We start from the raw sequence: 115,343 nt of genomic DNA on the forward strand, positions 1-115,343 counted from the left end.
TGATTTCCAAAGACTGCTGGTGGAACTCAATCGCTTGTTGGTACTGTCCCAGGGACTTGTAAACATTGCCCAATGAAGTGAGAGAAGCCTGATAATTCCAGTTTTCTCTAGCGCCAATTTCTCCCCATTTACTTACCAATTGCCCATATAATTCTACTTTGTCTGCATAATAACCCCGCAAGGTTAAAAAATCATTGCAAATCCAAATACTATCAAAGGCAGAGTCATAATCTTGCAACTGATAAAAGTGATCAAAAATTTCCAAGTATTCTTTAACATCATCTTTTGTTGTCCAAGGTGGTTGTTTAGCAATTGAGCGATAATAATCAATGGCTTTTTGATGCGCCTCACTGCGATCGCCAGCCTGATACCGCACATATTCCAAAACCACAGGCTGAAATTCAAATCGCCGCTTACCATTGAGTTTTTCTACCAACAAAGAACGCTTAACCAGATTCCTCAATTCTTCCTCAATCTCTGGTGCTGAACTTCCCGGCAACATGGCCACGGCTGCGGCACTCTCAACCGCACCACGATAAACACTAATATTCAGCAATAACGCCTTTTGTAACTCATTCAACCGATTAAAACTGGCATCCAACACCAACACCATCCCCACATTTTCCCGGCGATGGATACCTACCACTTGGGAATTTGTCAACAACTGCCGCAAATTCCCTAAGCCTAAATCTGCTAACCTACTTAAATCTGGGTCTTGTGAATATTCTGCCTTTAATAAGTCTGCTACCAATCTCAACAGTAGAGGATGCCCATCTACTAATTCCACAAACTGCGTTAAATCTCCCCGAATGCCTAATACAGTTAACAGTGCTACCCCTTCATCTACTTGCAAACCTTTCAGGGGTAGCCACTCAAAACCTTTTAATTCTGGTCTTTCCCTAGTGGTGACTATTACCTTACTATTACCGCCATGTTCCACCCATGCTTGGAAAAAGTCGCCGTAAAATAGACTTCCCCACTGTCTATCAGGTTGTAATAAACTCTCCAGGTTGTCAATGATCAGTAAAAATTGTCCAGAACGTAAACACCCAACTAGCGCTTCTACTAACTGCGCTTCTTGTTCTGGAACCGGAAAGCCAAATTCACCGAGGACTTGGCGGGCTAAATCGCTAAAACCTGCGCCATAACTAACATCAGCCCAAAATCGCTTGGGGAAACCGACAATTTCATCATAAATTTTCGTAGCCAGCATCGATTTACCTGTGCCACCGATGCCTTCTATACCAATTAAAAAGGTATTCTTATCAGTTAACCGTTGCTGTATTTGGGCGATTTCTGTTTTTCGTCCCTGCCAGTAAGCCAAACTTTTGTTAGGGTTGCCTGCTTTGAGAACTCCTGGCGATTCTGGTTGAGAGATTTGTTGCAATCGCTCTAGTACTGGTTCTATTCGGTCAACAATAATCTTGACTTCTACTGCATTTATCTGTCCTACTTGAGTTACCTTACTGTCACCGTAGGCAGTGAGATTCATTTCAATGTTGTTCGAGTTATTGGGGCTGGGTTCCTCTGCCATTGCTTACAGTAGGTAAAAATTTTGCTTGATATTGTGGCTGTGAACTCGGAAGTTCGTGTTCAGAACCCGGCCGTTCCTGTTCAGAACCCGGCCATTCCTGTTCGGAACTCGGCCGTTCCTGCTTAAAACCCGGCCACTCCTGTTCGGAACTCGGCCGTTCCTGCTTAAAACCTGGCCACTCCTGTTCGGAACTCGGCTGTTCCTGCTCAGAACCCGGCCGTTCCTGTTCGGAACCCGGTCGTTCCTGCTTAGAACTCGAAACATCAAAATTTTTAGGGTGGGCAGTACTCTATCCACCCTATTCAATTAAAAACTTACTTGGTTTGCGTCAATGTTCCCAACTTGCTTCACCGTACTTTGGTCGTAAGCATTAGCACTGACCTGAATATTGTCTCCGGGTTGGTTAGTCGATGCTTGTAAAATTTTAGCTATTTCCTCTGCAAGTGCTGTATCCGCTTCTAAAATCTTCTTGAGTTGCACTCGCAAACTTGCTTGTAAATCTTCATCCTCTGGCTTTTGTGCCACATCCGTTGCTGCTTCGTTCGCTGCTTCTTTCGCCTCTACTTTGGGATGTAACTTAGCCCAAATAGCTTTGGCTTTATTCCAAACATCCTCACCTACTTTCTGAGATGCCCCTTCTACGGCTTTGTTACCCACATTTAACAAAAATGGCAGACAGGGAGCGAGAAATTTAACGAGTAGAGCTATATCCATTGGTTTATGATGTCTATCTCAGAAATGTACATTTTTACTAAGTATATTAACGCTTCTTTCCCTGTCACCTGGAAGCGAAATTTAGCTCAATAATCGCTGCCAAGTTAATTCTTTTCTCGCTTCATCCCAATGCCAACGTAATAAATTAGCGGGTTGACTCTTAGCAATTCCAGATAAACCAATCGCTTGTCTAGGTGCATCTGTAGCTAGTAAAATCGCAGTCTCCACATCACAAATTCCCCACTTCACCAAATTCTGCACTCCCACTAATAAGGGTAAAGTCGTCCCCGATAAAGTGCCATCGGCTAGTCGTGCCGTGCCGTTTTTAACTTCAATTTCCCGACTGTCCCAAGGATACACGCCATCGGGTAGCCCCAGAGGTGAAAGGGCATCACTGACGAGGAACAGCCCTTTTTCTTCATAGCTAGCGCGAAGTAATATTTGCAGCATCGTGGGCGAAACGTGTTCGCCATCAGCAATAAAACCACACATCACATCAGAATGGGTAATTGCTGCCCCTAATAATCCTGGTTCGCGATGATGCAATGGCGGCATGGCATTGAAAGCATGAGTTACCATCGTTGCACCGAGTTCAAAAGCAAGTTGCGCTTGGGCTGATGTCGCCTGAGAATGTCCTAAACTAACGGTAATTCCCAAAGAACGCAAATATGGAATTACTTCACCAGTGGGATCTAATTCCGGCGCTAAAGTTATGACTTTTACGACGTGGGCATAATCTCCCAAAACCCGCTTTACCTCGTCAATTGTTAAGGGTAATAAGTACTCTGCTGGGTGTGCGCCGCACTTATGGTAATTCAAACATGGGCCTTCTAAATGGACTCCGAGAATCTTGGCACCAGCTTGTTGACAGGGGATAATATCAGCAATCACAGCAAGCGATCGCTGAATCTTTTCTACTGAAGTTGTCACAAGTGTCGGTAAAAATCCATCTACCCCGACATCCCACAAAAATTGCGTTATTTTCTGGAGTACATGAGCATTTTCAGCCGTTAAATCAGGAAATGCCAAACCCAACGCACCGTTAATTTGTAAATCAACGCCACCCAATGAAATCCAGTCACCTGCAACATCGATCGCAGATGCACAGATGTCTTTCCCGACTGTATCCATTGGCAAGATTTGCTCAATTATGCCCTCTTGATCGACCAAGAGCATCTGCAAATCTTTGTAACCAGTCACTCTAGCATTGATAATATCTACAGGATTTTGTGTTGCTTGGGTCATCACACTGAGGAGAAGATAGCTAAATCTCTCCGATTTTAGATGAAACAACCGACGATTAATCCAAAATCCAAAATCCAAAATCCAAAATTCTATGGCTCCCCTAGTTGGTATTATCATGGGCAGCGATTCCGATTTGCCCACTATGAAAGATGCGATCGCAGTTTGTGAAGAATTTGGCGTTGAGAGCGAAGTTGCGATCGTTTCGGCTCACCGCACCCCAGAACGTATGGTGCAATATGCTCAACTTGCACACCAACGCGGTATTAAGGTAATTATTGCTGGCGCCGGTGGTGCTGCCCATCTACCTGGAATGGTAGCGTCTTTAACTCCCCTTCCTGTGATCGGTGTTCCTGTACCCACTCGGAACTTACAAGGTGTAGATTCTTTGTATTCTATTTTACAGATGCCTGGTGGTATTCCTGTGGCAACAGTAGCGATTGGTAATGCCAAAAATGCTGGTCTTTTAGCAATACAAATCCTCGCAACTCATCAACCAGAATTGTTAGAAAAACTGCAACAATATCGCCAAACCTTATGTGACTCAGTAATTGCAAAGCAAGCAAAATTAGAACAATTAGGCTATGAGCAATATTTACAGCAGATGTTTTAATAAATATTAATACCAGAGCAGCAGGGAAAATGAGGGAGACAAGGGGGACAAGAGGACAAGAGGGAATTATTGAACAAATCTCTCCCTTGTCTTCCCCCTCTTCCTTGTCTACCTTGTCTCTTCTCAATGCCCAATGCCCAATGACAAATGACAAATAACAAATGACAAATGACAAACCAAACTATTCAGATTGTTGCCCGTATTATTGCTTTGCCTAACAAAGTAGAAGAACTAAAAGCTGTACTGTTGGAACTTATTGAGCCAACCCGTCAGGAGGCAGGTGCGATTAAGTATGAACTTTTGCAAAACCAATACGATCCAACAGACTTTACTTTTGTAGAAGAGTGGGCTTCTCATGAAGCCTTGAATACTCATCTAGATTCACCCCATTTCCAAGCGGCAGCAGCTAAACTCGAAGGTTTAGTGACTGCTGCACCAGATATCCGCCGCTACAATCTTTTGGCATAGTGTCATCATCCTAACTAGAAGCAGACTCTTTATTTTTGGAGATCGTTTGGAACATCTCAGCCTTAAATTCTAAGATTGAAGCGATCGCTCCAGAATCAATGCAGCATTCTGAAGTATCTTGATCCTGAGACCTTAGTCAAAAATTGAGAGCTAATGTGCCAATTGCTCGGAATGAATTGCAATGTTCCAACGGATATTTGCTTTTCTTTTGAAGGGTTTTCTGCACGGGGAGGAAAAACGGATGACCATCGCGATGGTTGGGGCATTGCTTTCTTTGAAGGAAAGGGATGTCGAATGTTTTTAGACGCTCAACCTTCTGTTGCTTCTCCGGTAGCGGAGTTTGTGCGGAGTTATCCCATCCACTCAACCCATGTCATAGCCCATATCCGCAAAGCTACTCAGGGTGAAATTGCCCTGCACAATTGCCATCCTTTCCGCAGAGAATTGTGGGGTCAGTATTGGGTGTTTGCCCACAACGGTAATTTGCCAGATTTCGATCCAGAAAATTTGGGCTTTTATCAAGCCGTAGGTGATACCGATAGTGAAAAAGCATTCTGTACGATCCTAGAAACATTGCGATCGCGCTTTCCTAAAGGTAAGCCCGATATCAAGGAACTGTACTTTGTGCTGCAAGAAATTACTGCTGTAATTGCGAAAGTAGGTATATTTAATTACTTATTATCAGATGGAGAACACTTTTTTGCTTATTGCTCAACTAATCTCAGCTACATTATTCGCCAAGCGCCCTTTGCTGCTGCTCATTTAATTGACCAAGACATGACCGTAGATTTTCGGGAAGTGACTACTGAACGCGATCGCGTCGCTGTCATTGCTACCACACCCCTGACTGACAATGAAGTTTGGACACAAATTCAACCAGGGGAATTACTAGTTTTTCAGGACGGGCTACCCCTGAAATATGGATTCAGTTAATCATAAATATTTGTTCAATTTTTCCCATTTAGATAATTTCTAAATGGGTTTTGTTTTTGATGCTATTTATATTGCAATACATCCAGTTCATCAAGCAATCAAATCCTAATGTAGAGACGCGATTTATCGCGCATTGAAAGACCAATCATCTATACCAATAACCCTCGAGCGCACAGTATTGGATGTAGCTCACTGTTGGAATTTATCAATTTATATAAAGTCCCCCAACTTAGTTGTTACCAATATATAAAATCTACCATTTATATTGGTATAGAATTATAAGTTTACACGGAATTATATTTATATTAATATAATTTCAAAAAGCTGTATTCCTTTCATACTAAAGGCTTTAGATATCTTTTATCTACTGCAAGCATTCTGTAAAAAAATGTATTGATAACAACATAAAGATCGAATCTCTAATGAATGCTACCCAATTACTTTTACTCATCGCAGTTTTCTTTCTCACAAGTGTTATAAGTGTCATTACAGGAAGCACTTCTTTAATTACCGTCCCTGTAATGTTTCAATTGAGCATTGAACCGCGTATTGCTCTTGCCACTAATATGCTGGCATTAACTTTTATGAGTGTTGGTGGTACATTGCCTTTTATTGGTAAAAAAGTAATTGACCGCAGTCGCTTGCCAATAATGATTTTATTAACACTTTTAGGCTCAATTATTGGTGCATTACTTGTTTTAGTTGTACCTTCAAAATCGATGCCTCTGATTATCTCGATTTTGATGATTGTAGTTACCGTCTTTTCAATCACCAATCGGAATGCTGGAATCGTTTCAAAAATAGGGAAACCATCACCAATAGCAGAAATTGTTGGATATGTGGCAACTTTTGTGCTTGGTGTTTATGGTGGTTTTTTTAGTGGTGGCTATGTCACTATGCTCACAGCAGCTTATGTCAGTCTATTTCGGATGACATTTGTGCAGGCGATCGCAAACACAAAATTTATCAACATTTTTTCTTCACTGATTGCCACTATTATTTTCTTTACACAGGGAATAGTTGATTACCAACTAGGTATTATTCTGAGTATTACTATGTTCATTGGTGGAGTTGTTGGATCGCGGGTTGCTCTCAGACTTAGTAACCTCTGGTTGCGCCGTATATTTCTCACTACAGTAATTTCTCTTGCACTCAAGACGTTATTTGATTTTGTTGCACTGCGTTGAGCGAAGTCGATATCTACGATGGTCACTGAGCTTGTCGAAGTGCGGACTACGCCTACGCTAGATTAGCTATTCTCTAGCAAGTTGCTTGATGCACCAGATAGTTGATTGCGATGCCTACAACGGGCCGCGCCTATGCAATTTGATAGTTGAAAGTAAAAGCATTTTTAATTTTTTACAGAACTGGTAAAATCACCATGTTCTTGATAAAGAATATGAGGTTTTTTGGTGTTTGCAACTAGATACATGGAATCATCCAGTATGATAAACACTATATAACTGTATTCCCATCAGTTATTTGTAGATTATTTAGTGGAGGAAATAGAATGAGTTTGTGGCAACGCCTACTGAAAAGGTTACAAGCGATGCCGAAGGCGGGCTACGCCTACGCGTTCAATAGAACGTATCGGTTCAGACTAAATTCGCTCAAAAGCTTTGTATCACTCTTTTTAGTAGGTACTGTATTGAGTGTAGCCCTTGCTGCCTGCTCTGGTGGAGAAACTGGGAGTACTTCTTCCTCTGAAACCCCTGCTGCTAATGCTACTCCTGTGGCTGCAAGCAAAGATAATGTTGAACTAACTTTAGTTTCCTTTGCTGTCACCAAAGCCGCTCACGAAGCAATTATTCCTAAGTTTGTAGAACAGTGGAAAAAAGATCGTAATCAAACTGTCGTCTTCAAGCAAAGCTATGGTGGTTCTGGTTCCCAAACTCGCGCTGTTATTGATGGTTTGGAAGCAGATGTTGTTCACTTAGCATTAGCTGGAGACACCACAAAGATTGAGAAGGCTGGATTGATTCAGCCGGGATGGGAGAAAGAAGTTCCCAACAATGGTATTGTCTCCAAATCTGTTGCAGCAATAGTCACTCGTTCCGGCAATCCTAAAGGCATCAAAAACTGGCAAGATTTAGCCAAAGACGGTGTGAAATTGATTACTGCTAACCCCAAAACTTCCGGTGGTGCTAAGTGGAATTTCTTAGCACTATGGGATTCTGTAATTAAAACAGGTGGCGATGAGGCGAAAGCTACTGAATTTGTGACTAAAGTTTACAAAAATGTGCCAATCTTGCCTAAAGATGCGCGGGAAGCTACTGATACATTCGCCAAGCAAGGGCAGGGTGATGTCTTAATCAACTACGAAAACGAAGTTCTTTTGGCACAACAAAAGGGCGAAAAGGTTGATTATGTTGTTCCCGATGTGAATATATCCATCGACAATCCGATCGCTGTGGTAGATAAAAACGTCGATAAGCACGGAACCCGCGAAGTTGCTGAAGGTTTTGTGAAATACCTCTATAGCCCAGAAGCACAGCAAGAGTTTGTCAAATTAGGATTCCGTCCTGTGGATGAGACTTTAGCTCAAACCAAGGAAGTTACTGACAAATTTCCCAAGCTGAAAACTCTGGGTACAGTTGCAGACTTGGGCGGTTGGGAAGCAATCGATCAGAAGTTCTTCGCAGATGGGGGCGTGTTTGACAAGATTCAAGGCAAAAAATAATTCGTAATTCGTAATACTCGCTGCGAGAAACAAGCTACGTAATTCGTAATTCTGACTCCACAACTTTCTTTTCTCCAAAATTAAAAATAGTTGGTCTGTGGTTGAATTACGTTAGCGTAGCGGTAGCGAGTCCGCGTACTCTGTAAGAGTTGCAAGCTACGCTTTTAGCGTCTCGTAGAGAGCGTCATTAGCAATTACGAACACTGGCAAAAAGCTCCTTGTGAATTTTAAATTTTGAATTTTTCACTATGACATCTGTATCTCCTTCTGTGGAAGTTGAACGCAAAACGCCATTCTGGAAGGGATTGGGACGAGTTCCTTGGACTTGGCGAATCACCATTGCATACCTGACGGTGATGTTGTTTGTCCCCATAGCTGCCATGTTTCTGAAAGCAGCTACAGAACCTCCATCTAGGTTTTGGGCGATCGCAACCAGTGATATCGCACTAGCAACATACAACGTAACTTTTGTGACGGCAATATTTGCTGCCTTACTCAATGGCGTATTTGGAACTCTGATTGCTTGGGTTCTGGTTCGCTACGACTTTCCCTTCAAGCGCTTGATTGATGCCACAGTGGATTTACCCTTTGCACTACCAACTGCCGTAGCAGGGCTAACCTTGGCAACAGTTTACAGTGATAACGGCTGGCTAGGTTCGCTACTAGCACCACTGGGAATAAAGGTATCTTTTACCCGCACAGGAGTAGCGGTAGCAATGATATTTATCTCACTACCTTTTATCGTGAGAACTGTGCAACCCGTGCTTCAGGAAATGGAACATGAAATTGAAGAAGCCGCTTGGTGTCTGGGTGCTTCTCAATGGCAGACCTTCTGGAAAGTGATTTTGCCACCTTTATTTCCCACGATTTTGACTGGTGTTGCCTTGGGTTTCTCCCGTGCAGTTGGGGAATATGGGTCAACTGTGATTATCTCTTCCAATACGCCCTATCAAGATTTGATCGCACCTGTACTGATTTTCCAACGGCTAGAGCAGTATGACTATTCTGGTGCAACAGTAATTGGCATAGTTTTACTATCAATTTCGTTGGTACTGTTATTGGCAATTAATTTCTTACAAGCATGGGCAAGGCGATATGACAGTAGATAAGCCAAGTTTTCACTCATCTGCATCTGAGACACATACGGCCAAGCCAAAAGAGCAGAAGAGTTGGGTGCCAATAGTTTTAATTGGGATAGCGATCGCTTATTTAGCCCTAGTTCAATATATCCCGGCAATTAACGTTTTTGTCCAAGCCTTTAGTAAGGGTGTTGGGCCGTTTCTATCCAACCTGACGCGACCAGCTTTTATCCATGCAGCTTGGCTGACACTGTTATTAGCTGTGATTTCTCTACCTTTAAATACGGTATTTGGTTTATGTGCAGCTTGGGCGATCGCTCGTCATAAATTTCCTGGACGCGCCGTAGTTTTGAGCATAATTGACCTGCCCTTTTCGATTTCGCCCGTAGTTGCAGGGTTAATGATTGTGCTACTTTACGGCCGGAATGGGTGGTTTGGCCCTTGGCTCCAGGCTCATGATATCAAGATTATCTTTGCCTTTCCAGGTATGGTACTGGCTACAGCCTTTGTGAGTATGCCCTTTGTGGCGCGGGAAGTGATTCCGGTTTTAGAAGAGTTTGGTAAGGATCAAGAAGAAGCTGCTAGAACTCTAGGTGCGAAAGATTGGCAAATATTTTTGCGCGTCACTCTACCTAGTATCCGTTGGGGCTTACTCTATGGTTTAATTTTGACCAATGCCAGAGCAATGGGTGAATTCGGAGCGGTTTCAGTAGTATCTGGCAACATTGCTGACCAAACCCAGAGCCTACCACTGTTTGTAGAAGACGCTTATAAACAATACGAAACTGAAGCGGCTTTCTCTGCGGCTGTACTGTTAGCGTTGTTAGCAGTAGTAACCTTGGTGCTGAAGGAGATTCTAGAACGAAAAACCCGCATTAAAGACGTTGAATAGAAAAATCAAGCAATTATAGTTATCTTTTGAATAGGATACAAGCAAATCATGGGACATGGTACGAGCTACCTAGTACCTATCAGGTAATTACCGTTAGGGTTAAGAGTAGTTCTGTACCAATCCCGATTAGGGATTGAAATAACTCAGATATGGCTACTGACAATACACTTACCAATAAGCGGATTCGACTTAGAATTCCTAAAGATTATCACCAGGAACCTGTTATTTCTCGCCTGGTGTCTGACTACGGACTGATTGTGAATATCACAGCAGCGATTTTGGGAGCAAATGCTGTCGGAGATGGTTGGTTTGACCTTGAACTACAAGGAACAGATGCACAAATTCAAAGTGGGTTAACTTATCTCCGCGATTTGGAATTGGAAGTCTGGGATGATACTAAAGCAAGCGATTGGTAAGGATTATAGCAACACAAACAGTTTATTTATCTGATTTTAAGAGAATTGCAACCCGCAGATCCCCGACTTCGTAAAAGTTGTCGGGGATCTTGTTTATGATGAATGATTCAGAATTGGTGTAGTGGTTTGTCTACAAAAGGGTATACCAAATACCGTTATCATTCTGACGTAAAATACGGTATTTTCCCTGAAGAAATTCTAGCATTCTGGGAAAATTTTTGTCGATAGTAGGCTGCTGAATATAATCAATAAAGATATAAGGAGGCTTAGATGAATCTAACTCTTCTAGAAGTTTTGTCCATTGCTCAGGCAGGAAATATTCAAGTGCCCAACCACGTAGCGATGTTGCCTGAGTCCGATTGGAGAAGTAGTAAATAGATGGATCGCCAGCTACATAAATCTTACCAGGAAGACTTCGTGGTTGGGAGATAAATTTAGCCTCTGAACGAAGAGATGGATATTTTTCTCTAAAAACAGTCTGATATTTTAATCGTGTATCTTCAGTTAAAGCAAAGTTATTATTAGCCAGAACAATGCTCTTTTTTATCAGAGTGTGCGATAAAGGGAAGAAAAACAAAAATATCAGCAGGATTGCCGTAAATGGGGAACTCAATTTTCTTAAAGACTCCCATAAAACATCTAATCCTTTAGTTGCTAAAACACCTAAAGGTACAAACAATAGTAAATAATGGTATTCCCAAAATGCCCCACGTTGTAGAACAATCACACCCCAAGCAAATATACACCAAATCACAAGTAGCAAAGTCAATATATTCTTAGACTTACGCAATGATACATCTACTGCAACAGTAGCAGCTAAAATTAGAGGGTAAAAATTATTTAAGAACCATTTGATTCCTGCAAAAAGCCCACTTGGGTTAAATTGGGAATTAGCAACAATCCGAGGTGGATATAAAAAAAATGTCTGATACAAAATTGGTAAACTATTAAACCAGGCAAAATAGCTAACAATACATAAAATAGGAAATATAATCCCCATAAAAATGGGAATAAAGATTTCTACAAATACTTTTGGAATTGGCTGCCGTTTGATCAGTAAAGAATATATCAAAATAGTTAGCCAAAAGGAAAGTAATATTAGTAAAAGTATTAATTTAAATGTGATAACGATTCCACCAATAAAGCCTGATAGTAAAAGTATAAAAAATGCTTTTCTACCTTCATATTTAAAAGATTGAGAAGTTAACCAAACACAAGTAAATAAAGGCAAACTAACCAATGCTTCCACTTGAGTCAGATGCCAAGGCTGTGAAACAGTATAGTAAACGCCAACCGTTAACAAAGGTACTAGACTTGCGATTATCGGATGCTGAAAATAGCTTTTGAGACTTAGCAACAATACTATAGACAGAAACACCATATAAATAAGTTCAAAGAGATGGATACCAATCTCATTAAAACCAAATAAAGTTCCTGCTAAAAAGTAAAAGCAAAAAATTCCTGGTTGCTTCACATCCCAAAAATCACGATAGAGTAATTTTCCTTGTTGCATCTCCAAAGCACCAAGCCGAAAAAATGCTTGATCTCCGTCAAATGGAAAAGGTAAATGTATAAGACCAATAATCACAATCCCAATCAAAACGAGAAAGTCAATTTTATTTAATTTAGTAATATTAATCATCAAACTTTATAATCAAAAGTTAACCGACTATCTTATGCTGATTAATATCCTAACAGGGTAAAGAACAAGGTAATTTTAGGATATGAATTTAAAGTTTAAAGTTTTCGCGATCGCGTCAGCACTGACCAGTCAGTTTATTAATAATTAACTCAAGTACAAACTAAGTCCTACATAGTTGCGTGTGGCTCGCTCATGTCGTTCAAGAGGTTTGCTTTCGTCCTTATCGATGGCTTTAATTTAACTAAGTACTCAGAGATTTGGTGAGCGTTCAGTTTTGATTCCAAGATAATGACGATATCAGTGAAGAGACAGATGAAATAAATTCCCAATTCGTTTATTGTCAAGTACTCTACATACATTGCTCCTAACTTACGTTAATTTGCTGATTGCTTTTTTACGGTTTTTGTGATACCTTCCTGTAGATAACAACCAAATACATTAAACCTGTAGATTTACCGTAGTTTAATAAAAAGCCAGAAATATGAAAATTTCTATCAGGCTGATATTCAACCACACACAGTTGAATTGTAGGGGCACGGCATTAACAAGATTCTCTGCCGAACCCAAAAATTGCGTAGCACTTCGGCATGGTTCGACTCCCTTCCCTGCGGAACACTACGCGAACGACTGCGCTCAGGAGCCGCTCACCAGCCGTGTTACCACCGTAGGCATGGCGATGGGAAATTAATCTGATGTCTCAGAGTAAATCTGTAGAACCCGCTTCAGTCCATAGTCGAATTCTCGTGCCTCAACGGTATAACAGGCAACCCGTAATTTCTCGACTGGTGTCTCGTTATGATTTAACCGTCAATATTAAAGCTGCATCCCTGACATCCGACAGTGACAGCGATGGCTGGTTTGATTTGGAACTTTCAGGAAATCCTCAAAAACTGACAAATAGCTTATCTTACTTGCAAGGATTAGGAGTGAATTTGCTGCAACTAGCGATCGCTAACCAAATTCAACCCAACCAGCACACTCTACCTTTCCCAAATCCAGGTAGCAAATTGAGTCCCAAAGACTCTGCATGGCTGACAAATAAATGGCAAGAACAATTCCAGCAATGGATTTCTCAGGGTCAAACCAATCGATTACGCTTGCAACTGTGTATCTTAAAATCTTATTACCAAGAACCAGTGATTTCCGAGTTAGTTTCTGGTTATGGACTAACAGTCAATATCACCAGCGCGTTACTTCAACCCGATACGCAAGATGACGGCTGGTTTGACTTGGATTTGTGGGGAAGAACAAAGCAACTCTACTCTAGCTTGAGTTATTTAGAAAAACTGGGACTACCGATTTGGCTAGATTTGTCTAGCGTTTATAGCGATGTCTACGACGGGCTACGCCTACGCTAATTAATAAAATCATCACTATTCAATGTCAGCACTAAATAACCAAAAAACCAATTCCCAAAATAGATTATCACTGCTTTCTTCAGTTTCTGAAAAAAGCCAAGTCACTCAGATTCGTTTGCGGATACATATTCCCAAATGCTATCTGCAAGCGCCCGTGATTTCGCAGTTAATTTCTACCTACGGCTTGGTAGTTAATATTACCAAAGCTGTGCTACAACAAAATACAGAAGGATGCTTTGACATTGAACTGCGGGGAACAGTGCCACAAATTTCTAGCGGTTTAGCTTACCTAGAATCCTTGAATCTTAGAATTGTGGGCAAGCCGAATGCTGACGGCGATAGCTGGTCTTACTGAAATAATTTAAATTTCATAGTACCAAATTTCTTCTTCTCGCAACACAATTCGATGTAGGGAGAGGCGATCGATCAAGCCCTCTTGCTCAAACTGCCCAAGAACACGAGTGATCGTAACACGAGTTGAACCGAGCATTTCCGCCAGGTCTTCATGAGTCAGACGCATATCTATTAAACGTCCCTTCTCAACTTCCGAACCAAACTTTTTGGATAACCATGCCAATAGCTTGATAAGCATAGTATCCACTTTTTTATGGCTACGAATGATCATCAATTCTTGAGCCTGTTGGATATGGGCAAGTAGAGTTTCTGTTAATTCAGTCCACTCTTCTAGAGGTAAAACTGTTGCCTCCACTTTAGTTAGGCATTCCATCTGATAAGGTTCTAATTTTGACAACCTTTTACCAACGACATCCCCAGGGCCCCACAATCCCAGAGCAACAGTTGTACCATCTTCCAGATAGCTAAAAGTTCTCACAAAACCCGTTTCAATCTTCCAAAGGTCGTTATGATGCTCTGGCAGAAATGACCTACGGGCAAAAAGTTGCTTAGTATTGTTACTGCTTGAACTAGATAAGCTTGTGTACAAAGACACCATATATATAAAACTATTCTCCGATAAATTAACCGTAGTATTATATTTATATCAGGTTATAAGAACCTATGGATATTTTAAAGAGGGGAGAGGGGAGAAGAGAGCAGGGGAGGCAGGGGAGCAGGGGAAGAATAACTCATGCCCAATGCCCCATGCCCAATGCCCAATGCCCCATTCCCAAAATTAAATTCCCGCACCATCAAGAAAATCTTCAATCATCCCATCAGAGTTTTTGCTCTTAGAGTTGTCAGTTAATTCGTCGCCAAGCTCAGTTGGGGACAAACTTGATTGTTCCAACTGCTCAAACTGTTTCTCTAGAGACTTGACGCGTTCAAATAAAGCACGAATGACTTCAGCTTCTACGTCGCGTACTTTATCATGATCCAGAACGTTGCTATTTAAGTTGTTCTGACGAGTTACGCGCCCTGGAATCCCAACTACTGTAGTGTTACTGGGAACATCTCGTAGTACCACAGAACCGGCTCCGATACGGACGCGATCGCCAATTTGAATATTTCCCAATACTTTTGCACCTGCTCCCACAACCACATGAGAACCTAAAGTTGGATGGCGTTTGCCGCTTTCTTTCCCAGTCCCGCCAAGGGTGACACCTTGATAAATCAGAGCATAGTCACCTACGATCGCAGTCTCGCCAATCACAACTCCCATACCGTGGTCAATAAACACTCCCTGACCAATTAATGCCCCAGGATGGATTTCAATTCCGGTTAAAAACCTACTAATATGAGAGATGAACCTTGGTATAAAGGGAATTCGAATTTTATACAACCAGTGCGCCAATCGATGAAACACTAGAGCTTGCAGTCCAGGGTAACAAAACAATACTTCTAGCCAGTTACGGGCTGCTGGATCGCGCTCAAAAATGGTTCGCAAATCAGTTATTAGCATACTCTGTTGAGATTTTTGTTGGTAGGTGAGGCTCTGAAAACAGAAACTCAGGATGATTCCCAAAAAAAAGATCGAGTCCTTATATTGGGAATTGTGTAATATCTAAATCTACGGTAAGTCGATAGAGTATAGTGTTTTTGTGGGTAATAAGTGGGATGTTATCACATTCCACAGTTGAAAAAAATTAATTTCGCATAAACTGCGATAAGTCCCCCAATTCACCGTAGTATATTGAGTACAGTGTTGAATAGCCAAAACTACGCTCTCTTGGATCTGTCTTCCAAAGTGGAATACGCGCTGCTGGCACTATTAGAACTGGCAAGCCACCACGGAAAAAAACTTCCTTTAACCATGAGCGAGATTACTGCCAAACAACCCATACCTGAGCGCTATCTGGAACAAATTTTGACCAACCTCCGGCGTGCTGGTGTGGTGCAGAGTCAACGCGGCTCTAAAGGAGGTTTCGTTTTAGTTCGGGAACCTTGGCAGATTACAATACTTGAAATTGTCACTTTGGTTGAAGGCGAGCGGAAAGAGAAAGATACCTCTAACTCTCCGACTCTGGAAAAGACTCTGGTTTATGAAGTTTGGGAGCAAGCTAACGCTGCCTCAATAGAAGTTTTGGGTCGTTATACACTCCAAGACTTGTGCGAGGAAAGAGAAACTCGCGCCCAGCAGAGTCCAATGTATTATATTTAGACACGACGGAGTACCCACATGCGGATAGCGAAAGATATCACAGAGTTAATCGGCCGAACTCCTTTAGTTCAATTAAACAAGATTCCCCAAGCGTCAGGAGCGGTTGCTCGGATTGTGGTGAAGCTAGAAAGCATGAATCCAGCATCTTCTGTGAAAGACCGGATTGGCGGGAGTATGGTGGAAACGGCAGAAGAAGCAGGCTTGATTCACCCTGGAAAAACTATTTTAGTAGAGCCGACTTCTGGAAATACAGGAATTGCGCTAGCGATGGTAGCAGCTGCCAAGGGCTACCATCTCATTCTAACGATGCCTGACACAATGAGCCACGAAAGACGATCCATGCTCAAAGCTTATGGCGCTCAACTAGAGTTAACGCCAGGGGTAGAAGGGATGCGAGGAGCGATCGCTCATGCAGAGCAGATTGTAGCTAAAACGCCCAATGCTTATATGTTGCAGCAGTTCCGCAACCCTGCTAACCCGAAAGTTCACGCCGAAACCACAGCCGAAGAAATTTGGAATGATACCGATGGAGAGGTAGATATTCTCGTGGCGGGAGTAGGTACTGGTGGGACGATTACGGGAGTTGCAGAAGTTATTAAAAAACGGAAGCCGAGTTTTCAAGCGATCGCAGTTGAACCAAGCAACAGTCCGGTATTAGCAGGCGGTAAATCAGGCCCTCACAAAATTCAAGGTATCGGCGCGGGATTTGTCCCAGCAATTTACCGTTCAGAACTGGTAGATGAAGTGATTCAGGTAGCCGATGAGCAAGCGATCGCTTACAGCCGTCGTCTCGCAAAAGAAGAAGGATTGCTATCAGGGATTTCGACTGGCGCTGCTTTATACGCGGCTATTCAAGTGGCACAACGGCCAGAAAATGCGGGTCGCCTCATCGTCACGATCCAGCCTAGCTTCGGCGAACGCTACCTCAGCACCTCACTGTTCAAAGATCCAGAAGAGAATGAGTGGTTGAGTAAAGTTTAATATTTGATTTTGTAGCGTGTGTTATACCTATTTGGATAGTTGATTAGTCACAATATATAGCGGTTCCCATTCAGATGCGGTACAACATTATATTGCGAGGTGTAGGGGCATGGCAGTGCCGTGCCCTTACAGCTATACCTCACGTAAACGAGAACCGCTATATACAGTGCAAATCATCGTTTGATAAAAGTTAAGCATACGCAATGGTGATAAGCGATCGCTTTGATTTTGAAAATTTTCCAACAGTTATTAATCTTGACCTTTTGATATATGACTCTAATCTGTCGAATGATAGGTTGGTGAGTTTTTAACAAGTCATATAATTTTTTAGTGGGTAAATTCTTTCTTGTAGCGATCGCTCCTTAATAAAGATTAGTAAACAAAATCACTTTGTACTGAAATTATTGCAATCAAATTGCAATACAAGGATTCATATTATGCATAAAATTTCCCAGCAGACTATACAAACCGCACAGAAACATGCTCAGGAATTACTTGAGCAAGGCAAAGCAGTAAAAGAGTTGGGTGAGAGTTTACAAACAGATGACCATACTAGTCACCAACAAGGCAAACGCATTGAAGATAGCGGAGAAAGTATCCAGAAGCAAGCGCAGAAAGTCAAAGATTTGACGAAAAAATTAGCAGAAGATGGCTCAACAGAAGTGTTTACAGAGGCAGTAGAGGAACATATAAATATAACTCAAACTCATATTGAAGCAATTAAGGAATTTCAAAAGACATTGCCTCTTAATGTTATAAATCGCTCCCCTAAAAAATGCGAATGAAAGTGATGGCTTTTTTATAGGTATTGTTTTGAATCCTGTCAAAAGCTGAATTCTAAGAGAACGTCTAAAAGGTTTTTTGTATACACCGAACGCTCAAAGCTCCCCTTAAAAAGAGGGACTTCAAGGTTATTCTTTACCCTTTTTTAACAGGGTAAGGGGGGATCAACCAATATTTGATACTTCTCAGACATCCTCTAACTACTAACTGGAAACAGAGCATCTTCAATTCTGCTTCTAAATTATTTTTTGTTAATGGTTAGCAATATCACTTTTTACCAAAACTGTTAAACAGCAACAACTAGCAGCTAACTTGATTGGACTCAAAGCTTCACTTTTTAATACAATAAAAGCGCCTAATCCGATAAGAACAAAAGGTACAAGATTATTTATGTAGCGAGTCAATACATTAGCGATGACTCTGTTATTAGTTAATTTGGATGCAGCGTAGCACCAAACTCCTAACAATAGAAAAAATAATCCGATAATCACTAAAAAAGTCTCTAAGTTACTACTAGCAAATAAAGGCACGTAGACACTAATATTATCGCTACCATTGGCAATTGTAACGGCTGCCACACTATAAGCTTGGGGAGAAAAAAAACTAGTAATTGTTGATGCTTCCGCTTCTTCTGTTCCAGCTATAACTTCTTTTGATGAATCTTCTTCCCGATTCACTAAACTACTGATACCTATGGACATTGGTAGTAAACCAAGTAATCCAATCCAGCTTTTTGATAAAACTAACCCACCAAACAAACCAGGAAGACTAAGAATTAACAGAACCGTAAAACCTAGAAACTGACCAGCAACTATATGCTGGGGGCGAAAATTAGCATTTATTTGAGAAAAAAACAACAATAAAATGACAATATCATCAATATTAGTGGCAATGAACGCAATTGCCCCTGTAGTCATTGCAGTAACTAACTCGCTCATATTTTAAGAGAAATATAGACATGCTTTTACGTATTGGGGAGCATCCTACTCTGTAGTCAGCTACTTTCTCTGACGCAATTCGTTCAAAAACTAATTTTTACTAATTATTAAGCAAGGCATCAAAAGCCGAAACTACATTACTTTACTCACAATTAAATTGTATACAGTATGTGTACAATTTAATTGTGGTAATTCTCGTTTTAGGCCAAACTGCTGTAGGAGAAAGAGCTATCTGCAAAGATAAAATTCTCAAAGCCAATTGTTGAAAGGGTAATGAGATTGTCATTGTTGTTGAAGGTAATATTGGCAGGGTTTAGACTATTGCTAGAAATAACACCAGATACACTAACTTCAGAACGCTTGAAAGCGCTCACATCAAGGGTATCAAAACCACTCCCGCCATCAACAATTGCAGACCCGAAGCCTTTGAAGTAGTCATTTCCAGTCCCTAGTTCAAAGCGGATACCGCCACCGATAGTGACTTTCTGTTGAACTTTATCGATATTATTGGTAGCAGTAATTTTGTCATTTCCATCGCCAGTCCTGATAATTCCTTGCCCATAAATTCCATAGGCAATACCACCAATTGTGGTTGTTGCTTGTCCAGTAAGGATGTCACGATCATTACCTGTATCAATGATGGAATCATTGAAGATGCCATAGGCTAGGATGTTTGCTTCCAAGCTGGTTGCAGAACCCTTAATCGTGTCCTTGTTTTCACCAGTAGTGATAATAGCTTTTTTAATGTTCTGTATGCCGATGCTAGTAGTGCCGATTTTAGCACCGCCGTCGCCGCTTTCGTCTACGCTCGTGTAATTACTAGTAGTGTCCTGGGCGAAACCTTCGCTACCAGTACCACCAGTACCACCAGTACCAGTGCCAGTGATAGTGTCATTTCCGTCCCCTACATCAAAACTGCCACTGTTGCTGATCCCGATTCCATTACCGCCATCGCCGCTTTCGCCTCTGAATATACTGGGGGGGATGGAAGCAGTAAAGGCATAGGCGGTACCTTCGCGACCATTACCACCAGTACCAATGCCTGTGATAGTGTCATTTCCATTCCCTGCATCAAAATTGCCACTGTTGCTGATGCCGATTCCAGTACCGCCGTCGCCACCTTTAGAATTATCGCCTCCCTGAAAGCCGCCCTGAATGCCAATACTGCCAGTACCAACGCCTGTGATAGTGTCATTTCCATACCATGCATCAAAACTGCCACTGTTGCTGATGCCGATTCCAGTATCGCCTTTACGGTCTTTAAGAGCATTGGGTGTACCAAAGACACGGAAGCCAGTGCCACCAGTACCAGTGCCAGTGATAGTGTCATTTCCGTTTCCAGCATCAAAACTACCACTGTTGCTGATGCCGATTGGAGTAACGCCAGTACTAGTGCCAGTGATAGTGTCATTTCCGTTTCCAGCTTTTAAACTGCCACTGTTGCTGATGCCAATTCCATTCCCTGCATTGAGACTACTACTGTTGTTGATGCCAGTGCCTATAAATTTCAAGCCAGTACCGATGCCGGCAATCATGTCACTTCCATCCCCTGCATAGAGAGTGCCACTGTTATTAATGCCGATGCCAATAACAGGTTTCTTAGGCTTAGTACTACCTGTGCTAGGCTTACCAGTACCAGAAATACTGTCATTTCCTGAAAACGTATTAATCACACCTCCATTTAAAATATCAATACCAATTGCCACAGATGCATTTGACTCTTCTGCGGCTAAAGTATCGATACCGGAAGTACCGATGAAATTAGGTGGAACCGTAAGTCTAGGCATTGACAAAATCCTCCTTGTGAGAATAATTACTTTGTCATTTTAAAGCTTAGTTGTGCCAGAAGGTTAAAATAATTCGTAATTAAATTAGTTGGAAATTTAGATCCCAACTTTCTTATAAACCACCAAAAAATATAATTTAGTGAGGAATTTAAACTCAATAATTACGAATTACGAATTACGAATTAGTGAATTTGGTATGGTGGTAAATCGTAGATTCTAAAAATCCAGCATGAGTCAGCTAGGGACAGCCTTCAGTGAAGGGATAATTGCCTTCATCGCCACTAACATAGATGACATCATTATCTTGTTAATATTTTTTTCACAAGTAGATGCTAATTTTCGGCGGCGGCATATCTTACTCGGTCAATATCTGGGTTTTACAGCCATTATCATCGCTAGCTTACCAGGATTTTTTGGTGGATTGGTTGTACAGCGAGAATGGATAGGATTGCTAGGACTACTACCAATTGCTATTGGTATTCAGCAATTAATATTTAGAAAAGAAGAAACTATAACAGTTCAGACAGTCAGTAGTGATTTTAGAAAGTCTACACCTACTAACCCGGTATTGTCTTTTATTCTGAGTGTTTTGCATCCTCAAACCTATAAAGTAGCAGCAGTAACGATCGCTAATGGTGGTGACAATATTAGTATATATATCCCTTTGTTCGCTGGTCATAACCTTACCAGTTTGGGAGTAATTTTAGGTATATTTTTTATCATGGTAGGGGTTTGGTGTGCGATCGCTTATTTTTTAAGTCGTCAACCTACCATTGCTAATATTTTAAGTCGCTACGGTAAAGCTGCCGTACCTTTTGTGTTAATTGGCTTGGGTCTGTTCATTATGTATGAGCGAGGTACATTCACTCTACTATCTTGGGTAAGAAGTTAATCAACGTTGGATTTTGAATGCTGGATTTGGGAGCTAAAATCTCAATTTGGTTACACTTGATGAACTAATTTCCAACTTACCATCATCAAAATGGCGTAAATAATAAACCGTAGTGGGCGCTGGGGAGCTACTTGGCAGATTTTAGCACCTAGTAACACCCCAGGCACAGAGCCTAACCATATAGGAAGTACCAAACTCCAATCAACTGTTCCCAGGCTGAGATGACCAAGGGCTGTAAACAGCAGTAAAATCGCTGCGTGTGAAATATCTGTACCCACTAACTTCCGGGCATCAAGACGGAAAAACCCAATCAGCACTAGGGCAAACATTGAACCTGAAGAGACGCTAGTTAGACCGACAAAACAGCCTAAAATTGCTCCCAAAGTAATTGTTATAAATCGACCGAAGTTAGTTTCTAAGTCTAACTTTGGCAGTTCGGGTAAATTAAATTTGGGGAAAAAAGTCAATAACAACAATTGCACTAGTGCTAACACTGTGACTAGCAAAATCATCCCACCCAGCAAACGGAGCAAGATATTATCCAGGTTATACTCACCTGTATGTTTAATGAGATGCAAAATCCCCACTCCGAATAATGAGCCTGGAACACTTCCAAAGGCCAACCATTTGACAACTTTTGTATCCAGGGTTTTTTGTTCCCAATGCTTGACGCTACCAACAACCTTCATCAATGTGGCAGCTACAACATCAGAACTCACGGCGATGGAAGGTGGAACCTGAAAAACAAAAATCAACATTGGAGTGATGAGAGAGGCTCCGCCAATTCCCGTCAAACCAACTATGATGCCAACGAAGAAGCTTAAGAATGGTAGTAATAAATAGTGCATACTCTTTGGGGGTTTGAGAAAGTCAGCTAGAACTTCACTACTAGAGAGCAATAACTCAGCCGAATCACAGCCCACTGGTAGATAGAGCTAGTCATGGCAAGTTATTGTGTTTCTCAAAAGATGAGTGACACAAGGAAAGGTTATCCAGCTAAAAGTTAGGGCAGAGGATTACTGGACAACTTAAAACCTGTCTGGAAGTTTTTGGAAGTATGACAACTGGCATTTAGCTGAAACAGACTTTGATAACTGCTTATAGGTCAGTTGTTTGACTAAAATTAACTTCTTACTGGTTTTTCTGCGGTTTTACATACAAAAGCCCGTAAAGCGATGTACTTACCGTATTTTACTTGTAAACGCCATCAAACGTCCAGCGTATTCGCTTTGTATATCGCTATATTCTCTGGATAATAGACCGCAAGTCTAATAACTCATGGAAAATTTTGTTTTTACAACCCAGCCAAAATCCTGTTTAGCAAAGCTCAAATCGCCAATATTGCTGCTGAAATTTCTGTTGATGCCAAAATTTATCATTGCCGACACTGGAGGTAGCATCAAAACTAATAGTATTTATGACCGGGTGAAATCTGCGTTGTCTGGACGTTGTGTTAACTTACTTAAGTATATTGTCTTCACTTCAAATGCCATCGTGCAAATCTATGTATGGCTTGACTTCATCAAATAAATCTTTGTTCAGAACTCAGCGTTGAAAAATACTTGACCTGCAAACATATATTATGGTAGAAACAAAAAGACTGTTCGGTCGGTAATTTTGAATTTACAGTAATTTTTAGTTCAATAAACTCACAACTCCCTACTCTAATAAATCGCTGTAATGTCCAAAGGCGAAGAAACAAAAAGTAGAATTCTCCACCAAGCAGCCGAACTGTTTAACCAACAGGGATATGCAGGCTCATCGATGTCAGACATTATGCGTGTAACTGGATTGCAGAAAGGAGGAATTTACAATCATTTCCAAAGCAAAGACGATCTCGCACTACAGGCTTTTGATTTTGCGATCGCTCGCATTAAACAGCATACTAGATTTGCATTACGAAGCAAACACCACGCAGTAGAACGTCTGCAAGCAATTATTGGGGTGTTTAGTAGCTTTGCAGAAAATCCACCGATTAAGGGCGGGTGTCCACTGCTGAATACTGCTGTGGAAAGTGATGATGCTCATCCGGCGTTGCGAGAACGTGCTCAACAAGCGATGAACTCTTGGCTACATCTAATTTGTCGAATTATTGAAAAAGGAATTGAAAAAGGTGAAATTCGCCCGGAAGTGAGTGCTGATGAAATCGCTACCATCATAATTGCAACGCTGGAAGGAGGCATAATGATCAGCAAGCTTTATGGAGATTCAATTCATATCCATAGAGTAATGAATCACCTGAATCAATACTTGAAAACTTCTCTTTAATTGAACAGACCAAGCAGTATTAAAAAATATCAAGATCAATAATGCTAGTAAATAACAACTTACACAGACCATTAGAAGTAGTATTAGCAATTCCTGTCAAAACATACGACATTGATTTTATGGGAATTGTGAGTAATATCGTGTATATCAGATGGCTAGAGGATTTACGTCTAAAGTTTTTAGATGAACATTGGCAACTCAATCAACAAATTGAGCTAGGATATACACCAATTCTAGCTGGGACTGAAATTGAATATAAACGTCCAATAAAGATTATCGATCGAGTGATTGGACGTTTATGGCTGAGTGGTTTAGGACGCTTAAAGTGGACTGTGCAAGCTGAAATTTTATCTAACAATGAGTTAGCAGCAGTAGCTAGTCAGAAGGGTGGTTTTGTCAGTCTGCAAAATAATCGTCTTATTCCCATTCCAGAGGAATTACAGAAAAAATATTTACAATATCAACAAGGGATTCAGAAAATTTAATAATTAGGAATACTTCGATATTTTTTTGAGTTTTTACAGACTATTCGGTTTGTTTGTAAACATAATCTGGACTATAACACCGATTCTTGATGAATACGCGAAATAACCCCAATGCCTATGGCATCTCCCCTTGCTAAGAGCAGATGGGGAGGTGTCCTCTCATTCCCACTTCTTGCAAAAGTCGGGAAAAGGTATGGAATTTTCCCTTTTATTGTCAATCTCGTAAATATACGGGAACTTCTTGTTTTGAATTTTGGTCACTTTATGTCACTTTGAACAGCAAAGCGGTTCTGACTCCAATAGATTAGGTATAGTCTATAGTCACAACTCAGGCATTACAGCCTTATATGTCGTCCAATTTAACTGACCCTAACTCTTCGCTAAATCACTGTACTCATCCAAAGGTATATACCAATGCTGTTATCCGTTGTCAGCTTTTCCTGAATTGTCTTTATATATACAATCATTCCACTTTCTTAGTCAGATTAACGCAGACTTAAAGCACTTTCAAATCGCTAAAATGTATGTTTGCTTATAGAACAATTTCGTCATATCCAACCAAATATTACCATAATTCTTTATATGTATGCTAAAAGTTTATGAAAGCTATATCAAACGACACTTTAAACACTTTTGCACCCAAAAACCTCTATACTAGACTAGACTTTGATAAATTTGAGAGTTTTGTTAATTGCAACACCAAAAACTATCAATTTTTAGATGAAATACTAGCGTATCTTATAGTCTATAGTTTTTAAAGTTTAGTCAAAACTATATCCAGTATCATCAAAAAACTGGAAACTTCATGTGGTGCAAAAATCAAGTGGGGAGTGAAAACATGAATTTACGTAGAGATGCATTGCAAATCCTCAAAGAAACTAGCCGAACTTTTTATATTCCAATTAGTGTTTTACCGCCAGGATTGCAAGAAGCAGTAGCATCAGCATATTTGTGTATGCGTGCTATTGATGAAATTGAAGATCATCCCGAACTAGATAACGCTACTAAAGCAAAGCTGTTAAGAACGATTAGCTTGACATTACAGGCAGGAGTTGATGGCTTTGCGGTAGATGCTTTCTTTGCAGGATTTAGTGGGTATGAGAATTCATTAGAAGAAGTCACTTTGAGGATTAGAGAATGGTCACTGCTAGCACCAGACACCATTGCACCTCGAATTTGGGATGCCACTGCTGCAATGGCAGACCGGATGGCTTATTGGGCAGAAAAAAACTGGAAAATTTATACAGAATCTGATTTAGATCGTTATACCTTTGGAGTTGCAGGTGCAGTGGGACTGTTACTTTCTGACTTATGGACTTGGTATGATGGAACACAAACGAACCGTACCCAGGCGATTGGGTTTGGTCGCGGTTTACAAGCAGTTAATATCCTGCGTAACCATACTGAAGATTTGGGGCGTGGGGTAGAATTCTTCCCAGAAGGTTGGAGTGCAGAAAATATGCAAGACTATGCCCGACGCAATCTAGCCCTGGCAGAAGCTTATATCAAAGACCTTCCTACCGGGCCAGCCTTAGATTTTTGTCAAATCCCCTTCACTTTGGCAAACGGCACTCTTGACGCCCTTGCTAATGGTAAAGAGAAACTCAGCCGCAGTGATGTTTTTGCACTTATCGAACAGCTGATTAGTGTGAACATGAAAGCTAGCTAATAATCTCTTAAGGACTAATGAAGATGATTCTAAATTGCCTCCAAATTTGGGCATCCAAAATTCTACAGCGACTTTCTGTAGGGTAGCCAGTGCGGTTTTCTCCCTTGGCGTTAGGTTAGCCTCTCCCTTTAGGAGGAAGGGGAGACGCTAAAAGCAATAGCGCAGCGTAAAGCCTTCTCTTCTCCCAAAGGGAGACGCTACACGTAGCTTGCTTCCACAAAGTGGTACGAGAGGCTTGTCTGCGACCCGCACTCGCGTTAGCCAACGGCATAGCAACTCTTAGAGAGGCTGCGCCAATGCTTAGAGCGAGTCCGCGAGCGTCTGGGGTTTCCCCAAATTAGTAACTGGTGTTAGGCACTGCCCTTCAATACCTTTTAATACCAATTTTCCCATACAAAAACCAGATTAAAGCTGATTTTCTGAATGGGATAATAGCGCGATGAACGCCACAAGCCTTGAGAGAGCGTTATTAGGAATTACGAATTGCTAGAAAATAGCATAAACAGTATTTGCCAATGTAAGTATAATAAATAATCTTGTTTAGCGATCGCTTTAGGTAATCTCAGTTAAACTTTAGGAACTCTTCAAAGGATTTCCAGCAAAAATTACCTGGCAAGAGTTGATTAATGTCTAAATAATTGGAAGGGAGTATAACACTCCCCGTGATTATTCGTGCAGCGAGTTGAGAGTGCATGAGCTACTGCTTAAATCCTACCTGTTCCAATCCAGAAAATTTGGTATATAGCCAAAGGTGTCAGTCTTGTGGCTCGCAACTACTGTTGCGCGATCGTTATCAGGCAATCCAACCATTAGGTCAGGGTGGCTTTGGAGCGACCTTCCTAGCCAACGATCGAGGCTTACCAGGAGAACCGAGTTGCGTAATCAAACAATTACGCCCATCAGGAAGCGCCCCACACGTTTTACAGATGGCCAGAGAACTCTTTGAACGAGAAGCCAAAACTCTAGGTAAGATTGGCAATCATCCCCAAGTGCCAAGATTGTTAGACTATTTTGAAGATAGTGAGCAATTCTACTTAGTTCAAGAATATATCAGTGGTGACACCTTGCAAGAGGAGGTCAAACTTAACGGCATCTTGAGCGAAACCGGAGTCAAGCAATTTTTGAGCGAGATTTTGCCACTGTTGCAATACATCCACGATCAAAAGGTGATTCACCGTGATATTAAGCCAGCCAACTTAATCCGCCGCACTCAAGATGCCAGAATGGTACTCATCGACTTTGGTGCCGTCAAGAACCAAATTAGCCAAAGTGCGACAGGCCCATCAGGACAGACAGCATTAACTGCGTATGCTATTGGTACTCCTGGTTTTGCACCTCCAGAGCAAATGGCTATGCGTCCAGTCTACGCCAGTGATATTTATGCACTAGGTGTGACATGCATTTATTTACTGACTAGCAAAACTCCTAAAGATTTAGATTACAATCCCAACACTGGCGAGATGATGTGGGAGCAGCTTGTGCAAGTGAGCGATCACTTAGGCAATGTGTTGCGAAGAATGTTAGAGGTGTCTGTACGTAATCGCTATCAGTCAGCGGCAGAAGTTCTCAGAGCATTGGAAATAGAACCATACTTAGATAGTTTAGCAAAGGGTTTGCTGACTAAATCTGATAATCGATCTAAAGAGCGAACATATAACCACCTGGAAAATTCTGCTGTTTTATGTAACAACCCTGCTGCTACCAACACTGGAGTGGCACAGGTAGCGGCAGCGATTCGTGCTAGACGAGCCAAGGCAGCGGAAGCTGCGGGATTACACCAGGGTTCTGGGATGGCCAAATCAACGACTTTCAGTAGCAACAGCAATGGTTCACAAAGTCAAAATTCTAAAGTTGGGCGGAAGTTAGATACCCAAGGTTTATTAACAGCTTATCTGAAGGGAAGACGAGATTTTGCCTTACACAATTTAAATTTGCTAAATCTGCAAGGTGCTGATTTATCTCAAACAAATTTCCATTCTGCTCAATTACAAAAAACCAATCTTCAGGGAGCAAATCTTCACAATAGTGACTTTGGCAGAGCCAGTCTAACTCGAGCAAATCTTAAGGATGCTAATTTAAGCAAAGCATACTTTAACCATGCTGATTTAGAAGGAGCAGACCTGCGAGGCGCAGACCTTAGTAATGCTTATCTCAGCAATGCTAACCTCCGAGGAGCAAATCTGTGTGGTGCTAATCTCACCAGTGCCAAAATTTCTGATGAGCAGCTAGCACTAGCAAAAACTAATTGGATGACTGTGCGTCCCAATGGAAAACGAGGCCTGTTGTGATTTTAAAATGTCAACTACCCCGATTTATAGACGGATAGAATTTCCTAATTCATCGGGAATAGCCTCTTTTGTCGCCCTATTTCTATGCGAATATTCTCCTATATTAGGTTTTAGATTATCCTGACGGATGAATCCTTTTTCTTAAAATCAATTATTTGAGATTAGCAGAATAGCCTTAACCCCCTGCTTTTAAGCTCTCCGTTTTTATTAACAATTTTAAAACACTTATTTTATCAGCATCATAATGCTGAAATTTTCTTATATATGGGAAAATTAGCCCTGATTATTCTCGATAAAACTTAGATTTATTCAAAATCGAACAAATATGTATAATGTTTAGGTTGATCGATGACTATCACTCTCACGAATATTAAGAAATATCCAAATATCTAGCAAAAATACGTAGATATTTGTTATTTCTTCATGAAATCTTTATAATTTTTATCTGTTACAAATAACAAATGATTATTTACAATAAACAATAAAGCATCATGATAATTTTCTAAAGGTATTTATATGCTTTTTCTGGCTATAAATAACAGAGAATCCCAAACCTAAAATTTGTAAATAAAATAGCACGATCCTAAACCACTAAATTTTTCAGATGGTAGTAAAAAGCAAAAAATCAATTATCCCTGATTGTCGGCTGGAGATGTATATTACAACTGAAATCAGGTAGTATAAGGTTTACGTATAATGACTGACTTTGCACAAACGGAAATAGAACGGCGATTAACTTTATATCAAGTATTCCTCAAGGTGTATGAACACCACAGCAGCCTTCTAGATGAAATTCTTCAGCTAGAAAACCTATCTCAACCGTCGTTGAGGAGAGTCAAGGCGGGTTACGTACATGGCGTAGTGGATAGTGCTGCTGTTTATTTGATGACTAACTTGGGCGACAATCAGACTCAGAGTTTACGACAGCCACAACAAATCTGGACGATAGGTCGTAATCGCACCAGTGGTATTTGCATTGCTGACAATCATCTGTCTCGTCGCCACGCTGCTATTCAGCATATTGACGAGCAAGGCTTTTACTTAATTGATTTCAACAGTACCAATGGCTCGTTTGTGAATAGTAATCGCGTTGTTAGGCCGATTAAGCTTAAAGACGGCGATCGCATCCGTCTAGGAAATATGACTTTTGATTTTTTTGTGACTTCTACCTACCGCGTTCTGCCAACTGTTGCAATCGATTTATTGATGCAGCTTGTGCATCGAAGGAATAATCATACAGTGGATATACTTAGTTATTCCCAGAATAGACAAAAACCTCTAATTGAAAAACCAGATTCTAATTTAGAGGCTTTCAGAAATTTCGGAATAGTTGAGAAGCTTGAAAATTTTTATGACAACTTCAGTTCAGAACAGAAATCAGAAATTTTAGACCGCCTGTTTACCACACAATTACCGTCTAATCCCAACCAGCTAAAAAATTGGAACTTCTAACTGTTTTCAATTGCTTCGGGAGTGCTGTTAGCGGTAGCCTGATATTTAGTCTGTTAGTCTGTGCTGAGAAGGTAAGGTTTGCTGAGGCAGACAAATAGTGAAAGTTAAAAGGAAACTCGTCAAAATATATAAAAAAAATTAAGAATGTGATTAAATATCATAGCAATCATTTTGGAGTGGCGTCTCTAGCTCACAATAAAAAGAAAGCGATTCAGGAATTGAGTGAGTAAGTTATGCTCTATCCTGGGAACAGGAAGATACTCAAGGTCTACCAGGAGTAACAACAAGAGTAGTGATAGTGATTTACTCCGGTTATGTAGCTCACCGCTATGCGTCTAGGGCAAAAAAACCCCCAGTGGGTGTTAACCTACTAGGGGAGTTAGTTATCAGGGTGCATCTACCAATTAAGTGTTCTCAGGTTGAAGACCATACTCCGGATAAATTTGGACAAAGGTCAGTTATTTTTTAAATAAAAAAACCCCCAGTGGGTGTTAGCCTACTAGGGGAGTGAGTTATCAGGGTGCATCTACCAATAATCTTTTCTAGGGGCAGCTAGCATCTTCCGGGAAAAATGAACTAAATCAGAGGCGATGGCGATGTCTATAACAGGCTGTAACGTTCGTACCTCTATGGAGAAGCAAGGTACGCGTAGCATCTCTAAGAGGAAAAGACTCGCTAACATTTCTCTACGAAACGCAAATGCGTCTCGCTATTGGTAACGCAAGTAGTAGAAAAAACTCCCAGTGGATGTTAACCTATCAGGGGAGTGAGTTATCAGAGTCAGTTATTTTTTTAATAAAAAAACCCCCAGTGGGTGTTAACCTACTAGGAGAGTGAGTTATCAGGGTGCATCTACCAATAATCTTTTCTAGGGGCAGCTAGCATCTTCCGGGAAAAATGAACTAAATCAGAGGCGATGTCTACAATAATGGGCTGTAAAGCTCGTACCTCTATGGAAAAGGAGGAAAAGACTCGCTAATATTTCTTTACGAAACGCAAATGCGTCTCGCTATTGGTAACGCAAGTAGTAGAAAAAACTCCCAGTGGATGTTAACCTATCAGGGGAGTGAGTTATCAGAGTCAGTTATTTTTTTAATAAAAAAACCCCCAGTGGGTGTTAACCTACTAGGAGAGTGAGTTATCAGGGTGCATCTACCAATAATCTTTTCTAGGGGCAGATAGCATCTTCCGGGAAAAATGAACTAAATCAGAGTTGATGTCTACGATGGGCTGTAAAGCTCGTACCTCTATGGAAAAGCAAGCTACGCGTAGCATCTTTGAGAGGAAAAGACTCGCTTACATTTCTCTACGAGAGGCATTTGCGATCGCTATCAGTGATGCAATTAAAAAAACCCCCCAGTGGGTGTTAACCAACCAGGGGAGTGAGTTATCAGGGTGCATCTACCAATAATCTTTTCTAAAATAAATGGGTCGCTACCGGATAAATTAGCAGAAGTTGAAGTTGTTACTGTTTGTCGATGGAAGAAAAACCTTAGAGGGGTTAGTTATCAGGACAGACCTACCAATTAAACGATCGGTGCGCTGCTTTACAAAATGGGTGTTTCAGGGTTAATCAATAGGACTCAATTTTCATAAAAAAACCCCCCAGTGGGCGTTAGCCAACCAGGGGAGCTAGTTATCAGGGTGCATCTACCACTTAAATGTTCTAGGTTTAACCACCATGCTCCGGATAAATTTATGAGAAAATTGATTGTTATCGTGTCTCAAAAAAACCAAAGTGGATATTAACTCAATTAGGGGAGTTAAAGATCGAGGGACATCCATCTATTAATCAAGTATTCTAGGATTAAGCACTATTTTCTGGTAGAGAATATCTGCGTCAGAAGTTGCTGTTGTTTGCCAAAAATAAAAAAACCCCCAGTGGGTGTTAGCCAACTAGGGGAGTTGAAGATCAAGGTGCATCTACCAATTAAGTGTTCTAGACCCAGGTAATCCGATCCGGATAAAGTTGTAAAGGCAGAAAAACCAAAACGACACCGAATCAGAAACATTCAGGGGCAGGATGCATCTAAATTATCAGAGGAAGCGAAAAATCGACTTGAAACTTTCGCGTTTCAAACCAGATTTAGGAGGCGGACAGGAGAAACTGTGACCCAGGAATTCCACATTTCGGTAACTCCTGTAGGGCAAAATGACTACTTGGTGCGGACGGAACAAGTCGCGCCTGGGGTACCATTGGCAGAAGAATTGGTGACTTGGCCTATAGCTGATTGGTTGATGGCTGCTGGGCATTTGATGAATGACCCGTTGAATTCGGTGTTGCAAGGAGATCCATTTACCTCTGGCGGGCATGAAAGTGATATTGCCAGAAACTCTGTGAATTTGGTGGCGTTGGGTCAACAATTTTATAACGCCCTATTTCAAGGCACTCTCAGAGATAGTTGGATTACTGCCCAAGGTATTGCTCAGAACCATCAACAAGTACTACGCTTACGCTTGGGGCTAAAAGACACTAGATTAGCTCGTTTGCCTTGGGAAGTGATGCACGCAGGCGATCGCCCTCTGGCTACTGGGCCTTATGTGGCTTTTTCTCGCTTCCAAAGTGGAATTTTGGGGGCTTCTCCTTTGCGATCCCTGCGGGGGGCTACGCCTACGCAAAATATGCCCACACCACCAGAACAAGGTGGTGTCAGAGTCTTGATGGTAATTGCTTCTCCCTCAGATCAAGTCCGTCTTGACTTACAGAAACAAGAAGCAATTAAACTGCAAGCGGAACTTCACCGTCAAACGTCACGACTTGGTGAAAGTCGGAATCGTTTCCCAGAAATTGAACTTACTGTCTTAGACCAACCAGGACGGGAAGAACTGACGCAAGCCCTAGAACAAGGTAGATATCACGTTCTCCATTACTCTGGTCATAGTAACTTAGGCGCAAATGGGGGAGAAATTTATCTTGTTAGTCGCAGAACTGGCTTAACGGAAATCTTAACTGGGGACGATTTGGCAGGTTTGCTCGTCAACAATAATATCCAAATGGCAGTGTTTAATTCCTGCTTGGGGGCATACACAGCAGCGTCTAATCCCTCTGGAGATACTGGCGAACGAAACTTAGCGGAAAGTCTGGTGAAGCGCGGAATTAGAAGCGTTTTGGCGATGTCAGAACGGATTCCTGATGAAGTGGCGTTGACGCTCACACAATTGTTTTACCGCAATTTAAATCAGGGATATCCAGTAGATTTGTGTGTAAGTCGGGTGCGCCAAGGATTAATTTCTGCTTATGGTTCTCACCAGATGTACTGGGCATTACCGATTTTATATCTCCAACCAGAATTTGACGGTTTTTTAAGTCAGGAAACTGAGGTATCTACAAGTACAGATTCGCTGAATCAGTATAGTTCGCCTTTAGGGGTAACTTCCATGATGTACCCTGGTATACCTGATGATAGCGAGATGCCTTTAGGAATGGAAGATATGATTCCTAGTGGTTTGACGCGGGATTCTGGGTTGGACTGGCTAGGTGAAGATACTTGGGGCGATCTGGTTGATGAAATTGAGTATGATGACCCAAGCTATGAAGAAGATTCTGCGATCGTTTCGGATTTGTTTCGTCAGCTAGATAACCAAAAACCTGCAACTGAACCGGATCGACAAATTAGCGAAAATAGTCTTCACCAAAGCCAGATTTCAGAGGAAACGACTTCCTCAGAAGAGTCAGCAGATTTGTGGGGAGAAGTTCCCCCACCGCCACCTCCAACTCCTGGGAACCTTGAAGAAAATTGGCAAAATTCTAATTTTTCGCTATCGCAACCACCTCCGCCAAGAAATCGTACCCGTCGCCGCAAGTTGTGGCCGATTGTGGGTGTTGTGGGGATCGGTGCGATCGCAGCAGCGATCGGTTTAAATTGGTGGCAAAATCGCCCCCAAGCACTGCCTAAAATACCAGAAATTCCCGCCCAGTCTCTACCTGATTCTCGACCGATTCAAAAGCAGCCGAATATCGATTTAGGAATAGAAGCAACTGGAATTGTCACCGCTACTGCTACGGAAAAATTGAGTCAGGGTGACTTGCAAGGTGGGTTATTGGCTGTAGAAGAACTACTGAATCGCGGCGCACTGGCTGCGGCTGAAACTTCCTTAAAACTAATTCCTAGTAAACAAGCTGACGATCCATCTGTGAATTTTTACAAGGGGCGATTGGCGTGGCAGTCGATCCAAACTGGAGACAATAACTATAGCGTCGATGATGCCCGTCGTTATTGGGAAACTGCTGCCAAAGCTAAACCCGAATCGCTTTTGTATAATAACGCTTTGGGATTTGCCTACTACACAGAAGGCAATCTGAATCGAGCCAATGATGCTTGGTTCAAGGCTTTGAATTTAGCTCTCAAAGAACAAAACACAAATTCAACATCCAGAAATACAGCAGTTCCTCAAGATGCTTTAACTTCTTATGCTGGTTTAGCTCTTGGATTGTATAAATCTGCACTTAGTCAATCTAATGGAAAGCAGACGCAATATTTGAATGAAGCGATCAAATTGCGGCAAACGGTTCTCAAGTCAGATCGAGAAAATTTCCAGGTAGATAAATTAGCTAAAAATTGGCTGTGGACGGAGAAGGCGATTGAAGATTGGCGATCGCTCCTTCAAGAAAAAGGCGAAGAACAGTAATCAGTTGGTGCGTGTAAATATTTTTCGTTGGGATCAGGCAAGAGGCAGGAGGGAAGAGGGTTTTAGCAACGCTAATGCTAAAACCCCGTATAGGTTTTAGCTTCCCTAATAGGGATTTTGATGAATTGCAATAATATGATCTTTTTTCTCTGCCAATAACTCAAGTAGTTTCAATCCCTAATAGGGATTTTGATGAATTGCAATGCTGCACCAGGGCGGGGTCTTTTTCTAGCATTTTGTTGTTTCAATCCCTAATAGGGATTTTGATGAATTGCAATTCTGATTTGCCCACCAACTTGAAGCCAGCTTTCTCGTTTCAATCCCTAATAGGGATTTTGATGAATTGCAATAAAAATATCCCTACTACATCTAAGTGGTGGATTGAGGTTTCAATCCCTAATAGGGATTTTGATGAATTGCAATTAGCCGAGCTTGAAAAGCTGGAAGTAGAGATTTAGTACTAGTTTCAATCCCTAATAGGGATTTTGATGAATTGCAATTTAGCGATCGCTTCATTTAGTAAAAATATTTCCGTTTCAATCCCTAATAGGGATTTTGATGAATTGCAATGAGCTTTATTCTCCTTTGCTTGCAAAAAGAATTAGTTTCAATCCCTAATAGGGATTTTGATGAATTGCAATCGTTTTTTCTCCTCCGTGTATTTAGATTGCTTCTGTGTTTCAATCCCTAATAGGGATTTTGATGAATTGCAATAGCGGGAGCCTGAAAGCCAAGCTGTATTTAGTTTTCAAGGTGCGGTTGCGCGATTCTGGAGCCATCATAGCATTAGAGAATTCCTTTGGGAAGAGTGCCGAGAAAAGTTAAAGGCTGACATCCTAGTTTTTGTAAGCATTTCAGAGATTGCGCGGATGATAATTGGGTGATGAGTGGGGTGAAATGCTTACTGGGATTGAGATAGAAGCAATTTTTTGGGGCTGTGGAATTTGTACACCTACCCATTCGCGCATTTGACATACAGTAACTCTATGAGAGATACGATCGCTAAAAATAATCTAATGGTGATGGGGGGCGCGATCGCTGCCTTCGGAGTCAGAAATCTCAATCTTTAATATGCTTATAGCCTCCCACATCACACACAACAACACTTGTAATTTTAGTCTTGAGACTCCTCAGAGATAGATTCTGATTCGGTTTCAAGTTCTTCTGTTTTAACTTTGGGGGTTGGAGGTTTAACCGGTTTTGGGCCACGCGCTAGTGCAGGATTCACCGGTGGTCTGCTTTCATCCCTAGATGACGAGCCTTTTTTCCCTTTGTCAGACGAGCGGTCGCGGTTCGGTTTTGAGCTTTTGGGGTTAGATTCAATCGGGGTTACAGAATCCGAATTTTCGGAATTGCTGTCAGTGTTTGCTTGAGCCTGACGTTCCGATTTCTTAATTGGACGTTCTACCATTGTTGATTTTTGTAAATTTATCTGTATGGTACATCGGTTTGGTGACTATCAGACTGTTGAGTAGCATTTTTAAAGATTTTATTGTTGGAATTTCTGAGTAGCTGTGGAGAGTTGTTTTGACAAAAAAGCAGCCAACAAACTTTATTAATTAACTCACTAAATTAAAATATGGGTGCGTTATCCATAGCTAAACGCACCCAACAACTATTAAACAAAATCAGGTCGTGCCTGTTGCCTTGATTTGAACTTTTCCTCTAGAACTGCCCAATTTTCTTGCTCAATTAAGTTAGTCAACTCATCAAGGCTTTGACGATATTGTTGTAGCGATCGCAGCAATGCTTGACGATTATACCGCGCCATCATTACGCCCAACTCTGGATTCCCGCCACCCACACGACTGGTATCCCGAAAACCCGAACTAGCTAACTTTTGGGCTAATTGTAAAACATCGGGGTCAGTTTCGCTCAAACAAGCAGCAATCAACGAGGAACTAACCATCACCGGTAAATGGGAAATCCAACTCACAGCGCGGTCGTGCTGCTCTGGTTGACAAAAATAGATGTTAGCTCCGAGCGATCGCACAATTTCTTCTACAACTGTAATTGCATTAGTTGGGGTTGTCGTTATCGGTGTTAATACATAAGGTTTATCAACAAATAAATCTCGCTGTGCAGCTTCTATCCCACTATCTGTTCTGCCCGCCATTGGATGACCGCCGATAAAATTTTTCCAAAGGGGAGTAATATCCTTGACTATCTGTGCTTTCGCTGAACCTACATCAGTGACGACTGTAGCCGTAGGCAAATGAGCGACTAACTGTTCAAATTGGGGCACAATAAGGGCTAGAGGTGTACAAATAAATACAACTTCTGCGGCTGCTAATAGGCTCAGATCGACTGATGCTTCATCAACACTGCCCAAGGTAACTGCCTTTTGACAGGTTGCTTCACGGCGACTAACTCCTAAGATATGATGTCCTTGCGATCGCAAATCAAAACCCAAAGATCCGCCTATCAGTCCCAATCCTAAAATTCCAATATTCATTTTTGATTTTGACATTCCGTTTTTTATGACTTTACCAACTATTAAAGTTGGCATCCAAGGGGTAGCATCAATGACTGTAGAGGAATTACTGGAACAATACGCAGCAGGAGTCTTAAACTTTAGTGGTGTTGACCTCCCAGAAGCAAACCTGAGTGGAGTAAAACTCAGTGGTGTAAATCTGAGCGATGCTAATTTGAGTATAGTCAACCTGAGTGGCGCGAATCTGAGTGAAGCTAACTTGAGCAATGTCAAGCTGAATGTAGCTAGACTGAGTGGTGCAAATCTATGCAGCGCCATCCTTAATAACGCCAGTCTCAACGTCGCTAATTTGATTCGAGCGGATTTAAGTCGCGCTCAACTGAGAGGAGCTTCATTAATCCGCACCGAGTTAGTTCGCGCTGACCTCAGTCGCGCTGATTTGTTGGAAGCCGATCTCACCAGTGCTGATTTGCGAGAAGCGACACTCCGCCAAGCAAATCTCCGTCACGCTAACTTGAGTGAGGCGATCTTGAGAGGTGCTTCTTTAACTGGAGCCAACTTAGAGATGGCTAACTTAAACGCCAGTGACCTCAGTCGTTCTGACTTGAGCGGTGCAAATTTGCGAGATGCCGAACTCAGACAAGCCAATCTCAGCCATGCTAACTTGAGCGGGGCTGATTTGAGTGGTGCAAATCTCCGGTGGGCTGATTTGAGCAGCGCAAATCTCCGGTGGGCAGATTTAAGCGGCGCAAAATTGAGCGGGGCTGATTTAATTGGCGCAGATTTAAGCAATGCCAATTTAACAAATACAAGTTTAGTCCACGCTAATTTAACTCAGGCAAAATTAATTAGAGCAGAATGGATCGGTGCTGACTTAACAGGAGCAACTTTAACAGGAGCCAAGCTTTATGCCACTTCCAGATTTGGCTTAAAAACCGAAGGCATAGTTTGTGAATGGGTCGATCTTAGCCCAAATGGCGATCGCTCCATTGTCCAAAATTTCCATTCTGAAGAGTCACGAGATTTTTTTAACGAAACACCGCCAACAATTCGGATTATTGTTGATGCAGCTCTAGAACATGAAGCCAATTTTGCGATCGCTGGCGCTTACTACCAAATTGCTCAAGAATATCGAGGGTTGAAACAACCTCCAAGCATCGAAAGTGGTCGTCGCCGGACTATTTTCACCTTTCATGTAGATAGCGACGAAGCGTTATTTCCCACTGCTTACATTGTCATTCTTCCCTTTCTAGATGCGGCATCTACTCAAAAAAATATTTCCAGTATAGTGGAAATGATTAACAGTGAAGTTATTGCAAAGCAAGACTTAAAATCGCCTCAGATAGTGAAACAATTAAATACTCTTTTTGAACAAGCTATGAATCAGGCTACAACAATTAAACAGATGAAAAAAAATATCGAAGTAGCCGCAAAATTAAATTTTTGTAAAGCCCCAACCCAAATAGTTTTAACAAATTCCAGTGCCCACACTTTGATTGTTTATGACCATCCCAACTTTGGAAAAAGATTTATTAATCGCTCTGCTCTTAATGCTTCAGCTTATGATATGTCTAGTGATTCAACAAAAAATATATTACCTTCATTAGATATTATTATAGATTTTGTTAAAGGATTTCATTATATTAATCATTAGTTATGGAGATTGGACATTGGGGAGGCAGTGCGGTCTTGCGGTCTCCCCAAGTGGAGCAACTGCCGTCATTGGGCATCGGGGATTGAACTAATGACCAATGACCAATGACCAATGACCAATGACAAATGACAAATGACAAAATTTTGGAGGAAAAAATGAGCAATCTTTTTAATAAAATGATCGGTCGAACTCGCTATGTCGTGTTTCGCCTATTTCTGCATTTAGGGGGAGGTGAAGTAGCGCCAATTTTGGGAGTGTTAAATAGTGCAGGACGAGATGCGATCGATGCCGATGGCGATTTAGAAGTTTTAGGAGAAGGATTGGTAGAAATCAGCCAAACCCTGCTGCAATACGATGAATATTGGCTTTCTGCTGCTAACGAAGGTGACGTATTTTTTAATGAGGGCGAAGCGGGAGATTACGTGAATGAATTATTTACTGACTCTGCCGAAAGATATCTCAGCGAACCAGATTACGCTTCCAATGGATCGAATGAACCTTTATCTATACCTGTAACCCGCAACGTCATTGTGATGATTACAGTAGCTTATGAAGGAGAAGTACCAGATTTGGAAACCGATCTTTCTAACGTTCAGGCGCTCAAGGAAGGATTGAAAGCATTGATAAATTTGCATTATAAACATAGATTAAAGGCAATTCAAGTGCATTTCTCTCCAGCACAGTTGGGCGATGAACTCACTAGCGATCAACTGCTGCAATATTACCCAGAATTGATTCCTTTGTAATTTGTTGTTGTAATTTGTTGGGTAGTCCGTACTTACTACTTAGATGATAAATTGTTAAGCTCAGAGATAGGACAATAATCCAATGATCATGACCATAGTACGTAAATTTACAGCCGTTTTTTTAGCTCTGAGTTTGTGTATCACAACTGTTGCTTGTGGTGGCGAGAACCAAAGTACTCCTCCAGCTAAGAACGTTAGCCAAACCTCTACTAATACAAAGTTGAGTGATGGCGAGTATCAAATACAACAAGCCACTTATGACGATGCAACTGGTGAATACAGCTTGTTTTTACTTAACAATAATCCTCCAACCTTTGCAACCGAAAATTTGCAAATGGCACGGTTAACTGATGATGAAATCAAGCAGGGTAAAAAAACCTATCTGAAGGTAGATAAAGGACAACCAATTTTATATCTGACGGAAGATTTTAAAATTGAGTACGTCCACAACGTTACCGAGAATAAAACCAATCCCCAAACAGGACAACAAGAGACGGTTGTAGTCCGTCGAGAAAATAATTTTTGGGCACCATTTGCTGGGTCTGTAGCTGGTAGCTTGGCCGGTCAGGCAATTGGTAGTATGTTGTTTAGACCCCAGTATTATGTACCCCCTGTCTATCAATCAGGGCAAGGATTAAGTGGCTTCGGTGGATATGGCGGAAGCTATGGCCAAGCAGTTCAAAGTTACCAAACTCGCTATAATACGCAACCCGCAGCCGTGAGAAATCGCACTGCGTTCCGCAATACAGGGACAATTAGAAGATCATATCCTGGAAATTCAAATGTACGCAATGTACCGCGTAGCACTACAGGTAATAACCGTCCTTCTGGTTCTGGTTTTGGTGGTAGCACCTTGCAACCCTCTGGCAGAGTCACTTCACCCAGACGCAATTCTGGCAGTGGTTTTGGTAGTGGGCGTAGTTCAGCACCCCGCCGCTCAACCGGTTTTGGCAGCAGACGCCGTTAATCAATTCCAAGTTTAATAAATAGACTGCCTAACAAGTTAAGGTAGTTGTGCATAAAGAAGCCGGAGGGTAACAAGTCAATCCTCCGGCTTCTCTTTATATATATGCAATTGGTAAGGAGGAATTATTAATTATTCGGTTAAATAATATGAAACACTAAATACAAATATTGCTAAGAGAACAGGAATAATTTTACTAAAGTCTATGCGCTTTTGTTGAACCATTTCTAAACAAGACATCGGAATCATCAAAGGCCAGAAGATAGCTGTTACCACAAACATCACAACCGATAAAAATTTATCATCGGGAGTAGAAGTGGGATGACGCAGGGAAAATATTAACCAATTGCTTAAGAAATAGCATGACATTAACAAGTAACTAATAGTTAAAGTGAGTTGTATCTGATTCACTATGAGTACTCCTGATGTTATGTGAACTTCACTATAGCCTTTCCTGCTCTAGTGAGGTATACTATGAGCCTCAATAGTGGATTTTAAATTAGTAGAAATGAAGGGATATTTACTAAGTCGTTAGAGGTTGTTTGAAAAGTGGTTGGCTGTGATTTTAGGCACTAACCGATCCCCCCTAGCCCCCCTTAAAAAGGGGGGAACCGGAATCAAAGTCCCCCTTTTTAAGGGGGATTTAGGGGGATCTAGAACGCTTTGTTACCGAGAAGAAAACTTTTCAAACATCCTCTTAGACGTAAATCAATTAAAGTTTGTAATAAGGACTTTAGTCCTGATAATCCTTGTTTTCTGTTTAATAATGCCTATCTATTTAGGAATGTTAACTATCAATACCGCTATGTAAACAAGCATAAAATCAAGGAAAATTATATTAACTATTAACCATATATTGATTTTATACCCTCTTGACTTAAAGTATAATACAATAGCCCTGTCGATTATTCCCAGAGTTCCCGATGTATTAATTAAATAATTCGCAAGCATTGCCAAGGCGTAAACAAAACCATTTGCTCGTTGCTCGATTGGCGTTGTTAAGTGATTATAATACTCAGAAACAACAAAACTTCCAAAACAAATAGCATAACCTATTAGCCACTTGCTGTTCGGCATAATCTGAGCAAGAAAAAAAGGAATAATTGTGGCTAATATAAAAAACAAGAGAAGAGAATCAAACATTTGCAATTTTTTCCTTTTTTACAACATATAGAAGCATTGCATACCGAACTCTGCAATTTATGTCAAATTTTTCCTTTTGGTTGTAGGGTATACTTAACCCTTTTAAAATTTTTTAAATTTTGGATGATGAATATTCACTATCACAATCCAAAACTTAAAATTTGGTCAGTTATGAGAGCAATAATCAAGCTGTCTTAAAAAATCGAATAATTTCGCGGACATGATCGAGAAATTGCCCGTCGGTGGAAAGTTGCGCGATCGCATTTCTAGCTTCTCTTGCCAAACGCTCATGTTCCGTTTGATTTGTCGCCCGTAATTCTTCTAAATTAGCCGCAATTCGGGCTAAATCTCTGCGAGTTTCTTCGGCAAAACGTTGTTGAGTTGCGGATAAGGAATAGGGTTGTTCTGGGTTGAGTTGATCTTCCAAAGACTGGATTTTTTGTTCCAATATAGAGAAGCGATCGCGCAGTTCCAAAATATCTTCGCGCGGATACTTCCATTCTTGGCGAATCATCGCTAACCGCGCATATAAATACTCATAAGCGCGAATCGCGGGACGCAGAATTGTTAATAATAAAGCTGCACCAGAACTTATATATCCAACTGTACTAATACCAGTGACAGCAAGAGTATAAAGACCAACAGCTGAGAATAAGTGTAAAGCAATAGCAACCCAGAGCGATCGCTTTGCCAACAATGTGACATACTTCACTTGTTTCTCATCAACTGGAATGCCTTTCTCAGTTGATTGTGCTGCTTCTGCTAAGACTTCTTTGGCTTGAAAATGCACATTCCACGGTACGGTAACAATTACCAACAGCCACCAAAAACTAGCACCACCAATCACCCAATCAAGAAAGTTACCTGTAGGTATGTGCAACCATTGTAGTAAGCCAAAAGCCACCAGCACCGGAACCACAATTCCAATAATGGAACTGATAAAAAAGTTGATATACATCTTACCCTGTCTCCGATTAAACTATACCTCGATCGTGACTGTACCCTAGCAGTTATACGTAAATGCTTGTGATAGTTTTTTGAGTAGCACATATCCTACTGTGCGAAATTCAAACCTTAAAAATTTTTGTGTTCAGAATCCTTGTGATAGTTTTTTTAATAGCACATATTCCACTGTACGTCATTCAAAATTTAAAAACCCTTAATCTAGTTTTTCCACAACTGCGACAAACTTAGCTTTATTTCTTGAACTTTTTAAGCGTTAATTACCAATAAAAAGTTTCTCTATCCGAAGACATTGTATTTTTGACTTCGGAACAATAGCCTCATGCAATCATTTATCAAAATTTACAAGAGGTGGCGCAGAACTTTTTCCCTGATAAAAAAATTTCAATTCATCAACCAAAATTTAAATAAAACTTATAATTTAGTCTCGTTATCAATTGTCAACTAGCTATTGGTAGATTGACAATTTTATCTTTTATAAGATAGTTTGACGATTAAATATTTCAATATACTCATAAATAAAAATTAAACAGTAAGATAGCTGAGTTATCCTTTAATACCTCACTTTTTGTCTAACTTCAGTAATTAACAATTTGTAAAAAATCACTATGTCAATCTTTTTTTTTAATCAAAAAGCTCCTAAATTATTCACCAAATTATCAGTTGTAACATCTCAAACCGCTTTCAGCTTAATACTATTATTCAAAACTGATTCTGCTCAAGCTTTGGCAGCCAAATTCAATATTGACCCCAGTGCAAGTTTTATTTCCTCATATACATTTAGTCCTGACAGCGTACCTTTTTCTCTAACAAACTTGGGAGTTAATTCAGGGGACACAATTAAACTGGAACGGTTTGGCAGTTTTTCACCCTTTGACGATCCGACTGACGAATACTTTGGTGCAATGTGGGCTACTTTCAGCGCTGACAATAGATTGCTACCAAACACCGGAGAGTATAATGGCGCAAGGACTGACAGAGTTCCTGGTGCTATTAATCCAATTCTTCCCAACGGTTGTCTTCCATTGCAGTGTTTAGACAATAGTATTTTTTACATCTCACGTGTAGATTTTAATGGTGCTATTGTACAAGTTCCCATTGATGCAAAATTTATATTTATTGGTGCTGCCGACAGTTCATTTGTTGATAATGTAGATTTAAATCAAGACTTTGCTGTTGGGATCAATTCTGTATCTACTGCTAGTGTTCCTGAACCCAATTTTATGTCAGGTTTACTGGCATTTGGTGTTTACGCTACTGGTTTGCAATTCTTACACAACCGTAAAAAAGCACTTTGATGACACAGGTTTACTCAACTAAGTAACTGCGCCAGGTTGGTTGAGTATCTTTACTACCCTTTTCTGGAATTAGCGATCGCCAAGTTTTACCTTCTTGCTGAATTTGCAAGTAAACGTCAAAGGGTTGTTTTGGTTGTGTCAAGCGCCGTTTTGGTAGCTTGAGAATCAAGTCGTAGGTTCCCCGAACGTGGAAAGCTGGTAAATTTTCAATCGTCAGTGGTTGTTCTTGGGTAATTGATAGCCGCTTGATTTCAAATCCTTGAAAATCTAAATCCAACTGTTGGCTAAGTTTTTGTTGAGTTTGTTCTAGCCCAAGTGCGATCGCTTTTTGCACTAACTCGCTAGTCGGTAACAGTCCAATACTGCCACAAGCTGTCACTAGCACCAGCAATATTGCTGTCAAAACTAACCGCACCATGTTATTCCTGAGATTCCACTTATCAGCGATAGTATAACTGTAGTTTCTCTCAATTCTCCGATCTATCATGCCAAAACAGTCTATAGGTCTTGATAACCAACTTTACAATTATCTTTTATCTGTTTCGCTACGAGAACCAGAAATTCTTGGGAAGTTGCGCCAAGAAACTGCCAATCATCCCCGGAGTGGAATGCAGATTTCACCAGAACAAGGGCAATTTATGAGTCTTCTGGTGCAGTTAATTGGAGCGAAAAAAACCCTAGAAGTTGGAGTATTTACGGGTTATAGCTCACTTTCTGTAGCTTTGGCACTACCGCCTGATGGCAAGATTATCGCTTGTGATGTGAGTGAAGAATTTACTGCGATCGCCCGCAGATATTGGCAAGAAGCCGGAGTTGCCGATAAAATCGATTTACGATTAGCACCAGCTTTGGAAACTTTAGATAAGTTATTAGCAACTGGACAAGCCGAAACTTTTGATTTTGCCTTTATTGATGCTGATAAAGAAAATTATGATGGATATTATGAGCGATCGCTGCAATTAGTTCGTCCAGGTGGATTAATTGCGATCGATAATGTTTTATGGTCTGGACAAGTAGCTGATAAGCAAAATCAAGATGAAAGCACCCAAGCAATCCGGGCGCTAAACGAAAAGTTACATTATGACGAACGAGTTACCCTCTCCCTTGTCCCTATCGCCGATGGACTTACTTTAGCAATCAAGCGACCTTAATACAGCAAGAGCGCACAACTAACTGTGCGCCCTTATTGCATGTTCTACTTCTATTTACCTGAAGTTATAGCCAATTCCTAACTGTAGTCCTACATCAGTATCATCTACAAAAGCAGCATTTACACCACCTGTTAGCGTAAGTCTAGAACCGAGAGGAATGTCTACACCACCTGTTAGTAGTAATCCAATATCAGTATCAGCATTAGCTTCAATTGCTACACCAGCACCGATGTAAGGAGATATAGCAAAGGTTCTTTCACCCACTGAACCTGCTCTGCGGGGAGAAAAATCTAAAGTCACGGGAACTAGAAATATTGTATCGTCCCCGAAGATTACCGATGGTCGCACTGATATATTGTTTGTCAGACCAAGTTTACTGATCACTGTAAAGTTAGTGTCGCTCAGAGCTGTATCATCGCCGCTCAAACCAATGTTACCACCAACTCCGATATAGCTTCTGCCACCACGAGTACTTCTACCTACGTTAACATCAGGTGTCCCATTTCCTGTTGGTGGCTGATTTAACTGACTGATGTTAACGTCAGGCGGAATCAGGACTTGGTTAATTGCATGGATAACACCATTGCTAGCTTTCACGTCCGCCTGGAGAACTCTGGCATTATTCACCGAGACTTGACTGTTAGCGGAATCGATTTTAATATTTACAGGTCTTCCTTCATCTGTTGTCAATTCCCCTGCTGAGAGTTGACTAGAAGTTACCGCACCGGGAACCACGTGATATCTCAAAATCTTAACTAACGCTTCTCTGTTTTCTGGTTGCTCTAACTGTTGTAAGGTAGCAGCAGGTAAAGCAGCAAATGCGTCATTGGTGGGAGCAAAGACTGTATAAGGGCCTGGCTGTTGAAGAATATCTGCTAAACCGGCTGTCTTTAATAAAGAAGTCAGAGTTGTAAAAGAACTACTGGATGACGCTAGAGCAACAATATCAGTACCGGCAGGAGTTCCAGCTACAACGTACTGACTAGCTGGAAGATTGCTAGCAATGGGTTGCGCCCGTCCTTGTTTAACTAAAGCTTGATATAAAAGTGCTGCTGCTTCAGCACGAGTCAAAGACTGTTGCGGATTGAGTTGTTTTACATCCGGGTAGTTGACAACAAGATTACTTACTGTCGCTGCTGCAACACTGCCAACAGCATACTCTGGGATAGCTGAGGCATCGTTGTAGTAAGTAGTGAGAGTACTTGTATCGCCACCAGTTAAACCTAAGCCACTACTTAAAGCAACGATCCCCTGCACTCTAGGAATTTCTTGATTTGGTCTAAACACGTTCCCAGGATAGCCTGCCAAAAATCCAGTTTCGTAGGCGTTTTGAATTGCAGCCGCCGCCCAGTAGTTAGCAGGAACATCACTAAATCCACCTGCACTTAATTGCCGGACTCGGTTTTGGTTACTGAAAGCTTTTTGAATCAAAGCAGCAAATTCTGCACGAGTCACAGGCTGATTTGGTCTATAAGTGCCATCAGGAAAGCCACTAATCACGTTATTCTCAGCTAGGGCTTGAATGAAGGGACGCGCCCAATAATCTGAGGAAACATCAGACAGGTTAACTGTTGACGTAGGCGATGGTGTCGCAGGTGATGGTGTTGCAGGTGATGGTGTATCAGGTGATGGTGTCGTAGATGGAACAGGGGTTTGAGATGAAGCTGGGGCAGAAATTATGATGGGGGTTATTGTAGCAGCTGTCATTCCCAGAACTAGCAAAGCAACCTTTGTTGATGACCAACGAGACAAACTAGACATGGAAATATCCTCTTTTCAATTTCTTGGGTTGACTATATGGAAAATACTGGATGCAAGGTTAAGTGAATACAAATATCTAGATGATTATTTGGTTCGCCTCGACATGAAAACCAGAAATGAAACCTGTTAGCTCTGGAAAATTAATACGCTGGACATTATGAGTAGCTGCTCTGATATCTCATAACGTTTATCCTCATGTGCACCACACATAGTATCGAATTCCTATTTTTTTTTAAGAACCGCAGAGTACACTAAAAATAAGCATGGCTCCTGTGGTAATATAATATGTCGCAACAATAAAGAGAATTAATGCAAGTAGGCGATTTTATTCAGTTCTAAAATTGCAGTCAAGCAGTAAAATAATTGGCCTTTAATAGCCGTCTCTTTATAATTGCCGAGGAGGGTTAATGCCGTTAAACTCAATGTATCATGATCTTTAGCAAGATTTAAGAAATAAAATCAATCTTGGCGATATGGTGTATTGTTAATCTTTTATTGTGATTATACAACTAACTCAGGGCTGGATTTTGAAGAAAAACTTTCACTCTTTAGATAGTTGTCCTTGATGGTAAATTTTCAAATACTAGACGGGAAATTAGCGATCGCAATCCAAAATTTCGAGCCTGATTGCGCCAAGATTTTTGGCTAAGAATTATTTTTTTCCAAAAGACTATTTTATAAAAGCGAACCCAAAGATAAACTAGGATTTTTGTAAGCTGGCTAATCTGTATAAATTTTGCTCACAACTCCTCTGGAGGTAGGGCAACAAATCCTGTTTTTAGTCCACGCTTGAATCCTGCTTTTTCATAGAAGTGCAACGTCTCCTCGTTTTTTGAGCCGCTTAGAAGCATCACTTTATAGCACTGTTGCTGCCATGCTAAAGCTAAGGCATAATGCAGCACTTGTGTACCAAATCCCTGTTGTCGATAATCGAGATGGGTAACAACATTTTCAATAATGCCGTATGGACGTGCGCCACGCGTCAAGTTGGGAACAATAGTTAAATTACATGTTGCTACTAACTGCTTATCAACATCAGCCACAATGTAATACAAACGGGGATCATCTAAAATTCCATCCCAGATAGATTGTAAGACATCATCAGTCGGTAGAGGCGCATCGACAGGATTTAGATGCTTATATAAAGCCAAAAGTTGGGGAAGTTCGTCGCGTGTAATTAGGCGAACGGTAATTATAGGTTTAGACAAAGCTGTAGTTCGGCGTAAAAATTTATCGTTGCGATAAGGCAGGAGGAAAGAAAGTTTTAGTCTAGTTTACCTCTCTTCACATAGTTTAGTTTTATTGTGCCAACTTACTTAGTTTGGTTTTTTCTGCCGACTTACTTATATAGTTCTGCGTAAGCTTTAAGTACTATATTTCTGGTTTCTGATTTCATATTTATTTTTAATTTTCACTTTTGCCATTAATTTTAAGACCACAGTGAATTCATCCAATTTTTGTATATAATTAGACTATTTTAGTGAAATCATTGAACTTTTAGAGAGGTGAAGCTAAAAACAAGTATCTGGCTAATTTTATGGCTGGAATAAAAGTTTCAAAGTATTAATTAGGCTTACCCATAATTGTAAAAGCTGCCCAATAATAAGGATGATTATAAAGATTTTTATCTGATGCCATTTTACTATTTCTATATAGTTGAGTCGCTAAATAAGTTTGAATTCTTACTTCTTCTGGATGCAGATTATTCAAAATATCTTCATACCATTTTGTCAGTTCTCCAGCAGTTAGTTCTTTCAGCCATCGTGTTGCTTCAGCTAAGGCAGTAACTGCTGATTTATTGGGCTGTAATCGTCGGTAAAACTCGATCATCACTAAGGCGCTAGCCGAAGATTCTACACTCCAAAGAGTACTCACTACATGAGGTACGCCCTGAGTTACAAAACCACTGACTAAACTCACATATTCGCTGCTGATAGTGTAGTTGTTAGTACTTAAATTTTCACAGGCAGAGAGGGTAATAAGGTTGTAACTATCTAGATTTTGTTGGCAGATTTCATCTAGAGTAAGTCTGTCTTCACCCGCTAATGCTAATTCTGATTTTTTAGGTTCAGCTAAATTATTAGTAACATGACCTGTAAAATGCAAAATATTATAATTATCAAATAGGGCATTTTCAACAATATTTTTCGTAGCTTCTGCCCCTTGAATTCGTTGGATATTATTGAACATCTGACTAACAATTTCAGACTCTAGTTTGGCAAATTTAAGTGTGGGATAACCTGTACTTTCAGGATGTTCAACACTGAGCAATAACTTATTTTGCCACTGCCAAATATCCTCAGTTCTAATTGATAAACCTATTTGGGCACTAGGTAGATAGGTGACGCTGAAATTTGATTCCACATTCGGTAACTCTTCTGGTGATGGCGAAGAGAGATGGAAAAGTGTATGAATGGGCAATCTGTACAAGTCACGGTGAGGAATTAAAACCAGTTGGGTAATGCCTTCGAGTTCCTGTGCAATTGTGGAAATATTCAGGATTTCATACAGTTGCAACAGCTTCTCTTCCATCTCAACTCGCCAAGAATGGTGACTTTTACTTTCTTTGTCGTGGGCTGTGCTGCGATATTCTTGGTATTGTTGATGCCAATCTTCTAACCAAATTTCAAATTCAATTAGGCGTTGCACTGCTTCGGGTAGAGGCAATTCATTGAGACGGATAGCATCTTCTCCTAAAGGTATTACCCCAGTATCTTGCATGGGTGTAAACAGGAGAATTGGTGATGGTGCTTGGTCTTTGAGAATGAAAGTATGTAGGGCAACTGGGCTAATATGCCAGTAAATAATTGCTGTTGTGGGATTGAATAGTTGCTGAATTGCGCCATAATAAGGCGAGTAAATATTATCATTCCAGCCAGAAAGCAGCCAATTTAAACAAGCATTTTTACCTTGTTCGGCAATTTCCCATGCTTCTACTAAATCACCTGACTCCACAGCTAAATCAACTGCTAATTGATCGAAGCCGGTAAATTTTAAAGCTAACTGTTTTTTACTTTCGTCTGAGCGAGTTTCTTCACTCAGTAATTGTCGCAATAAATCTGTCCCACGTTGCAGCAATTCTTGAACTTGTGTTGTGTGTCCCAAACCCATCAGCACTTTGCTTAGAGATTGTAAAACCTCTAGGTGCAACTGGGGAAAATATTCTAGTGTCAGGGTTAATAGCGCCTGATGGTACTCAGATGCAGCTTTGCGCCAATAATCGCGGGGATTGGTATGTTTTTTACCTTGCTCATAGTAAGTATTAGCGATCGCAAAATGCAATCTACCCCAACCTTCTGGATGGGTATCTGTCCGCAGATGCCTTAACCCTTCTTCGTAGCTGGCTAATTTTCCTTCGTAGCCACCTTGTTGTAAGGTGGGATTTGTCGCTATGATACTACTCGACAAATTTAGTAATTCGTCAGAATCTACTACTAAATGACCGATCGCAGTTCCCCGACCAATCCAAGCTTCCCAATAATCTTGTTTAATTTGCAAAGCGTTGTCATAACAGACGATCGCTTCGGCAAATTGTTCTAAATAAAACAGTGCTACTGCTTGATTATACCAAGCTAAGTGGAAGTCGGGTTTAATGGCGATCGCTTGTTGATAGGAGGCGATCGCTTCTTGTCTGCGCCCTAAATTGTCTAATGCTATACCCCGGTTGTACCAAGCTAAATAGAAATCGGCTTGAACTGAAAGTGCTTTGTCCCAGGAAGCGATCGCTTCTGACCACCTGCCTAAATTAAACAGCACTACACCCCGGTCTATCCACACTTCGTGGTACTCTGGGTTAATTTCTATAGCTCTGTCGTAAGATATAATCGCTTCGGCAAATTGTTCGCTGACAGCTAGGGCTATGCCTCGGTAATACCAGTTTTCCTGGTCTTCTGGTTGGAGTTGTAGCGCTTGGTCATAACTAGCAATAGCTTCTGGTAGCCAACCTAATTTCAGCAGTGCCAAACCCTTGCTAGACCACGCTTCTTGATAGTCTGGCTTGATTTCTATAGCTTTGTCAAAAGAAGCGATCGCTTCTTCAAAGTATCCTAATTCTCCGAGAGTTCCACCCCGGTTGTACCAAGCTTTGTAAAAGTCTGGTTTCAGTTCTATGGCTGTTTCATAAGACGCGATCGCTTCATCAAAACGTTCTAAATGGAACAGCGTTAAGCCTCGATTAAACCAATATTCGGAAAATTCGGGTTGCATTTCAATGGCTTGGTCATAAGATGCGATCGCGCCTAGCAAATCGCCTGTTTTCGCTTGGCTTAAACCTTGGTAAAACCACCCTTGAGCGTGGGTAATCGGATTATCGTTATGCCGCTCAATAGTACCAGGAGAATTACTGCTTTGAACTGCCAAATCTGAAGCAAGTTGCTGGACTAAATTGGTACTTTGATCCAACTTCACCCATAACTCATCTAAAGTATTAGCCACATTTGGCTCTAAATTCGTCAAAGTGTTATCCCAGGTTTCCACCGAGGGAGACGTTGCTAATTCAGTCCTTTGTCTCGTGGAAAGAAGATTTGCTGGTGTAGTAATTTGAACAATTTCTTCGTCGAACCGAAGTTGAGTTAACAAGCTGATTGTATCTTCTGCTGTCGGTAGGGGGATATTTTCAGGTATTGTGGCTTGGGTGTCTTCCCTTTCATATTCCGATACCAGTTCCTCGAAGTTTTCGGGCGATTTCTCCTCAAAAGAGGCATTTTGAGGTGCTGATGTTATTGGTTCAACATCTGGCACATCATATTCCCATAATTGTTCGCCAAAGCTAAGGATTAGCTCTTGTCCAGGAGTAGTTTGGATAATTTCTTCATCAGTTGTAGTTTCGATTACATCTGGCTCATCATACTCCCATAACTGCTCGCCCAAATCGCGGATCAGTTCTTGTCCAGGAGTAGTTTCGATTACATCTGGCTCATCATACTCCCATAACTGCTCGCCCAAATCGCGGATCAGTTCTTGCCCAGGAGTGATTTCTAGATCATCTAGGTCATCTTGTGCCTGATTGTCCTGATATTCTATCTCTGTAGGTAAGTTTTGCATTAGCCGAATGCCAATGTCATAAGCAACTTCTCCAATTCTGCCAACACCAAGTTCCCCTAATTGCACCATTTGTGTTGCTAAAAGAGGATTTGGTGTAGGTGAAGCTAGTAAGCTTTCACCAAACATCACCAACCAGTCTATCCAACGTTCAGCCGGAATGCGATTTTCGATTCGTTGCAGATACCTCAATGCCCACTGTCGTCCTCGTGCTTGATGCACGCCTTCTAACAATTGGATAAACAATTGTTCCAGATCCGCATTGGTTAGTTCTGGTGGTACCCCCACCAGATTGCGTCCTCTCGAAGCCTTGAGAGAACTATTCTGTTTACTTGCAATGAGGCGCTTTAAAAACCTTTTAAGCGACTGCGATATCCGCCTGAGCATCTGCCACACTCTTGGATTTTGTTTTTCTAGATTTTAGCCATCGTTGTCTTAAAAAAATCATCAATTACGTAAAAACCCATTAGATTCGGACAGCGCTTCCGTAGCAGGTTAGCAAAAAATATACAAATCTTCAAGAGCATAGCATTACAACGTAACAATTCCCAGATTTCACTCTTGAATTTGATTCTCTCCAGCAGTTAATTTTCAGTTTGCTCTGTAGTCGATTGACCACCAGGATATAACTGACTAATTAATGCCTGAACAAGCACTTGTGGATCGTCTGTTTCAACGGCAAGTTGTTGAGCAATCTGCTGACGTAAATTTTCATCCTCCTGCAACATGACAAACAACTGTTCTAGGGTGACAGTTTGGTATTCTCCCTCTGGGAGGTTCTCTGGCGCATCTGCTGACTCCGATACTGAGGCAGTTACCTCAGAGGGCAAAGAAGTAGTGCTAAAAGCATCTGGCCCTTCATATTCCCAAATTGGTTCGCCTTCATTGCGTGTCAACAACTGCATCCCGATATTATAGGCAACATCTCCAATTTCTCCGACGTTTAACTCACCCAATTGCACTAACCGCGCAGCCATTTCATTATTGGGTGTCGGAGATGCGAGCAATCTGTCGCCAAAGCGCCCTAACCACTCAACCCAGTCTTGAGTTGTGATGCGATGTTCGATATTATGCAGCCACTTCTGTGCCCATGCTTCCCCTCGTGCTTGATGTACTCCTTGCAACAGTTCGTTGAAAAGAAATTCCAGATCCGTATCGCTTAAGGGTGGTGCTGGTTCTTTTTCCACATTTCCCCTAGATTTTGAGGTAGTCTGTTTTCCACCAAACAAGCTCTGAAAAAGCTTTTTGAGCCATTGAAATAGCCGCTTGAGCATCTGCTGCACCATCGAGTTTTACTTTATCTATAAAATTGTAGCGATCGCACTGGACTATGATAGTTCAGTCAATAAAACGTATAGTCATTTGTCATTAGTCATTAGTCATTTGTCAAGAGTTATTCTCCTCTGCTTCCCTGTCTCTTTAAATAGAACAAATGTACTAAATGATATGCTATAATTCCCATACATTGATGTTGAAATCATAGTAGAGGATAAGCTCTGGTTGCTTGCTCTTCTGAGTGCCAAAATTTACGGCATTAGTTGAGTCTTGAGCTATGGCAACATCGATCAATAAAGCCAGGTACGAGAGTTTAAAATAATTGAATCCTCAACTCGACTCGGTGCTACTAATTAACGTTGAAAGGCATTGAAGTCTATATTTCCATGTCTTACGAACCCCTGCACCACAAATATCGCCCCAAAAGTTTTGCTGAACTGGTGGGCCAAGAGGCGATCGCCACCACCCTCACGAACGCGATCGGCACATCTAAAATCGCCCCTGCCTACTTATTTACCGGGCCAAGAGGTACGGGGAAAACTTCTAGTGCCCGAATTCTGGCTAAATCCCTTAATTGTCTCAAAGGCGATCGGCCCACGGCTGAACCTTGTGGCGTGTGTGAGGTTTGTCAAGGGATTGCTAAGGGCTACACCCTAGACGTAATTGAAATCGATGCTGCCAGTAATACTGGTGTCGATAATATCCGCGAATTGATTGAAAAAGCCCAGTTTGCTCCTGTGCAGTGTCGCTACAAGGTTTATGTTATTGATGAATGCCACATGCTCAGTACCCAGGCATTCAATGCGCTACTTAAGACATTAGAGGAACCACCGAGACACGTGGTTTTTGTATTGGCGACAACAGACCCGCAACGGGTGTTACCAACGATTATTTCGCGCTGTCAAAGGTTTGATTTTAGACGCATTCAGTTAGAGGCGATGGTGAAGCATTTAAGTGCGATCGCCTTTAAAGAAAACATTCATATTTCACTTGATGCTGTCACCCTGGTAGCCCAACTTTCTCAGGGAGGCTTGCGAGATGCCGAAAGTCTACTCGATCAATTGGGCTTGTTAGCAGGTGAAGTCACACCAGAGCGAGTTTGGGATTTGGTGGGGACGGTAAGCGAACAGGACTTGTTAGCGCTTTTAAATGCGATCGCTCAAGATAAACCGGAAGCAGTTCTAGACTGTACTCACTACATTCTAGATCGTGGTCGAGAACCCCTAACTATTCTGCAAAATCTCGCTGCTTTTTACCGCGATTTACTAATTGCTAAAACAGCACCCAACCGCCACGATTTGGTTGCTTGTACTCAGCAAACCTGGACAACGCTGATTGAATTTGCTCAATACTTCGATATGAGCGCGATTTTGGCAGGACAAAAACACTTGCGAGAAGCTGAAGTACAAATTAAAAACACCACTCAGCCGCGTTTGTGGTTGGAGGTAACATTACTAGGATTGTTACCGAGTGCGACGACAAATATTCAGCCACAAGCCCCAAGTATCGCGCCGCGAGTTAATACACCTGTTGTATCTCCAAGCTATCCTCCAGTCGTTGCCCAAAATCACCCAGTCTCTTCTGTACCTGTAGCTGAACCGCAAACAAATCATAATTCTGCATCTGCCAATCATCAAACAGCTGCCCAAAATCAGCCCGTCACTTCATCTCCCCCAGTTGAACAGCAAACAGATCGCAATTCTGCTGCTAAATCAGTTTCACCACAAACCCCAGAACCTGTTGCTGTTCCTGTGCCACCTGCGAACATTGAACCAGTAACTTCAGAAGTTGTTAGCGAAGCAGAATATGACTTAACTCAGATTTGGCAACAAGTGCTTGCCAATCTCCAGCCAAAATCAAGGCAAGAAATGCTGCGTCAAATGAGCCAACTCATAGAGTTTGACGGTGTTGTGGCTCGAATTGCGATTAAACAGGCATGGTATGACAAGGGGAAATCTTATCTACCGATGATTGCAGCAGCTTTTCAGCAGACTTTCCAGCGTGAAATCCAGATAAACATAGAAAAAGGAATTTCTTCAAACTCTACCTCAGCCAAAAAAAATCCTCCGCCAAAAGACTCTAGTCGCGTTCAGCAAGCACCCACACCTAGCCACAACCAGCAAATTTCGTTGCCTCCAGCGCCAGCACCACAGCCAACTAATCCATCACCAGCACCACAAAAAAGCGAGTTGGCGGCAAGAAATGGCAATGGTGTAAATGGAAATGGCGTAAATGGAAATGGGGTAAATGGAAACGGGATGCAAACTTTACCTCCACCTCCAAAACAAACACCCGCACCTGATTGGGAACCTGACGAAGTAGCGATCGCAGCTCAACGTGTAGCAGAATTTTTCAACGGACAAATCATCCGTTTTGCAGATGATTTCCCAGAATTCTCAGATTCCACAACTACACCAGAATGGGTAGAAGAAGCAGACGTGGATGATGAATAAAGAACTTTCAATTAAAAAAATATCCCATTGTAGGGGCGCAAGGCCTTGCGATCCTACGAATATACAAATAATTCTGGATAATTATTTTTGTCAGTCCCTAAAAAAAATGCAAAATTATTTTTGGTAATTTTGCATTTTGAATTTTGAATTTTTAATTCCCCAAAGGGGCTATTCCCCATGCCCAGTATGCAAGGTTTTCACCCATTTCAGGCGCTTTGGTCTTACCGACATCCGAGCAGTAGTGCTGCTCATGACGACTAACCAGTGCAACATATATAAACTGCCACGCAGGGTTTGCACCAGCATCGTAAGATATGTAGAAAGTGGGAATTTTTGATCTTGACGTACCCGCTTCAGACCTGTAAACATCCCTACCATCGACATAGAAATGGACAAGCCTGTGATCGGACTTAACATTGGCGGACGATGACGAGCGATCGCCATTAATAAATCTGGGACTGCTGCTGTCGGTAAGATATACATAATCAGCATAAAAATCAGCAAATCCCAGCTTTTACGCCATCCCATCCGGTTTTTGAGAATTAAATCCCAATAATCTAAATAGCGCTGATAACCGCCTTCTGCCCAACGGTTGCGCTGATGCCAGAGTGAAACTGCATTTGTCACTCCTTCTTCTTGCACCGCTGGATGGAAAACACACTCAATATCCCATTTATCCAAATGTAAGCGGATTGTCAAATCCAAATCATCGGTAATAGTTTCTTCATTCCAGCCACCGCAGCTTTCCAAGGCGGAACGCCGGACAAATTGACCATTGCCCCGCAGTTCGCCAATGCCACCAAGGGCAGTCCGCTGTTGCTGAAACCAGGTATCAAGTGCCATTTCAGCCATTTGACCCTTAGTCCAAAAGTTTGCTTTAGCGTTGGCGATCGCTTTTCGCACTTGCACCGCCCCCACGTTTTCTCTTTGAAATAAAGGTATTACCTGTTGCAGTAAATCTGGTGTTACTTGGGCATCAGCATCAAATACTGCTATAATGTCGCCCTTTGTCAGCGGCAATACCTGATTCAACGCCCCTGATTTGCCACCAGTAGCTTCTGCTGAACGCCTTAGTACTTTCAGCTGGTCGTGTTTCTGTGCGAGTTCCGCTAATAAATGTGGCGTGCTATCACTGCTGCGATCGTCAATTATCCAAATTTCGTACTCCCCACCTGGATATTCCAGATTACAAAGATTTTTGACTAATTTAGCAATTACTGCTTCCTCATTTTTCGCAGCCACTAGCACAGAAACAGAAGGTAAATCTCCTTGTATTTCTTTTGGATAGCGACGGGATTTAGTAAACACCACCACCAAAGCATGAAATCCTAGAATGGTGGTCAGTCCTAGAATAAAAATGGAAGCCCAAGAAACTAAATGTAGAGCGATCGTGCCACTCCAGACGATAGTCAAGACTAGAGCTGCTTTGCCTCTACGACCTTGAAACCGGGATGGTAGAGACATAGAATCTGTCTCTAACACTGACTCCTCATCTACTGATAGGTCAGACAACAAGGAGTTGAGCGGATCGAGCTCTTGATAAGAATCTTCTTCGGGCCAGGAATTCGCTGGCATAGGTTAGGTTGCTTGATTCAAAAACCACTATTTGTCTACAGTTAGTAATTTTACGGACAAATATCCCTAAGCTACTTTTCCCGATATTAATCGGAATGGGCAAACTGCAATACCCGCTATCCCTAAGCCAAAAGCCGCTGGGACTACCTTTGTTGTCACCGCCACTGTGCGTAATTACCTCATATTAACCGCGTTTGCTACTCTTAGACAGAAGCTTGATTCCTTTGATAGCCACTTCGGCAGGAAGCTTGTAGAGTCGGATTTTCCCTAATGAGAACTCCGGTTTGGGTAAAGTAATAGCAAGGTAGCAGCAGCTTTTTGTTGGGAAAAACTGCAATAACGGCATCCACCACTGTACAGTAGGGATTTTTAGTGTTACCGTTCCCAGATTCGATAACAGTTAATGCAGCATCATTGTAACCGAAATTTTAATATTTCTTAGTAGTAACTTCATTTATTGGGTATGGGGCATGGGGCATGGGGCATAGGGAATGGGGCATGAGAACTGGGGGACTGGAGAGCAGAGGAGTGGAGTTCAAAAACTCGTCAGCAAGTATCAAAGACTTATCCCTTATGCCCAATCCCCAATGCCCAATCCCCAATGCCCAATGCCCAATCCCCAATCCCCAATGCCCATTCCTACTATGTGCTTTAAACACATCTTTGGGGAATACTACTAACATCCACTAATATCCCCAGTTGCTAACTAACTTGAGGAATATTTAACTATGTCTATCGAGCAACTCCAGCCTGCAACTCAACAACAAGCCAGTGTTTACTTACCTTATGTTCAGGGTGCTAGGCGCAATTTCTTACCTTATGCCATCAGTCTTTATCAAAAAGGGGTCTTGGAGGGACATCGGAAGATTGAAGCCAGCGAACATGTTCCCTTTGTCGCCTCCTGGAATGTTGCTACTTTACCCTCAGACTTAACCCGTTGCCGAATTCAGTTTGATGGCAATGCTGACCTGAGTTATGAACTGATGATGGCTAGTTTCGAGTTTATTAATTTTTTAATTGAACTTATGGATAACTATAAACGTTATCGTATAACTGATTTTTCACAACCATTTTATCGCAAACTACTGCGTATAGATGATTGATTAAACTCAGCCGGATTTGCAAAAGTTCGGCTTATTTTAAATTAATAGATAAATAAGTTCGTAGTAAGGACTTTAGTCCTTATTGTCTAAGATTATTTGCTCACAAGGCGCTGACGTTTACAATTCAGCTTCAGCCTTGTGAGCTTTTTTACAACAGGCTTTCAGTTTTAAAACGTCTTCCTAAGTCCGCTGTCTTTTCTTCTTTTCAGAACGATACCAAAACTAGCTACCATCAGAGTTCCGATAAGGGTAGCGGGTTCTGGAATAGAAGTTTCATTTATAGGTACTATGATTCTTAAATTTGCCAAACTAGCATTAGTTATGGTCAAGGATGTTACGCCTGGGAAACCTGGAATATCAGACTGGAAATCAAAGACCGTGGGAGTTAAATTACCATTGGGATTACTATATCGCTCCCCATATCCACTCACTTCAAAAGTACCTTGATATTTCTTTCCGGTATTTGGGTCAGTGACAGTACCAGTGTAGAAAGCTTTTGTAAGATTAAATTCATCTTGAACTACTCCTTGAAATGTGGTTCCTGACAATTGTCCCTGGTAAAGAAAGGTAGTCAATTGACCACCAGAAAGCACCGGCGATGTCAAAACACCATCAAACGAGACAATTGGAATACCTTTAAAGTCAACAAAGTGATGCAGACTTCCATCGGAGCGTGTTTCTACCTGTAAATAGTCTGATTGGTATACAGGAACATAATTAGGATTATTATTAGTACCTAAGTTCCGGTAATAAGTTCCAGTATCATCCGTATCAATACGAGTAATACTGTTATTGAAATTGGGATTATTTCTGGGAAGTTGGATAGTTCCTGATAATGTACCAGTGCTTTCAATTGTGATGAATTGAGCAGCAATTGCACTTGCTCCACTCATAGCGATCGCTACTGCCGCAAGACAACTGCTGCTAACAGCTGCAAAACCTAGATTAATCCCTAATAAACTCACTTTCATTAACAAATTGTTCCTTTATTTGTCGATAGTAAATACACCTAATATGCTGAGATTAATTGCAAGTTTATCTCATGCATGATTTATTATTCCCAAGCTAGTAATGGAAGTTTCATCGACAAAAAAAGTCTTATCATTTGCTATTTTTAGCAAAACAGAATAAAGGCGTCAGAAGTCAGAATTCAGAATAAATTTTGTGCAACTGCTGGATGAATTAAGGGGTTTAACACCTCCACTCAATCTGCATATTTAGTGGTAAACAAAACAGTGGCGGGTCTGAATTCCCCACTGATTCATTCTGACTTCGGAATTCAGAATAGCTGAATTATTCTTCATATCGCAAAAAATCAGTGATATTAGAGTGTTTTGACGAGCAAAATTTTGCCACTCAGTTTGCAGGTAGCTTTCAAAGTAGCAGTGATTAACTAATTAAGTTAGTTCATCTAAACTAGAGAGGACGGACAACTGTTGATTTTCTTGTTTCAATTGTTCAACATGAGTATTATTGAAATGCTCACTTTTTTTGAGATATTGTTGGAAATATAACCGATATAATTCACACGCAGGAGTACTGCGTAGGCGTAGCTTGTCGTAGACATCGCCTTCTAAATTAATTAGCCCTATACTTTGTAATTTATATGCCAAGCTTGGCTCTAATTTTACATAATTTGTAGTATTAATCACTTCATAAAAAGCATCTCCCAATTCTGGCTCATCTCGAAGTGCTAGTACATACTGCTTTAGACACTGGTTATAAATTCCGGCTTCTGTGGGTGCTTGTTGCAATAACTGTCCTAAATCTCCTTTTAATCCGCCTTTACCCACAATGTGATACAATGCCAATCGCACCAAATAAGGATTTCCTCCCACCATTGCCATCAAACTATCGGCATCTTCACCATCTGTCCAATCCAAGCCGTGACGTTGTGCTAAATCCTGCACTTGCTCTTTCGTAAAGGGAGGTAAATTAATTGTCAAACCAATATTAAATAATGGCGATTGAGTGAGTTTTATGGGAACAAGAATTTCTGTTGAATAAACCAGAACCAGACGCAGTTTTTGCCAAATTTCTACCCTTTTAGCTTGTTCATACCACGATCGCACTAATGGTAGCAGCTCTTGAGCAATTTCCTGATACTCAAATACCCAATCCACCTCATTTAATACTAAAACCAGGGGACTTGAGAGCGCAGACAGTAAATATTTTTGGAAATAGATAGAGCAGCTGACTTTGCTACCCATATCTTCATCCCAATAATCATTGAGTTGTGGTTCTAGCTGTAACTCCCGACTAACATTGACACAGAACCAGCGCAAAAATTTATCCAAACTGGCAAATACTGCTTTGTCTGCTTGCTCAAAATCCAAAGTTACGGTGCGAAAGCCTTGCTTGTTAGCGCGTGCAAGCAACCGCAAAACCAAAGAGCTTTTCCCCATCTTTTTGGGTGCTTTGATGCAAATTACACTCCCAGGTTCAGCCATTTCTGCGTAAGCGAGTTCTTCAATTGGCGGTCGAGGGATGTAAAATCTGGAATTAAGAGATACTGGGCCACTAGGAAATTCTAAGGATATCGCTGTGGCGGCTCGATTGAATTCCTTAATAAACTGCTGATGCGCTTCGCTAAAATGGTGATTTTCTAGAGTGTGGCGAAAGTTGGATTTATGTATTGGTTCTTTGTAAAAATTACTCAGTACTTGCCATAAATGAGCAGCGATTTTCTTGACACGTTCCTCGCCGTAGTGCGCTTCACTAGCTATATTGGTGTAGGTTTCTCCTTCCCACGAAGAACGCAATATCAACTCTTGGAGCGTCGTTAAACCGGTTGCTTGACTGGCTTTTAGTAGCAATACTAGTTCATCTATAGTCATTACTCATTGACTCTAATTCAGTATGATATTTTTTCACACCATTCAGCTTTAAAAGTCAATGTCGGCTGCCTTTTATGCATAGCAGCCAGCTCTGACTCAAAAAGCTACAAAAAAGCCTTGACAATTTTTTGCATCCTGAAATTATTTAGCGTGATTCAATCATAGAAATTTTTTTACAAATTTTTCGGGCTTTTTAGGTAATTATATGTGACTTGAACTACTTTTTTTAGACATATCTTAGAATGTAGATGCACAACAATGTAGCGATTTTTTCTAAGAGATTGCTATTGCGATCGCAACAGAGGTTACATTCTTCTAAATTCCATCCCAATTTATGATATGGGCTGATATATTCCTGACCTAAGTTACAGCCTAATAAACCAACTAGGCGATTTGTCCATAACTGAATCGTCAGGGTGCTAAAACAGCGTAGAGAGAAAGCTACAGAATATCTTCCTCATCGTACCAGCAGCTATGCATATCCAAGAACCCGCTACTCATGAATCAGAAGCTCCATTTTCAGTACAAGATTCTCAGAGTTTCCCAGAAGCCAAAGACTTATCTCTAGAAAATTTAGATACTTGCCAATGCTCACAAGCCGCCTTACAAATGGCATTAATCGCTAGTGGCTTGGGGTTGTGGGATTGGAATCTGGTAACTGACAAAACCTATTATGATTCCCAATGGAAAAGCATCCTGGGATATAAAGTAGAGGAAATCGACAACGATTATAAATCCTTTGAACAACTGGTACATCCACAGGATTTACCAAGAATTCGTCAGGTATTGCACGATTATCTCCAAGGATGCATACCTGTGTTTGAAGTCGAATTGCGAATGTTGACTAAATCCGGGGAGTGGAAGTGGATTTTGACTTGTGGCAAAGTATTCCAACGGGATAAATTCGGTAAACCAGTGCGGATGGTGGGAACGCACAAGGATATTAATCAGGATAAGGCGATGTCTACGACGGGCTGCGCCTACGCTACTCAACAATACCAACTATTTGAACAACTCCAAAGAGAAATTGCTCAACACCAGTCTACCGAAGACCAAGTTAAGGAAAAATCACAACAGCTAGAAACTACCCTCGAAGAACTCAAATATACTCAAAAGCAGTTATTGCAGAACCAGAAAATGGCTAATCTCGGTCAACTGGTGGCGGATATGGCTAACGAAATTAACAACCCCGTTAACTTTATTTCCAGCAATATCCATACTGCTAGTAAATACGCTGAAGATTTAATCAGAATTATTGAACTTTACCAATATTACTATCCCACGCCTACCCCAGTTCTTGCCTTACATTTGCAACACCTTGACCTTGGTTTCGTGAAGACAGAATTTTTTAAATTACTGTGGTCAATGCGAGCCTGTTCTGAGCGTGTGAAAGATATTGTTTTCGCTTTGCGGAATTTTTCTATCTCTGACGAAGGTCAAATGAAAAAGGTTGACATACATCAAGGATTTGATAGCGTTCTCAGGATTTTGCAACATCGTCTCAAAGAAAAACCTGATAGAGCAGAGATTAAAGTAATTAAAACCTTTGGGAAATTACCCTTAATTGAGTGTTACCCTGGTGAACTCAATCAGGTATTCATCAACATTTTAACTAATGCCATTGATGCTTTAGAAGAAAGGATGAAACACGATCATTCTTTTACTCCAAAAATTTTGATTCATACAGAAGTTGTTAGCAGTCATTTATCATTGGTCAATAATCATGAACCTTGGCTAAATGACAAACTACTAGGGAAAAAGCACAAAGTTATCATTCGCATTTTTGACAATGGCAAAGGTATGCTTCCCCATATCCAAAGACATATATTTGAACCGTTTTTTACAACCAAGCCAGTAAGCAAAAGTCAAGGACTAGGGTTATCAATTAGTCGGCAAATTATCGTTGAAAAACATCAAGGTAAACTTAAGTGTAATTCTCAATTAGGTCAAGGGACAGAGTTGGTGATTGAGATGAATACAACAGCAAGACACTATGCCGCAATTAGAAAACACGCCAACTTTTAGGTAATGAACGAATGGCACTAAGTTAAGATACAGCCCTTACTCCAACTAGTTCCCAGTCTCCAGGCTGGGAACGAGGATAGAAACACGCCAACTTTTAGGTATTTAACTTTGGGGAGAAGGTGTTAATTTTTGCAAGTCGATGCATTAACAAGGCGGCCGCCGCATTCACAATGCAAGTCGATGTATTAACAAGGCGGCCGCCGCATTCACAATACAAGTCGATGTATTAACAAGGCGACCGCCGCATTCACAATACAAGTCGATGCATTAACAAGGCCGCCGCCGCCTGCCTCAACCAAAAAATTCCTTAACCGAACGGTATTGAGCGCGGTGTAGTCCGCCACGTGCTTGTGTAACTTGCATAAGTCCTGATTAAGCAAATTGCTGCAATCCATTAAGAGGTAGATCGAGAATCACTCCTGAATTTGCAGAATAACCGATATCTAGAGAAACACTTGCTTTTACCGTCTGAGAACCACCAATTATAGGAGTTGTAGAAACCCTATCTGCTGTTAAATTAGACACCAAGGGAGAGGGTCTAGGATTATCATCTGAGTTGATATCAATGTCAATAATCTCTCCGGGGGTTAACTGCAAGGTACTAAAAACACTCTGAGCTTGAGCTTTAGCATCTTTGACAGCTTCGCTCAGAACTTGCAAGCGTGCCTGCTGCAATGCTTCGTCTGAGGCAGTGAAGCTGATATTCTGTATGACATTTGCGCCTGCTTGAATAGCTTTGTCAATTGCTGCTCCAGATTGAGTTGTTGGTAACTCAAACTCAAGTGTGTTGAGACCTTCAAAACCTGTTAGGGTTTGAGTACTATTTTCATAACTATAAACAGGATTTAGTTGAATAGATGTAGTTTGAAGTTCTTGCGCGCCAAGCTTTTGCAAGACATCAACTACCGCACTTGAACGTTGAGCAACAAGTTGTTGAACTTCGGTTGCAGTTTTTCCCTGTATTTTAATCCCCAATTCTACATCAGTTAACGTGGTCGCAACATTAACCTCTCCTTGACCAGTAACTTCCAATATCTGAGGAGTTTTTGGAGTGGTGCTACCAATCAAAGAATCGGCGATCGCAATACCCAAATTTCTCACACCGATGAGATTATCAGTAGCCGAAGCAAGAGTCCCTGCTGAATTTGGAGAATAACCTATATCGAGAGAAACACTAGCTTTTACCGTCTGAGGACTACCAATTATAGGAGTTGTACTAGCTAATGCAAAAGTCCTATCTGCTGTTAAATTAGACACCAAGGGAGAGGGTCTAGGATTATCATCTGAGTTGATATCAATGTCAATAATCTCTCCGGGGGTTAACTGCAAGGTACTAAAAACACTCTGAGCTTGAGCTTTAGCATCTTTGACAGCTTCGCTCAGAACTTGCAAGCGTGCCTGCTGCAATGCTTCGTCTGAGGCAGTGAAGCTGATATTCTGTATGACATTTGCGCCTGCTTGAATAGCTTTGTCAATTGCTGCTCCAGATTGAGTTGTTGGTAACTCAAACTCAAGTGTGTTGAGACCTTCAAAACCTGTTAGGGTTTGAGTACTATTTTCATAACTATAAACAGGATTTAGTTGAATAGATGTAGTTTGAAGTTCTTGCGCGCCAAGCTTTTGCAAGACATCAACTACCGCACTTGAACGTTGAGCAACAAGTTGTTGAACTTCGGTTGCAGTTTTTCCCTGTATTTTAATCCCCAATTCTACATCAGTTAACGTGGTCGCAACATTAACCTCTCCTTGACCAGTAACTTCCAATATCTGAGGAGTTTTTGGAGTGGTGCTACCAATCAAAGAATCGGCGATCGCAATACCCAAATTTCTCACACCGATGAGATTATCTGTGTTAGCCATCTTATTCTCCTTGCTTAAAGGATGTTTGATACCTGTTGATGTTTTAATCTTAAATGATGTCTAAAAAGTAAACCGCGTTTATCACCAATACATACTGGATAAAAAACGCTCTCGCATTCGCCAGCCAAAATCTGAAGTCTCAGTATAATTATTGCTTTCAACTGTGCTTTAGACCTTGAAACTTTAGTTTTAATTGATACTCTTCACCTCCAGCCCCACTTCGACTACGCTCAGTGACCACCTGTCTCCTAACTCCAGCCTTTCTTGGTAATACCCACCCAAACTTGCTGGGCTATTTACCCAAGACAAATAAACAACAAATTTTATCAGTCAAAATTTATGACTTCCAACGTTCCCTCTCCAACTCGAAAGCGACCCACTCAAGCAATAGGAGCCAAAATTTTTCACTGGTGTAACATCATTAGTCTATTTATCATGCTCACCAGTGGACTACAAATTTACAACGCTAACCCTGTTTTTGGTGGACGCGCAGGTTTGCACATTCCTCCAATATTTACTTTAGGAGGTTGGCTTGCAGGAGGTAGACACTGGCATTTTGCAGCAATGTGGTTATTTTCGCTGAATCTGTTGTGGTATGGAATTTACATTTTAATTACCCGACGCTGGCGACATCGCTTTGTCGGTGCTAATGACTTGAAAGCATTACAAAAAACTCAAAATTCCCAACGCCTAATTTATGCATGGCATCGGATTGCTTATACAGCAATTATTCCTATTTTGCTGCTGGCATTATTTACAGGAATAGGAATGTATAAACCTGCTCAATTTTCCTGGATTGTGGATTGCTTTGGCGATTGGCAAGCATTGCGAATTGTTCACTTTGCCTCAGTGCCGATGGTTATCTTATTTGTAGTAATTCACTATCAATTAGGGCGTAAGGCTGGTGGTACTGAATTAACAGAATCAATGTTTTTGTAAACAAACTATGTCAGGGAGATAAATAAACGAGAAGACAAACGAGCGATAACTAATGACTAATGACTAATGACTAATGACTAATGACTAATGACCAATAACTCTTTAAAAGAAAATGAACTTTTTTGATAAATTGAATAGAAATATCTTACAAAATCAAAGCTTACTATTTGTAGGACTCGATCCAAATCCAGAGATGATGCCTGGGCGTTATGAATCTGAAGAACTGATTGCTGGTTTGGAAAAGTGGTTACAATTCATTATTGCGGAAACTTCTGATTTCGTTTGTGCTTATAAACCGACACTTGGCTTTTACGAAGCATTAGGTATTCCTGGTTTAGAACTACTGTACAAAACTTTAGCAGCGATTCCAGCCCATATTCCAGTGATTTTAGATGCCAAACACAGTGACTTAAATACTAGTAGCATCTTTGCCCAGACTGTGTTTACACAATGGCAAGTGGACGCAATCACTCTCAGTCCTTATACAGGACAAGATCACATAGCACCTTTTTTAGTCTATCCTGATAAAGCAGTATTTATTTTATGCTGTACTTCTAATCCAGGTGCAGAAGCTCTACAGCAATATCCGACAAACGAATCACCCCTTTATTTACAAGTGGTAAAAGAATCAAAAACCTGGGGAACTCCAGAACAATTGGGTTTGGAAGTGGGAACTACAAATCCTGAAGTTTTAGCACTTATTCGAGCAGTTGCACCTGAACGAATCATTATGGCGCGTAGCATCTGGGCGGAGGGACAAAACCTGAAACAAATTTTAGAAGCTGGCTTGAATAGTAATGGTGATGGTTTACTGATTCCTATTCCTCAAGATATGTTGGTAAATATCGAATTATCAAAAGAAGTCCAGTCATTACGTGCAGAAATTAATCAAATCAAAACTGAAATTATTTCCGAAAATTCTACTTGTTCTGTGTGGTTTCCTGATGTTTGTTTTCTAAATCAGCACCCCCACCAAGATTTGATTTTACAACTTTATGATATTGACTGCATTATGTTTGGCAGCTTTGTCCAAGCATCAGGAGCGATATTTCCTTATTACATCGACTTACGCAAAATTATTTCCAATCCCCAAGTTTTTAATCAAGTTCTCACAGCTTATGAGGATATTTTGAAGAATCTAAATTTTGATAGATTAGCAGGTATTCCCTATGGTTCATTACCGACTGCGACTGGTTTAGCTTTGCGCCTTCATTGTCCGATGATTTTCCCGCGTAAAGAGGTGAAAGCACACGGAACTCGGAGAGTAATTGAGGGTAACTTTCATGCTGGTGAAACAGTTGTAGTGGTTGACGATATTCTCATTAGTGGCAAAAGTGTTATGGAAGGGGCAGGAAAGTTGGAATCAGCTGGATTAAAGGTTAATGATATTGTGGTATTTATCGACCACGAACAAGGAGTGAAAGATAGGTTACAGCAAAATGGTTATCGTAGCTATGCGGTTTTAACTATTTCGGAAATTACTAATACTCTGTATCAAGCAGGGCGAATAAATGAGGAGCAATTTTTAGCTTTTGCTGAAAGTTAATCATTGGAATAATGGGAAGTGGAGCGTCGGGAAAGATTTTTCTTGTCTACTTCCTCTTGAGCAAATTTAATTACTCGGTTAAATCTCGTAAATAGAATAATTTTCACTTTGAAATTAATTATGAATTTTCCACTGAACCAATTACTTAGATGGTTAATTTTTACGCTGTTATTTCCTCTAGTATTCCTCAATGGTTGGCTAGCATTTTTGCTGATTAAAAACTTTCAACCTGTTGTCACAATTCTTGTATTGGCTACCTTGCTTGCATTTATTTTAAACTATCCTGTTTCGATTCTCCAACAACGGAGAGTTAAACGCAGCTATGCAGTAGCATTGGTTTTTATATTAGCATTGGTAATTGTTGTGGCTTTGGGTATCACTTTAGTACCCATTGTTTTAGAGCAATTCAATGAAATGGTTAAAGTCTTTCCCCAATGGATTGATTCTAGCGAAGAAAAACTTCAGATTCTCAATAATTGGTTTTTTAAACATAAATTAAATGTAAATTTAAGTCAGCTATTAGCACAAGTAACTGACCAATTACCTAATGAAATCGAGTTTATTTCAGATAAACTTTTAAGTATTATCATAGATACAATTGATAGTGTTTCTGAGGCGTTAATCACAGTAGTACTAACTTTTTACTTGTTGTTAGATGGGCCAAGAATTTGGGAGGCGATATTTAAGAAATTACCTGGAAATATTGCCCAGCAGATAAGCCAGTCTATTCAGCAAAACTTCCAAAATTACTTAATTGGTCAGGTAAGTTTGGCTTTGTTGATGGGTGTTTCTATAACATTATTATTTTTAGCTTTTCAAGTCCAGTTTGGTTTACTCTTTGGTTTAGGAGTTGGACTTTTGAGCTTAATTCCCTTTGGTGATGTCGTCAGTCTGGTTTTAATAACTTTAATAATAGCGTCACATGACTTTTGGCTAGCAGCTAAAGTTTTTGCGGTAGCTGTTGTTATCGATCAGTTAATCGATCAGGCGATCGCACCCCGTCTTTTAGGCAAATTTACTGGCATTAGACCAATATGGGTATTAATTGCTTTGCTTGTAGGAACCAATGTTGGCGGAGTCTTGGGTTTACTAGTTGCGGTACCTGTAGCTGGTTTTATCAAAGATGTAGCAGATGGTTTTTCTAAATCTGCTAATTCTGATAACCTGGGTGAGGGTGAAGCAGGATCGGAATTGTTGATAGAAAAATCAATATCGCAATGAGTTTTGGATAAAAATTGCCATCTTTACTGTTAACGGTAAGTAGCAACGGTGTCATTTAGGTCGTAATTCACTCAAGTCAACCTTATTCCCAAACCTCGTAAATTGGCTAAGGAATTAATATGGACAAATTGCCCCTAAAACAGTTAGTCAAAAGCATTTATCAGGAACTACTGCCTAGATTACAGATTGAAAGTGTCAATCCCCATAATCCAATTAAGGTCAGTTATCTTCCGCAACCTTGGCGCCTGCTTGGCAAAGGAAACTACGCCGCAGTATTTTATCACCCCGATTCCCCTGACTGTGTAGTTAAGATTTATGCCCCAGGACGGCCAGGTTTTGAAGAGGAAGTAGAAGTTTACCACCGTCTAGGTTATCATCCAGCCTTTTCTGAGTGTTTCTACGCCAAGGATGGGTTTTTAGTCTTGAAACGGCTTTATGGAACAACCCTCTACGATTGTATGCACTTTGGTTTACTAATTCCCAAGCAGGTAATAAAGGACATTGATGAAGCTCTTGACTATGCGCGAAGTTGCGGACTCCACCCTCATGATGTCCACGGGCGTAATGTCATGATGTACCAAGGGAGAGGATTAGTTGTAGATATATCAGATTTTCTGCATCAAGAAGCTTGCTCAAAGTGGAATGACCTCAAAAAGGCTTACTACTGGTTATATTTGCCCGTGTGTTACCCACTGCGACTGCGCGTACCATACTTTGCCTTAGATATCGTCCGCAAATTTTATCGCTTGGGAATTTCTGTTAAAAATTTTTGTTACCAACTACCCTTAAGATTAACTAATATTAAGTATTTAAAACGTTAATATAGGACTCATATTTGATTTTTGAAAAAAACTCAGTACAGCTTTATTCCTTCTTCCCAGTCCTCAGTCCCTAGTCCCTACGATTAATTCAGAAATCAAATCAGATTGCTATAGCTTTTATTAATATAAGCACTCAAAAATACTAGTTGGTTTACCACTCATCTAAATACAAACGAATTTGGCTCACTGTCTCTTCGCCGTGTACTCAACTTCCAAACGGTCGTATTCTTCAATTTCTGCGGCAATCTCCGTGTCAATTACTTCCTGGTTAGCATAGTAGTAAGCTAGCGCTGCATAAACTTGTGCCAACATTAGCTGTGGTCTTTGGACAACGATCTCTTCTGGTTTCATGCCTGCGTTGAAATCGATCGCAATATTATGTACCGTAATCCGGTGTCCTGCAATCCGAGGGCGACCACCACAGGTTCCGGGTGTGCTGACAATCAGCGTGCCAATGTCGGTAATTGTTTGCATAGCTTGTTTACTAAATTTTGCTCTCATAGACAACTGAGCAATTTTAAACTTCTTCTAATCTAGAAATATAAATATCCAGTTGTTTATTTAGCTACCTACAGCAAAATAAAACATTTATCCCTAATAATTAGGAGTCTACCATTAATCCCAGAAAACCAAACATCCTGCCTGCATTGGAGACGATAGACTTTTTATAAGAGTAATTTTGACAAAAACTCGAATTTCCCAACATTTCAAAGCAGGTATGGGGCAATGGTGCGGTTAAAACTGTGGCAGTGGGTAGTCTTAGCAATTCCGATCGCGTTTATCATCATTTTCTTATTGGTGTCTGCCGGTTCACAAATTCACGCGTGGGGCATTAATTGGATTTGGGGTGTATTCACCGTTTTATTTGTTGGTTGGCGTTGGCTGCTAGTCAAATGGACTCAACCAGCTGTTAACGAGGTGGAAGCTGTATTAACTGAAGTCCGTGAAGAACTGGAATCGACAGCAGAGGATACTGTAGAGCTACCAGTGGGAAGTGACACCACAAAACTTGCACAAACCGCCCTTCAAGAAATTCTCCAAGCAGCACAAAGCGATCGCCCGATTTGGGAAGACTGGCAAACTTTTTGGACGCGATGCCAGGATTTAGTTGTAGCGATCGCTCATATCTACAATCCTGAAGTTCAATATCCCCTGTTGAATATTTACGTCCCCCAAGCTTACGGGCTGATTCGGGGAACGGTGGATGATATGGATCGGTGGATGCAAAAGTTATCCCCTGTCCTCAATCAGGTAACGGTTGGACAAGCATACCAAGGATATGAAGTCTACCGAAAGTTGGAACCATCGGCTCGGAAATTCTGGAAAGCTTGGAACTGGGCACAGTGGATCTTAAATCCGGTGGCGGCGGTGGCAAAACAAGCCAGTCAGGGTTCTAGTAACCAAGCAACTCAGCAATTATTGGGGAATTTGAGCCAGTTATTCCGGGAAGCTGCCTTGAGAAACTTATGCCGACAAGCGATCGCACTTTACGGACGTAGCACCTTACCAGTTCCAGCAACCGTAGCTTCTCCAGCAACTTTACCCAAGCCAAAAACTCAAACACTCCGAGAAATCCTGACTCAAGCTCAACCAGCCAAGGCGGTTGAGCAAAAACCCGTAAATATTCTGCTGGTGGGGCGCACGGGATCGGGAAAAAGTAGCCTGATTAATACGCTATTTCAGGCGGATCTCGCAGCAGTTGACGTTTTACCTAGTACCGATCGCATTCAGAGTTATCAATGGCAGACTGAAAGTGGCGAAACTTTGACGCTTTTAGATACACCTGGTTACGAACAAGTCAACCGTGCCGAACTCCGAAATTTAGTGCTTGATTATGCCATCAATTCAGATTTGCTGCTGTTAGCTACTCCTGCCCTCGATCCTGCCCTGCAAATGGATGTGGACTTTTTGCAAGACATCAAAGCAGAAGTTGCAGATTTACCTGCGATCGCGATCGTCACCCAAGTAGACCGGCTGCGTCCCATCCGCGAATGGCAACCGCCTTATGATTGGGAATGGGGCGATCGTCCCAAAGAAATTGCCATTAGAGAAGCCACTGAGTATCGCGCCAAACAGCTAGGAAACTTCTGTAATCTAGTTTTACCAGTGGTTACAGGCGACAGCAAAACAAATCGAGTTGCCTGGGGAGTAGAAGCGCTATCCTTGGGATTAGTGGATGCGATCGCACCTACCAAGCAACTCCGTCTCGCCCGCTTTTTGCGTAACCTAGAAACTCGCATCGTCGCCGCCGCCAAAATCATCGACCACTACACCTTCCAAATGACGACAACACAAGGATTAACGGCATTGCTCAAAAGTCCCGTCCTTCAGTTTGTTTCTACCCTCTCAACCGGATCTCCAGCTTTAGCATATATGCTGGCAAAGCAAATTCCTGTGGAACAGTTGCCGATTGTAATTGGCAAACTGCAAATGGGATATGAGCTTTTCTCGCTCTTGAACCCTAACTCGGTCAACTTTGAATTGCTAGCCCTTTGGCCGCTACTGCTGGAAAACACCGCTGCACCCGATCGCAATGCCTGGGCATTTGGTCACGCTCTAGTGGAGTACTGGACTCAAAATTTGACGGTTGAACAACTCCGGGAGCGATTTGAGTATTATTTAGCGATCGCCAAATAATTTGTCTGCATTAGCAATGTCTACGAAGGATTGTGACGCATCTTTGATTTTCTTGCAAATACTACGTCTAAATAACGAGTTTAATCTGTTACGTAATCCCCGTAGATTAAACACCAAAACTTGCATTAATAAATAAAAGTAGATTACGAATATTTACTTAGCAATTTTGAAGAATTTCATCCTATATAAGGAAAAGTAAAAATGCGGTAACAGATTGTAATCTCAAGATTGAGGCTAAGATTACGATTAAGAGTAGGTGTCAGCTGAACTACCCGCTTTACCTAAATTTTTATACAGATATCTTTTTGTTCGGAGTTCTTTATGAAAAATATGTTACAAACCTCCATCTCTCAAGAACAGAATTCAGACCAAAGCTATAGCATTTCCTCTTACAACAGGCTGCTTTCGGTCGTGAAGGATTTGGCCTGTGTGCGGACTATTGAAGAAATTATTGAGATTGTGCGTTTGGCTGCTCGCGATCTCACAAATGCTGATGGAGTAACTTTTGTATTGCGGGATGGTGAATGTTGCCACTATGTCGATGAAAACGCCATTGGCCCGCTTTGGAAAGGTATGCGTTTTCCGCTCAAGTCTTGCGTCTCCGGTTGGGCAATGCTCAATAAAAAAGCAGCCGTAATTGAGGATATTTACCAGGATGCACGAATTCCGATTGAGGCGTACAAAGTAACATTTGTCAAAAGTTTAGTGATGGTTCCGATTCGGGTTTCCGATCCTTTGGGTGCGATTGGAGCTTACTGGAGTACACACCACCTAGCCACACCTGAAGAGATCGGAATGCTTGAGATTTTGACTGATACTACAGCAGTTGCGATCGCTAACGTGCAACTTTTCCAGAAACTGACGAACCAAAATGCCCTAAAAGACAAATTTATTGCCATGCTAGCTCACGAACTGAGGAATCCCGTTGCCCCCATCTCCAACGGCGTTCAGCTTCTCAAGTTGAAGCTAGGAAAGACTGGTGCAGTCGGAGAAACAGTTTTAATGATGCAAAACCAGATTAAGCACCTCTCGAAATTGATCGATGAGTTACTTGATGTGTCGTCCATCACTTATGGAAAGATTTCATTAAACCTTGAGAAGGTTAATCTGGTAGAATTAATTCGCCAAAGTCTCAATGACCATGCACAAGCAATCAAGAGATGGAACCTTAATGTTGTAGAAGACCTGCCAAACACGCCCGTGTGGGCTTATGTTGACTCCACTCGCTTCTTCCAAATCTTTGGGAACCTTCTTGATAACGCCTTAAAGTTTTCCCAACCAGATGGAACGATCTGGGTGGATTTCTCAGTTATTCCAGGTGAGAATGGCTCAGGTAGTGTAGCAGTCTTATCTGTAAGAGACTTAGGCATCGGCATAGAACCGACAATATTACCAGAACTTTTCGAGCCGTTTACCCAAGCCGATCGCAGTTTAGATCGTTCGCGGGGCGGGCTAGGTTTGGGACTTTCGGTAGTAAAAAGTCTTGTAGAACTTCATGGTGGTAATGTTGAAGCCTCAAGTAGAGGGATAAATTTGGGAGCAGAATTCAAAGTCACTCTCCCTATGTGCGAAGAGATTACAGCCTCAGACGACGACCTAGAGATTACAGAGGCGGCGAAAAAGTCGTTGAAGATTTTAGTCATCGAAGATAACGAGGATTCAGCCTTATCCTTACAAGCAGTACTTGAGTATTTTGGGCATGAAGTTTCCATCGCCAAGGATGGAATTTTAGGGGTAGAAACTGCAAAGAAGCTTGAGCCTCATGTAATTATTTGTGACATTGGACTTCCCAAAATGGATGGATTCGCCGTTGCACAGGAACTGAGTAAAGACTCCAAATTTACTCGCTCAATTCTGATTGCACTGACCGGCTACGGTAGCCAAGAAGATCGGCAGCTTGCGCTGAAGTCTGGTTTCAAATGCCACTTAACCAAGCCTGTAGACTTTGACATACTGAAAGCAGAAATCGATCGATACTTTGATGAAGTATTATCAAGTTGAAATTATCTTAACCGTCGATCTTCCCTCATAAGGCTTATTACATACGTACTTAATACAAATCCGTTGTTTTGTTTTGGAACATTGCGATCGCATAGATTGACCTCTCCCCCAGCCCCTCTCCGTTGGCGTCAGCCTGCCGTTAGGCATAGCGGAGAGGGGAGCCGGATTTCTCCCCCTTCCCTACAAGGGTTGGGGGTTGGGGGGTTAGGTCTGTGTGCAAAGTGCAAAGGTGCGATGATCGCGCTGATAGAATGGTCAATTAGGTGAAAACATTGTTATCTTTGTACTCCTAAAGCTTGACTGCAAATGACATCTATAAAATCAATAAATTGTTGTCACACAGCATTTGCCGCTTTACTGGTATTAGGGTATATATACAGTAGTGATAACAAGTTTTACAGTGCTTCAAGGAAAAATTCTGTAGATGTCTTTGCGGTGAGCAACTCGTTGGCAAATTAATGTTTGTGTTGCTTGATCAAGAGTAATGCCAATACGATAATCACCAACTCGAATCTTATATTTATCACTATAGCCCTTCAGCTTTTCAAGATATCCTAATTCAAACGGATTCTCTGTTTCAAGTTCTTGAAAGACAATAGGTTCTATGCGGCTTTGAATCTCAACTGGTAAAGCAGCAAGTTCTTTCAAGAACCTTTTAGTATATTCAACTTGCCACATTTTCTTCTTTTAGTGATTGATAATATTGTAGTGCTTCATCTTTTGATAATGGTTTTTCTTCCTCTACTTCATCAATGAGTTTTGCTAACCCATAATCTTCAAGAATTTCTTCAATCTTTTCAAATTCAGCGATAGGAATTTGTACGGCAATAGGTTGTTGATTGTCATCAATAACATAGCTTTTGTGAAGTTCAAGCATTTTAATAACTCCTATGTGTAAAAATCCATACCCTTACTATAAGCTGTAGTAATGAAGCGGTTTTTTATATCTTATTTTCCACAAAACTCACCTGAACTAACTATTTTAAATATTCTTTGTTAGATAGATAACTCTCTATATTCTCTAATATTGCTTTTAAATAAGAAATAACTCTTTTTTGAATTTTTAATAACTCATACGCAGTAGCATTTCTACCAACTTCCTCAAATGACTTAGAACCATGTGCAAGATCATTTCTGTTGGTCTTAACTGTTAGTAAATCGCTCCCATTTTGAGTTTTCCTAGCATTTGTCTTATATGAAAAACCATACATATTTGCTGTATCTTTTATTTCTCTTGCATCGACATTACCTGAAAATAATCTCTTTTTGTTAAAACTAGCTGATATAATATCAACTGAAATATTTTGGATACTAACTAAAAGATTATTTGTGGATTTATTATCTTTATCTTTAATGTTATCAATAATAATCTTTTTAATTTCATCTCTAACATCATCAAAAGAAATATTTTTATTTTTTAGTTCATCGAAAACTGCTTCAATCGCATTAGTCATAGTGGATTCGACTAGATTATAGAGCAACAAAAATCCTGTTGCTTTAAGAGTTTTTTCTAAGTCATTGTTTATTGATTTGGTTTTTGTATTCTTAGCATTACCCATGCTTAATTTAATTGAACCTTGCTCTAAATTTTTCAAAAATAAAAAATATCTACTAACTTCTTGATCGCGGTCATCAAAATCTTGAAATAATGTACTTTTCATTAATTGCCTAGAAGCTGATCGCGAACATAATGAATACGCTTATTGACCTTATTTTGAGAACTACTTGCATCAGATTGAGTACAATCTTTAAATGCTTGAGAATCTAAAAAACTAGTTGATTTTGGTACTAGATTTGGGTTTTCTCTTAATGCTAAAGCAATACCGACAGAGATTGATTCAAACTTGATTCGAGTTGTAGGTTCATAGCAATTTTTTATTTTTCGATAAATATGTAAAGCATTAGGAAAATGCTTTTCCACAAATTCTAACATCAAATAAAACTCATTTTTCATTGTATCAATACTTAGAGAACTAGATTTATTTTCTCGTTCTAAATAGTCATCCAAGAACTCATGAACTTTTCTGCCAGAGTAATTTTTATAATTATTTAAAAATGCAAAAAAACGTAAGACAAATTCTTGTGGATCTCTTTTATCAATTTCAGGTTTAGTAAATGAGCATAAATCTTGAAATTTTTTATTTATTGATAGTTCCTCAATTAAATCGAGAAACTTTCCTGGTTTACTTCCCCTGCGTTTCTCCATTTCATTTAATTCAACACTACCACTATTAATTCTCTCAAAAAGATCCCTTCTGACTTCTTCATCTGCTTCTTCTGTTAATTGAATCATTCTAATAGTAGTTCTGTTAAAACGCCTTTGGCGTTGTGGCGGTAAATCTTCAAAAGTAAACCCATTAAGAGTTTTTAATTTTTCAAGATTTTTTAATCTAAGTTCATTGTTAATAAACCTAGTTAAAGTGCGAATACGTTGTGTACCATCTATAATTTCTAAACGTGCTAAATTTTCTGATTCTGATATATCAGCAACGAAAATATAAGGTATTGGTAAACCTAAAACTACAGATTCAATAAATTTTGATTGCCTATCTTCATCCCAAGCCATTTCTCGTTGATAGTCTGGAATAAAGAATTCATTTTCATCTTCATCTTTGCCATATAAATATTTTTGAACAATTACTTCGATAGGGTATTCTAAGGTGTTGTAGTCAACACGCTTTCTTTTGTCACGAATTTCTTCTTCAGCCTTTTCTTTGCGTTCATCTGTAATTTCTAATTGAGTTACCATAACTTGACAATTTGTTTTCGTTAATGTTTAGTATTAGAGATTTTTGTATTGATTTAACTAATCTGACCAAATTTTACCACTTGGCTAAGTTAAAGGTGAATCTCGAAAAAACATTGTATCTGATCTAATAATTATACTAAACCCTAACTTCATTAAGCTTAGGTATTTTTTCCCCAAGAATCATATCATTTCCTAAAGTCAAGACTCACTTTAGCTGAAATTATACCAACTGTTAATTTTCTATACTTACAGACAGTTTTTTTTCACCAGCTATATCCGCAAACAGTTTAACTTCAGCATATTTGATTGGATAGGGATCAGCCGTAATTGTCGAGCTATCTTTAATTAAGGCATTTTTTACGGCATTATAGTAATATCTTTTGCTGGCATTTTTACCCAAATAATAAAAATTAGGTGGGCATTGCCCACCCTACAATATTTACTAACGCAAACTACTAGCTGGCATACCTAAAAGATCCTCAAGCCTCGGCATATCTTCCAACGTAATCACGCGCCCTTCATCCTCAAAACCGACGATTTGATCGAAGTTCAAATACCGATACAAATTATCTGCAAAAGGATGAATTCTACTCGCCACAATATCCAAGTATTCCTGCACTGTCGGCAGCCGTCCCAGCAGCGCACAAACTGCGGCTAATTCTGCTGAACCAAGATACACTCGTGCATCTTTACCCATGCGATTATTGAAGTTGCGGGTAGAGGTAGAAAATACTGTTGTGCCATCAGCAACTCGCGCCTGATTACCCATGCATAAACTGCATCCTGGCATTTCTGTTCTAGCACCCGCAGCCCCAAAAACGCTGTATACACCTTCTTCTTTTAATTGGTGTTCGTCCATGCGGGTTGGTGGTGCTATCCACAAGCGAGTTTTTACTTCACCAGCACCTTCCAAAACTTTCGCCATTGCTCGATAATGACCGATATTTGTCATACACGAACCCAGGAATACTTCTTGCACTGGATCGTTAGCAACTTCCGATAATAACTTAACATTATCGGGGTCATTGGGAGCAGCAACAATTGGTTCTTTGATTTCGTTTAAATCAATTTCAATTACTTCGGCATACTCTGCATCGGCATCGCCTTCTAATAACACGGGATTGGCTAACCATTCTTCCATCTTTGCCACACGGCGCAGCATGGTACGCGCATCTTGATAGCCTCGTGCTATCATATTTTTCAGCAATGCTACGTTAGAACGCAGATATTCAGAAATTGTCTCTACACTCAGCTTAATTGTGCATCCGGCACAAGAACGTTCGGCGCTAGCATCGGTGAGTTCAAAGGCTTGTTCAACTTTTAAATCTGGCAAACCTTCAATTTCTAAAATTCGCCCGGAGAAGACATTTTTCTTGTTCTGCTTTTCTGCTGTGAGCAAACCTTTTTGAATTGCCACGTAGGGTATGGCATTCACGACATCGCGCAGGGTGACACCGGGTTGCAATTCACCTTTGAATCTTACCAAAACTGACTCTGGCATATCTAAAGGCATCACACCCAAGGCGGCTGCAAAGGCTACCAACCCAGAACCGGCGGGGAAGGAAATACCCAAGGGGAAGCGGGTGTGAGAGTCACCGCCAGTTCCCACGGTGTCGGGTAGCAGCATCCGGTTTAACCAAGAGTGGATGATACCATCACCGGGACGCAGGGCGACACCGCCACGAGAAGCAAAGAAATCGGGGAGTTCGTGATGGGTTTGGATGTCTACTGGTTTGGGATAAGCTGCTGTGTGGCAGAAACTTTGTATCACTAAATCTGCACTGAAACCAAGACAGGCGAGTTCTTTTAATTCGTCGCGGGTCATGGGGCCTGTGGTATCTTGAGAACCAACGGTAGTAATGATGGGTTCGCAGGATGTGCCGGGACGCACACCAGGTAATCCGCAAGCTTTACCTACCATTTTCTGTGCCAAGCTGTAGCCTTTGCCTGTATCAAAGGCTTGCTGGGGACGGGTAAAAACTGTGCTGTGTTCTAAACCTAGTGCAAGACGAGTTTTATCGGTAAGGGTACGTCCAATAAGTAGGGGAATACGTCCACCTGCGCGAACTTCATCGAGGATAGTATCAGGTTTGAGGTCAAAGGTGGAAATAACTTCGCCTGCTTCGTTGGTGATTTCGCCTTTGTAAGGATGGATGGTAATTACCATGCCGGTTTCGAGTTTGGTGACATCGCACTGAATAGGCAAAGCACCGGCATCTTCAGCTGTGTTAAAAAAGATTGGCGCGATCGCACCACCTAAAACATAACCTCCAGCGCGTTTGTTTGGTACAAAAGGTATATCATTTCCCATGTGCCACAACACCGAGTTGATGGCAGATTTACGCGAGGAACCTGTACCAACTACATCTCCCACGTAAGCTACAGGATGCCCTTTTTTCTTCAGTTCGGCAATGGTTGCCAAGCTTCCCGGTTGCCGTGACTCTAACATCACTAAGGCGTGTAAGGGAATATCTGGGCGAGTTGTGGCGCTTTGGGCGGGGGATAAGTCGTCGGTATTGGTTTCGCCAGGAACTTTAAAAACGGTGACAGTAATCGCTTCTGGTACTGTGGGGCGACTGGTAAACCATTCAGCTTCCGCCCAAGAATCAATCACCCGTTTGGCGAAAGGATTGGTTTTAGACAACTCTAAAACATCGTGGAAGGCATCATACACCAAGAGGATTTTGCTTAAAGCGTTGGCGGCGTAGGCGGCGATGGGTTCCTTCCCTTGTCCGCCCATTACCAGAGGCGTTTCGGAAGAGTCGGAGAGGGATACGGTGGGCCATTGCAGCAAATCGATTAAAGATTGCACATTGTAACCACCTACCATCGTCCCCAGCAATTGCACTGCTTCTATGCGCGAAACCAAGGGACTAGTGATTTCCTTTTTGGCGATCGCAGTGAGAAATCCAGCTTTGACATAAGCTGCTGGATCGACACCAGGAGAAACGCGATCGCTCAATAAATGCAATAATATATCCTCTTGACCCTTTGGCGGATTTTTCAGTAATTCACATAATTCTGAGGTTTGCTTCGCATCCAATGGTAAAGGGGGAATACCGAGTGCTGCTCTTTCGGCAACGTGTTTACGATATTGTTCTAGCATTTTTATGTTCTCCATTGGGATGTTCTATCTTCAATTATGAAATTTTTAGGCAATACTTGGCTATAAAAGTTTAGCTTACTTTTATGATGAAAGCCTTACTGGTAATCGGTTATTAGCAACTTTTTTATACTGAAATTTTGGAAAATATAAGGCAATAAAATTCGCTACTACACAAACTTTCGTCCACCTCCGTGGACTAAGAGTAAATCAAGAATTTTTAACCCACAGAGGTGGGTTTCGTTTGTATAGCCGCGACTTCTAGTCGCCAGGTGTAGCAATAATAAATTAGATTGATTGTTGGTTTAACCAAGTTTCTAAATCAGCAACACTAGAAAAATCTAGTAATGCTTCTCCTAAATTCTCTAATTGTTCAATGGATAAACCTTTAATTTGCCCGATTAATGATACATCAATTTCACCACCAATACGGCGATTTAGTAGACGCAGTATTAAGTCTTGTTTTCCTTCTTGCCTTCCTTCTTGCCTTCCCTCTTCTTTGGCTTGTTCTCTGTTTCTTTGATAAAGTGGTTCTAGCCGCATAATTAGCTCCCTATCATCTGCTTCTAATTCTTGATTTACTCTCAAGTTTTCGCGCAAGTTGTAAACTAATTCGAGAGTTGCTTTCTGGTATGGATGATCTAATGGTAACGCTTGCAACTCGATAATCGCTTGTGATTGCACACTTCCCCTACCTAAAAGCCTCAACCATAATGTCTCTGGTGTTTGGGGTAGTTGGTGTATTGCTACAATTGCTGTTCGCAAGGCATCTGGCAGAAAATGTACTCCCGATAACCAACCTGTTTTTTGTATAGTTCCAAAGCTAGACAATCTAGTTTCAGATATGGTAGGTGTAAGAACCCACAATTTGGGAATTTCAGAGTCCTGAAGTTTGATTTTATTAGTTTTAGCTTCTCGTCGCAGCAGAGCCTTTATTTCTAATAATTTGAGAATACAGTCGCAGATTTCATCGGTAGAAGCTGGATTGCGGTATGGTTCTATAATTGCAGGATGTTCAGCAAATCTCCAAGCATTCCCAGTATTTGTATATTAGAGCTTTGCTGTTTGGCAGGAGTGAATAAAACATCTATTTCTTTAATCTCTCCTGAGACTTTTTCTGATGCTTTGACTTCTCCGTAATCTTTTAATAATTCTTCTAGATAATCTTTGGCAAATTTATCATGTATAAACCTGGTCATTCAATTTTAAGATTTCGGAAGTTTTGGGTTAATGTAAAGTGTTATTATATAGCAGTTCTGAATCATTCGTGATGAAATAAATTCCCGACTTCTTAAATAAGTCGGGAATCTGGCCACCTTGTATTTTTACAGATACCATTCTAAAAAAGTTAAAAGCAGATTCTACAAGCCTTTTGACTTTTGCGTAGCGATACTAGGTGGTTATTGCATTTTCATCTGATGTTTTATCTGTGTTAGATTTCAAGCGTGTCAATCGGCTTTTACGGATACGTTCGCTGTCTCTAACGCCACCTGCAAGTTCATATTCATTGCTGTTTTTGCCGTACTTGCAACCAACCCACGTCAGCATTTTGTCTGAAACCTGACTTAAGGTTTTTTCCATGTCATCCAGCTTATTTCTAGAAGAGTCAATCATAGCTATAGCAGCGTTATAATCATCAAGCATATTGTGAAAATTGTCTATTAACTGAGTCAGGTTTTGCAAATTGTAAGTATTATCAAAATTGATCTGTGGATCGATAGCTTTCAGTCCGGCAACTCTAAATTCAGCTTTTTCTAAAATTCGGGAACTACGTTTTTTTCTAGCCATAAATTTACACTTTTAAAAGCTTTACAAAGCTATTTTGTCTCAATTAACCTGGATTTTGGTTCAGCAAAAAGCGCATTTTTTTAGTAAAAGTTTTTCTTTATGTCCGTGATTTCTCGGAATTTAATCATCAAAGGGTGATTTTCAGCAAAATAATATTATGTTTGAGCAACATGACAATAGGGCACAGCATTGCTGTAACCCTACAAATGGTCTGTCTTCTATGTCAACTGCGATCGCTGTAACCTTAAGCCTTAATGCTGTAACCTTAAGCCTTAATGCTGTAACCTTAAGCCTTAATGTTGTAACCTTAAGCCTTAATGCTGTAACCTTAAGGCTTAATGTTGTAACCTTAAGCCTTAATGCTGTAACCTTAAGCCTTAATGTTGTAACCTTAAGCCTTAATGCTGTAACCTTAAGCCTTAATGCTGTAACATTGTGCAAAGTGTGTATTGTTGATTTACAGCGATCGCAATTCCCCACACTGAATCACGAGAAGCACCCACATCCGGCCCGGCAGCTTTGAGAACTTCGCGGGTAGTGCCAAATAAACTATAAAGAGAGTTCATCGCTTCTCGTACCAAACCCTGGTCAACTTCCAAAGGTTTTACAGCAATGCGCGTCACCAATTCCACATAAAGCGACCAAGCCGCCTTCTTTTGTGTGGTGTCAACTTTCCAAGACATCGAACCAATGCCTAAAGGCAGACTTACAGATACAGTCTCTAATGAAACGCGATGTCTACGGCGGGCTACGCCTACGCGCATATTTATAATAAGCAAATTTAACTAATTTATTTGGGTATTGTGTAGTCAATAATGTTACTAATCTATAACTTATTCAGAATTAGTTGCTATAATTATCAATCTTTTACCTAAACTTTTATAGTAACATCTGGATATTTTTAACTAATTCAGATAAACTAATAAATTTGTCCGTAGCATGACCTTCTTTTGTATATGCCCAAAACTTACACCGTAGAAATTGATCACCAAGGCAAAATTCATACCTTGCAAGTTCCTGAAAATGAAACGATCTTATCAGTTGCCGATGCTGCTGGTTTGGAACTGCCGAGTTCTTGCAATGCAGGTGTCTGCACAACTTGCGCCGGTCAAATAAGCGAAGGAACTGTGGATCAAACTGATGGTATGGGTGTTAGTCCAGATTTGCAAAAGCAAGGTTACGTATTGCTTTGTGTTGCCAAGCCCCTTTCTGATTTGAAAATTCAGACGGAAAAGGAAGACATAGTTTATCAATTACAATTTGGCAAAGGCAAATAATCAGCGAACAGTTATCAGTATATCGGATGATTATTCATAACTGAATAACTGTTTGCGGAGATTACCAAACCTGATAAATTACGCAAGTATTTAATTGCAGATAAAATCAGCTATTCTAGAAACTAGAAATTAACAGGAATTACCAAAATGACGACTCATTTTATTACCGCAGAAATTGATTTACAAGAAACTCCCGCAGAGTTACTAGAAGTAATTGAAACAGAGTTAAAGAGACAAGGCGAACCTCTGCGTTGGGCAGTTACTTCTGTGGACGTTGACGAACAAAAAGCTACAGTTGAAGCTGTGGTGACAAAGAGTGCTGTTAGCGATAGCGGGGCATTAAGCCAGTGCTGAGTTAGAAGTTAAAAGCTGAGAGTGGGCAAAGGTTATTTCATTTTCATCTAGCCCGCCTCAGAATGAATTCTGAGTCTAATAGCGAAAGTCGTCTCAAGACGACTAAGAAAAGGTTATAGCCCGTTTTAACGGACTTTAGTTCTGAGCAGTTTATGTTTAGAACAAAATAGCCCTGGAGAGTGGGAAATAACTTAAAATGAATCGTCCATATACCGCTATCTTAATTGTACCAACTGGCGTTGGGGCTGCCATTGGGGGTTATGCAGGAGATGCTTTGCCTGTTGCCAGAGTTATAGCACAGGTTTGCGATCGCCTAATTACTCACCCCAATGTCCTCAATGGCGCAAGTTTGTATTGGAATCTCCCCAATGCTTTTTATGTTGAAGGTTACGGACTTGACAAATTCGCCTCTGGATGCTGGGGGTTGCGTCCAGTCCGCAGCAACAAAGTAGGTTTGCTTTTAGACCAAGGCATTGAGCCAGAGTTACGACTACAACATATACAAGCAGCCGATGCAGTCAGAGCAACTCTGGGATTGACTTTAACAGATTATGTAATTACAGATGCGCCATTAAATGTAGAATTACGGACTACAGCATCGGGGGCTAGTTGGGGAACAATTGGCAACCCAGATAGCTTGTTACGAGCAGCCGAGATATTAATAAAAAAAGCGGGGGCAGAAGCGATCGCAGTTGTCGCCCGTTTCCCGGATGATATGGACTCAGAAGCAGTACAGAAATATCGTCAAGGTGAAGGGGTAGATTCTTTAGCGGGTGCAGAAGCCGTAATTAGCCATTTGCTAGTGCGAACCTTTCAAATTCCTTGCGCCCATTCACCCGCCCTTTTAAGCGAACCTCCGCAACCAGATTTATCTCCCCGTTCCGCCGCCGAAGAATTAGGTTATACCTTTTTGCCTTGCGTGCTTGTAGGATTAAGTCGTGCCCCACAATTTATAATAGAGAGAGCGATCGCATCACAGCAAGGAGATATTTGGGCAGATGAAGTGGATGCTGCGATCGCACCTGCAACTGCCTGTGGTAGCAGTGCCTTACTGAGTTTAAGCCAAAAACGATGCCAAATAATTACAGTAGAAGAAAATAAAACTCTGATAAAAGTTCCTCCAGAACCTTTGGGGATCAAATCTATACAGGTAAACTCATATTTAGAAGCAGTAGGTGTATTGGTAGCACATAAAGCAGGCATCAATCCCTCCGCTCTCCGTCCCAAATTATTACCTTTGCAGTCAGTAATTAAAAGTTAGAAGTTAGGAGTTAGGAGTTTGGAGTTTGGAGTTATGCCCAATGCCCAATTCCCAATTCCCAATTCCCAATTCCCAATGCCCAATGCCCAATGCCCCCTCTCCCTTTAAAAACCTGTGATTGAACAACAAAAGCAAGAGCCAGAAATTCCATACCTAACGCGTATCCAAGTACTTGGGGCGATGGGAGCGACTGCAATCATTTTGTTGATAGTCGCTAAACTTTCGTTATACTTTGGCAACTTTTCGCTATTTTCTTGGGACTTGAATCCAAGAGAAGCGCTATTAGGTGTAGGGTTGGGGTTTGTACTCACCGCGTTAAGTGGCTTAACTTACCGTCTATGGACTGCCTATCGTAAGAGTGCAGATTATTACCTAGAAATCGTACTGAAGCCTTTAGCTTTACCAGATTTAATTTGGCTGGGGTTGCTACCCGGATTGAGTGAAGAATTGTTATTTAGAGGTGTGATACTACCAGCGTTAGGCTCCGATCTGACAGCTGTAATTGTATCCAGTCTTTGCTTTGGCATCTTGCATTTTAGCGGTTCCCAACAATGGCCTTATGTAATTTGGGCAACAATTGTCGGGATGATATTGGCATATAGCGCTCTGCTCACGGGCAACTTGTTAGTGCCGATTGTCGCTCATATTATTACCAATTTGATTTCTAGCTATTTCTGGAAAATACGGCAATTTTCGGCAATTAAAAAATAAATATTTGTTGATCCGCAGAATGTTATCACAATTCATGCTTGGTTTTTGGGCATTGGTTACATTGGATAACATCATAAGTTGACAACTGGTCTAATTTATTGTTGTAGCTGGGCAAAAGTTCCACTTTTTTTACTTTCTAGTTAGAGCAAACTTTGCGCTGCAACGCTTCGATACGTCCATGAGGGCGCAGTGCTGCACCGGACTATTAACCAGGAGACTACAACAATGATGAAAGCTGAAGATATCATGACCAAAGACGTAGTTACCATTCGCGGTTCGGCAACTGTTGCTGAAGCGGTGGGGCTGATGAAGGATAAAGGATTGCGGGCGCTGGTTGTGGATCGTCGCTATGACAATGATGCTTATGGTATTGTCACAGAAACAGATATTGTTTATAAAATAACAGCCTACGGGAAAGATCCAAAGCAAGTGCGGGTTTATGAAATTATGAGCAAGCCCTGCATCGTAGTCAATCCTGATTTGGGTGTGGAATATGTAGCGCGGTTATTCGCTAATACTGGTATTCATCGCGCACCTGTGATTCAAGGCAAGCTGTTGGGGATCATCTCGATTACCGACATTTTGACTAAAAGCGATTTTGTGGAAGCGCCAAAAGCGCTACTGCTGGAGGAGAGAATTCAAAAAGCAATTGAGCAAGCTCGTGCTATTTGCACCGAACAAAGTGCTTATTCTAAAGCCTGTGCAGCTGCCTGGGATGAGGTAGAAGAACTTCAGGCAGAAGCAGCTCATCAAAAAGCTGAGGGTATGATATCAGCGAAAGTTTCTTTTGAAGAATACTGCAAGGAAAACCCCAATGCACCAGAATGTCGAAATTATCATCCGTAATTGAAGTGGGAGGATGAAGGAGAATAATAGACATCTGGTGAAAAAGGAATATAGAAATGTAGCACTGCTATGTTTCTACAAGGGTTATGGATAACGCATATTTAATTTCACCAGATGTTTAATAATTGTTTGTCTACTTCCGCATCCTCCTCAATTCATACCAATTTAAAAAAAAATGCGACAGATACATCCGAACATACCTTTGTTCTGTTTAGCTTTCCTAATTTTGAATTTTGAATTTTGAATTTTGAATTTTGAATTGGTATTACCTTCTCGCAACTCGCATCAATAAAAATAAACCTATTCCCAAAAAAAGAAAGTTGGGCAACCAAGCCCCCATAAACGGAGAAAGGACACCTGCTTGTGCCATCGCCCCACTAACAAAGAATATTAAGTAGTACGAAAATATAACTATGACACTAATCCCAAAGCTGGTACCTCTCCCCGTTCGCTGGGGTATGCTTCCCATCGCTGCACCTACCAAGCCAAAAACCACGCATACAAAGGGCAAAGAGATTTTTTGTTGAATCCGCACTTCAAGTTTACGAATTTTTTGGCGATCGCCACCAAGATTTTCCACTTCTAGTTGCTGTAGTGCTTCGGCAATATTCATTTCACCATAATCGCGGCTTTTTTCTGCCAGACTTAATGGCGTGCGCGGTAGTTGCAGTTGTTGCTGTTCAAATCTGACGATGTTACGATAAGAGCGATCGGCAGCAACAAAATAGATTGTGCCGTTGTAAAAATCCCAAACATTTTGAGAAGGATTCCACTGAGCCGATTCTGATACGACAATTTGATTCAGATTTTTGGTTGAGCGATCTATAATTGTCAACCCTTTCATCCGCTTACCATCAAATTGGTCGGCGTAAAACAAGCGTGTCAATATCCGATTTTTAGAACCATCCGGCTGGACAACATCCTGGTATTCAGGATAGAAAATATTTTGTTGTTTAAAAGTGGGCTTGTCTGATTTGAGCGCTTTATCCAGAGTCATCGCCGCTTGATAATTTGCTGCTGGTGCAATTTCTTCGTTAAACACAAATGTCATTCCTGTGACTACAAGACTTAACATCACAGCAGTTAGCACCATGCGATAGACACTGACACCACAACCACGCAAGGCAATTAGTTCGCTCTCGCTAGAAAGACGACTGTAGGTCATCAAAGTAGCCAGCAGCGTAGACATGGGGAAGGCTAAAACGATAAAGTTGGGAAATTTTAACAAAAAAACTTGAATAGCAATGTCTATAGGTAGCCCAGATTCGACAATTTTTCTAACGAGATCGAATACAGCATCAATAGTGACGCCAATTGATGAAAAAGCTCCGACACCAAAGAAAAACGGCGCTAACAATTCGCTGGCAAGATAGCGATCCATGATCGTAAAAGGCAGCAGCGAATAGAGACTATTAAAATACGTGAGCTTCTTTGATATCATAAGCAATTTTAAAATTTAGATATTGGCAACCCTGGCAAAGCAAAACATCTCTAGTGTATTTAAGATCAAAATTAAATACTTAATGGCTAAAAATAAACTAATAAATTCATGCTGAAGAATCAAAAATCAAAATATCCTGGGAGATTATTAACTAAGTAATTGTTAATTTAGACTTGAAAATTATCCCCCAAATAATATTGCCGCACGAGGGGATTGCTGTAGAGTTCGTCAGCAGCGCCAAAAGCGAGAATTTGTCCCTCACGCATGATGTAGGCGCGATCGGTGATCGCCAGGGTTTCGCGGACATTATGATCTGTAATTAAGATACCCATGCCGCGATCGCGCAGTTGTGCTACGATTTGCTGAATTTCTGAGACTGCGATCGGATCGACTCCGGCAAATGGTTCATCCAAAAGTAAAAATTTTGGCCCTTCTTGTCCAGCAGCTAAAGACCTTGCTAATTCCGTCCGCCGTCGCTCACCACCAGAAAGTTGAATTCCTTTACTCCTAGCTAATTTTTCCAACCGAAACTCCCGCAGTAAAGTTCTGAGTCGCCTTGCCCATTCCCATCGTGGCACATGAGTTTGTTCTAGCACTAACAGAATATTATCCTCTACCGACAGTTGGCGAAAAACACTGGCTTCTTGTGCTAGATAACCAATACCCAGTCTTGCCCTTTGATGCATTGGCATTCCCGTCACGTCTACATTACCCAGCCAAACTTTTCCTTGATTGGGTTTTTCTAAACCTGTGGCAATGTAAAAAGTCGTCGTTTTACCAGCCCCATTGGGGCCTAGTAAACCAACGATTTCCCCCTGAGCAACAGAAAGATTGACACGATTGACAATTACTCGCTTGCCGTAAGATTTGTGAATATTCTCTAAAACAATTTTCACGCTGGAAGCACCCTTTCTTGGTGGTAAATGCTAATTAGAAGGCTTCAAAGGTGGTGTTTTTGGGGCAGGTGTCGCAGTTTGTCCATTATTATCTGATTCTTGCACCATGTAGATGGACTCTACCTGACGGTTGGATTGGGGTAAAGCAACAAATCGCCCTTCATCAATTAAATAGGTTACTTTCTCTGCTCGGATACTGTTACCGCCCTGTTGCAAAATATAGACGTTGCCACTGAAATCAATTCGGCGTTCTTTACTAAAATACTGTGCTTGGGCAGATGTTGCCTGAAGTTGGCGAGCCGGATACAACATTTGCACATTACCGCGAGCGGTGATTACTTGATTTTTCGCGTCATATTCTTGCACATCAGCGCGGATAGTCAGGGGGCGATTTGCCTGAGATGTTTGTGCAGTAGCGGTTTGCACTTGGGTAGGGAAGGCAAAAGCGCCCAAAAGTGTAGCTGGCAGCATTAAAGCTAATCCAAAGCGACGTATCTGGGATAAGGGCAATTGATAGCAGGGCATCATAGCAATTGGGGATTTAGGATTTCAGCTTGCATTCTAATTATCTCAAGTACTTTATCCAGATTATGAAATATACAATCTGGAGTGATTTCTGATAACTACTGGCTGAAATAGTGACGCTACCCCCAACCTCAAGGTTTCAGGTAATTGACATCTGAATGAAAATGACGTAGACACAATACTCTTTTTTTAACAAAGACGCTATGCGTAGCTTGCTTCCACGTAGTAGTACGGGAAGCCCTCGGCTAGATGAATTTTGCCTACCAAGGATTTCGGGTAACACATAATTAATTTCACTCCTATGTCTAATCAGTCGTTAGCACGATTTTAGGCAAAGATAAGACTTGATTTTCGCCCAGATTGCCAGCAGCAATCAAGTCTGGCCCTATTTGCTGTAATGTCGTCAACAACACTGCGCTCTCGCTCAATAGCTCATCTACGTCAATGCCGCTGTAACTAGATGGGTAACGGCGTAGGCGATTGCTGCCTTCTCCCAATAGAATTACAGCACCTCGCCAGTTCCGATTTTCCAAATGATACAGTGCCACAGCAATTTGGAGAATTCCTTGATAAAAGCTTTTTTCCGGTTCGCCAGCTTCAATCCACAAAGCCTCTAAAGTGTCATGACAAGCGTAGAACTGTCCAGAATTGAACTGTTCTACGCCTTGCCAAAACTCTTGGGGGATGATTTCGCTCATCCCATGCTGTCTCGTACTTCTTTGATTGTTTCCAGAGAGATTTCTTGTTTATCTCCAGCAAACTCATTGTCAGAGGTGAGGAACAACATGCAATGGCACTCTTTGCGTTCTCTCATTGGCACACAAGGACAGTTCCAATATGTGGCGTGAATCTCAGCTTCTTTATCTTCGTAATGGCGACAAGGACATAAAGGCGCACCCAGGTCGTCTTTATGTTTGGCTAATCCTTCAATCACAACTGCGGTGACAGAAGGTTCAGAACAGAAGTATGTTCCAGTACGCTTGGCGTATTGTTCGGAAAAATGCCGCATTGCCTCTAGGCTTTTATCGCTGGATTTTGTGTTATGTTCTGATGCGATCATGTCGTTCATAATTTAAATATTTCTTTGCATTGTACCTCAGCCTTACTAAGGGATTACTGGGTGTATTTCCCCAACCTTTTCCCCTCAAATTGTTTTACATTTGCTCAAAGGCTGATATATCCGGTGTCCTGGGATCGGAGAAAATCTCAGAAATCGCAGAAGTTGAACTTGTCAGCGGTCTTTGAAATTATAAAATTTGAATTGATTTATGAATGTAATGTTTTTTGTAGCTGGGGTTGCAGTGGGCGATCGCTTTGCAAAACTATACCAGGGTGTTCCCAATTGATTACTTCTGGTTCTGCTGCTGAGGAGATATTTGGCCATAAAACCCAGCGACTACCTTGAGGAAGAGTAGCAAGGCTCAGAGGATTCTGAGTCAGCCAAATCAAAGGATAGCTTTTAGGAATTACTGAACTGGCATCTTCTAAGGCTCTGGTTGCTGCTAAGGTTTCTAGAACAAAGCGATCGCCTTTGATTAAATTTGTTGATGCTGTCCACAGTTGCACCTGTAATTCTTGTTGCTGTGCATAAAAGTACAAAGATGCTGCGGCAATTACTGCTTGTTCAAAGTTTTCTTCTTCCCAATTGCTAGCACTGTCAAGGGCAATCACTATTTCTTGTCCACCTGTTACCATTTCTAACTCCCGCACCCTTAATTCGCCATAACGGGCACTAGTCCGCCAGTGAATCAAGCGAGTAGGATCTCCTAGACGGTAGGGACGGAGCGATCGCACCAGCCCCGTTGTCGCTGTTTGCAAGGGTTTACCACGAGGATCGCCCCTTTTGCTCTCTTCTTGTCCCATTTCATCTACTAGGGGGCAGCTAGCCAAGGGTAACACTGTGGGATAAACGATCGCTGTGGCAGCACAATCACGCTGACGGCGACACCAAAACAAACCCAAAGGCGCACCAGAACCAAGTTCGACTGTGTGCCAGCGATAAACACCCCGACGCACAGTCGGGTGGTAATATACCCAACGGTAACTACCTTGGCTAGGAATTGTTTCGATTGCTTTTTGTACTGGTTTCCCTAAGACGAAGGGGAGTATATCTTCAACTTGCAATAAACTTACAGGCTGCTGTGTCTGATTGCAGATTTCTAATTCCACCGTCAACTCGTCGCCTGCTGACACAGGTTGTATGGGACGGCGAGTGATGGATAGACCTGTGAGCGATCGCGGCGGTAAGATGGCTGCTACACCCAAAAGGGCAAAACTAATGCCGCTAATGGCGTAAAGCCAACCAGCCATCGTATTGATACCTGCGCCAAAAAAACAAATAGCGGTTAATCCTAGCACCCAACCGCCGTATGCAGGGGCACTGGCGCGGGTTTCTAACCAATTGGTGATGGGTTTGATGATTTTCATGTTTCTTTTTTAACCCAACACCACCCTAAATTCACAGGGTCTTAGGGTATGTCAAAAAAACCATAATAGTAATATTTATGAAGCCATCTAGAAAAATCTGGAAGACCGCTCTTATGGGTTCCTATCAATGATAATTTTAAGCATTGGGAACCCCTAAAAATCGAAGTTTATGAACGCAGCCGATGACAAAACGATTGTTCGCGAATATTTCAATTCCACAGGGTTTGACCGTTGGAAGCGAATCTACGGCGATGGCGAAGTCAACAAAGTCCAATTAGACATCCGCAATGGACACCAGCAAACTGTGGATACAGTTCTCGGTTGGCTGAAGGCTGATAACAATTTACCAGAGCTATCAATCTGTGATGCTGGGTGTGGTGTCGGTAGTCTCAGCATTCCCCTGGCAGTCGATGGTGCCAAAGTCTATGCCACCGATATTTCGGAAAAAATGGTAGAAGAAGGCAGAGATAGAGCAAAACAAACTTTGGGAAATACCGAAAATCCGACTTTTGCGGTGCAGGATTTAGAATCGTTGAGTGGTAGCTACCATACCGTTATTTGCCTAGATGTTCTCATCCATTACCCTCAAGAAAAAGCCGATGAGATGATATCTCACCTCTGTTCTTTGGCACAGTCGCGGATAATTCTCAGTTTTGCGCCGAAGACCTGCGCCCTGAGTATACTCAAGAAAATTGGCAGTTTCTTTCCTGGGCCAAGTAAAGCCACTCGTGCTTATTTACATCGTGAGGCTGATGTGGTGAAAATCTTAGAAAGCAATGGCTTTTCTTTGCAACGACGGGCAATGACAAAGACTCGCTTCTATTTTTCTCGCCTACTGGAAGCTACACGCAATTAAGGTTAAAATCGCAGCAAAGGTATAATAAACCTCTTGCTGCGATTTGACAATCTCAAACATGAGATATGGTAAATATTACCGTTGACATCAAGCTTTGTTTTTCTCAATATTGGTATTCTGGCAAATCGAAAGGGGAATAATAAAGTGATTAAATATGCTGAACGTTGTATTTTTTCCGAAGAAGAATATCTAGAGGCATTCCATTCAATTTATGAGGGATTAACTCCAGGGCATAAAGCTATCTTGGATAAGTTATATCAGCATTGTTACTTTATGAAAGATAATCGCAGATTACGTACTTGGGAGTTATCTGAAGCTGCTGAATATAATGGTGATTCTCCTGGACAAATTGGTCATTTAGGTGCAGTTTTTGCAAATTTTTTGGAGTAAAAGATGATGAATTTGGTCAACCAGCACTTGCAATAGTTAATTGGTTTGCAGATGAAACGAATGGGTATTGGTACATTGAGCTAATTCCTGAAGCAGCTAGAGCATTTAAGCATTTTCGCCTCGAAACTATCTAATTACAAAGGTTGATAATGTTAGTTAATTTATACAGGAAAAGGTTACAGCTTTATTTTCTAATATTGGGCATTTTTAGTTGCAGTCCGCTACGGCTATATTTTAAACACTAAGTAGACAAAGTAAAAATAAGTTTCTCGGCTCAAAAACTCCATCTGACTGCGAAAACTGCGATAGCGGGTAGTAGGTGTGGGAGACGAATGTGCATCCATTCCTAAGCCTCGTGCCATCAATACGGCTCGCTTCATATGCAATGGATCGCTGACAATAAGAAACTTGGTTAATTGGTGAGCATTCGCTACTTCCAAAGCATTTTTGAGGTTCTGGTGAGTTGTGCGAGATTGAGTCTCAATGAGAATATCAGCAGCTTTTACCTGGTGTGCGATCGCATAATTTTTCCCAACTATAGCTTCAGCTGGTTCATTACTCTCCCCAACTCCGCCAGTAAAAATGATTGTCTTAACAAATCCATTTTTATATAAGTTAATGGCGTGGTTAATTCGCTCTCTGAAAACAGGAGATGGTTCTTCTTTCCAAACTGCCGCTCCTAAAACAATTGCTGCATCTGCCTTGATATTATTATTACTCCTGCCATATAAATAAATACTTGAGGCAGAAGAAGCGATCGCCAGCGACAAGGCAGATATCAAAGCCACTGTCATCAAAATTAACCATTTTTTGGGAATTTTGTAATTGAGCATGGGGCGTTGTGCTATTTTTCATTCTTAGTTTCAATTTGCTCAAGGGCGATCGCAGTCTTTACGGTTTAACCTGGGATTGAATGCTTTAGTGTCGGCGCTTTTCGAGAGATGTTGCGATCGTCTCAAATACCGAGCGTTGTAAGGCTGAAGCTCAGGCTCTATCTAGTTAAACCAATTTTTGAATATCACCATAGGCACGGTAAAATCCGCCACTGGCTGATTCACGTATTTCTTGAACAAGGTAACGCGCACCTTCAATACGAATATCCTTGGGAAACTGAACTTTCCAGTTGTGGTTGTAACCATCAGAAACAACACGAACTCTCAATTTACTTCCTTCTCGAAAGCATTCAACAATAACCCCAGAGCTTGTATTTGTAGTAGTTTCTAGAACAGATGAGGGTGCAACTCCTTCACCTAATGGTGCTTTAATTACTACAGCTTCGGGAACTGTGCCTGTTTGAGCAGAGCCAATCGCAGTTTCACTAGCATCAATGCAAGCCAAATAACCATCTGTTGTCACAATATAAATATGGTTGTTGAAAAACTGCATAGATAAAGCCGAGCCACACCCTGTAGAAAGCTTCCAAAGACGCTTTCCTAGCTCATCAAAGCAGTAAATGGAAGAACTATTATCTCCAGCAAACACATACTTGCCGTTAAGTGCGGTAGCGCAAGAGTAAACTGAGGCATCACATTTGAAAACGGAGCCAACTTCCCCATTTTTATTAAAGCAATAAACTTTATGGTCGCTTGTTCCGGCATAGACTGTTGATGCCTCTTGCCAGCCAAATAATACGTTGCCTTGAGTTTTTTGATGCCATAACATCCGACCTTCAAGGCGATCGTACATAGTCACGCCTTTGCTGTGACCGTGATAAATCCCAGATTGGTCACAACGTACCATCCAGCCGGAATCGCCTTGACTCAGACGAGTCCACTGTGATTCATCATCATGATCGATTGTTGTTACGCCACCATTGGCATCAGAGACGGCTAACAATCCATCTTTGATATCTAACCAAAAAATATCAACATTTTCATCAATTTTATAGCTCAGACGCGGTAGCTTGCCGGTCAGGTCGTAAACATTACCATCATCGCAACCAGCATAAATCCAAATATCATCAGCAACTAAACATTTAACGCCATCAGGAAGCTTAAACCGATTGATTGCTTGACCTTGATGATTTAAAGCAAAAACTTGACCTGCTTGATTCCCAACCCAGCAACGTTTGGCATCAATGAAAATTCCAAAAGCAGCTGAAGATGAAGCAAACTTCCAAATAATCGGAGCTTGTTTTGCGGTGGAAATAGTGCTGCTGACTTGGCGGCGTGTCACAGGACGCTTCTGGCGAACACCCATAACAGCTACTTCATAACCTTTTTTGAGCTTTTCTTTAATTTTTTTACTAGCCTCTGCTTTCGCTTTCTCAGAAGTTGGATAAGCTTTTGTTTGAGTTTGCCCACAGTCGCCAATACGACCGTAACGTATAGTTAATTGGTTATCTTGAACTATCACTTCATAAAACTTGTGAGAGTTTCCACTAGCTTCGGAAAGCTCTAAATATGTCTTTTCTTCTGGGATAACTTCTCTCATAAAATCAATGCCAGTGTTTAAATATACAGATAAAATTGGGATATGCAAATTAGCTATAGAATTAGACTTTGCCCCAATCTATTGTGGGAAGTATCTTGAGCTTTTAGCACTGATCTAGATCACGAGCTAATAAACTTTTTTTAAGTTATTTATAATACTAAAAATTTAATATATTACATATACTACTTAGTTAACACTGACATAACGAGGTTTTGTCGAGCGACACCAAGTCCTATTTTTTGGACTAGAGCATAATATTTCTCAAGAAGCGAGTAAATAGATCGGGACTTATGCAACTGGTACAGAGCGATCGCTATTTTATAGTATTTAAGTACATCAGTGGTGTTACAAGGGTCAGCCAGATACAATTATTACAACCGTTTTTAACGATTATATTCTCTAGGCTATTATTTAGGTGAACAAAATACGTCATTGATGCTGATAGTCTTTGGTATCGTGATTGGTGTAACATTTTTTGAATAGAATTAAGAGATTAACTTGGTATTTTTCTAAGCCTTGGCAGTATAAATATGGAATTTTTTAACAGGATTCCTTTAATGCCTTTAATATTCCTTTTATTGGCTTACATTCTTCTGGGATGGTATCTTGCTGCTAATCATATTATTTGGTTAGTAGGAGCTTTTGTTGTTGCTATGGTTATAGCTGTAGCAAGAAAAAGTTTTTCTTGGTTAGAGCGTTTAATCGAGTTTGGCTCGAAAACTTTAGTTGTTATCTTGTTTTTAAGTATATCAATTGCTTTAGTAGCAACTTGGTCGATATTATTAAGGCTCTTTATGATACCCTTAGCCACTACGCTTTTAGCTGATTTAGAAATGCGCTTTTCTGGCTACAATAAACTAGATTCATTTTGGGTTATAACTGTCCTAGCTGTATTAGGTTTGGTAGTAGGTGAAATAATAGACATTTTACTTTTCCCCAGTAGCAGATACTAAAGAATTAGGGATTAAGAAGCCGATATATTATTTATTAATTAACAACGCACATATATGCATCCCTACTTAAGCGAAACTATGGAGCGATCGCTGTCTTGAGTACAGCAGGGCGTAAATAAAGTATCAATTTTCAATCAATGAAACGTGTACGGTATAAAAATCCGTATAGCAGTACCAGCTTTTTAATCAAACCAGCACGATTACCCCTTATGAGTCAATCATTCTTTAGATGAATATAAATCTCACTAGTGGAAGACGTTTTACCAATTCAGATTTTCTACTGTATTTGTAGAGTGCTGTTGTCTGGCAAAAGAATTTAGAGCGATGCTTACAGTGGTAAGCTACGCAGGGAAGTTAATCTAATGTTACCAGATGAATATAATTTGAAATCTGCTGTATCGCTGGTGACTGTCACATTCTCATCACATTTATTGTTAACCATAGAACTACAGGTAAAACAGTGATTTAAGGTCTTATTGAATCGTAAGTTCCCAAATCTGGAGTACATAAATGATTCCTCTGTTGAACAAAGACTGTAAAACAAAGCTAAAAGTCCCAACTCAACACTATAAGGAAATAATGTGAGTAGACGTAAAAACTACAATTTGCTCGATCAAACAATATCAACTGAACTAGCAACACCCAAACCATCCCTGACATTACCAGACGCAGTGGCTCTAATTGTCGGTATTGTCATCGGAGCGGGGATTTTTGAAACTCCGGCTCTAGTGGCCAGTCAAGCAGGTAGCGATATTGCTGTACTGCTTTTTTGGCTAATGGGTGGTGTGGTATCTCTAGTAGGAGCGTTGTGCTATGCAGAGTTGGCCACTGTCTATCCCGACGTTGGTGGTGCCTACTATTATTTGAAACGTGCATTTGGGCAAAGAGTCGCCTTTTTATTTGCTTGGGCGCGGATGACAGTGATTCAAACTGGTTCCATTGCTCTTTTGGCATTTGTTTTTGGTGATTATGTTTCTCAGATATGGCGGCTAGGCACGTTTTCGTCTTCTATATATGCAGCCATAGCGATCGCACTTTTAACTGCTTTGAACATCGTTGGTTTGCAACAGGGTAAGTGGACACAAAACTTACTGAGTGCTGCGAAAGTTCTAGGTTTGTTGCTGGTAGTCATTATTGGGCTTACCGCCATTCCTAATTCTGCCACTCCTGTAGAATCTGCATCATCGGGAACCTGGGGACTAGCGATGGTGTTTGTGTTGCTATCTTATGGCGGTTGGAATGAAGCGGCTTACATCTCCGCAGAAATTCAAGATGGACGACGTAATATTGTGCGATCGCTAATGTGGAGTATTGGGATCATCACTGTCATTTATCTGCTAATCAATCTGGCTTACCTGCGGGGACTGGGATTAGCAAATATGTCACAGTCAGAAGCAGTAGCCGCAGATTTAATGCGCTCTCTTTGGGGTGAACCGGGAGCTTTGTTTATCAGTGTGCTGATTGCGATCGCGACTTTGGGAGCAACCAACGCCACAATCTTTACTGGAGCGCGTACCAATTACGCACTGGGACAGGATTTTTCGCTATTTGGTTTTATGGGACGCTGGCAACAACGACCTAGCAGCCCTACCTATGCCTTATTCTTGCAAGCAGCGATCGCCTTAGCACTGGTTTTTTTAGGCACGCTCACCCGCAAAGGCTTTGAAACAATGGTGGATTACACTGCCCCGATATTTTGGTTTTTCTTTTTGCTTTCCGGCGTATCACTGCTGGTATTGCGCACACGCGAACCCCACATAGTTCGCCCTTTCCGTGTGCCATTTTATCCTTTCACTCCATTACTATTTTGCGCCGTCTGCACTTACTTGCTGTACTCCAGCTTGGTTTATACAGGTGTGGGAGCGATCGCAGGTGTTTTAGTCGTGGCAGCAGGTATTCCTCTGTTGTTCTGGAATAACTACCGTCAACGTAGGACGTGAGACGAGTGAGCAGAGGAGCAGAGGAGCAGAGGAGAATAATTAATACCAATGCCCAATGCCCAATGCCCAATGCCCAATAACTATTGACAAAGGAGAAAATTCATGGAGTTCAAAAAAATTCTGTTTTTACTGGTTACAAGCGTTAGTATTACCAGTTTAGGAATTGCTGGGTGTACACCGCAACAACAAGATTTGGAAGCCGGAACACAACAGCCTTCTACTTTAACAGGTCAGACCGAAACCGAAACACCAGCGGCGACAACTCCCACAACTCAAGTCCAAGAACGTCCTGGAGATGTTCCTTATGTACCTACACCACAGCCAGTGGTAGATGCAATGTTACAAGTGGCAAAAGTGGGTAAAAATGATGTGCTTTACGATCTTGGTAGTGGTGATGGAAGAATTGTCAATACTGCGGCACAAAAATTTGGTACGCGCGGCATTGGTATAGATATTGACCCCGATCGCATCAAAGAAGCTAATGCTAATGCCCAAAAGGCAGGAGTAACTGATCGCGTCAAGTTTGTCCAACAAGATTTGTTCAATACTGATTTTAGCGAAGCAACAGTAGTTACACTTTATTTACTGCCAGAGATCAACGCCAAACTCCGTCCCAAGCTGTTGAAAGAACTCAAACCTGGGACTCGCATTGTTTCCCACGCCTTCGATATGGGCGATTGGAAACCACAGCAGACTCTCAATGTAGAGGGCAAAACTGTTTACTATTGGGTAGTTCCTGAACAAGTGCCAGCGAATTTGCGATAGAGATTAATCGCAATTCGTAATTAAAAGGTGTCAGATTCAAGTTAATACCAATTTGAAAAAAGAATACGACAAATAGACCATTTGTAGAGACGCAATTCATCGCGTATTTACCCAAAATTGAATTGGTATAAGTTTCCATCTCTTGAATCTGTAGCCTCATTTTTGAGCTTTAGCAGCTTAGGCAAGAAATATGATAGGCTTAAAAGGAAAGAATGTTTTAATTACAGGTGGAACATCAGGTATAGTCCATTCCACGAAGTTACCACAGCATACTTTGACCGAGTAATTGCAGTCAATCTCCGGAGTGCTTATCTCTGCGCCCGTGAAACTATTAAACACTCCTTGCCCCCACTAATTGTCTTTAATTTTGAATTGATAATTTTGAATACTTCGACAAGCTCAGTACAAGTTTTGAATTGGAGCGAAGCGACTTGACTGTATATGCTTGACTTTCGGGAATCTTGGTCAGCTTGAGGTTAGGCTGGCGTACTTTCCACAATTAAGTCGATACATACCATTAGTGGAATTCAACGCCTATGATTAGCGCGATCGATAAGAACAGTCAGATGGAAGCAGAAGCCTGGAAATTATTGGAAGATTCTGTAATTTATTACCAAGGAAAACCCATTGGTACTGTAGCCGCCCACGACCCAGAGTCAGATGCACTCAATTATGACCAGTGCTTCCTCCGCGATTTTGTCCCTTCTGCCTTGGTGTTTCTCATGCATGGCAAAGCAGAGATTGTGCGTAACTTCTTAGTAGAAACACTGAAATTACAAAGTCATGAAAAGCAGATAGATTGCTTTGAACCGGGAGCGGGATTAATGCCTGCCAGTTTCAAGGTTCATTCTAAGGGGAACGAGGAATTTTTGGTCGCTGATTTTGGAGAGCAAGCGATCGCTCGTGTTCCCCCAGTTGATTCTTGTATGTGGTGGATTCTCCTGCTACGAGCTTATGAAAAAGCTACAGGTGATTTTTCCCTGGCGCGTCAGCCAGATTTTCAAGCCGGAATCAAACTAATTTTGGATCTTTGCTTAGTACATCGGTTTTCCATGTACCCAACAATGTTAGTTCCCGATGGCGCGTTTATGATTGACCGTCGGATGGGAGTTTACGAACATCCTTTAGAAATTCAGGTGTTATTCTACGCGTCTTTGAGAGCTGCTAGTGAATTGCTTTTACCAGATGGGGATGGCGATAGCTACCTTAGCAAAGTCAATAGGCGATTGGGATCTTTGAAATATCATATCCGCAACTATTATTGGCTAGACCTAAAGCGATTGGGGGAAATCTATCGTTACAAAGATAACGAATTTGGTAAAGAAATTGTTAATAAATTCAACATCAATTCAGAATCAATTCCTAATTGGTTGACCGAGTGGTTGCCTGAAACTGGGGGATATTTAGCGGGAAATCTGGGGCCGGGACGGATAGATTTCCGCTTTTTTGCTCTGGGAAATCTGATGGCAATTTTAACTTCCTTAGCTAGCGTTAAAGAATCTCAAAGCATTATGAATTTATTCGCCCAACGTTGGCAAGACTTAATCGGCTATATGCCTGTTAAAATTTGCTTTCCCGCAATGGATGGTTTAGAGTGGAGAATTGTTACAGGATGTGACTCTAAAAACAGAGCTTGGTCTTATCACAACGGCGGTAACTGGCCGGTTTTACTGTGGTTATTTACCTCTGCGGCATTGAAAGCCGGTCGAACAGAACTTGCTCAAGCAGCGATCGCTATTGCCGAAAGGCGTTTATTTAGAGATAAATTCCCGGAATACTACGATGGCAACAATGGTCGTTTAATTGGCAAAGAAGCCCGAATTTATCAAACTTGGAGCATTGCCGGATTGCTAGCTGCTAAACAGCTTGTGGAAAATCCAGAGTACTTGGAATTAATCAGTTTTGCAGAGGGTCTTGAAGGCCCAGGCTGTAGCCTGTAGGTAGATTGTAGAGACGGCGATTCATCGCGTCTCTTGCCTGAACCGAACAGTATTGGGTAGTCAATACCTGGCAAAGTTTGGCCCTAAAAATGATTTAGTGGTGTAATTATACAGGGTGTTTCTGCTAACTAGTACAACTTGGTGTCAATCCAGCTATCATCTCAATTCAGCAGACAATAGGCAGAAAAGTTGTTTTGAGCAGCTGGTTAAAGGCAGACAAACTTTCGGCTGTACTAGCTATACTGACATAACATTACAAGCGGCTAAACTTTTGCTAAGTATAAGTTAGTAAATAGTAGATTTGTACCATAAAAATCCTGAGTAAAAGGTGACAGCGATCGCACAGCCTACTTTTCCATCAGGGAGTGCGCCAACGAATGACCCTGCCTCTGAATACTCTTCTCAAATACCCGATAACTGATACACTATAGTTGTAAGAGGTATCTGAAGTGTCATACTTAGTAATATCAACAGATAGTCTTTGCATAATTATCACGTTTTAACGTGTATTAACCATGAAAACTACTTCAGATTTAATTCCAGAATTTGAAAAACTATTCAGACAAAAATTACAACTAAATAATTGTAAACTTAGAAAGAAAAGACAAGAGAATAATTATGAAATTATTACTCCAGCTAAAGACATTTTTTTGATGTATTGGTCTGAGTTTCCAGAAGTTAACTTAATATATCAGGCTGTAGGGGTACGCACTCAGCAGACTAGTGTTTATGAACGAGCTATCCGCTCCCACATTAGTTCTAGTTTGAGTAGTATTCAGGAGAATCCTCACTCTGAATCACCATTATTGGTGAAATAGCCGATGCTCAGATAACACAGATAATATTTACTAAGCTCTCGCCAGTTTTGTTATATAACTGACGAGAGTTAATCGCCGAAAATGTGTCGATCGAGAGATAAAAATGCAATCCGAAAAAAATCAAGATCGGCTAGATTATAAAACCTTGTTAGCCAATGCAAAGCAAGCCTTAAAAGTTGAATATCAAAAATCAGCCGCTTTAGCATCCCAATTGAAAGCCATCAAAACTCAGTTAGAACAAGTTATGGCTGAAAACAAAACTCTGAAAGAAAGTGCCTATGAAGATGTAGTTAAGCACTTTGAGGCGCGTACTCAAGCAGCAGAAGCACTGGCGCTAAAAACAGAAGTACGCCAAAAATTCCTGGAAGCCAATGGTTGTAAGGATGATGAGAGCTTCGATGCTCTATGGGATATTATTAAAAATAAGATTCAGATCCAAGACAGTGAGGTGAGAATCGTTGCTCAAAATGGCACTCCTAAGTTCACCTTAACAGGCAGCATGATGACTTTGAGAGATTTTATTCAATCCCTCAAACAAGATCCAATTTCGAGAAAATTTTTCTTGAGCTAGAGAGGCAAATTCATGAAGGCCTCTGGCTAAAAATAAACTAAAGATTCTAGTCAAAAGTTATTTATCTTCGTCTCCGTCTCCTGACGACCGTTTGATTTGACTTTGTTAAGCATTCCACTCCAAAGCAATGCACTCTTAATACTTATCAGTTCAGGAAAAAAGGGGAAGGGAAAAGGGAAAGAAAAAACCTTTAACCCTTCCCCTTTTCCATTTTCTCAAAACCCGATTTAGAATCACAAATTCACAAAGCGAAAAGTATTGAATTCACTTCAACATTTCAGATTGCGTACAGTTGTTAACATTGGCGTATATTTTAATTAGCCAATTCAAATTCCAGAGAGATTTAATGATGATACAAAATGATTTTATTGAAAGTTTTTGGTTATCACCTAATGATTTAATAAAATGGTTGTATGACGGCGAGCCTGCAAAAAGTGATTTGCTCAAACTTGTGCAAATATTTTATCAAGATTAAGTAGAGTTCTTCGTTTAATATTTGTTCCGATTAATTATAAATATAACGAGCCAGATGACACCACAAGACGCACGAAAATACGCACCAGCAACCGAGCGTAACCGCGAACCAATTCTAGAAGTACTTTTACAAGTGTTGCCGGAGAGTGGCACTATTTTAGAAATAGCAAGTGGTACTGGTGAACACGCAGTCTTTTTTGCATCCAAGCTCAAAGATTATCTGTGGCTCCCAACCGATGTAAATCCACAATCAAGAGCCAGCATTATTTCATGGACTGAACACAATGTATGTGATAACGTTTATGCACCGCTTGAGCTAGATGCAAAAGAACCAGTTTGGGCTGTGGAAAATGGTGGATTGGATTGGCTGAATACGAAGCCAATTGTGGCCATTGTCAACATCAATATGATTCACATTTCACCTTGGTCAGCCTGTCTGGGGTTGATGGCAGGGGCAGGTCGTATCCTAAAAGCAGGAGGTATCCTCTATTTATATGGCCCCTTCAAACAAGGTGAAGAACATACAGCTGCGAGTAATGCAGCTTTTGACGAATATTTACGCACTGAAAACCCAGAGTGGGGTGTGCGTAACTTGGATGATGTCATAGCAGTAGCTAGGGCACAAAATCTGATATTGCAACAGATTTACCAAATGCCAGCTAATAATCTTTCAGTAGTGTTTCAACGTTCAGGGTAACTGAAAGTTTAGGGTTCAAAACCCTTCATTTGGATGAAGGGTTATTGGTGTAAATCATTGGTCTTTTAAGATGCGATAAATCGCTTCTCTACATCAGGGTTTTGGCCATTGTTTGCGTAAGTCCTGGGTTAATTGAACGCTATCTGAGTAAGCAAGTCTTTACTTTCTTCTTACCGCCGACTGCGAAAACCCTGTTTACCATTAACTTGGTCAAAGAGTACATCGTATTTATCAAACAAAGCGATTCCAGGATTTACAAATACAGTCAGTTCTGATTGTGGCGAGATACTCAAATTCCAGCGATTAAATCCGTCACGGGTTCCTGGTGTCAAGCTGTAATCAAAAATGCCATTAATTCCTACTTTTACAGCATTTGCTGACCCTAATAGTCCGGGTTTGAGTTTACCTGCTGTAGAAGCTGACTTGAATTCAGTTAAACCATTAATAGTTCCAGTATCAGCGATCGCTCTGCTATTACACAAATTTTTCGCAGAACTCCCAGCAAGAGTTAAACAAACTTTGTTCAGTCGAGAATCCCATCTTTTACCGGGTACACCATTAATTTCAGGTTGTTGACTCCAAGAAGCCATTTTGAAACCTGCTTGATTCTCGGCAGTTAAACCGAGAATCAGGCTGCCATTATTATTACTACCACCATTACCAACGACAATAAATCCGTTACTCAGATTGCCTGGTAATTTTCTCAACGGGTTATAGGGAAGTGATTTTTCAAAATAGTTAACACCGATAATTCCCGAAAATGGTACACCACTGTTTGCTGAACACTTAGGTTTGTTGGCGCTACATTGGCGATTAGTAACAACCTGTACGGGAACAGGTTCGGCGGTGGGAATCAAACCAAATCGGACATTAGTGTAAACTAATTCTCCTTCCAGGATAGTACCATCGCTTAATACTTCCTTGAGATTTTGACCTGTTCTTTGGATCGGAGAATTACCTAAAAACTCTTTGGGAACTCTTAACCCTGCTGACCCTGTATCTAATAAAATACGTTTTGGTTGACCATTTGCGATCGCAACTTCCAAAAAATAACCGCGAACACGTTGCCCAAGGGAAGGTTTTGGATATAAAGGTAAGCTTATGGTATTAAAAGTTGGCTGGCGGGGTGTATTTTGTGAAATATCGCGCAACGCTGAATTTGGGAAAAGAGCCGCAAATGCCGACTGGCGTTGCGCTGCTGGTTCAGGGGCGATATCCCAAAGGCTTTCGTAGTAGAAAAAGCCGATACCTAAACCGCGTTGTTGCGCTGCTTCTACCTGTGATTTGATTTGTGGGATGGCAACTGGACGATTTCGTAAACCCGCCATAATCCCGATACCAGTTGGAATAATTTGTTGGGTTTCTAAAATTTCTGGACGGGTAATTTGAGCGGTAAAACTTTCCACATCATTACGGTACACCTGCATCACCAACTCATCGACAATACCCAACCGTACCCAGTTTAGCCAGTCTTGCAGTTGCATTTTATAGGCGAAATTATAGTAATTAGGAGCAACTGAAAAAATAGCATTCGCTTTTTTAGCTTTCACTGTTTGGTAAAGGTCTACCATGAATGCAGTAATTTTATCTGCCCGCCATTTTATCCATGCTTGGGCTTGGGGATTGGGTGGAGGAGGATTGCCAGTTTCTTGAGTATATAGACTTATCGTGTACTTATCGTAACCAAAATCCACAGGTAAACTCGTATGGTCGTCAAATTGAACGCCATCAGCATCGTATTTAGCAATCACTTCCACTACAAGTTCCCTGATAAAATTTTGCACTTCCGGGTGAAAGGGATTTAACCACGCTACTTCACCCGCAGCACTAATTGAAGTTTGAGTCCCATCCCCTTTTTGTGTTAGCCAATCTGGATGCTGCGATGCAAGTTCCGAAGTTAGAGGAACCATAAAACCAAATTCAAACCAGGGTATTGCTAGTAACCCTTGTCTGCGGGCTTGAGTGATAATGTCTGCAATTACATCTTGTCCCTCTGCTCCCTTGAAGAAAAAGGGGATACCCTTTTTCTGCATGATGGCACTAGGGTATTGTGTATAACCATCATTCCAAACTACGGGATAAACAGTATTAAAGTTTAACTGCCGCAGTTGGCTCATGGCTGCTTGCACCTGCGAACGATTTCTAAAAACGCTAAAATCGTTACCACTTAGCCATACCCCCCGAATTTCCTGACGGGGTTGAGCAGGTAGTTGGGCAACGGCAGGGGCAAAACTGTTGAGTAGCAATACTAGAAAGAATGATATCAGACATAATAATGGCAGCAGACGCTTTTTCAAAATCCACGGCGATGTCTGTTGACTCGTTACCTGTAGCTTGCTTAGACCTACTAGTACTCGTCTGTGTACAGGCTTAAATAGTAAGTTAGTTAGAGTTGCATTAATTTCTCTACTTTTTTCCCAAAACTGAGTTGTCATTACTTCTGCTTATTAAATGAGGTTAATTGGTTATATTTAATACCATACAAACGTTAAATTACTACATCAGAAAACTGATGCAGTAATTTAGCTGCAAGATAGTTGACGCAGTTATAAGGTTAGTGGTGCCAAATAGAAATGTTTCAAATGGTAAGCTGTAATCGAGATGCTGTGATGAAATTTATTGTTGTGCCATCCTCAAACCCATGAATTTCCAACCTCACCAGAACACTTTTGATGACAAACTAAGCGCAAGTATTGGGCTGGTGATTGGATTGCTGTTTATTGGAGGTGGTTTTTGGGTACGTAACATAATCGCCCACGAAGGTGTAACCCTAAACGAAACACGTGGTACGGTGGTAGACAGCATCAGTCGTCGCGATCGCAGCAGTACGAACAATAATGATAATGAGCAAAAAGAAACCTATGCGCCAGTTATCGAGTTTTTAGCCAACGGTAAACGCACTCGTTTTACAGGCAATTATGAGTCTTACCGCTCCAGCAACGGTCAAATAGTGGTGATACGTTACAATCCTCAACAACCCATAAGTACTGCGCGTGTGGTGAATCCGTTGGAAGGTTTAGTACCTTGGGGAATGTTTGGTATGGGTGGGTTAGCTGTGGTTTTTAGCGTGAGCGCACTGTTGCCTGTACGCTGGTCTTCAGGTAGATAACTATAAATTAGATATGTTTTGATTTTCGTGCTGACTTTGGCGGCGTTCGGTGTGCGCCAAAATATTTCTCACTGCGGTAACGCAACCACACCCGCAACACTTGCGGAATCTGGTCTTTTTGCTCCTTAGTCAGGGTATTGTAAAGGGCTAAAGCGCGATCGCGTTCGCCCCGACAAGCAGCATTGTTGTGAGCATCCCAATAGCTGCGGGCTACTCGAATCCGCCGACAGACTTCTTTAATCAGCGCCTCTCCCGTAAGTGGAATGTCTTGCTTGGTCATACTCAAATGTGATGAATTTCTAATGCCATCCTAGCAAGTCAGATTTATCTGGACACTTCAAATATGTCATTCGGTATATGTGCGCGAACCGCAGTAATGATTAACTTTAAGCATTAGGAAAATGACTGTACTGGTTGAGTTTAAGCTAAAGGGAATCAATAAAAGCCCTTTGACTGACTTTTTGATGGTATTTATCTACAGTCTCACTGCCTGCATTTTTCAGCCTTGAGAGTTTTTAACAAGCTCACTAAGCTGTTATGCTGCCATATTCAGGCAAAATCTCTGGTAGAAATCAACCTGTATTAGGAAGCGGGCAATGCACATTGGATTTCTCAACCCTCAAGGCAATTTTGATTCAAGCAATAGTCACATAACGAAACACCCAGATTTTGGGGGTCAGCTAATTTACGTTAGGCAAGTCGCTATAGCCATAGCTCAAATGGGTCATAAAGTTGATATTATCACCCGTCAAATTATTGACCCGGAGTGGCCAGAGTTTGCCGAAACGATTGACACTTATCCAGGGATCGATAATGTCCGCATTATCCGCTTACCAGCTGGGCCAAAAGAATTTCTTTGTAAAGAGTTGTTATGGCCTCATCTTGTCGCTGATTGGGTACCCAACATCTTGAAATTTTATCAACAAGAAGGTAGCTTACCCGATGCTATGACTGCTCACTACGCTGATGGAGGACTGTGTGGCGTTCTAATTGAAGAGGAGACAGGCATACCTTTTACCTTTACTGCTCATTCTCTTGGCGCTCAAAAGATCGACAAACTGGAAGTCACCCCAGAAAATCTCACAGGAATAGACGAGCAATTTCATTTCAGATATCGCATTTTAGCCGAACGTCTGAGCATGAATCGCTCGGCGGTTAATATCACCAGCACACGACAAGAACGTTTTGAACAGTATTCTCATCAAGTCTATAGTAGTGCAGTGGATGTAGACAACGACAACCGCTTTGCAGTGATTCCACCGGGAGCAGATTTCTCGATTTTTGGTGCAAAAGCGCGTTACGAAAACGAGGAGGCTACTTACGAGTTCATTCAGGAACGATTGGCACGGGATATTGCAGAAGACCGTCGAGATTTGCCCGTCATCCTAGCATCTAGTCGATTAGAGCTGAAAAAAAACATATTGGGGCTAGTGCAAGCTTTCGCAATCAGTCCAACACTTCAGGAACGAGCTAACTTGGTGCTAATTACAGGGGCGCTGGACAATCCTTTACAAGAAGAGGCTAGCGACGAAATCACTGAAGAAGTATTAGCCCCTATTCGGGAAGCGGTCAAAGAAAACGACTTGTGGGGCAAAATCAGTGCATTTAGCTTGTTACATCAGTCTCAAGAGTCACTAGCAGCAACCTATAGGTTTATGGTTAAACGTCGTTCAGTATTTGCGCTGACTGCACTCTACGAACCCTTTGGGCTTGCTCCCTTAGAAGCAGCAGTAGCAGGTTTACCAGTGGTAGCAACCAAGAACGGTGGCCCTAGCGAGAGCTTGCGACAGGGAGATCGGGAATATGGCGTACTTGTCAATCCAGAAGATCCTGCTGATATTGCACGAGGCTTGGAGCGGTTGCTATGTGATGCTCAGGAGTGGGAGTATTTTGCCCAAGCTGGTCAGGAACGGGTGCTGAAGAAGTACACTTGGGAATCTACTGGTGAAAACTACCTGTCTTTGCTTGAGCAAATTCTGTCTTCACCGGAAACTCGCCCTCGCCCTGAACTCCTTCCTATCCATCCCTACTTCCATAATCCAGAATCGCAGACCGATGTTTCTTTGGAAGAATTGAGCGAACTCTACTTTGGATCTAATCAAAAGGTAGTAAGAAATGCGGATTAAATAAAGTGCAAAACTAGGGTTAAAGCAGAAGTTGCTACAGACTGCGCGAAACACCGAAACGTCAAAGCGGAAGTTCTTGCAGGGAAGGCGGAAGTTGCTACAGACTGCGCGAAACACCGAAACGTCAAAGCAGAAGTTCTTGCAGGGAAGGCGGAAGTTCTTACAGGGAAGACGGAAGTTTCTACAGACTGCGCGAAACACCGAAACGTCAAAGCAGAAGTTCTTGCAGGGAAAGCGGAAGCTCCTACAGACTGCGCGAAACACCGAAACGTCAACCCTGGAGCAATATTTTTTGATGGATGCTAAATCTGGAATTTAGGCAGCTATGAGCAGCTAGCAGAAAATCTGCTGACTGCTTCAGAAAACTGCTGGTTTTGTTCCATCAATGCCATGTGTCCACCTGGTTTGAGGGTGACTCTTTCAGAGTAAGGTAATTCTGCTTTCATGCGATCGCTTGCCACAGGTTTTGTCGCTATATCTGAACCACCGCAAACAACCAACACAGGAACGTTAATAGTTGCAAGTGTGTCTGTTTCGTCGAACTTCAACATTCCCAGTGTGCCACGAGCCAGAACACCAGGCGAACCCAATGCTGATAAGAATGCTGCAAAATTTAGTTGACCGCGTGTTTCAGTACCCGTAAATCCAGATAGTTCGACGGTGATGTACAGCGAACCATTTAAATACGAGAGCCAAGTCATCAACCAAAAAATCGGCCACAGCACGATAGTCAGGTACAACACAGGTTCGAGTAAAGGTTTCTGTAATTTCCGTACCAGATTGCTGAAGATACAAGTTTTTACCGGATTAGTGTAAGTAGTATCTACAAGAATTAAGCCAGCTACGCGACTCCCTAATTGCTCTGGAAACAGGCGACAGAATGTCAGGTTAATCATGCCGCCCATGCTGTGTCCCAACAAGATAACAGGTTTGTCCCCTGCTATGGCGACAACAGCTTCCAAGTCACGGGCATATTTTTCTATAGAGTGATCGTTGTTTTTCGGTTTAGCGGATTTTCCTAACCCTGGTAGATCCCAAACAATTACTCGGAAGCGATCGCTTAGTTGTCGTTTGGCATAATACCATACAGTACTGTTTGGCCCCCAACCGTGTGACAAGATAATTGGTTGACCATCTTCAGGGCCAAAAAACTCTACCTGCAACACACTCCCATCTGGGCGTGACAAGCGCTGCACGCTTTTGCTACGCATAAACTTCGGTTCCTGTTTTCCAGGACGGCGCAGCAGTGGCAAACTGATAAAACGACCTCCAAAAGTCCACAGAACCATTACTAGTCCAGCCACCAAGTAGGGCGTTCCTACAAGTTCTCGTTCATACCACTCATAGAGAATGTAGATTCCCCCGCCAAGCACCCCAACGGACAGCAGTTGAAACAGCCATACAAGTAGAAAATTATGAGGCATGAATATCATGAGCCTAAACCTTGCAATGCTTTGTTAACTGCTTTTAGGTTCATACCATAGTTAGAATCATCCAACTTTCACTCCCAAGAGTGATTTATACAGGGTTATAGGGGGTGATAAAAATGCTGGGTTAGTCAATCAACAGTGTAGATTGGCAAAAATAACTATTAATAAAAAATATTTCCTCTGCCTCCTGCTTTTTATTAATTAACAACTCTTCAGTAAGGGCGTGTTAGTGACAGGTGTATGGGCCTATAGCAGAATGGCACTAAGAAAACGCGAAAGGCTTATTTAACCTCGTTCCCAGTCTTCAGACTGGGAATGTATTCCAAGAGGCTCCGCCTCTCGTCAAGAAAGAGGAGGCAGAGCCTCCCAGAATGCGTTCCCAGGCTGGAGCCTGGGAACGAAGCAACACAAGACTTTGGACTTATCTTAGTGCCATGCGCCTATAGCACGCTAGCGCATTCGGATTAGGATGACGAATTAATATCAAATGCTTACTACTCAGGCAAAATATTAACTGAATTGTTACTAAAATTTTCTTCAACATAGTGTGGATTGCTTACTCCTACGTGCAAAAGCAGTGCTGTAGCTAATGCACCGATAGCTGCTACCAAGAAGGTAGTTCTATAGTCAATATTCTCCACTATCCATCCACCTAGTAGGGGAGCAAGGATGGTGGCAGGAGCAATAAGGGTATTACCAAGACCAATATAGGCTGGTCGTTGATGTTGGTTGCCAAACTCTAAGGTCATTACCGCAGCAATATTTTGCAGAGCCATCATACCTATTCCTTCTCCTATAAATACCAAGTAAAACCAGTCTGCATTGGGTGCTAAACAAGCAAAAATCGAACTGAATGCACAAGCCACACAACCAATTTGTAAAATTAACTTGCAACCTGTGCGATCGCCTAACCAACCCAAAACCAATCCAGCAATAGTTTGTGTAACCATCAATAGAGTCGTAATTAACCCAACAGAAACTTCTCCCATCCCATATTGATGTATGGCATAGAGTGTATAGAAGGGAAGTGGCATCAGTGCTAACTGTGAGATCATACGTGCGATCGCAAAGCTACGGAAATTCTCATCGCACCGGAGAATTACACCCAGAGTGTCCCAAAATTCACGTCTAGTTTCAAAGGCTGATGATGTGGTGTTTACTGGCTCTCGCGTCCTAGACATAAAAAACCAAGATAAAGCCATTGCCAAACTGGCACACAAAAAACACAGAGCAAAGTTAAATGGTTGAGCAATTTCCTTAAGCAGTAAACCAGCGATCGCAGCACCACAAATACTCATCAAATTACCAGATGCTGCTAAAGTACCGTAAAAAATCCCAAGCTTTCTGGAGGGAACAATTTTAGCAATCATGCTTTGCCAAGCAGTGGCGCTAAACCCACCGCCTAGCCCTTGCCAAATGAGTATGGCAAATGTCAAAAGTAAGATAGTTTGGTGATTGAGTTTTAGTTGTAATAAAGCCACCAGTGCTAATCCCAAAAAAGGAAGCTTATGATGAATTGTCAACGACATTACAGTTGGTTTGTAACACTGTAGACGAGCTACTTTACTAACTGTTAATAGCTGAGGTAATTGCCAGCCTAAGCGTGGAATAGCTGGAATCAGGCCGATAAGCAATGCAGAATCGGTAAGAGTGCTAACAAATAGTGGAATAATTGTGAAAAATGAAGCAAAACCACTCCCAAAACCAAAAAATCCACTTTCAATAACATTGACAGTAAAGTTATGGCGAAGGTCTTTTTGAAGTTCAGAATTAAGCATTTTTATAGATATTGCCAGTTTAGTGATTTATTCCCTTTTGGGGAAACTCAGGCTGCATTTGGAACAGGTTTATCTTCTTTTTGTAGATACTTAGAAATTACCTAAGTACCTACAAAAATCTGAGTTCCATAAATTGTTCCCAAATGTTGTACTTAAATCACCGTTGAAAAATATTTTTGTAAAATATTCCAATTTTTGATGGTGAGCCTGACTGCAACACAGTCCTGGGTCAGTGGCAGGTCTAGGTTAACCTTGAAGTGGTGCGTGATTGGCAAGCGTGTAGATTCTGCCCTTACAAAGCTCACACCTATTAATCACAGAGATGACTTGACAATAAAATAGCTAAAGCATAGGCGCAGATCGTTGTATACATCGCCTAAAGTTATTTAGGACTTACGCACACTTTACGAATTCTTGGCGTCTTGGCGTCTTGGCGGTTCGACAAATTAAGCTTTTGGGCGATTTTTGCGTAAGTCCTATTATTAATAAAGTTTGATTTGAAGCTGGACTCTTTGGGTTGGGTTGAAGGAAAACTAAAAGCGTGCCTATTGGTTTGTTGACCGACAGAATTGCTGCTGGTATTGTTTGCTACTCAGTTGGTAACTTTAGAGGAGTGCGGGCAGCCATCCAGTTACGCGCTTTTCTGTCAAAGATGGGAATGCCTACTATTTCAAGCATTTTTGCTATTTCTAAAATTGGAAACTCCCTGGATGAAGCAGGTGCTTCACAGGAATCAGTCCGTCATAACCTAATAGCTGCTTTAACCAAAAGAGTCGGTCAGCAATCAATTATTAGTTATAACGGACTGATTAATTAACTAAAGTTTTTTATATATCTTCGGTGAAAACTGCCATAGGTTCTTTCAATATTGAGGGACAAGCTCAACCCTTAGTCACCCTTTAAGAGAAACTTGTGTGAAGCTGTAAGAGAGTGAAGAATCAAACTCTTTACTAATCAGTTTTGACTTACCCTTTGTAAATATGCCTTCAATTAGCTACAACCGCACCAACAGCCAGCAGCCACAAAGCATTACCATTGAAGGTTATGTTGTCCGACCAGGATTACACATTCTCAGTTACGAGCAACTCAAGTTGCTACGAGAGCAAACACAGCATCATTCTCAGCTTGAATCTCTAGTTAGCCAAGGTGTCATTAAGTTGACTGGTTAATAGTCTTCAATTCATTTGCAATTCATCTCATCACCTGCTTATTGGGTAGGTGATGAGATGAATTGCTGTATTAGCTAAGTTCTAAGTAGATGAGTTTGAACGTTCTATTTGCTGACGAATAGTATCAATAGAAGCATTAATACCAGCCAGTCTGGACTCTAAATCATCTCGTAGCCAAATCAAGAATTTTAATTTCCGCTCTAAGCTAGCTTTGTGCGAAATGGGTTCGCTTCCATAACATGGATTACCCCAAAAAGGAAACATAGTTTACCTCTGAATTTAACTTTTGTAAGAGTGCAATATATCGCACTACTATATTCTGACTAATCACAATCAGACTGGTGTATGTAACAACCGACCATTATTGTGTGTGCTTAACGAACTTTTGCTAAAAGTTGTCTCTTGAATTGGTGGAGGTATTTGACCAAACTGTCATCAACTCTATCCACTTCTCCTCTAAGACAAAGCTGAAGTGACGATACCATATTCAAAGGTTCTGGCAATTTGGCATTACAACTGTGTATTTTGCAGTTTAAATGAGATATCAACAGAACAGAACAACCACAAATCGCCAGTTGTTGACCCAACGCTGTAAAATAACTCAGCAGCCAATTCACAGCGCTTGGTCATCGCTTCTCTACGAGACGCTACGCGAACGCCACAACTGGCTAGTAATTCACTAGAAAACCCATAGTAAAAGTGCGTAGGCTAGAAAGCTAACACGGCTGGTAAAATAAATGTGAAGTACCCGCAAATCAACGTACTTATATCAGTAAATACTTCTAATAATAGATGACTTGGTGAAAGGGAAAGGGATAATGCTGAAAAGGGTAATATTCTAAGACCAATTACTGAGTAGGAAATTCTTTTATGAGAACCAGAAAGCTAGGCAAACAAGGCTTAGAAGTTTCAACTATCGGACTTGGTTGCATGGGAATGTCTGAGTTCTATAGCGGTCGTGATGAAATTGAGGCGATCGCCACAATTCATCGGGCATTAGAACTCGGAGTGAATTTTCTTGATACTGCTGACATGTATGGGCCGTTTACCAACGAACAATTAGTAGGCAGAGCAATAAAAGATCGCCGAGATCGAGTAATTTTAGCAACAAAATTTGGCAATGTCCGTACTGAAGATGGTGGTTTTAAAGGGGTTGATGGCAGACCAGAATATGTCCATCAAGCTTGCGATGCCTCGCTAAAACGTTTGGGGGTGGAAGTAATTGACCTCTATTATCAACATCGAGTAGATCCAACTGTCCCCATTGAAGATACTGTCGGGGCAATGGCAGAGTTAGTCAAGCTAGGAAAAGTTCGTTATTTGGGGCTTTCGGAAGCTGCCCCAACAACGATTCGCCGAGCTGTAGCAGTTCACCCGATTACTGCACTGCAAACAGAATACTCTCTTTGGAGTCGAGAGCCAGAGGATGAAATTTTACCTATCGTGCGAGAATTAGGAATTGGGTTTGTTCCCTATAGTCCATTAGGAAGAGGATTTTTATCAGGTGCGATCGCTAGCCCTGACGATCTTGCACCTGATGACTATCGAAGAAATTCTCCTCGCTTTCAAGGTGAGAATTTTTATAAAAACCTGCAATTAGTAGAGCAAGTCAAAGCGATCGCCAGCGAAAAAGGAGTAACTTCTAGTCAGCTTGCTTTAGCATGGCTACTCGCTCAAGGAGAAGATATTGTCCCAATCCCTGGTACAAAACGCCGTACTTACTTGGAGGAGAATATTGCAGCTACCGAAATTACCCTGACTGAACAAGATTTGAATCGACTGGAAACAGTTGCACCAAAAAATGTAGCAGCTGGCGATCGCTATCCTGATATGAGTACTGTTAACCGTTGATCGATCTGAAAAGCTGGATATTTTTTAAAATTCCGCTTTAGATGCACAAGCAGACATTACCGCAGCTTAACAAAGTAATCACCCAAAATTCTGAGAGGAAATGTCAAAAGTAGCGATCGCTATTTTATCGCCTGATTTGGATACTAATTCAATCATCTGGAAACTGCCAGCACGAGATATGTTCAATATCTTTGCTGCCGCATTTACTACAAACTGCATCCATCACAGAGTCTACCCATTCATCGCTACAACTACGACAATGACAGAAAATATTATTGCGGTTAGCCATTTCAATACCTTGATGCCACTGTTGTAGTTGAGAAGAGTCTGGAAAAGCTTCTGACATTTCATCAAACCTCGTTCAGGTCATTGTCATTATGAGCCTAACAAGCCCCGAAGTGAATAACTCAGTATTAATCGCTCTGGCGATCGCCGCATCTATAGCCCTATCGCCTGTTAGTATTGCTGGTACTGTCCAAGGTTCAACCCATACGATCAAAATGTCTTCATTTAACCTCAGTTCCCAAAAATGGCAAAATCGGGTGCTGTTACTCTTTGCGCCATCTGTTGATAACCATAACTATCAACAACAGATGCAGTTATTTAACCAGCAACAAAACGATTTTAAAGATCGAGATTTAGTTCTTGTTCAAGTTTTGGCAACAGATAAAAGCTATGCCAACGGACAGTTAATAGATGAGTCTTCTGCTGCCAATTTGCGAAATCGCTTTGGGGTTAATAAAGAAAAATTTCGCGTCATTTTGATCGGCAAAGATGGTGGTGTTAAGCGCCAAGAAACTACACCAGTGCAAGCGATAGCAATTTTTGAGCAAATTGACGCTATGCCGATGCGTCAGCAAGAAATGCAAGAAAGATAAATTGGTAAAGCAGTTGGTTTTCTTGTTTTACATTCATGCA

Annotated in this window: 102 protein-coding genes, 2 pseudogenes and 1 CRISPR repeat array; of the genes and pseudogenes, 56 read left to right on the top strand and 48 right to left on the bottom strand. The window is 41.2% G+C overall.

The window, feature by feature from the left end; translation table 11 throughout:
- The 3 genes from RMZ42_RS07620 to nagA form a co-directional block, all read right to left on the bottom strand.
- On the bottom strand, nt 1–1,534 hold a 1,534-nt coding region (locus tag RMZ42_RS07620; protein WP_322670843.1), incomplete at its 3' end, for an NB-ARC domain-containing protein.
- A gap of 306 nt (nt 1,535–1,840) precedes the next feature.
- The gene (locus RMZ42_RS07625) at nt 1,841–2,248 is read right to left on the bottom strand and encodes a hypothetical protein (RefSeq protein ID WP_322670844.1); all 408 of its coding nucleotides are present in this window, start codon (nt 2,246–2,248) and stop codon (nt 1,841–1,843) included.
- Nucleotides 2,249–2,329: 81 nt separating this feature from the next.
- Complete coding sequence (nagA, locus tag RMZ42_RS07630) at nt 2,330–3,493, bottom strand: N-acetylglucosamine-6-phosphate deacetylase (RefSeq protein WP_322670992.1); 1,164 nt, start codon at nt 3,491–3,493, stop codon at nt 2,330–2,332.
- A 91-nt stretch (nt 3,494–3,584) separates the two neighbouring features.
- Between nagA and purE the strand changes: the two genes are divergently transcribed.
- The 8 genes from purE to RMZ42_RS07670 all read left to right on the top strand — a co-directional run bounded on the left by purE (nt 3,585) and on the right by RMZ42_RS07670 (nt 10,571).
- A complete protein-coding gene (purE, locus tag RMZ42_RS07635) occupies nt 3,585–4,103 on the top strand; it encodes a 5-(carboxyamino)imidazole ribonucleotide mutase (protein WP_322670845.1) in 519 nt (172 codons plus the stop codon).
- A gap of 168 nt (nt 4,104–4,271) precedes the next feature.
- Nucleotides 4,272–4,571 carry a putative quinol monooxygenase gene (locus tag RMZ42_RS07640; RefSeq protein WP_322670846.1) on the top strand — a complete coding sequence of 100 codons (300 nt, stop codon included), beginning with the start codon at nt 4,272–4,274 and terminating at the stop codon, nt 4,569–4,571.
- Nucleotides 4,572–4,724: 153 nt separating this feature from the next.
- Nucleotides 4,725–5,504, top strand: a complete 780-nt coding sequence (locus tag RMZ42_RS07645) for a class II glutamine amidotransferase (RefSeq protein WP_322670847.1) — start codon at nt 4,725–4,727, stop codon at nt 5,502–5,504.
- 422 nt (nt 5,505–5,926) lie between these two features.
- On the top strand, nt 5,927–6,691 hold the full coding sequence (locus tag RMZ42_RS07650; RefSeq protein ID WP_322670848.1) for a sulfite exporter TauE/SafE family protein: 765 nt from the start codon (nt 5,927–5,929) through the stop codon (nt 6,689–6,691).
- 323 nt (nt 6,692–7,014) lie between these two features.
- On the top strand, nt 7,015–8,184 hold the full coding sequence (locus RMZ42_RS07655; RefSeq protein ID WP_322670849.1) for a sulfate ABC transporter substrate-binding protein: 1,170 nt from the start codon (nt 7,015–7,017) through the stop codon (nt 8,182–8,184).
- A 248-nt stretch (nt 8,185–8,432) separates the two neighbouring features.
- Nucleotides 8,433–9,293, top strand: coding sequence for a sulfate ABC transporter permease subunit CysT (gene cysT / locus RMZ42_RS07660; RefSeq protein WP_322670850.1), 861 nt, complete (start codon nt 8,433–8,435; stop codon nt 9,291–9,293).
- Nucleotides 9,280–10,155: a sulfate ABC transporter permease subunit CysW gene (cysW, locus tag RMZ42_RS07665; RefSeq protein WP_322670851.1), complete on the top strand. Its 876-nt coding sequence runs from the start codon at nt 9,280–9,282 to the stop codon at nt 10,153–10,155. The genes cysT and cysW overlap by 14 nt, the downstream gene beginning before the upstream one ends.
- Before the next feature lie 149 nt (nt 10,156–10,304).
- Nucleotides 10,305–10,571 carry an NIL domain-containing protein gene (locus tag RMZ42_RS07670; protein WP_289797696.1) on the top strand — a complete coding sequence of 89 codons (267 nt, stop codon included), beginning with the start codon at nt 10,305–10,307 and terminating at the stop codon, nt 10,569–10,571.
- 130 nt (nt 10,572–10,701) lie between these two features.
- Here RMZ42_RS07670 and RMZ42_RS07675 read toward each other — a convergent pair whose 3' ends face one another.
- A complete protein-coding gene (locus RMZ42_RS07675) occupies nt 10,702–12,213 on the bottom strand; it encodes a hypothetical protein (RefSeq protein ID WP_322670852.1) in 1,512 nt (503 codons plus the stop codon).
- A gap of 692 nt (nt 12,214–12,905) precedes the next feature.
- Here RMZ42_RS07675 and RMZ42_RS07680 point away from each other — a divergent pair.
- Together RMZ42_RS07680 and RMZ42_RS07685 are read left to right on the top strand one after the other, a co-directional pair.
- Nucleotides 12,906–13,571: an NIL domain-containing protein gene (locus RMZ42_RS07680; protein WP_322670853.1), complete on the top strand. Its 666-nt coding sequence runs from the start codon at nt 12,906–12,908 to the stop codon at nt 13,569–13,571.
- 22 nt (nt 13,572–13,593) lie between these two features.
- Nucleotides 13,594–13,926: an NIL domain-containing protein gene (locus RMZ42_RS07685; protein WP_322670854.1), complete on the top strand. Its 333-nt coding sequence runs from the start codon at nt 13,594–13,596 to the stop codon at nt 13,924–13,926.
- 6 nt (nt 13,927–13,932) lie between these two features.
- Here the strand turns inward: RMZ42_RS07685 and RMZ42_RS07690 are convergent, their stop codons facing one another.
- Nucleotides 13,933–14,523 carry a Crp/Fnr family transcriptional regulator gene (locus RMZ42_RS07690; RefSeq protein ID WP_322670855.1) on the bottom strand — a complete coding sequence of 197 codons (591 nt, stop codon included), beginning with the start codon at nt 14,521–14,523 and terminating at the stop codon, nt 13,933–13,935.
- Between the two features lie 180 nt (nt 14,524–14,703).
- Complete coding sequence (gene cysE / locus RMZ42_RS07695) at nt 14,704–15,429, bottom strand: serine O-acetyltransferase (protein ID WP_416211802.1); 726 nt, start codon at nt 15,427–15,429, stop codon at nt 14,704–14,706.
- A gap of 216 nt (nt 15,430–15,645) precedes the next feature.
- Between cysE and RMZ42_RS07700 the strand changes: the two genes are divergently transcribed.
- The 3 genes from RMZ42_RS07700 (at nt 15,646) to RMZ42_RS07710 (ending at nt 17,894) form a co-directional block, all read left to right on the top strand.
- A complete protein-coding gene (locus RMZ42_RS07700) occupies nt 15,646–16,128 on the top strand; it encodes an Rrf2 family transcriptional regulator (RefSeq protein ID WP_322685903.1) in 483 nt (160 codons plus the stop codon).
- Between the two features lie 18 nt (nt 16,129–16,146).
- Entirely contained in the window at nt 16,147–17,109 is a 963-nt protein-coding gene (cysK, locus tag RMZ42_RS07705) for a cysteine synthase A (RefSeq protein ID WP_322670857.1), read from the top strand.
- Nucleotides 17,110–17,546: 437 nt separating this feature from the next.
- The gene (locus RMZ42_RS07710) at nt 17,547–17,894 is read left to right on the top strand and encodes a hypothetical protein (protein WP_322670858.1); all 348 of its coding nucleotides are present in this window, start codon (nt 17,547–17,549) and stop codon (nt 17,892–17,894) included.
- 249 nt (nt 17,895–18,143) lie between these two features.
- Here RMZ42_RS07710 and RMZ42_RS07715 read toward each other — a convergent pair whose 3' ends face one another.
- Nucleotides 18,144–18,830 (bottom strand): cadmium resistance transporter, encoded by a 687-nt coding sequence (locus RMZ42_RS07715; protein WP_322670859.1) that lies wholly within the window; start codon nt 18,828–18,830, stop codon nt 18,144–18,146.
- Nucleotides 18,831–19,030: 200 nt separating this feature from the next.
- The gene (locus RMZ42_RS07720; protein ID WP_322670860.1) at nt 19,031–20,617 is read right to left on the bottom strand and encodes a hypothetical protein; all 1,587 of its coding nucleotides are present in this window, start codon (nt 20,615–20,617) and stop codon (nt 19,031–19,033) included.
- A 229-nt stretch (nt 20,618–20,846) separates the two neighbouring features.
- Here RMZ42_RS07720 and RMZ42_RS07725 point away from each other — a divergent pair, with 229 nt between their 5' ends.
- Nucleotides 20,847–21,509, top strand: coding sequence for a cadmium resistance transporter (locus RMZ42_RS07725; protein WP_322670861.1), 663 nt, complete (start codon nt 20,847–20,849; stop codon nt 21,507–21,509).
- 50 nt (nt 21,510–21,559) lie between these two features.
- Here RMZ42_RS07725 and RMZ42_RS07730 read toward each other — a convergent pair whose 3' ends face one another.
- Entirely contained in the window at nt 21,560–22,357 is a 798-nt protein-coding gene (locus RMZ42_RS07730; protein WP_322670862.1) for a sulfite exporter TauE/SafE family protein, read from the bottom strand.
- A 430-nt stretch (nt 22,358–22,787) separates the two neighbouring features.
- Here RMZ42_RS07730 and RMZ42_RS07735 point away from each other — a divergent pair, with 430 nt between their 5' ends.
- The 7 genes from RMZ42_RS07735 (at nt 22,788) to hetF (ending at nt 34,300) form a co-directional block, all read left to right on the top strand.
- Complete coding sequence (locus RMZ42_RS07735) at nt 22,788–23,039, top strand: hypothetical protein (RefSeq protein WP_322670863.1); 252 nt, start codon at nt 22,788–22,790, stop codon at nt 23,037–23,039.
- Between the two features lie 150 nt (nt 23,040–23,189).
- Nucleotides 23,190–23,777: a TetR/AcrR family transcriptional regulator gene (locus RMZ42_RS07740; protein WP_322670864.1), complete on the top strand. Its 588-nt coding sequence runs from the start codon at nt 23,190–23,192 to the stop codon at nt 23,775–23,777.
- A gap of 41 nt (nt 23,778–23,818) precedes the next feature.
- Nucleotides 23,819–24,262, top strand: coding sequence for a thioesterase family protein (locus RMZ42_RS07745; protein WP_322670865.1), 444 nt, complete (start codon nt 23,819–23,821; stop codon nt 24,260–24,262).
- 838 nt (nt 24,263–25,100) lie between these two features.
- Nucleotides 25,101–25,931: a phytoene/squalene synthase family protein gene (locus tag RMZ42_RS07750; protein WP_322670866.1), complete on the top strand. Its 831-nt coding sequence runs from the start codon at nt 25,101–25,103 to the stop codon at nt 25,929–25,931.
- Nucleotides 25,932–26,623: 692 nt separating this feature from the next.
- Nucleotides 26,624–28,219 (top strand): serine/threonine-protein kinase, encoded by a 1,596-nt coding sequence (locus RMZ42_RS07755; RefSeq protein ID WP_322670867.1) that lies wholly within the window; start codon nt 26,624–26,626, stop codon nt 28,217–28,219.
- Nucleotides 28,220–28,915: 696 nt separating this feature from the next.
- On the top strand, nt 28,916–29,671 hold the full coding sequence (locus RMZ42_RS07760; protein ID WP_322670868.1) for an FHA domain-containing protein: 756 nt from the start codon (nt 28,916–28,918) through the stop codon (nt 29,669–29,671).
- A 2,109-nt stretch (nt 29,672–31,780) separates the two neighbouring features.
- The gene (gene hetF / locus RMZ42_RS07765; protein WP_322670869.1) at nt 31,781–34,300 is read left to right on the top strand and encodes a cell division protein HetF; all 2,520 of its coding nucleotides are present in this window, start codon (nt 31,781–31,783) and stop codon (nt 34,298–34,300) included.
- 95 nt (nt 34,301–34,395) lie between these two features.
- Nucleotides 34,396–35,014: direct repeats of the CRISPR family, unit length 37 nt; unit sequence GTTTCAATCCCTAATAGGGATTTTGATGAATTGCAAT.
- A gap of 400 nt (nt 35,015–35,414) precedes the next feature.
- Here hetF and RMZ42_RS07770 read toward each other — a convergent pair.
- Nucleotides 35,415–35,711, bottom strand: a complete 297-nt coding sequence (locus RMZ42_RS07770; RefSeq protein ID WP_322670870.1) for a hypothetical protein — start codon at nt 35,709–35,711, stop codon at nt 35,415–35,417.
- Between the two features lie 207 nt (nt 35,712–35,918).
- A complete protein-coding gene (locus RMZ42_RS07775) occupies nt 35,919–36,755 on the bottom strand; it encodes a prephenate/arogenate dehydrogenase (RefSeq protein ID WP_322670994.1) in 837 nt (278 codons plus the stop codon).
- A 70-nt stretch (nt 36,756–36,825) separates the two neighbouring features.
- Here RMZ42_RS07775 and RMZ42_RS07780 point away from each other — a divergent pair, with 70 nt between their 5' ends.
- The 3 genes from RMZ42_RS07780 to RMZ42_RS07790 all read left to right on the top strand — a co-directional run bounded on the left by RMZ42_RS07780 (nt 36,826) and on the right by RMZ42_RS07790 (nt 40,101).
- Nucleotides 36,826–38,388 carry a pentapeptide repeat-containing protein gene (locus tag RMZ42_RS07780; RefSeq protein ID WP_322670995.1) on the top strand — a complete coding sequence of 521 codons (1,563 nt, stop codon included), beginning with the start codon at nt 36,826–36,828 and terminating at the stop codon, nt 38,386–38,388.
- A gap of 155 nt (nt 38,389–38,543) precedes the next feature.
- On the top strand, nt 38,544–39,134 hold the full coding sequence (locus tag RMZ42_RS07785; protein ID WP_322670996.1) for a DUF1517 domain-containing protein: 591 nt from the start codon (nt 38,544–38,546) through the stop codon (nt 39,132–39,134).
- An 82-nt stretch (nt 39,135–39,216) separates the two neighbouring features.
- Nucleotides 39,217–40,101, top strand: a complete 885-nt coding sequence (locus tag RMZ42_RS07790) for a hypothetical protein (RefSeq protein WP_322670871.1) — start codon at nt 39,217–39,219, stop codon at nt 40,099–40,101.
- A gap of 129 nt (nt 40,102–40,230) precedes the next feature.
- Here RMZ42_RS07790 and RMZ42_RS07795 read toward each other — a convergent pair whose 3' ends face one another.
- From RMZ42_RS07795 to RMZ42_RS07805, 3 genes are all read right to left on the bottom strand, one after another.
- Nucleotides 40,231–40,509, bottom strand: coding sequence for a hypothetical protein (locus tag RMZ42_RS07795; protein ID WP_322670872.1), 279 nt, complete (start codon nt 40,507–40,509; stop codon nt 40,231–40,233).
- 363 nt (nt 40,510–40,872) lie between these two features.
- On the bottom strand, nt 40,873–41,241 hold the full coding sequence (locus tag RMZ42_RS07800) for a hypothetical protein (RefSeq protein WP_322670873.1): 369 nt from the start codon (nt 41,239–41,241) through the stop codon (nt 40,873–40,875).
- A 184-nt stretch (nt 41,242–41,425) separates the two neighbouring features.
- Nucleotides 41,426–42,199, bottom strand: a complete 774-nt coding sequence (locus RMZ42_RS07805) for a hypothetical protein (protein ID WP_322670874.1) — start codon at nt 42,197–42,199, stop codon at nt 41,426–41,428.
- 613 nt (nt 42,200–42,812) lie between these two features.
- Between RMZ42_RS07805 and RMZ42_RS07810 the strand changes: the two genes are divergently transcribed.
- Nucleotides 42,813–43,502, top strand: coding sequence for a hypothetical protein (locus RMZ42_RS07810; RefSeq protein ID WP_322670875.1), 690 nt, complete (start codon nt 42,813–42,815; stop codon nt 43,500–43,502).
- 10 nt (nt 43,503–43,512) lie between these two features.
- Here RMZ42_RS07810 and RMZ42_RS07815 read toward each other — a convergent pair whose 3' ends face one another.
- The gene (locus RMZ42_RS07815) at nt 43,513–43,920 is read right to left on the bottom strand and encodes a hypothetical protein (protein ID WP_322670997.1); all 408 of its coding nucleotides are present in this window, start codon (nt 43,918–43,920) and stop codon (nt 43,513–43,515) included.
- Nucleotides 43,921–43,987: 67 nt separating this feature from the next.
- Here RMZ42_RS07815 and RMZ42_RS07820 point away from each other — a divergent pair, with 67 nt between their 5' ends.
- Nucleotides 43,988–44,653, top strand: a complete 666-nt coding sequence (locus RMZ42_RS07820) for a class I SAM-dependent methyltransferase (protein WP_322670876.1) — start codon at nt 43,988–43,990, stop codon at nt 44,651–44,653.
- Nucleotides 44,654–44,707: 54 nt separating this feature from the next.
- On the opposite strand, the gene RMZ42_RS07825 is transcribed toward RMZ42_RS07820, so the two are convergent.
- The 4 genes from RMZ42_RS07825 to RMZ42_RS07840 form a co-directional block, all read right to left on the bottom strand.
- The gene (locus RMZ42_RS07825) at nt 44,708–46,414 is read right to left on the bottom strand and encodes a fasciclin domain-containing protein (RefSeq protein ID WP_322670877.1); all 1,707 of its coding nucleotides are present in this window, start codon (nt 46,412–46,414) and stop codon (nt 44,708–44,710) included.
- Nucleotides 46,415–47,154: 740 nt separating this feature from the next.
- The gene (locus tag RMZ42_RS07830) at nt 47,155–47,622 is read right to left on the bottom strand and encodes a GNAT family N-acetyltransferase (protein ID WP_322670878.1); all 468 of its coding nucleotides are present in this window, start codon (nt 47,620–47,622) and stop codon (nt 47,155–47,157) included.
- A 355-nt stretch (nt 47,623–47,977) separates the two neighbouring features.
- Nucleotides 47,978–51,841 carry a CHAT domain-containing protein gene (locus tag RMZ42_RS07835; RefSeq protein ID WP_322670879.1) on the bottom strand — a complete coding sequence of 1,288 codons (3,864 nt, stop codon included), beginning with the start codon at nt 51,839–51,841 and terminating at the stop codon, nt 47,978–47,980.
- Between the two features lie 197 nt (nt 51,842–52,038).
- On the bottom strand, nt 52,039–52,740 hold the full coding sequence (locus RMZ42_RS07840) for a hypothetical protein (RefSeq protein WP_322670880.1): 702 nt from the start codon (nt 52,738–52,740) through the stop codon (nt 52,039–52,041).
- A gap of 375 nt (nt 52,741–53,115) precedes the next feature.
- Between RMZ42_RS07840 and RMZ42_RS07845 the strand changes: the two genes are divergently transcribed.
- Nucleotides 53,116–55,182: a DNA polymerase III subunit gamma/tau gene (locus RMZ42_RS07845; RefSeq protein WP_322670881.1), complete on the top strand. Its 2,067-nt coding sequence runs from the start codon at nt 53,116–53,118 to the stop codon at nt 55,180–55,182.
- Nucleotides 55,183–55,350: 168 nt separating this feature from the next.
- Here RMZ42_RS07845 and RMZ42_RS07850 read toward each other — a convergent pair whose 3' ends face one another.
- On the bottom strand, nt 55,351–56,757 hold the full coding sequence (locus RMZ42_RS07850) for a glycosyltransferase family 2 protein (RefSeq protein ID WP_322670882.1): 1,407 nt from the start codon (nt 56,755–56,757) through the stop codon (nt 55,351–55,353).
- 728 nt (nt 56,758–57,485) lie between these two features.
- Between RMZ42_RS07850 and ebsA the strand changes: the two genes are divergently transcribed.
- Nucleotides 57,486–57,860, top strand: a complete 375-nt coding sequence (gene ebsA / locus RMZ42_RS07855) for a type IV pilus biogenesis protein EbsA (RefSeq protein WP_289797664.1) — start codon at nt 57,486–57,488, stop codon at nt 57,858–57,860.
- Nucleotides 57,861–58,027: 167 nt separating this feature from the next.
- On the opposite strand, the gene RMZ42_RS07860 is transcribed toward ebsA, so the two are convergent.
- Both RMZ42_RS07860 and RMZ42_RS07865 read right to left on the bottom strand, forming a co-directional pair.
- Nucleotides 58,028–58,831 (bottom strand): PEP-CTERM sorting domain-containing protein, encoded by an 804-nt coding sequence (locus RMZ42_RS07860; RefSeq protein WP_322670883.1) that lies wholly within the window; start codon nt 58,829–58,831, stop codon nt 58,028–58,030.
- 426 nt (nt 58,832–59,257) lie between these two features.
- The gene (locus RMZ42_RS07865) at nt 59,258–60,697 is read right to left on the bottom strand and encodes an AAA-like domain-containing protein (RefSeq protein WP_322670884.1); all 1,440 of its coding nucleotides are present in this window, start codon (nt 60,695–60,697) and stop codon (nt 59,258–59,260) included.
- Between the two features lie 474 nt (nt 60,698–61,171).
- On the opposite strand from RMZ42_RS07865, the gene RMZ42_RS07870 reads away from it, so the two are divergent.
- Nucleotides 61,172–62,722, top strand: coding sequence for a PAS domain-containing sensor histidine kinase (locus tag RMZ42_RS07870; protein WP_322670885.1), 1,551 nt, complete (start codon nt 61,172–61,174; stop codon nt 62,720–62,722).
- 372 nt (nt 62,723–63,094) lie between these two features.
- Here RMZ42_RS07870 and RMZ42_RS07875 read toward each other — a convergent pair whose 3' ends face one another.
- Entirely contained in the window at nt 63,095–64,582 is a 1,488-nt protein-coding gene (locus tag RMZ42_RS07875; RefSeq protein ID WP_322670886.1) for an SIMPL domain-containing protein, read from the bottom strand.
- Nucleotides 64,583–64,921: 339 nt separating this feature from the next.
- On the opposite strand from RMZ42_RS07875, the gene RMZ42_RS07880 reads away from it, so the two are divergent.
- The 4 genes from RMZ42_RS07880 to RMZ42_RS07895 all read left to right on the top strand — a co-directional run bounded on the left by RMZ42_RS07880 (nt 64,922) and on the right by RMZ42_RS07895 (nt 69,109).
- Entirely contained in the window at nt 64,922–65,521 is a 600-nt protein-coding gene (locus RMZ42_RS07880) for a cytochrome b/b6 domain-containing protein (protein ID WP_322670887.1), read from the top strand.
- A 112-nt stretch (nt 65,522–65,633) separates the two neighbouring features.
- The gene (locus RMZ42_RS07885; RefSeq protein ID WP_322670888.1) at nt 65,634–67,067 is read left to right on the top strand and encodes a bifunctional orotidine-5'-phosphate decarboxylase/orotate phosphoribosyltransferase; all 1,434 of its coding nucleotides are present in this window, start codon (nt 65,634–65,636) and stop codon (nt 67,065–67,067) included.
- A gap of 120 nt (nt 67,068–67,187) precedes the next feature.
- On the top strand, nt 67,188–68,288 hold the full coding sequence (locus tag RMZ42_RS07890) for an AI-2E family transporter (protein ID WP_322670889.1): 1,101 nt from the start codon (nt 67,188–67,190) through the stop codon (nt 68,286–68,288).
- Between the two features lie 119 nt (nt 68,289–68,407).
- Nucleotides 68,408–69,109 (top strand): serine/threonine protein kinase, encoded by a 702-nt coding sequence (locus RMZ42_RS07895; protein ID WP_322670890.1) that lies wholly within the window; start codon nt 68,408–68,410, stop codon nt 69,107–69,109.
- Nucleotides 69,110–69,292: 183 nt separating this feature from the next.
- On the opposite strand, the gene RMZ42_RS07900 is transcribed toward RMZ42_RS07895, so the two are convergent.
- Nucleotides 69,293–69,583 (bottom strand): DUF433 domain-containing protein, encoded by a 291-nt coding sequence (locus RMZ42_RS07900; protein ID WP_322670891.1) that lies wholly within the window; start codon nt 69,581–69,583, stop codon nt 69,293–69,295.
- A 252-nt stretch (nt 69,584–69,835) separates the two neighbouring features.
- Between RMZ42_RS07900 and RMZ42_RS07905 the strand changes: the two genes are divergently transcribed.
- Nucleotides 69,836–71,746 (top strand): GTPase family protein, encoded by a 1,911-nt coding sequence (locus RMZ42_RS07905; protein WP_322670892.1) that lies wholly within the window; start codon nt 69,836–69,838, stop codon nt 71,744–71,746.
- Between the two features lie 321 nt (nt 71,747–72,067).
- Nucleotides 72,068–73,747, top strand: a complete 1,680-nt coding sequence (locus RMZ42_RS07910; protein ID WP_322670893.1) for an ATP-binding protein — start codon at nt 72,068–72,070, stop codon at nt 73,745–73,747.
- A 405-nt stretch (nt 73,748–74,152) separates the two neighbouring features.
- Here the strand turns inward: RMZ42_RS07910 and RMZ42_RS07915 are convergent, their stop codons facing one another.
- From RMZ42_RS07915 to RMZ42_RS07960, 10 genes and pseudogenes are all read right to left on the bottom strand, one after another.
- Nucleotides 74,153–74,425, bottom strand: coding sequence for a type II toxin-antitoxin system RelE/ParE family toxin (locus RMZ42_RS07915; protein WP_322670894.1), 273 nt, complete (start codon nt 74,423–74,425; stop codon nt 74,153–74,155).
- Nucleotides 74,412–74,624, bottom strand: a complete 213-nt coding sequence (locus RMZ42_RS07920; RefSeq protein ID WP_322670895.1) for a hypothetical protein — start codon at nt 74,622–74,624, stop codon at nt 74,412–74,414. Before RMZ42_RS07920 ends, RMZ42_RS07915 begins: the two co-directional genes overlap by 14 nt.
- A gap of 100 nt (nt 74,625–74,724) precedes the next feature.
- Nucleotides 74,725–75,408, bottom strand: a complete 684-nt coding sequence (locus RMZ42_RS07925; protein WP_322670896.1) for an MAE_28990/MAE_18760 family HEPN-like nuclease — start codon at nt 75,406–75,408, stop codon at nt 74,725–74,727.
- Nucleotides 75,408–76,496: a DUF262 domain-containing protein gene (locus RMZ42_RS07930; RefSeq protein WP_322670897.1), complete on the bottom strand. Its 1,089-nt coding sequence runs from the start codon at nt 76,494–76,496 to the stop codon at nt 75,408–75,410. Before RMZ42_RS07930 ends, RMZ42_RS07925 begins: the two co-directional genes overlap by 1 nt.
- A gap of 232 nt (nt 76,497–76,728) precedes the next feature.
- Nucleotides 76,729–76,896, bottom strand: a complete 168-nt coding sequence (locus RMZ42_RS07935; protein WP_322670898.1) for an element excision factor XisH family protein — start codon at nt 76,894–76,896, stop codon at nt 76,729–76,731.
- A gap of 42 nt (nt 76,897–76,938) precedes the next feature.
- Nucleotides 76,939–79,602 carry a bifunctional aconitate hydratase 2/2-methylisocitrate dehydratase gene (gene acnB / locus RMZ42_RS07940; RefSeq protein WP_322670998.1) on the bottom strand — a complete coding sequence of 888 codons (2,664 nt, stop codon included), beginning with the start codon at nt 79,600–79,602 and terminating at the stop codon, nt 76,939–76,941.
- 285 nt (nt 79,603–79,887) lie between these two features.
- A pseudogene (locus RMZ42_RS07945) lies at nt 79,888–80,798 on the bottom strand (DUF4351 domain-containing protein).
- Between the two features lie 193 nt (nt 80,799–80,991).
- Nucleotides 80,992–81,387, bottom strand: a complete 396-nt coding sequence (locus tag RMZ42_RS07950) for a hypothetical protein (RefSeq protein WP_322670899.1) — start codon at nt 81,385–81,387, stop codon at nt 80,992–80,994.
- 141 nt (nt 81,388–81,528) lie between these two features.
- Nucleotides 81,529–81,828 (bottom strand): hypothetical protein, encoded by a 300-nt coding sequence (locus tag RMZ42_RS07955; protein ID WP_322670900.1) that lies wholly within the window; start codon nt 81,826–81,828, stop codon nt 81,529–81,531.
- A 17-nt stretch (nt 81,829–81,845) separates the two neighbouring features.
- Nucleotides 81,846–82,070 (bottom strand): annotated as a pseudogene (locus RMZ42_RS07960) (hypothetical protein); the annotation flags it as partial.
- A 273-nt stretch (nt 82,071–82,343) separates the two neighbouring features.
- Between RMZ42_RS07960 and RMZ42_RS07965 the strand changes: the two are divergent.
- The 5 genes from RMZ42_RS07965 to RMZ42_RS07985 all read left to right on the top strand — a co-directional run bounded on the left by RMZ42_RS07965 (nt 82,344) and on the right by RMZ42_RS07985 (nt 85,836).
- A complete protein-coding gene (locus RMZ42_RS07965; protein WP_322670901.1) occupies nt 82,344–82,664 on the top strand; it encodes a 2Fe-2S iron-sulfur cluster-binding protein in 321 nt (106 codons plus the stop codon).
- Nucleotides 82,665–82,811: 147 nt separating this feature from the next.
- Nucleotides 82,812–83,018 carry a hypothetical protein gene (locus tag RMZ42_RS07970; RefSeq protein WP_322670902.1) on the top strand — a complete coding sequence of 69 codons (207 nt, stop codon included), beginning with the start codon at nt 82,812–82,814 and terminating at the stop codon, nt 83,016–83,018.
- 196 nt (nt 83,019–83,214) lie between these two features.
- Nucleotides 83,215–84,279 carry a DUF3326 domain-containing protein gene (locus RMZ42_RS07975; RefSeq protein WP_322670903.1) on the top strand — a complete coding sequence of 355 codons (1,065 nt, stop codon included), beginning with the start codon at nt 83,215–83,217 and terminating at the stop codon, nt 84,277–84,279.
- 114 nt (nt 84,280–84,393) lie between these two features.
- A complete protein-coding gene (locus RMZ42_RS07980; RefSeq protein WP_322670904.1) occupies nt 84,394–84,990 on the top strand; it encodes a CPBP family intramembrane glutamic endopeptidase in 597 nt (198 codons plus the stop codon).
- Nucleotides 84,991–85,215: 225 nt separating this feature from the next.
- Nucleotides 85,216–85,836, top strand: a complete 621-nt coding sequence (locus tag RMZ42_RS07985) for a CP12 domain-containing protein (RefSeq protein ID WP_322670905.1) — start codon at nt 85,216–85,218, stop codon at nt 85,834–85,836.
- Between the two features lie 265 nt (nt 85,837–86,101).
- Here the strand turns inward: RMZ42_RS07985 and RMZ42_RS07990 are convergent, their stop codons facing one another.
- From RMZ42_RS07990 to RMZ42_RS08015, 6 genes are all read right to left on the bottom strand, one after another.
- Nucleotides 86,102–87,217, bottom strand: a complete 1,116-nt coding sequence (locus RMZ42_RS07990) for an LptF/LptG family permease (RefSeq protein ID WP_322670906.1) — start codon at nt 87,215–87,217, stop codon at nt 86,102–86,104.
- Between the two features lie 227 nt (nt 87,218–87,444).
- Nucleotides 87,445–88,173 (bottom strand): LPS export ABC transporter ATP-binding protein, encoded by a 729-nt coding sequence (gene lptB, locus RMZ42_RS07995; RefSeq protein WP_322670907.1) that lies wholly within the window; start codon nt 88,171–88,173, stop codon nt 87,445–87,447.
- A 30-nt stretch (nt 88,174–88,203) separates the two neighbouring features.
- The gene (locus RMZ42_RS08000; RefSeq protein ID WP_322670908.1) at nt 88,204–88,701 is read right to left on the bottom strand and encodes an LptA/OstA family protein; all 498 of its coding nucleotides are present in this window, start codon (nt 88,699–88,701) and stop codon (nt 88,204–88,206) included.
- A 302-nt stretch (nt 88,702–89,003) separates the two neighbouring features.
- Nucleotides 89,004–89,396 carry a DUF309 domain-containing protein gene (locus RMZ42_RS08005; protein ID WP_322670909.1) on the bottom strand — a complete coding sequence of 131 codons (393 nt, stop codon included), beginning with the start codon at nt 89,394–89,396 and terminating at the stop codon, nt 89,004–89,006.
- Nucleotides 89,393–89,758, bottom strand: a complete 366-nt coding sequence (locus tag RMZ42_RS08010) for a ferredoxin thioredoxin reductase catalytic beta subunit (protein WP_292854015.1) — start codon at nt 89,756–89,758, stop codon at nt 89,393–89,395. The genes RMZ42_RS08005 and RMZ42_RS08010 overlap by 4 nt, the downstream gene beginning before the upstream one ends.
- A 206-nt stretch (nt 89,759–89,964) precedes the next feature.
- Nucleotides 89,965–91,125, bottom strand: coding sequence for a DUF58 domain-containing protein (locus tag RMZ42_RS08015; protein WP_322670910.1), 1,161 nt, complete (start codon nt 91,123–91,125; stop codon nt 89,965–89,967).
- Nucleotides 91,126–91,294: 169 nt separating this feature from the next.
- Here RMZ42_RS08015 and bchM point away from each other — a divergent pair, with 169 nt between their 5' ends.
- Both bchM and RMZ42_RS08025 read left to right on the top strand, forming a co-directional pair.
- Entirely contained in the window at nt 91,295–91,981 is a 687-nt protein-coding gene (gene bchM / locus RMZ42_RS08020) for a magnesium protoporphyrin IX methyltransferase (RefSeq protein WP_289797917.1), read from the top strand.
- 81 nt (nt 91,982–92,062) lie between these two features.
- Complete coding sequence (locus RMZ42_RS08025) at nt 92,063–92,371, top strand: hypothetical protein (protein WP_322670911.1); 309 nt, start codon at nt 92,063–92,065, stop codon at nt 92,369–92,371.
- Between the two features lie 227 nt (nt 92,372–92,598).
- Here RMZ42_RS08025 and RMZ42_RS08030 read toward each other — a convergent pair whose 3' ends face one another.
- Together RMZ42_RS08030 and RMZ42_RS08035 are read right to left on the bottom strand one after the other, a co-directional pair.
- Entirely contained in the window at nt 92,599–93,204 is a 606-nt protein-coding gene (locus RMZ42_RS08030) for a YdcF family protein (RefSeq protein WP_322670912.1), read from the bottom strand.
- A 166-nt stretch (nt 93,205–93,370) separates the two neighbouring features.
- Nucleotides 93,371–94,792 (bottom strand): WGR domain-containing protein, encoded by a 1,422-nt coding sequence (locus RMZ42_RS08035; RefSeq protein ID WP_322670999.1) that lies wholly within the window; start codon nt 94,790–94,792, stop codon nt 93,371–93,373.
- 542 nt (nt 94,793–95,334) lie between these two features.
- On the opposite strand from RMZ42_RS08035, the gene RMZ42_RS08040 reads away from it, so the two are divergent.
- The 7 genes from RMZ42_RS08040 to RMZ42_RS08075 all read left to right on the top strand — a co-directional run bounded on the left by RMZ42_RS08040 (nt 95,335) and on the right by RMZ42_RS08075 (nt 102,962).
- Entirely contained in the window at nt 95,335–95,757 is a 423-nt protein-coding gene (locus tag RMZ42_RS08040) for a hypothetical protein (protein WP_416211803.1), read from the top strand.
- Nucleotides 95,758–96,338: 581 nt separating this feature from the next.
- Nucleotides 96,339–97,697 carry an APC family permease gene (locus tag RMZ42_RS08045; RefSeq protein WP_322670913.1) on the top strand — a complete coding sequence of 453 codons (1,359 nt, stop codon included), beginning with the start codon at nt 96,339–96,341 and terminating at the stop codon, nt 97,695–97,697.
- A gap of 102 nt (nt 97,698–97,799) precedes the next feature.
- Complete coding sequence (locus tag RMZ42_RS08050; protein ID WP_322670914.1) at nt 97,800–98,462, top strand: class I SAM-dependent methyltransferase; 663 nt, start codon at nt 97,800–97,802, stop codon at nt 98,460–98,462.
- A gap of 536 nt (nt 98,463–98,998) precedes the next feature.
- Nucleotides 98,999–100,402: a glycoside hydrolase 100 family protein gene (locus tag RMZ42_RS08060; protein ID WP_322670915.1), complete on the top strand. Its 1,404-nt coding sequence runs from the start codon at nt 98,999–99,001 to the stop codon at nt 100,400–100,402.
- A 515-nt stretch (nt 100,403–100,917) separates the two neighbouring features.
- Entirely contained in the window at nt 100,918–101,220 is a 303-nt protein-coding gene (locus RMZ42_RS08065; RefSeq protein ID WP_292810531.1) for a hypothetical protein, read from the top strand.
- Nucleotides 101,221–101,323: 103 nt separating this feature from the next.
- Nucleotides 101,324–101,791 carry a hypothetical protein gene (locus RMZ42_RS08070; protein ID WP_322670916.1) on the top strand — a complete coding sequence of 156 codons (468 nt, stop codon included), beginning with the start codon at nt 101,324–101,326 and terminating at the stop codon, nt 101,789–101,791.
- 529 nt (nt 101,792–102,320) lie between these two features.
- Entirely contained in the window at nt 102,321–102,962 is a 642-nt protein-coding gene (locus tag RMZ42_RS08075) for a DUF938 domain-containing protein (protein WP_322670917.1), read from the top strand.
- 170 nt (nt 102,963–103,132) lie between these two features.
- Here the strand turns inward: RMZ42_RS08075 and RMZ42_RS08080 are convergent, their stop codons facing one another.
- A complete protein-coding gene (locus RMZ42_RS08080) occupies nt 103,133–105,397 on the bottom strand; it encodes a family 10 glycosylhydrolase (RefSeq protein WP_322670918.1) in 2,265 nt (754 codons plus the stop codon).
- Nucleotides 105,398–105,603: 206 nt separating this feature from the next.
- Here RMZ42_RS08080 and RMZ42_RS08085 point away from each other — a divergent pair, with 206 nt between their 5' ends.
- Nucleotides 105,604–106,071, top strand: coding sequence for a DUF3592 domain-containing protein (locus RMZ42_RS08085; RefSeq protein WP_322670919.1), 468 nt, complete (start codon nt 105,604–105,606; stop codon nt 106,069–106,071).
- Nucleotides 106,072–106,078: 7 nt separating this feature from the next.
- Here RMZ42_RS08085 and RMZ42_RS08090 read toward each other — a convergent pair whose 3' ends face one another.
- A complete protein-coding gene (locus RMZ42_RS08090; RefSeq protein ID WP_322670920.1) occupies nt 106,079–106,351 on the bottom strand; it encodes a Precorrin-3B methylase in 273 nt (90 codons plus the stop codon).
- Between the two features lie 316 nt (nt 106,352–106,667).
- Between RMZ42_RS08090 and RMZ42_RS08095 the strand changes: the two genes are divergently transcribed.
- The gene (locus RMZ42_RS08095; protein ID WP_322670921.1) at nt 106,668–108,197 is read left to right on the top strand and encodes a glycosyltransferase; all 1,530 of its coding nucleotides are present in this window, start codon (nt 106,668–106,670) and stop codon (nt 108,195–108,197) included.
- A gap of 323 nt (nt 108,198–108,520) precedes the next feature.
- On the opposite strand, the gene RMZ42_RS08100 is transcribed toward RMZ42_RS08095, so the two are convergent.
- Both RMZ42_RS08100 and RMZ42_RS08105 read right to left on the bottom strand, forming a co-directional pair.
- Entirely contained in the window at nt 108,521–109,621 is a 1,101-nt protein-coding gene (locus RMZ42_RS08100) for an alpha/beta hydrolase (RefSeq protein WP_322670922.1), read from the bottom strand.
- A 500-nt stretch (nt 109,622–110,121) separates the two neighbouring features.
- Nucleotides 110,122–111,405 carry an MFS transporter gene (locus tag RMZ42_RS08105; protein ID WP_322670923.1) on the bottom strand — a complete coding sequence of 428 codons (1,284 nt, stop codon included), beginning with the start codon at nt 111,403–111,405 and terminating at the stop codon, nt 110,122–110,124.
- Between the two features lie 541 nt (nt 111,406–111,946).
- Here RMZ42_RS08105 and RMZ42_RS08110 point away from each other — a divergent pair.
- Both RMZ42_RS08110 and RMZ42_RS08115 read left to right on the top strand, forming a co-directional pair.
- Entirely contained in the window at nt 111,947–112,222 is a 276-nt protein-coding gene (locus RMZ42_RS08110; RefSeq protein ID WP_322670924.1) for a hypothetical protein, read from the top strand.
- Between the two features lie 163 nt (nt 112,223–112,385).
- Complete coding sequence (locus RMZ42_RS08115) at nt 112,386–112,574, top strand: hypothetical protein (RefSeq protein ID WP_322670925.1); 189 nt, start codon at nt 112,386–112,388, stop codon at nt 112,572–112,574.
- Between the two features lie 81 nt (nt 112,575–112,655).
- Here RMZ42_RS08115 and RMZ42_RS08120 read toward each other — a convergent pair whose 3' ends face one another.
- Nucleotides 112,656–112,838, bottom strand: coding sequence for a hypothetical protein (locus tag RMZ42_RS08120; RefSeq protein WP_292777833.1), 183 nt, complete (start codon nt 112,836–112,838; stop codon nt 112,656–112,658).
- Between the two features lie 272 nt (nt 112,839–113,110).
- On the opposite strand from RMZ42_RS08120, the gene RMZ42_RS08125 reads away from it, so the two are divergent.
- Together RMZ42_RS08125 and RMZ42_RS08130 are read left to right on the top strand one after the other, a co-directional pair.
- Complete coding sequence (locus RMZ42_RS08125; RefSeq protein ID WP_322670926.1) at nt 113,111–113,257, top strand: hypothetical protein; 147 nt, start codon at nt 113,111–113,113, stop codon at nt 113,255–113,257.
- Nucleotides 113,258–113,444: 187 nt separating this feature from the next.
- The gene (locus RMZ42_RS08130; RefSeq protein WP_322670927.1) at nt 113,445–114,425 is read left to right on the top strand and encodes an aldo/keto reductase; all 981 of its coding nucleotides are present in this window, start codon (nt 113,445–113,447) and stop codon (nt 114,423–114,425) included.
- Nucleotides 114,426–114,573: 148 nt separating this feature from the next.
- Here RMZ42_RS08130 and RMZ42_RS08135 read toward each other — a convergent pair whose 3' ends face one another.
- On the bottom strand, nt 114,574–114,771 hold the full coding sequence (locus RMZ42_RS08135) for a hypothetical protein (RefSeq protein WP_322670928.1): 198 nt from the start codon (nt 114,769–114,771) through the stop codon (nt 114,574–114,576).
- A 31-nt stretch (nt 114,772–114,802) separates the two neighbouring features.
- Between RMZ42_RS08135 and RMZ42_RS08140 the strand changes: the two genes are divergently transcribed.
- The gene (locus RMZ42_RS08140; protein WP_322670929.1) at nt 114,803–115,303 is read left to right on the top strand and encodes a DUF4174 domain-containing protein; all 501 of its coding nucleotides are present in this window, start codon (nt 114,803–114,805) and stop codon (nt 115,301–115,303) included.
- The last annotated feature ends 40 nt before the right edge of the window (nt 115,304–115,343 follow it).

The organism is Nostoc sp. DedQUE05 (assembly GCF_034530955.1).
In the GTDB taxonomy this organism is placed as follows: Bacteria; Cyanobacteriota; Cyanobacteriia; order Cyanobacteriales; family Nostocaceae; genus Nostoc.

Excerpts from the sequence above, each read along its gene's own strand:
- RMZ42_RS07675 (WP_322670852.1), bottom strand. The coding sequence starts at position 12,213 with ATGATTAATATTACTAAATTAAATAAAATTGACTTTCTCGTTTTGATT.
- RMZ42_RS07915 (WP_322670894.1), bottom strand. The coding sequence starts at position 74,425 with ATGTGGCAAGTTGAATATACTAAAAGGTTCTTGAAAGAACTTGCTGCT.
- cysT (WP_322670850.1), top strand. The coding sequence starts at position 8,433 with ATGACATCTGTATCTCCTTCTGTGGAAGTTGAACGCAAAACGCCATTC.
- RMZ42_RS07625 (WP_322670844.1), bottom strand. The coding sequence starts at position 2,248 with ATGGATATAGCTCTACTCGTTAAATTTCTCGCTCCCTGTCTGCCATTT.
- RMZ42_RS07800 (WP_322670873.1), bottom strand. The coding sequence starts at position 41,241 with ATGTTTGATTCTCTTCTCTTGTTTTTTATATTAGCCACAATTATTCCT.
- cysE (WP_416211802.1), bottom strand. The coding sequence starts at position 15,429 with ATGCTAATAACTGATTTGCGAACCATTTTTGAGCGCGATCCAGCAGCC.
- RMZ42_RS08115 (WP_322670925.1), top strand. The coding sequence starts at position 112,386 with ATGCCTTCAATTAGCTACAACCGCACCAACAGCCAGCAGCCACAAAGC.
- RMZ42_RS07835 (WP_322670879.1), bottom strand. The coding sequence starts at position 51,841 with ATGCTCAGGCGGATATCGCAGTCGCTTAAAAGGTTTTTAAAGCGCCTC.
- RMZ42_RS08065 (WP_292810531.1), top strand. The coding sequence starts at position 100,918 with ATGAAAACTACTTCAGATTTAATTCCAGAATTTGAAAAACTATTCAGA.
- RMZ42_RS07685 (WP_322670854.1), top strand. The coding sequence starts at position 13,594 with ATGTCAGCACTAAATAACCAAAAAACCAATTCCCAAAATAGATTATCA.
- RMZ42_RS08060 (WP_322670915.1), top strand. The coding sequence starts at position 98,999 with ATGATTAGCGCGATCGATAAGAACAGTCAGATGGAAGCAGAAGCCTGG.
- RMZ42_RS07910 (WP_322670893.1), top strand. The coding sequence starts at position 72,068 with ATGAAAAATATGTTACAAACCTCCATCTCTCAAGAACAGAATTCAGAC.
- RMZ42_RS07875 (WP_322670886.1), bottom strand. The coding sequence starts at position 64,582 with ATGGCTAACACAGATAATCTCATCGGTGTGAGAAATTTGGGTATTGCG.
- RMZ42_RS07880 (WP_322670887.1), top strand. The coding sequence starts at position 64,922 with ATGACTTCCAACGTTCCCTCTCCAACTCGAAAGCGACCCACTCAAGCA.
- RMZ42_RS07985 (WP_322670905.1), top strand. The coding sequence starts at position 85,216 with ATGATGAAAGCTGAAGATATCATGACCAAAGACGTAGTTACCATTCGC.
- RMZ42_RS07805 (WP_322670874.1), bottom strand. The coding sequence starts at position 42,199 with ATGTATATCAACTTTTTTATCAGTTCCATTATTGGAATTGTGGTTCCG.
- RMZ42_RS07820 (WP_322670876.1), top strand. The coding sequence starts at position 43,988 with ATGCCAAAACAGTCTATAGGTCTTGATAACCAACTTTACAATTATCTT.
- RMZ42_RS08005 (WP_322670909.1), bottom strand. The coding sequence starts at position 89,396 with ATGAGCGAAATCATCCCCCAAGAGTTTTGGCAAGGCGTAGAACAGTTC.
- bchM (WP_289797917.1), top strand. The coding sequence starts at position 91,295 with ATGAACGCAGCCGATGACAAAACGATTGTTCGCGAATATTTCAATTCC.
- RMZ42_RS08030 (WP_322670912.1), bottom strand. The coding sequence starts at position 93,204 with ATGCTCAATTACAAAATTCCCAAAAAATGGTTAATTTTGATGACAGTG.
- RMZ42_RS08085 (WP_322670919.1), top strand. The coding sequence starts at position 105,604 with ATGAATTTCCAACCTCACCAGAACACTTTTGATGACAAACTAAGCGCA.
- RMZ42_RS07730 (WP_322670862.1), bottom strand. The coding sequence starts at position 22,357 with ATGCACTATTTATTACTACCATTCTTAAGCTTCTTCGTTGGCATCATA.
- RMZ42_RS07770 (WP_322670870.1), bottom strand. The coding sequence starts at position 35,711 with ATGGTAGAACGTCCAATTAAGAAATCGGAACGTCAGGCTCAAGCAAAC.
- acnB (WP_322670998.1), bottom strand. The coding sequence starts at position 79,602 with ATGCTAGAACAATATCGTAAACACGTTGCCGAAAGAGCAGCACTCGGT.
- cysW (WP_322670851.1), top strand. The coding sequence starts at position 9,280 with ATGACAGTAGATAAGCCAAGTTTTCACTCATCTGCATCTGAGACACAT.
- RMZ42_RS07755 (WP_322670867.1), top strand. The coding sequence starts at position 26,624 with ATGAGCTACTGCTTAAATCCTACCTGTTCCAATCCAGAAAATTTGGTA.
- RMZ42_RS07725 (WP_322670861.1), top strand. The coding sequence starts at position 20,847 with ATGAGTCAGCTAGGGACAGCCTTCAGTGAAGGGATAATTGCCTTCATC.
- RMZ42_RS07890 (WP_322670889.1), top strand. The coding sequence starts at position 67,188 with ATGAATTTTCCACTGAACCAATTACTTAGATGGTTAATTTTTACGCTG.
- RMZ42_RS08070 (WP_322670916.1), top strand. The coding sequence starts at position 101,324 with ATGCAATCCGAAAAAAATCAAGATCGGCTAGATTATAAAACCTTGTTA.
- RMZ42_RS07810 (WP_322670875.1), top strand. The coding sequence starts at position 42,813 with ATGTCAATCTTTTTTTTTAATCAAAAAGCTCCTAAATTATTCACCAAA.
- cysK (WP_322670857.1), top strand. The coding sequence starts at position 16,147 with ATGCGGATAGCGAAAGATATCACAGAGTTAATCGGCCGAACTCCTTTA.
- RMZ42_RS07815 (WP_322670997.1), bottom strand. The coding sequence starts at position 43,920 with ATGGTGCGGTTAGTTTTGACAGCAATATTGCTGGTGCTAGTGACAGCT.
- RMZ42_RS07760 (WP_322670868.1), top strand. The coding sequence starts at position 28,916 with ATGACTGACTTTGCACAAACGGAAATAGAACGGCGATTAACTTTATAT.
- RMZ42_RS07900 (WP_322670891.1), bottom strand. The coding sequence starts at position 69,583 with ATGCAAACAATTACCGACATTGGCACGCTGATTGTCAGCACACCCGGA.
- RMZ42_RS07740 (WP_322670864.1), top strand. The coding sequence starts at position 23,190 with ATGTCCAAAGGCGAAGAAACAAAAAGTAGAATTCTCCACCAAGCAGCC.
- RMZ42_RS07975 (WP_322670903.1), top strand. The coding sequence starts at position 83,215 with ATGAATCGTCCATATACCGCTATCTTAATTGTACCAACTGGCGTTGGG.
- RMZ42_RS07920 (WP_322670895.1), bottom strand. The coding sequence starts at position 74,624 with ATGCTTGAACTTCACAAAAGCTATGTTATTGATGACAATCAACAACCT.
- RMZ42_RS07785 (WP_322670996.1), top strand. The coding sequence starts at position 38,544 with ATGAGCAATCTTTTTAATAAAATGATCGGTCGAACTCGCTATGTCGTG.
- RMZ42_RS08080 (WP_322670918.1), bottom strand. The coding sequence starts at position 105,397 with ATGACAACTCAGTTTTGGGAAAAAAGTAGAGAAATTAATGCAACTCTA.
- RMZ42_RS07715 (WP_322670859.1), bottom strand. The coding sequence starts at position 18,830 with ATGAGCGAGTTAGTTACTGCAATGACTACAGGGGCAATTGCGTTCATT.
- RMZ42_RS07710 (WP_322670858.1), top strand. The coding sequence starts at position 17,547 with ATGCATAAAATTTCCCAGCAGACTATACAAACCGCACAGAAACATGCT.
- RMZ42_RS07735 (WP_322670863.1), top strand. The coding sequence starts at position 22,788 with ATGGAAAATTTTGTTTTTACAACCCAGCCAAAATCCTGTTTAGCAAAG.
- RMZ42_RS08130 (WP_322670927.1), top strand. The coding sequence starts at position 113,445 with ATGAGAACCAGAAAGCTAGGCAAACAAGGCTTAGAAGTTTCAACTATC.
- RMZ42_RS07775 (WP_322670994.1), bottom strand. The coding sequence starts at position 36,755 with ATGAATATTGGAATTTTAGGATTGGGACTGATAGGCGGATCTTTGGGT.
- RMZ42_RS08135 (WP_322670928.1), bottom strand. The coding sequence starts at position 114,771 with ATGTCAGAAGCTTTTCCAGACTCTTCTCAACTACAACAGTGGCATCAA.
- RMZ42_RS08120 (WP_292777833.1), bottom strand. The coding sequence starts at position 112,838 with ATGTTTCCTTTTTGGGGTAATCCATGTTATGGAAGCGAACCCATTTCG.
- RMZ42_RS07850 (WP_322670882.1), bottom strand. The coding sequence starts at position 56,757 with ATGCCAGCGAATTCCTGGCCCGAAGAAGATTCTTATCAAGAGCTCGAT.
- RMZ42_RS08125 (WP_322670926.1), top strand. The coding sequence starts at position 113,111 with ATGAGATATCAACAGAACAGAACAACCACAAATCGCCAGTTGTTGACC.
- purE (WP_322670845.1), top strand. The coding sequence starts at position 3,585 with ATGGCTCCCCTAGTTGGTATTATCATGGGCAGCGATTCCGATTTGCCC.
- RMZ42_RS07990 (WP_322670906.1), bottom strand. The coding sequence starts at position 87,217 with ATGGATCGCTATCTTGCCAGCGAATTGTTAGCGCCGTTTTTCTTTGGT.
- RMZ42_RS07680 (WP_322670853.1), top strand. The coding sequence starts at position 12,906 with ATGTCTCAGAGTAAATCTGTAGAACCCGCTTCAGTCCATAGTCGAATT.
- RMZ42_RS07690 (WP_322670855.1), bottom strand. The coding sequence starts at position 14,523 with ATGGTGTCTTTGTACACAAGCTTATCTAGTTCAAGCAGTAACAATACT.
- RMZ42_RS07970 (WP_322670902.1), top strand. The coding sequence starts at position 82,812 with ATGACGACTCATTTTATTACCGCAGAAATTGATTTACAAGAAACTCCC.
- nagA (WP_322670992.1), bottom strand. The coding sequence starts at position 3,493 with ATGACCCAAGCAACACAAAATCCTGTAGATATTATCAATGCTAGAGTG.
- RMZ42_RS07790 (WP_322670871.1), top strand. The coding sequence starts at position 39,217 with ATGATCATGACCATAGTACGTAAATTTACAGCCGTTTTTTTAGCTCTG.
- RMZ42_RS07655 (WP_322670849.1), top strand. The coding sequence starts at position 7,015 with ATGAGTTTGTGGCAACGCCTACTGAAAAGGTTACAAGCGATGCCGAAG.
- RMZ42_RS07845 (WP_322670881.1), top strand. The coding sequence starts at position 53,116 with ATGTCTTACGAACCCCTGCACCACAAATATCGCCCCAAAAGTTTTGCT.
- RMZ42_RS08140 (WP_322670929.1), top strand. The coding sequence starts at position 114,803 with ATGAGCCTAACAAGCCCCGAAGTGAATAACTCAGTATTAATCGCTCTG.
- RMZ42_RS07750 (WP_322670866.1), top strand. The coding sequence starts at position 25,101 with ATGAATTTACGTAGAGATGCATTGCAAATCCTCAAAGAAACTAGCCGA.
- RMZ42_RS08000 (WP_322670908.1), bottom strand. The coding sequence starts at position 88,701 with ATGATGCCCTGCTATCAATTGCCCTTATCCCAGATACGTCGCTTTGGA.
- RMZ42_RS08075 (WP_322670917.1), top strand. The coding sequence starts at position 102,321 with ATGACACCACAAGACGCACGAAAATACGCACCAGCAACCGAGCGTAAC.
- RMZ42_RS07840 (WP_322670880.1), bottom strand. The coding sequence starts at position 52,740 with ATGGTGCAGCAGATGCTCAAGCGGCTATTTCAATGGCTCAAAAAGCTT.
- RMZ42_RS07905 (WP_322670892.1), top strand. The coding sequence starts at position 69,836 with ATGGTGCGGTTAAAACTGTGGCAGTGGGTAGTCTTAGCAATTCCGATC.
- RMZ42_RS08015 (WP_322670910.1), bottom strand. The coding sequence starts at position 91,125 with ATGAAAATCATCAAACCCATCACCAATTGGTTAGAAACCCGCGCCAGT.
- RMZ42_RS07870 (WP_322670885.1), top strand. The coding sequence starts at position 61,172 with ATGCATATCCAAGAACCCGCTACTCATGAATCAGAAGCTCCATTTTCA.
- ebsA (WP_289797664.1), top strand. The coding sequence starts at position 57,486 with ATGTCTATCGAGCAACTCCAGCCTGCAACTCAACAACAAGCCAGTGTT.
- RMZ42_RS08040 (WP_416211803.1), top strand. The coding sequence starts at position 95,335 with ATGGAATTTTTTAACAGGATTCCTTTAATGCCTTTAATATTCCTTTTA.
- RMZ42_RS07780 (WP_322670995.1), top strand. The coding sequence starts at position 36,826 with ATGACTGTAGAGGAATTACTGGAACAATACGCAGCAGGAGTCTTAAAC.
- RMZ42_RS08095 (WP_322670921.1), top strand. The coding sequence starts at position 106,668 with ATGCACATTGGATTTCTCAACCCTCAAGGCAATTTTGATTCAAGCAAT.
- RMZ42_RS08010 (WP_292854015.1), bottom strand. The coding sequence starts at position 89,758 with ATGATCGCATCAGAACATAACACAAAATCCAGCGATAAAAGCCTAGAG.
- RMZ42_RS07720 (WP_322670860.1), bottom strand. The coding sequence starts at position 20,617 with ATGCCTAGACTTACGGTTCCACCTAATTTCATCGGTACTTCCGGTATC.
- RMZ42_RS08050 (WP_322670914.1), top strand. The coding sequence starts at position 97,800 with ATGGAGTTCAAAAAAATTCTGTTTTTACTGGTTACAAGCGTTAGTATT.
- RMZ42_RS07865 (WP_322670884.1), bottom strand. The coding sequence starts at position 60,697 with ATGACTATAGATGAACTAGTATTGCTACTAAAAGCCAGTCAAGCAACC.
- RMZ42_RS07885 (WP_322670888.1), top strand. The coding sequence starts at position 65,634 with ATGAACTTTTTTGATAAATTGAATAGAAATATCTTACAAAATCAAAGC.
- RMZ42_RS07895 (WP_322670890.1), top strand. The coding sequence starts at position 68,408 with ATGGACAAATTGCCCCTAAAACAGTTAGTCAAAAGCATTTATCAGGAA.
- RMZ42_RS07670 (WP_289797696.1), top strand. The coding sequence starts at position 10,305 with ATGGCTACTGACAATACACTTACCAATAAGCGGATTCGACTTAGAATT.
- RMZ42_RS07930 (WP_322670897.1), bottom strand. The coding sequence starts at position 76,496 with ATGGTAACTCAATTAGAAATTACAGATGAACGCAAAGAAAAGGCTGAA.
- RMZ42_RS08090 (WP_322670920.1), bottom strand. The coding sequence starts at position 106,351 with ATGACCAAGCAAGACATTCCACTTACGGGAGAGGCGCTGATTAAAGAA.
- RMZ42_RS07925 (WP_322670896.1), bottom strand. The coding sequence starts at position 75,408 with ATGAAAAGTACATTATTTCAAGATTTTGATGACCGCGATCAAGAAGTT.
- RMZ42_RS08105 (WP_322670923.1), bottom strand. The coding sequence starts at position 111,405 with ATGCTTAATTCTGAACTTCAAAAAGACCTTCGCCATAACTTTACTGTC.
- RMZ42_RS07640 (WP_322670846.1), top strand. The coding sequence starts at position 4,272 with ATGACAAACCAAACTATTCAGATTGTTGCCCGTATTATTGCTTTGCCT.
- RMZ42_RS07860 (WP_322670883.1), bottom strand. The coding sequence starts at position 58,831 with ATGAAAGTGAGTTTATTAGGGATTAATCTAGGTTTTGCAGCTGTTAGC.
- RMZ42_RS07645 (WP_322670847.1), top strand. The coding sequence starts at position 4,725 with ATGTGCCAATTGCTCGGAATGAATTGCAATGTTCCAACGGATATTTGC.
- RMZ42_RS07825 (WP_322670877.1), bottom strand. The coding sequence starts at position 46,414 with ATGTCTAGTTTGTCTCGTTGGTCATCAACAAAGGTTGCTTTGCTAGTT.
- RMZ42_RS07745 (WP_322670865.1), top strand. The coding sequence starts at position 23,819 with ATGCTAGTAAATAACAACTTACACAGACCATTAGAAGTAGTATTAGCA.
- RMZ42_RS07650 (WP_322670848.1), top strand. The coding sequence starts at position 5,927 with ATGAATGCTACCCAATTACTTTTACTCATCGCAGTTTTCTTTCTCACA.
- RMZ42_RS07950 (WP_322670899.1), bottom strand. The coding sequence starts at position 81,387 with ATGGCTAGAAAAAAACGTAGTTCCCGAATTTTAGAAAAAGCTGAATTT.
- RMZ42_RS08100 (WP_322670922.1), bottom strand. The coding sequence starts at position 109,621 with ATGCCTCATAATTTTCTACTTGTATGGCTGTTTCAACTGCTGTCCGTT.
- RMZ42_RS07965 (WP_322670901.1), top strand. The coding sequence starts at position 82,344 with ATGCCCAAAACTTACACCGTAGAAATTGATCACCAAGGCAAAATTCAT.